Annotated in this window: 77 protein-coding genes, 3 tRNA genes, 1 rRNA gene, 3 pseudogenes and 1 riboswitch (2 of these 85 only partly in view); of the genes and pseudogenes, 46 read left to right on the plus strand and 38 right to left on the minus strand. The window is 64.5% G+C overall.

The genetic code is table 11. From position 1 onward, the window contains the following. On the minus strand, positions 1-1,147 hold the 5' end (the start) of the coding sequence (locus tag JQ635_RS21190) for a hypothetical protein (RefSeq protein ID WP_211411728.1). The gene continues 1,697 nt to the left of window position 1, outside the view; only the first 1,147 of its 2,844 coding nucleotides appear in the window; its start codon is at positions 1,145-1,147; its stop codon lies beyond the left edge, outside the window. A gap of 1,082 nt (positions 1,148-2,229) precedes the next feature. Here JQ635_RS21190 and JQ635_RS21195 point away from each other — a divergent pair. Further along, positions 2,230-3,318, plus strand: a complete 1,089-nt coding sequence (locus JQ635_RS21195; RefSeq protein WP_211411729.1) for a tyrosine-type recombinase/integrase — start codon at positions 2,230-2,232, stop codon at positions 3,316-3,318. A gap of 80 nt (positions 3,319-3,398) precedes the next feature. Here the strand turns inward: JQ635_RS21195 and JQ635_RS21200 are convergent. Next, positions 3,399-3,483 (minus strand) — tRNA-Leu (locus tag JQ635_RS21200). 159 nt (positions 3,484-3,642) lie between these two features. On the opposite strand from JQ635_RS21200, the gene JQ635_RS21205 reads away from it, so the two are divergent. After that, positions 3,643-4,182 carry a disulfide bond formation protein B gene (locus tag JQ635_RS21205; protein WP_211411730.1) on the plus strand — a complete coding sequence of 180 codons (540 nt, stop codon included), beginning with the start codon at positions 3,643-3,645 and terminating at the stop codon, positions 4,180-4,182. Here JQ635_RS21205 and JQ635_RS21210 read toward each other — a convergent pair whose 3' ends face one another. Both JQ635_RS21210 and JQ635_RS21215 read right to left on the minus strand, forming a co-directional pair. Continuing rightward, positions 4,183-5,268, minus strand: coding sequence for an AbrB family transcriptional regulator (locus JQ635_RS21210; protein WP_211411731.1), 1,086 nt, complete (start codon positions 5,266-5,268; stop codon positions 4,183-4,185). A gap of 102 nt (positions 5,269-5,370) precedes the next feature. Further along, the gene (locus JQ635_RS21215) at positions 5,371-5,643 is read right to left on the minus strand and encodes a PsiF family protein (protein WP_211411732.1); all 273 of its coding nucleotides are present in this window, start codon (positions 5,641-5,643) and stop codon (positions 5,371-5,373) included. Between the two features lie 211 nt (positions 5,644-5,854). Here JQ635_RS21215 and JQ635_RS21220 point away from each other — a divergent pair, with 211 nt between their 5' ends. Continuing rightward, positions 5,855-6,346, plus strand: a complete 492-nt coding sequence (locus JQ635_RS21220) for a hypothetical protein (protein ID WP_211411733.1) — start codon at positions 5,855-5,857, stop codon at positions 6,344-6,346. Between the two features lie 63 nt (positions 6,347-6,409). On the opposite strand, the gene JQ635_RS21225 is transcribed toward JQ635_RS21220, so the two are convergent. Continuing rightward, the gene (locus JQ635_RS21225; protein WP_211411734.1) at positions 6,410-6,958 is read right to left on the minus strand and encodes a TetR/AcrR family transcriptional regulator; all 549 of its coding nucleotides are present in this window, start codon (positions 6,956-6,958) and stop codon (positions 6,410-6,412) included. Positions 6,959-7,067: 109 nt separating this feature from the next. On the opposite strand from JQ635_RS21225, the gene JQ635_RS21230 reads away from it, so the two are divergent. From JQ635_RS21230 to JQ635_RS21250, 5 genes are all read left to right on the plus strand, one after another. Continuing rightward, complete coding sequence (locus JQ635_RS21230; RefSeq protein ID WP_211411735.1) at positions 7,068-7,496, plus strand: acyl-CoA thioesterase; 429 nt, start codon at positions 7,068-7,070, stop codon at positions 7,494-7,496. A gap of 3 nt (positions 7,497-7,499) precedes the next feature. Next, positions 7,500-7,976: a PaaI family thioesterase gene (locus JQ635_RS21235; protein WP_211411736.1), complete on the plus strand. Its 477-nt coding sequence runs from the start codon at positions 7,500-7,502 to the stop codon at positions 7,974-7,976. A 44-nt stretch (positions 7,977-8,020) separates the two neighbouring features. After that, complete coding sequence (locus JQ635_RS21240; RefSeq protein WP_211411737.1) at positions 8,021-8,404, plus strand: CidA/LrgA family protein; 384 nt, start codon at positions 8,021-8,023, stop codon at positions 8,402-8,404. Beyond that, complete coding sequence (locus JQ635_RS21245; protein WP_211411738.1) at positions 8,401-9,123, plus strand: LrgB family protein; 723 nt, start codon at positions 8,401-8,403, stop codon at positions 9,121-9,123. Before JQ635_RS21240 ends, JQ635_RS21245 begins: the two co-directional genes overlap by 4 nt. A gap of 88 nt (positions 9,124-9,211) precedes the next feature. Next, positions 9,212-9,874, plus strand: a complete 663-nt coding sequence (locus tag JQ635_RS21250) for a DsbA family protein (protein WP_211411739.1) — start codon at positions 9,212-9,214, stop codon at positions 9,872-9,874. Between the two features lie 83 nt (positions 9,875-9,957). On the opposite strand, the gene JQ635_RS21255 is transcribed toward JQ635_RS21250, so the two are convergent. The 3 genes from JQ635_RS21255 to JQ635_RS21265 all read right to left on the minus strand — a co-directional run bounded on the left by JQ635_RS21255 (position 9,958) and on the right by JQ635_RS21265 (position 12,310). Beyond that, the gene (locus JQ635_RS21255) at positions 9,958-10,164 is read right to left on the minus strand and encodes a hypothetical protein (protein WP_211411740.1); all 207 of its coding nucleotides are present in this window, start codon (positions 10,162-10,164) and stop codon (positions 9,958-9,960) included. 82 nt (positions 10,165-10,246) lie between these two features. Next, positions 10,247-11,317 carry a phospholipase gene (locus tag JQ635_RS21260; protein WP_211411741.1) on the minus strand — a complete coding sequence of 357 codons (1,071 nt, stop codon included), beginning with the start codon at positions 11,315-11,317 and terminating at the stop codon, positions 10,247-10,249. A gap of 21 nt (positions 11,318-11,338) precedes the next feature. After that, complete coding sequence (locus JQ635_RS21265; RefSeq protein WP_211411742.1) at positions 11,339-12,310, minus strand: S1C family serine protease; 972 nt, start codon at positions 12,308-12,310, stop codon at positions 11,339-11,341. A gap of 286 nt (positions 12,311-12,596) precedes the next feature. Between JQ635_RS21265 and JQ635_RS21270 the strand changes: the two genes are divergently transcribed. The 9 genes from JQ635_RS21270 to JQ635_RS21310 all read left to right on the plus strand — a co-directional run bounded on the left by JQ635_RS21270 (position 12,597) and on the right by JQ635_RS21310 (position 24,036). Beyond that, the gene (locus JQ635_RS21270; protein WP_211411743.1) at positions 12,597-14,015 is read left to right on the plus strand and encodes a M20 family metallopeptidase; all 1,419 of its coding nucleotides are present in this window, start codon (positions 12,597-12,599) and stop codon (positions 14,013-14,015) included. A gap of 262 nt (positions 14,016-14,277) precedes the next feature. Next, entirely contained in the window at positions 14,278-16,068 is a 1,791-nt protein-coding gene (locus JQ635_RS21275; RefSeq protein WP_211411744.1) for a peptide ABC transporter substrate-binding protein, read from the plus strand. 29 nt (positions 16,069-16,097) lie between these two features. Then, positions 16,098-17,057 carry an ABC transporter permease gene (locus tag JQ635_RS21280; RefSeq protein ID WP_211411745.1) on the plus strand — a complete coding sequence of 320 codons (960 nt, stop codon included), beginning with the start codon at positions 16,098-16,100 and terminating at the stop codon, positions 17,055-17,057. Then, positions 17,023-17,940: an ABC transporter permease gene (locus JQ635_RS21285; RefSeq protein WP_211411746.1), complete on the plus strand. Its 918-nt coding sequence runs from the start codon at positions 17,023-17,025 to the stop codon at positions 17,938-17,940. The genes JQ635_RS21280 and JQ635_RS21285 overlap by 35 nt, the downstream gene beginning before the upstream one ends. Beyond that, the gene (locus JQ635_RS21290; protein ID WP_211411747.1) at positions 17,940-18,935 is read left to right on the plus strand and encodes an ABC transporter ATP-binding protein; all 996 of its coding nucleotides are present in this window, start codon (positions 17,940-17,942) and stop codon (positions 18,933-18,935) included. Before JQ635_RS21285 ends, JQ635_RS21290 begins: the two co-directional genes overlap by 1 nt. Beyond that, positions 18,932-19,900, plus strand: a complete 969-nt coding sequence (locus tag JQ635_RS21295) for an ABC transporter ATP-binding protein (protein ID WP_211411748.1) — start codon at positions 18,932-18,934, stop codon at positions 19,898-19,900. Before JQ635_RS21290 ends, JQ635_RS21295 begins: the two co-directional genes overlap by 4 nt. Positions 19,901-20,128: 228 nt before the next feature. Further along, entirely contained in the window at positions 20,129-21,265 is a 1,137-nt protein-coding gene (locus tag JQ635_RS21300) for a TRAP transporter substrate-binding protein (protein ID WP_211411749.1), read from the plus strand. Between the two features lie 204 nt (positions 21,266-21,469). After that, complete coding sequence (locus JQ635_RS21305) at positions 21,470-22,138, plus strand: TRAP transporter small permease subunit (RefSeq protein WP_211411844.1); 669 nt, start codon at positions 21,470-21,472, stop codon at positions 22,136-22,138. Next, positions 22,138-24,036, plus strand: a complete 1,899-nt coding sequence (locus JQ635_RS21310; RefSeq protein ID WP_211411845.1) for a TRAP transporter large permease — start codon at positions 22,138-22,140, stop codon at positions 24,034-24,036. The genes JQ635_RS21305 and JQ635_RS21310 overlap by 1 nt, the downstream gene beginning before the upstream one ends. A gap of 472 nt (positions 24,037-24,508) precedes the next feature. Here the strand turns inward: JQ635_RS21310 and JQ635_RS21315 are convergent, their stop codons facing one another. The 3 genes from JQ635_RS21315 to JQ635_RS21325 form a co-directional block, all read right to left on the minus strand. Beyond that, a complete protein-coding gene (locus tag JQ635_RS21315) occupies positions 24,509-25,156 on the minus strand; it encodes an HAD family hydrolase (RefSeq protein ID WP_211411750.1) in 648 nt (215 codons plus the stop codon). A gap of 112 nt (positions 25,157-25,268) precedes the next feature. Continuing rightward, complete coding sequence (locus JQ635_RS21320; RefSeq protein WP_211411751.1) at positions 25,269-27,173, minus strand: sensor domain-containing diguanylate cyclase; 1,905 nt, start codon at positions 27,171-27,173, stop codon at positions 25,269-25,271. A gap of 182 nt (positions 27,174-27,355) precedes the next feature. Beyond that, positions 27,356-27,577, minus strand: coding sequence for a dodecin (locus JQ635_RS21325; RefSeq protein ID WP_080135072.1), 222 nt, complete (start codon positions 27,575-27,577; stop codon positions 27,356-27,358). 250 nt (positions 27,578-27,827) lie between these two features. On the opposite strand from JQ635_RS21325, the pseudogene JQ635_RS39020 reads away from it, so the two are divergent. Continuing rightward, positions 27,828-27,983: pseudogene (locus JQ635_RS39020) on the plus strand (hypothetical protein); the annotation flags it as partial. A 73-nt stretch (positions 27,984-28,056) separates the two neighbouring features. Here JQ635_RS39020 and JQ635_RS21335 read toward each other — a convergent pair. Further along, positions 28,057-29,322: a glycosyltransferase family 87 protein gene (locus JQ635_RS21335; RefSeq protein ID WP_211411752.1), complete on the minus strand. Its 1,266-nt coding sequence runs from the start codon at positions 29,320-29,322 to the stop codon at positions 28,057-28,059. Between the two features lie 260 nt (positions 29,323-29,582). On the opposite strand from JQ635_RS21335, the gene JQ635_RS21340 reads away from it, so the two are divergent. Beyond that, positions 29,583-30,584 carry a glycoside hydrolase family 16 protein gene (locus JQ635_RS21340; protein ID WP_211411846.1) on the plus strand — a complete coding sequence of 334 codons (1,002 nt, stop codon included), beginning with the start codon at positions 29,583-29,585 and terminating at the stop codon, positions 30,582-30,584. Positions 30,585-30,586: 2 nt separating this feature from the next. Next, on the plus strand, positions 30,587-32,050 hold the full coding sequence (locus tag JQ635_RS21345; RefSeq protein WP_211411753.1) for a GH1 family beta-glucosidase: 1,464 nt from the start codon (positions 30,587-30,589) through the stop codon (positions 32,048-32,050). Between the two features lie 27 nt (positions 32,051-32,077). On the opposite strand, the gene JQ635_RS21350 is transcribed toward JQ635_RS21345, so the two are convergent. From JQ635_RS21350 to JQ635_RS21395, 10 genes and pseudogenes are all read right to left on the minus strand, one after another. After that, positions 32,078-33,100 (minus strand): WG repeat-containing protein, encoded by a 1,023-nt coding sequence (locus JQ635_RS21350; protein WP_246583672.1) that lies wholly within the window; start codon positions 33,098-33,100, stop codon positions 32,078-32,080. Between the two features lie 108 nt (positions 33,101-33,208). Next, positions 33,209-33,322, minus strand: a pseudogene (locus tag JQ635_RS39405) (hypothetical protein); the annotation flags it as partial. Next, a pseudogene (locus JQ635_RS39025) lies at positions 33,271-34,089 on the minus strand (WG repeat-containing protein); the annotation flags it as partial. The pseudogenes JQ635_RS39025 and JQ635_RS39405, both read right to left, overlap by 52 nt. A 208-nt stretch (positions 34,090-34,297) precedes the next feature. Continuing rightward, positions 34,298-34,855 carry an HNH endonuclease gene (locus JQ635_RS21365; protein ID WP_008543309.1) on the minus strand — a complete coding sequence of 186 codons (558 nt, stop codon included), beginning with the start codon at positions 34,853-34,855 and terminating at the stop codon, positions 34,298-34,300. Between the two features lie 203 nt (positions 34,856-35,058). Further along, entirely contained in the window at positions 35,059-36,036 is a 978-nt protein-coding gene (locus JQ635_RS21370; protein ID WP_211411755.1) for a peptidyl-alpha-hydroxyglycine alpha-amidating lyase family protein, read from the minus strand. A gap of 145 nt (positions 36,037-36,181) precedes the next feature. Further along, entirely contained in the window at positions 36,182-37,945 is a 1,764-nt protein-coding gene (locus JQ635_RS21375; RefSeq protein WP_211411756.1) for a flavin-containing monooxygenase, read from the minus strand. Between the two features lie 77 nt (positions 37,946-38,022). Next, entirely contained in the window at positions 38,023-39,108 is a 1,086-nt protein-coding gene (locus tag JQ635_RS21380) for a DUF2855 family protein (protein WP_211411757.1), read from the minus strand. Between the two features lie 100 nt (positions 39,109-39,208). Then, a complete protein-coding gene (locus JQ635_RS21385; protein ID WP_211411758.1) occupies positions 39,209-40,723 on the minus strand; it encodes an acyl-CoA synthetase in 1,515 nt (504 codons plus the stop codon). A 24-nt stretch (positions 40,724-40,747) separates the two neighbouring features. After that, on the minus strand, positions 40,748-41,932 hold the full coding sequence (locus JQ635_RS21390) for an ABC transporter substrate-binding protein (RefSeq protein ID WP_211411759.1): 1,185 nt from the start codon (positions 41,930-41,932) through the stop codon (positions 40,748-40,750). A 38-nt stretch (positions 41,933-41,970) separates the two neighbouring features. Continuing rightward, positions 41,971-42,945 carry an NAD(P)H-dependent flavin oxidoreductase gene (locus tag JQ635_RS21395; protein ID WP_211411760.1) on the minus strand — a complete coding sequence of 325 codons (975 nt, stop codon included), beginning with the start codon at positions 42,943-42,945 and terminating at the stop codon, positions 41,971-41,973. Between the two features lie 181 nt (positions 42,946-43,126). Here JQ635_RS21395 and JQ635_RS21400 point away from each other — a divergent pair, with 181 nt between their 5' ends. Continuing rightward, positions 43,127-44,014, plus strand: a complete 888-nt coding sequence (locus JQ635_RS21400) for a LysR family transcriptional regulator (RefSeq protein WP_211411761.1) — start codon at positions 43,127-43,129, stop codon at positions 44,012-44,014. Between the two features lie 53 nt (positions 44,015-44,067). Here the strand turns inward: JQ635_RS21400 and JQ635_RS21405 are convergent, their stop codons facing one another. After that, on the minus strand, positions 44,068-44,718 hold the full coding sequence (locus JQ635_RS21405; RefSeq protein ID WP_211411762.1) for a DNA-3-methyladenine glycosylase family protein: 651 nt from the start codon (positions 44,716-44,718) through the stop codon (positions 44,068-44,070). 127 nt (positions 44,719-44,845) lie between these two features. Here JQ635_RS21405 and gluQRS point away from each other — a divergent pair, with 127 nt between their 5' ends. Together gluQRS and JQ635_RS21415 are read left to right on the plus strand one after the other, a co-directional pair. Beyond that, a complete protein-coding gene (gluQRS, locus tag JQ635_RS21410) occupies positions 44,846-45,715 on the plus strand; it encodes a tRNA glutamyl-Q(34) synthetase GluQRS (RefSeq protein ID WP_211411763.1) in 870 nt (289 codons plus the stop codon). Positions 45,716-45,818: 103 nt separating this feature from the next. After that, positions 45,819-47,090, plus strand: coding sequence for an ATP-binding protein (locus JQ635_RS21415; protein WP_211411764.1), 1,272 nt, complete (start codon positions 45,819-45,821; stop codon positions 47,088-47,090). Here the strand turns inward: JQ635_RS21415 and JQ635_RS21420 are convergent. Beyond that, the gene (locus JQ635_RS21420; protein WP_211411765.1) at positions 47,017-47,910 is read right to left on the minus strand and encodes a YihY/virulence factor BrkB family protein; all 894 of its coding nucleotides are present in this window, start codon (positions 47,908-47,910) and stop codon (positions 47,017-47,019) included. The two genes, JQ635_RS21415 and JQ635_RS21420, sit on opposite strands and share 74 nt — an antisense overlap. A 285-nt stretch (positions 47,911-48,195) precedes the next feature. Here JQ635_RS21420 and JQ635_RS21425 point away from each other — a divergent pair, with 285 nt between their 5' ends. From JQ635_RS21425 to JQ635_RS21450, 6 genes are all read left to right on the plus strand, one after another. Next, positions 48,196-48,390 (plus strand): twin transmembrane helix small protein, encoded by a 195-nt coding sequence (locus JQ635_RS21425; protein ID WP_211411766.1) that lies wholly within the window; start codon positions 48,196-48,198, stop codon positions 48,388-48,390. Positions 48,391-48,457: 67 nt separating this feature from the next. Next, positions 48,458-49,030, plus strand: a complete 573-nt coding sequence (locus JQ635_RS21430) for a cob(I)yrinic acid a,c-diamide adenosyltransferase (RefSeq protein ID WP_211411767.1) — start codon at positions 48,458-48,460, stop codon at positions 49,028-49,030. Between the two features lie 126 nt (positions 49,031-49,156). Further along, positions 49,157-49,906: an electron transfer flavoprotein subunit beta/FixA family protein gene (locus JQ635_RS21435; protein ID WP_211411768.1), complete on the plus strand. Its 750-nt coding sequence runs from the start codon at positions 49,157-49,159 to the stop codon at positions 49,904-49,906. Then, positions 49,906-50,850, plus strand: a complete 945-nt coding sequence (locus JQ635_RS21440; protein WP_211411769.1) for an electron transfer flavoprotein subunit alpha/FixB family protein — start codon at positions 49,906-49,908, stop codon at positions 50,848-50,850. The genes JQ635_RS21435 and JQ635_RS21440 overlap by 1 nt, the downstream gene beginning before the upstream one ends. A gap of 209 nt (positions 50,851-51,059) precedes the next feature. Then, positions 51,060-51,941 (plus strand): 3-hydroxybutyryl-CoA dehydrogenase, encoded by an 882-nt coding sequence (locus JQ635_RS21445; protein ID WP_211411770.1) that lies wholly within the window; start codon positions 51,060-51,062, stop codon positions 51,939-51,941. A gap of 197 nt (positions 51,942-52,138) precedes the next feature. Continuing rightward, entirely contained in the window at positions 52,139-52,333 is a 195-nt protein-coding gene (locus JQ635_RS21450) for a putative motility protein (RefSeq protein WP_211411771.1), read from the plus strand. A 3-nt stretch (positions 52,334-52,336) separates the two neighbouring features. Here the strand turns inward: JQ635_RS21450 and tlpA are convergent, their stop codons facing one another. Continuing rightward, positions 52,337-53,002: a thiol:disulfide interchange protein TlpA gene (tlpA, locus tag JQ635_RS21455; RefSeq protein ID WP_211411772.1), complete on the minus strand. Its 666-nt coding sequence runs from the start codon at positions 53,000-53,002 to the stop codon at positions 52,337-52,339. 101 nt (positions 53,003-53,103) lie between these two features. On the opposite strand from tlpA, the gene argH reads away from it, so the two are divergent. The 3 genes from argH to lysA all read left to right on the plus strand — a co-directional run bounded on the left by argH (position 53,104) and on the right by lysA (position 56,165). Beyond that, complete coding sequence (gene argH / locus JQ635_RS21460) at positions 53,104-54,501, plus strand: argininosuccinate lyase (protein WP_211411773.1); 1,398 nt, start codon at positions 53,104-53,106, stop codon at positions 54,499-54,501. Between the two features lie 93 nt (positions 54,502-54,594). After that, entirely contained in the window at positions 54,595-54,876 is a 282-nt protein-coding gene (gene lptM, locus JQ635_RS21465; RefSeq protein ID WP_211411774.1) for an LPS translocon maturation chaperone LptM, read from the plus strand. Positions 54,877-54,899: 23 nt separating this feature from the next. After that, positions 54,900-56,165 carry a diaminopimelate decarboxylase gene (gene lysA, locus JQ635_RS21470; protein ID WP_211411775.1) on the plus strand — a complete coding sequence of 422 codons (1,266 nt, stop codon included), beginning with the start codon at positions 54,900-54,902 and terminating at the stop codon, positions 56,163-56,165. Positions 56,166-56,366: 201 nt separating this feature from the next. Here lysA and JQ635_RS21475 read toward each other — a convergent pair whose 3' ends face one another. Together JQ635_RS21475 and JQ635_RS21480 are read right to left on the minus strand one after the other, a co-directional pair. Continuing rightward, positions 56,367-57,275: an NAD(P)-dependent oxidoreductase gene (locus tag JQ635_RS21475; RefSeq protein ID WP_211411776.1), complete on the minus strand. Its 909-nt coding sequence runs from the start codon at positions 57,273-57,275 to the stop codon at positions 56,367-56,369. A gap of 216 nt (positions 57,276-57,491) precedes the next feature. Next, the gene (locus tag JQ635_RS21480; RefSeq protein ID WP_008567285.1) at positions 57,492-57,875 is read right to left on the minus strand and encodes a carboxymuconolactone decarboxylase family protein; all 384 of its coding nucleotides are present in this window, start codon (positions 57,873-57,875) and stop codon (positions 57,492-57,494) included. Positions 57,876-58,043: 168 nt separating this feature from the next. On the opposite strand from JQ635_RS21480, the gene JQ635_RS21485 reads away from it, so the two are divergent. Next, a complete protein-coding gene (locus tag JQ635_RS21485) occupies positions 58,044-59,975 on the plus strand; it encodes a TIGR02302 family protein (protein WP_211411777.1) in 1,932 nt (643 codons plus the stop codon). After that, a complete protein-coding gene (locus tag JQ635_RS21490; protein WP_211411778.1) occupies positions 59,963-61,111 on the plus strand; it encodes a DUF4175 family protein in 1,149 nt (382 codons plus the stop codon). Before JQ635_RS21485 ends, JQ635_RS21490 begins: the two co-directional genes overlap by 13 nt. A 218-nt stretch (positions 61,112-61,329) precedes the next feature. Here the strand turns inward: JQ635_RS21490 and JQ635_RS21495 are convergent, their stop codons facing one another. After that, positions 61,330-61,704: a response regulator gene (locus JQ635_RS21495; protein ID WP_166818684.1), complete on the minus strand. Its 375-nt coding sequence runs from the start codon at positions 61,702-61,704 to the stop codon at positions 61,330-61,332. A 36-nt stretch (positions 61,705-61,740) separates the two neighbouring features. After that, positions 61,741-62,619 carry an MJ0042-type zinc finger domain-containing protein gene (locus JQ635_RS21500; protein ID WP_211411779.1) on the minus strand — a complete coding sequence of 293 codons (879 nt, stop codon included), beginning with the start codon at positions 62,617-62,619 and terminating at the stop codon, positions 61,741-61,743. 170 nt (positions 62,620-62,789) lie between these two features. On the opposite strand from JQ635_RS21500, the gene ftsE reads away from it, so the two are divergent. The 4 genes from ftsE (at position 62,790) to JQ635_RS21520 (ending at position 66,167) form a co-directional block, all read left to right on the plus strand. Next, positions 62,790-63,449: a cell division ATP-binding protein FtsE gene (gene ftsE / locus JQ635_RS21505; protein WP_018646542.1), complete on the plus strand. Its 660-nt coding sequence runs from the start codon at positions 62,790-62,792 to the stop codon at positions 63,447-63,449. Further along, positions 63,442-64,410 (plus strand): cell division protein FtsX, encoded by a 969-nt coding sequence (locus JQ635_RS21510; protein ID WP_211411780.1) that lies wholly within the window; start codon positions 63,442-63,444, stop codon positions 64,408-64,410. The genes ftsE and JQ635_RS21510 overlap by 8 nt, the downstream gene beginning before the upstream one ends. 243 nt (positions 64,411-64,653) lie before the next feature. Beyond that, on the plus strand, positions 64,654-65,358 hold the full coding sequence (locus JQ635_RS21515; RefSeq protein ID WP_211411781.1) for a YdcF family protein: 705 nt from the start codon (positions 64,654-64,656) through the stop codon (positions 65,356-65,358). Positions 65,359-65,393: 35 nt separating this feature from the next. Then, a complete protein-coding gene (locus tag JQ635_RS21520; protein ID WP_211411782.1) occupies positions 65,394-66,167 on the plus strand; it encodes a lysophospholipid acyltransferase family protein in 774 nt (257 codons plus the stop codon). Here the strand turns inward: JQ635_RS21520 and JQ635_RS21525 are convergent. Continuing rightward, positions 66,164-66,775 (minus strand): gamma-glutamylcyclotransferase, encoded by a 612-nt coding sequence (locus tag JQ635_RS21525; RefSeq protein WP_211411783.1) that lies wholly within the window; start codon positions 66,773-66,775, stop codon positions 66,164-66,166. The genes JQ635_RS21520 and JQ635_RS21525 overlap by 4 nt on opposite strands. 110 nt (positions 66,776-66,885) lie before the next feature. Here JQ635_RS21525 and JQ635_RS21530 point away from each other — a divergent pair, with 110 nt between their 5' ends. Then, positions 66,886-68,070 (plus strand): DUF2125 domain-containing protein, encoded by a 1,185-nt coding sequence (locus tag JQ635_RS21530; protein WP_211411784.1) that lies wholly within the window; start codon positions 66,886-66,888, stop codon positions 68,068-68,070. Between the two features lie 118 nt (positions 68,071-68,188). Here JQ635_RS21530 and JQ635_RS21535 read toward each other — a convergent pair whose 3' ends face one another. Genes JQ635_RS21535 through JQ635_RS21545 form a run of 3 tightly spaced genes read right to left on the minus strand, consistent with a single transcriptional unit; the run spans position 68,189 to position 71,105 of the window. Further along, positions 68,189-69,127, minus strand: a complete 939-nt coding sequence (locus JQ635_RS21535) for a prephenate/arogenate dehydrogenase family protein (RefSeq protein ID WP_211411785.1) — start codon at positions 69,125-69,127, stop codon at positions 68,189-68,191. Then, positions 69,124-70,221: a histidinol-phosphate transaminase gene (hisC, locus tag JQ635_RS21540; protein ID WP_211411786.1), complete on the minus strand. Its 1,098-nt coding sequence runs from the start codon at positions 70,219-70,221 to the stop codon at positions 69,124-69,126. The genes JQ635_RS21535 and hisC overlap by 4 nt, the downstream gene beginning before the upstream one ends. Before the next feature lie 35 nt (positions 70,222-70,256). Continuing rightward, positions 70,257-71,105 carry a chorismate mutase gene (locus tag JQ635_RS21545; protein ID WP_211411787.1) on the minus strand — a complete coding sequence of 283 codons (849 nt, stop codon included), beginning with the start codon at positions 71,103-71,105 and terminating at the stop codon, positions 70,257-70,259. 205 nt (positions 71,106-71,310) lie between these two features. Next, a riboswitch (SAM riboswitch) is annotated at positions 71,311-71,390 on the plus strand. Between the two features lie 90 nt (positions 71,391-71,480). Here JQ635_RS21545 and metX point away from each other — a divergent pair. Together metX and metW are read left to right on the plus strand one after the other, a co-directional pair. Beyond that, positions 71,481-72,683 carry a homoserine O-acetyltransferase MetX gene (gene metX, locus JQ635_RS21550; RefSeq protein WP_211411788.1) on the plus strand — a complete coding sequence of 401 codons (1,203 nt, stop codon included), beginning with the start codon at positions 71,481-71,483 and terminating at the stop codon, positions 72,681-72,683. A gap of 2 nt (positions 72,684-72,685) precedes the next feature. Continuing rightward, positions 72,686-73,348, plus strand: a complete 663-nt coding sequence (gene metW / locus JQ635_RS21555; RefSeq protein ID WP_211411789.1) for a methionine biosynthesis protein MetW — start codon at positions 72,686-72,688, stop codon at positions 73,346-73,348. A gap of 115 nt (positions 73,349-73,463) precedes the next feature. On the opposite strand, the gene JQ635_RS21560 is transcribed toward metW, so the two are convergent. Then, entirely contained in the window at positions 73,464-74,327 is an 864-nt protein-coding gene (locus JQ635_RS21560; RefSeq protein ID WP_211411790.1) for an alpha/beta fold hydrolase, read from the minus strand. A gap of 213 nt (positions 74,328-74,540) precedes the next feature. Between JQ635_RS21560 and JQ635_RS21565 the strand changes: the two genes are divergently transcribed. Then, on the plus strand, positions 74,541-75,185 hold the full coding sequence (locus tag JQ635_RS21565; protein WP_211411791.1) for a TIGR02594 family protein: 645 nt from the start codon (positions 74,541-74,543) through the stop codon (positions 75,183-75,185). Positions 75,186-75,343: 158 nt separating this feature from the next. Here the strand turns inward: JQ635_RS21565 and JQ635_RS21570 are convergent, their stop codons facing one another. Further along, on the minus strand, positions 75,344-76,132 hold the full coding sequence (locus JQ635_RS21570; RefSeq protein WP_211411792.1) for an MOSC domain-containing protein: 789 nt from the start codon (positions 76,130-76,132) through the stop codon (positions 75,344-75,346). A 239-nt stretch (positions 76,133-76,371) separates the two neighbouring features. Here JQ635_RS21570 and clpB point away from each other — a divergent pair, with 239 nt between their 5' ends. Continuing rightward, positions 76,372-79,011 carry an ATP-dependent chaperone ClpB gene (gene clpB, locus JQ635_RS21575; RefSeq protein ID WP_211411793.1) on the plus strand — a complete coding sequence of 880 codons (2,640 nt, stop codon included), beginning with the start codon at positions 76,372-76,374 and terminating at the stop codon, positions 79,009-79,011. 86 nt (positions 79,012-79,097) lie between these two features. Here the strand turns inward: clpB and JQ635_RS21580 are convergent, their stop codons facing one another. The 3 genes from JQ635_RS21580 to JQ635_RS21590 all read right to left on the minus strand — a co-directional run bounded on the left by JQ635_RS21580 (position 79,098) and on the right by JQ635_RS21590 (position 83,290). Continuing rightward, positions 79,098-79,364 (minus strand): hypothetical protein, encoded by a 267-nt coding sequence (locus JQ635_RS21580; protein WP_211411794.1) that lies wholly within the window; start codon positions 79,362-79,364, stop codon positions 79,098-79,100. Positions 79,365-79,453: 89 nt separating this feature from the next. Then, positions 79,454-81,073 (minus strand): SMP-30/gluconolactonase/LRE family protein, encoded by a 1,620-nt coding sequence (locus JQ635_RS21585; RefSeq protein ID WP_211411795.1) that lies wholly within the window; start codon positions 81,071-81,073, stop codon positions 79,454-79,456. A 153-nt stretch (positions 81,074-81,226) separates the two neighbouring features. Next, positions 81,227-83,290, minus strand: coding sequence for a M23 family metallopeptidase (locus JQ635_RS21590; protein ID WP_211411796.1), 2,064 nt, complete (start codon positions 83,288-83,290; stop codon positions 81,227-81,229). Between the two features lie 1,026 nt (positions 83,291-84,316). Between JQ635_RS21590 and JQ635_RS21595 the strand changes: the two genes are divergently transcribed. The 3 genes from JQ635_RS21595 to JQ635_RS21605 form a co-directional block, all read left to right on the plus strand. After that, positions 84,317-85,805 (plus strand): 16S ribosomal RNA (locus JQ635_RS21595). Positions 85,806-85,995: 190 nt separating this feature from the next. Continuing rightward, a tRNA-Ile gene (locus JQ635_RS21600) sits at positions 85,996-86,072 on the plus strand. A gap of 33 nt (positions 86,073-86,105) precedes the next feature. Further along, a tRNA-Ala gene (locus JQ635_RS21605) sits at positions 86,106-86,129 on the plus strand; it runs 52 nt beyond the window's last position.

Consider the following 86,129-nt stretch of genomic DNA (forward strand, 5'->3'; position numbering starts at 1 on the left):
TTTCTGCTGTTAGACCTCCCGGCAAATAGAAAGACTGTTGGAAGTCGTTCTTTCCGTAAACCAAGATTCGGCGATAGTTGCCATGCACAACCGATGACGGATTTCTGTCACGTGGCCCGTTTTTGAAATAGATAGTTTTGCTGCTAAGGTCGATCTTAACGGGCTTTGGATATTCACCCCACTCGCTCTTGCACAAGCCCTGCAATTCATCGATCAGGGCGTAAGCATTGGTTTCAGGTAAGCCTGTTGGAGCTGCTCTCTTGCGCTCTGGCCGAACCGGCCTGCGTAGGTCGTGATCTGGGGAGAGCATTGGCTTCGTTGAGCCGTTAGGAGCCCGGCTTAGAAACTTTTCGAGGATCACAATCTGTGGAACGAGAATGCCCGGTGGAAACTCGAACAGTTTTGAAGTTTCTTCATGCAATCTGTTTCCCCATGGGAAGCGTCGCCACTGAGTAATGTTTCTCAGCGCTCTGTCCGTGGGAATAGAGGGGGCCGCGAGCCTCTCAAAGATCTCGAATGTTCGGTCCCAGTATTCCTGATGGATATTGGCCATGATGGCGGCCTCTACATCCTGACGCTCAAGGCGCTGCGACCACTTTGCATCGAACGGGACTGACTTCAGATGCTTGGTGCTGAATATGAAATGGAAGTGAAGTGATTTGCCTGCGCTGAAAGTAACATTGAAACCTCGGTAATCGGAAAATCGACAAAGGGCATCACTAATAGACGTTAGCGTACCGTTCTGAGTCCAAGACAGCATTTCCTGAAAATGATCGACCTTATCAGGGTCGAACTCGAAGGTGATGATCAGGAAGCCGCCGTTCGTAGTGCGCACAGTCGGCATGTCGGCCTTCTCGATCTCGAATTGGGGACTGCCATATCCTTTTGGGAGCAATAAGGGGTTTGCAAAATACAATAGATGCGTGCCATCCGAAGGATCGACATCAGCCGGGACGCTTTCAAAATCGGTTAGTTTTCGCGCCAGCTTCAGTCGGTCTGACAACGGGACATAGGACCCGCTTTCTTCGTTGAATCGATGAGCCAGAAGCAAGCGGCAGAGGCCTCGCCCTGATTTTCTCCGTGCACCGCCCACCGCATGCTGAATGCCACCCAGCAAGCGCCGTTCGTCCGAGTTGAGAGAGTTCATCCCATAGAAATCGAAGACCCTTCGGTTCTGTTGCGCACATGGATCTCCAGCCATCGGCCCACTCTAAAAATCAAGCGACGAATTGTCTGACAAATGCAGGACCGACCGTTCCGGCTACAGAGCTGGCCCGCGACCAAGTCCTACATGTTAGGGAAGCGCTATTGCGCGGCGATCATCCGCGCCGTTCCAATCAACTACGCCGATGATCGGATTTCAGATTCCAAATCGCATCACGAACGACGGCAGAGGCCGAGATGTTTTTTTGTAGGGCATGTTGGACAAGAACGTCCGCGAGATCCCGTGAAAGACGGAATGTCAGTCGGTATTGGTGCTTCAAAAATCTTCTCCTGAAAATGTATGACAGCCGTGAAGTATTTAGCGTCGGACCTTCTTTAGGGCCGCAATTGGCGCCTATCCGACGATGTTAAATATGGTGCGACCGGGCCCCAAGTTCAAGAATTCGGAAAAGAGTCAACCATTTGCAGCTCCGAGGCGTTCAGTAGAACTACGTTTTAGTGCTGAATCAGAGCTGCTCGGGCAGCGGGGAAAAATCGCTGCTCTGGGGCCATTTGTGCCTCTGTGAGGGCCATCCTGTGCTGTCGAGCGCATGCGGGATTATGCCGGGCGATAAATGCTTTGGGACTTGCTGCTTTAGGGCTCGACGACCTACATTGGAGCCGACGCGGGGGCCGCGTGACCCGGATGAACAGCAAAGAATTCTTTTCGTCGATTTGTCAGATTTCCGATTCCCATCAGCTCAAGATCGTGAGTTGGTCGGAATTTGCCTCCTCTAAGCGCACTGTTCGCCAACTAGGCCGCACAAAAGCAACGGCAAATGCGTTGGGCGGGAGGTCGGGTGATCGGGCCCGTTTGGCTCCGCGGCGGGGATTGTCTCGCGAGCAAGCGGCCGATTACGTCGGGGTATCTCCGTCCAAATTTGACCAGATGCGAAAGGATGGTCGGATAGGAGCGCCGAAGCTCATTGATGGACGAAAAGTCTGGGATATACATCAGCTCGATCGAGACTTCGATGCGCTTCCCCCGGAAGGTGGTGAGGACGGAGACGATTGGAGCGCATCTCTATGAGCAGACGAAGCTCAGACCTGCGGCGTCGTCTTCCGGCTGGTTGCGTCGAGGACATCGACCGCCACGGCAACGTTCGGATCTATTATCGGGCGAAGGGCGCCCGAAAGGTCAGGCTTCGCGGTACCCCCTGGGCACCGGAGTTCATGGCCGCATATGAAGAAGCGAAGAGCGGCACATCCGCCAGCAGGGCCGTCATAGGGGTGGGCACCTGGCGTTGGCTGTGCGTGAAGTATTTCGCTGAATGTGCTGACTACAAGCGGCTTGACCCACGAACCCGTCATGTTCGCCGCCTGGTCCTTGAATCGACATTCGACGAGCCAATTGCGCCAGGATCGCTGAAGTATTTTAGAGATATGCCCCTGTCCAAAATGACCTCAAATGCGGTTGAGGTGATGCGGGATCGCAAACTTGACCATCCTGAAGCGGCGAACGCCCGGGTGAAGGCCATTCGGCAAGTGTTTAAATTTGCGGTTCGTAGGAAACAGGCAGCATTTAATCCCGCGCGAGACGTGCCATATATTCGGACTGGCTCGACCGGTTATCACACATGGAGCGTTGAAGAGGTCCGGCAGTTCGAGGAGCACCATCCGATCGGAAGCAAAGCCCGGCTCGCGTTGGCACTGCTGGCGTTCACTGGCCAACGTCGATCCGACATCGTTCGGCTCGGTAAGCAGCACATGAAGGCTGGAAAGCTCTCTTTCACGCAGCACAAAAACCGAAATCGGAAGCCCAAGAAATTGATTCTGCCGGTGCTGCCAGCACTTCAAGCTGTTATCGACAAATCGCCCTGCGGGGATCTGACGTTCTTAGTGACACAATTTGGCAAGCCTTTCACCGAAGCTGGCTTTGGAAACAAGTTTCGTGAGTGGTGTGACGAAGCTGGCCTCCACCATTGCACTGCGCACGGCCTTCGGAAGGCAGGCGCCACGATTGCCGCAAACAATGGCGCGACCTCGCGTCAGTTGATGGCGATCTTCGGCTGGGATTCGATCCGAATGGCGGAGGAGTATACGCGTCGCGCAGATCAACAACGCCTTGCTGAAGATGCGATGCATTTGATCGAGCCGCGCGATGCCAAAGCGTGAACAAGATCGTGTCCCACCGAGGCGTCGAGTGGGACTAATTCGGTAATTTTAGAAGTAAATACAAGGGGTTAGCTTTCGGGTGGTGCCCCTGGCCGGAATCGAACCAGCACTCCTTGCGGAACTCGATTTTGAGTCGAGCGCGTCTACCAGTTCCGCCACAGGGGCCCTCGGTCGGCCCCTCCAGGGAGGGCGTCGCGAAGCCGGCGGACTATAGCCATGGACAAGGCGGGGTCAACCCGCGCCAAAGTGATCCCGGCCGTTCTCGACAGCCGCTTGGGGTGGAGCTACAGGCTTTGAGAGCGCGAGACATGCTACGAGGCCGCCGTGACCACCCAGAGTGCCGCAATACCTGCGTTCAAGCCGGCGGCCACGAGCCCCGCGCTGGCCGCCTCGCTGGCGGTCACCCTGATCGCGGCAGTCACGATCGCAGGCGCCTGGTTCTTCCAGCTCGTGCTGGAAATCCTGCCATGTCCGCTGTGCCTGGAGCAGCGCTACGCCTATTACCTCGCGATCCCGGTCGGCGCTTTCACGGCGCTTGCGGCACGCGCCGGCGCGCCGCGGCCGCTGCTGCTCGCAGGGCTTGCGATCCTCGCGCTGGCGACCCTCGCCAATGCCGGCCTCGGCACCTACCACTCCGGCGTCGAATGGGGGTTCTGGAAGGGCCCGACCGATTGCTCCGGCCCCGTCGTCAATCTCGGCAGCGCCGCTGATCTGCTGTCGAAGCTCGACACGGTGAAGGTGGTCCGCTGCGACGAGGTACAGTGGCGCTTCCTCGGCCTCTCGCTCGCCGGCTACAACGTGCTGATCTCGCTCCTGATGGCCGCGATCGCCGCGTGGGGATTTGTGCGGACGGCGAGGCGCTAGCTAATCATCCACATCGTCCTGCGTGCGTCCGAACAGGTGCACGATGCCCGGCGTTGCGATCGTCACGAACACGAAACGCGACAGGTGATGGGCTCCGACGAAGATTGGGTCGATATGCAGCGTCAGGGCCAGGGCCAGCATCGCGTCCATCGCGCCCGGCGCGAAGGCGACGACGACGTCTGAGAACTTCACCTGCGTGGTGAGCGCGACGATGCCGACGAAGATCGCGGAGACGGCGATGGCCACGGCAAACGAGCCCAGCGCCGCGTTGATGTGGCCGGCGAGTGTCTTGATCCGCATCCGCGCGAAACGGCTGCCGATCAGTGCGCCGATGCCGACCAGCGCCACGCCGCGCACCCAGTCCGGCAATCCGCCCTCGACCCAGCCCGCGCCATGCAGCACGCTGGAGCCGATCATCGCGCCGAACATCCAGCTCGCCGGAAACTTGACCAGCCGCAGCATGAGCGCTGCAGCCAGGGACGCCGCGACCAGCTGCAGCAGGCCGAGCGGCGAGGCGATCGTCGTCGTTAGCGTCGGCGCGGCCGAAGGCGCCACGCCCGCGAGTGCCAGCACCATCGGCAGCGCGGCGGTGAGGATGATGACGCGCATGGTCTGCACCACCGCGATGCCGGGCAGGTCGGCGCCGCGCTCGACGGCCAAAATCGTGATCTGCGACAGCGCGCCGGGGCTGCCGGCAAGGAAGGCCGAGGTGCGGTCCCAGCCATGGATGCGCTGGAGGTAATAGCTCGAGCCGAAGGTCGAGCAGAAAGTGGCGAGCGCGAGCAGCCCGATGGTGAGGGGATAGGCGCTGACCTGCTGGATCAGATGGCGCGAGACCACCGAGCCCAGCGAGATGCCGAGCAGCACCAGCACGGTCTGGGTCAGGATCGGCGGCAGCATCAGCTGGCGGCCGGCGATCGCGGCGATCCCGACCGCGATCATCGAGCCCGAGATCAGGCCGCCGGGAAGGCCCGCGAAGAGAAATACGAGACCGCCGATGGTGCCGATGACGAGCGTTTCCACCGTGCTCAGGATCTTGGCACGGCTCGGCCATTCGAACGGCAGGGAGGCGGTGATTTGCTTCACGCCGCCTTATCGCAAATCAGCGAGAGGCGCACAATTGCGGCTACGTCATGCCGCAATGCGCGACGCCTCTCCTTGATGCTCGCGAACCGTATTGTGACGGATTTACTTCTTGTCGGCGGGCGCAGCGGTGCCGGCCTTCGCTTCCTTCATGCACTCGCGGCGAAACTTCTTGCGCTCCTTGCCCTTCAGGGCCTTGGCATCCGCCTGCTTGGAGCATTCGAGCGACTCGGCCGAGCGCTCCTTCGGAGCCGCCTTCTTGTCGGCGGTGGCAGCGGCATCGGTCTTGGCAGCTGGCGCTGTGGCCTGCGCGAAGGCGGAGCCGGAGGCGAGCAGGGAGACGAGGACGGCGGCGGCGAGGCGAGAGGCGAGGGTCATGATGTTGCACTCTTCTTGCGAATTGCGAAGGGCTGGAACGTCGGCTTGCGATGCTGAACGCGACATGAATGATTTGGATGGTGCGATCACTATATTTTTGCGGCGAAAGCCATCGCTTCCTTGTCGCGAGCCGGCGGCACGCTAGGATAGCAATCCTCGTTTCACTTCCCCCAAAGGGAAGATCAAGGGAAGACCAAGGAGGAGATCAGGGATGACCAATCAGACAAAATTGCTGTGTGCGATTGTGACTTCGGGTGTCGTGGCATTGATGGCCGCCGCCCCGGCGCAGGCGCTGACCTCGCAGGAGTGCAGCGCGAAATATCAGGCCGCCAAGAAGGACGGCTCGCTCGGCACCATGAAGTGGAACGACTTCCGCAAGGCCCAGTGCGGTGCCGATGCGACGCCCGCCGCTGCGCCGACCGCGGCTGCTCCGGCCGCACCTGCCGCTCCGGCCGAACCGAAGCAGGCCAAGAAGGAGGCGGCTCCCGCCGCCGCGCCGACGCTGCCGGCCGGCCCCGCGATCTATCCGAATGCGGTCGATCCGAAATACGCCAAGGAGCCCGCAGGCAAGGCGCGCCTGCACACCTGCGTCGACCAGTACAATGCCAACAAGACCACCAACGGCAATGGCGGCTTGAAGTGGATCCAGAAAGGTGGCGGCTATTACAGCGAATGCACCAAGAAGCTGAAGGGCGCCGCCTGAGCTTCGACGGAACGGGATGCGATGGCCGGGGCAAAGCTCCGGCCATTTTCGTTTGATCCGAGTCTAGTCCAGGAGCTTCTCGGCCGACTTCGCCACGAGCTGCGAGCGCTTGCGCGGGCCGCGCTCGACGAACAGCAGGCTCTGGCCGAAGATGAAGCAATAGAACAGGAAGGCCTGCGCCTCGGCTTCCTCGGCCTCTAAGCCGGTCGCGCGATAGAGCTCGGCAACGTGCTTGAGCCGCGCTGCGTCGACGCTCGCCACTGCCGCCGCGGCGTTCTCGTCCGCGCGCGCCCATTGCCGGATCGCGAGCTCGATCGCCATGCCTTCCGGATTGAGGCGCTCGGAATAGAGCTGGATCACCGCCTTCAGCCGCTCGCGGGGTGCCTCGCCATCGAGGCTCGTCTGCTGCGCGATCGACGCCGCGCGCCCCTCGCGCCAGCGTTCCAGCATGGCCTCGAGCAGCGCGGCGCGGTCGGCGAAACGGCGGTAGAAGCCACCCTTGGTGACGCCGAGATTCTTGGCGAGCACCTCGACCCTGACACCCTCGACCCCCGAGCGGGCGAGCTCGGCGAACCCCGCCTCGACCCAGACATCGCCCTTGCCGTCACTCATGAAGGAAGCCTCACCAGTTCTTGATACGGTACCGTATTGCTAGCGCGCCGGAGCCCTGATACGCTACCGTATCAACAAGCAAAGAGCAGAATGGCAGGGAGAAAATGCGATGGAGCGGGAGGCGACCTATCGCGGCACGGTTTATCCGTGGCAATGCGACCATGTCGGCCACATGAACATCATGTGGTATGTCGGCAAATTCGACGAGGCCAACTGGAACCTGTTCGCCCGCCTCGGGCTGACGCCGAGTTACCTGCGCAGCTCCGGGCGCGGCATGGCCGCGGTCCAGCAGAACATCGTCTACAAGCGCGAGTTGCTCGCCGGCGACATCGTCGAGATCCACAGCCACCTGCTTGAGGTCCACGACAAGTCGATCCGCTTCCGGCACGACATGCGGAATGCCGAGACCGGGGAGATCGCCGCGACGTGCGAGATCACCGGCGTGCATCTGGACCGTCAACTCCGCAAGTCCGCGCCGTTCACCGATGCCATCCGCGAGATCGCGATGAGGCATCTCGCTGAACCCGCGGAGGCCTGAGCCATGGCTGCGTTCGAGCCGAAAAACCCGGGCTATCGCGCGGCGACTGTCGCCATGTTCGACGCCCAGCCGGCGATGCGCACGCTCGGCATCGTGATCGTCCGTCTCGCGCCGGGCGAGGTCGAGCTGGCGATGCTGCATGCGCCGGCCTTCACACAGCAGAACGGTTTTATCCATGCCGGCATCATCACGGCCGGGCTCGACAACGCCTGCGGCGTTGCCGCCTTCACCTTGATGCCGCCGGAGGCCGATATCCTCACCGTCGAGTTCAAGACCACGCTGCTCGCGCCCGCCCGCGGCGAGCGTTTCGTCTTCAAGGCCGAGGTGGTCAAGCCCGGCCGCACGCTCACCTTCTGCGAGGCAAAGGCCTTCGCCGAGCATGACGGCAAGACCACACTGATCGCGACGATGACCGGGACACTGATGGCGATGTTGCCTCGCCCTGCGACTTCGCATGAACCGCGCGCGTCCCGCGCATAGCGGCGATTGACAAGCCTGGCGGCGCGTTCCTTGATGCGAACGCCATGCTTGCAAGTCTCGGCCTCATCCTGCTCTGCCAGTTGATCGGCGAAGCCGTCGTGCGCGGCCTCGGCCTGCCATTGCCGGGACCCGTGCTCGGACTGCTGCTGCTCCTGATCCTGCTGCTCGCGCGCGACCGCTTTGCGTTGTTCGCGCACGGACCGCTGCGCGACAACGGCATCGAGACGGCGAGCAAGGGCCTTCTGGCCCATCTCTCGCTGCTCTTCGTGCCGGCCGGCGTCGGCGTCGTGCAGAAGCTCGACCTCCTCGCCTCTCACGGCATTGCCATCGTCGTCGTGCTCGCGCTGTCCGTGGTCGTCACGCTGCTCGCGACTGTGCTGACCTTCCGCCTCGTCAGCCGCCTGTTGAGGCAACAGGACGCGCGATGACGGACAACCCGTTCTCGCTCTGGGTCTATCTCTCGCAGTCCCCGCTGCTATGGCTGACCGTGACCCTGCTGGTCTATGCGAGCACGGATGCGGTGTCGCTGGCGACGCGGCGCCATCCGCTCGCCAATCCCGTGCTGCATGCGATGTGGATCATCGGTGCGTTCCTGCTCCTGACCGGCACCTCCTACACGACCTATTTCGCCGGTGCGCAGTTCGTGCACTTCCTGCTGGGACCCGCCACCGTCGCGCTCGCCGTGCCGCTCTATGAGAACCGCAGGCGCGTGGTTTCATCCATCGTGCCGATGCTGGTGGCGCTGGTCGCGGGCTCGGTCACGGCGGTGGTGTCGGTGGTGCTGCTGGCCGAGCTCGCCGGCCTGCCGCGCGACGTGGTGCTGTCGCTGGCGCCGAAATCCGTCACCGCCGGCGTCGCCATGGGCATCGCCGAATCCCTGCACGCCGATCCTTCGCTGGCGGCGGTCGCGGTGATCCTGACCGGCATCATGGGCGCGATCATCGTGACGCCGCTGATGAATCGCACCGGCATCACCGATTACCGGGCTCGCGGCTTTGCCGCGGGCCTTGCCGCGCACGGCATCGGGACGGCGCGCGCCTTCCAGGTCGACGAGATCGCCGGCGTCTTCTCCGGCATCGCCATGAGCCTGAACGCTTTGGTGACCTCGTTCCTGGTCCCCTTGGCGGTCACGCTGCTGGTGCGATGACATCGCCGCCGCGACACTCTATATGGTCGGTAACAATTCCCGGTCCCAAACCGTATTTGCCGAAGATGGGACCGAAACGGGACGAGATATGACTGGATCTTGGAGTAAGAATCGCCTGGTGCCGACCCGGCGCGCGGCGCTGGCGCTGATCGGGGCGGGCGCGCTCGTGGTAGGTGGAATCACTTCGGCGCGGGCAGCCGCCGCCGATGACGAGGTGCTGACCGAAACCAAGGTGCTGCGCGATCCTGATACGCCGGTCGCCGGCAATCCCGACGGCAACATCACGATCGTCGAATGGTCCGACTACAACTGCCCCTATTGCCGCAAGCTCGAGCCCGAGCTGCGCCAGGTCGTTCAGGATGACGGCAAGGTGAGGCTGGTGATGAAGGATTGGCCGATCCTCGGGCCGGTCTCGGTCACGGCAGCGCGGATCGCGCTCGCGGCCAAATTCCAGGACAAGTACCACCAGGCCCATGACGCCATGATGGGCGTCTCTTCGCGTCTGACCGAGCCGCGCATCAACGAGCTGCTCGCGGCCGCCGGCGTCGACATGGACCGGTTGAAGCGCGATCTCACCGGTCATGCCAAGGACATCGACGCCATCCTCAAGCGCAACAACGAGCAGGCCGAAGCCTTCGGTTTCCGCGGCACCCCGTCCTTCATCGTCGGCAAGTACCGCGTACCCGGCGTGCTCAGCATGACCGAATTCGAGCAGGTCATCGCCGATGCCCGCAAAGCCAAGATGAACTGACGCGCGCGATCGTTGAGCGCAGCCAACATGAAGGCGCCGCCGCGGACCCGCGACGGCGCCTTGTTCATGTCGCTCGGACGGAATTACTTGGACGAAATCCGGATCCAGTCCTTGTGGGCGCGATCACGCAGCGCTTCCCAATCGGCCTTGGCGACATCCCAGTTCACGATGGTGCGATTGGTGGTCGCGACCTCGCCATTGGCGACCGACGAGGTCTGCATGGAGTCGTGGACATAGACGCCGCCTGCAAGCAGCAGCGCGCCCAGGATCATTCCGAAAAAAGTTCTCATAGCAAGCCTCCGGTGTCGCGCCGATAACGTCGGCACGGTGCGATGGTTCCGCGGCCATGCGGCGCATCTAAGGAGAAGTTGTTCATTTCCCATTCAGCCACGCCATCAGCTCCGCGTTGATCTCGCGCGGATAGGTGTGGCTGAGGTCGTCGATCTCGCGGTAGGTGACGTCGGCGCCGGCGGCGGAGAGCGCAGTCTGCGTCTGCCGCGCGGTCTGCACCGGAAACATCCAGTCGAGCTTGCCGTGGGTGATGAAGATGGGCAGCCCCCGCATGCGCGCGGCGTCCGCCATCTCCGCCATTAGCGGATGGAAGGTCGCCGAGACCGGCGCAAGATGCGTGAAGGACGAAGCACTCTCAAGGCCGGTGACGTAGCAGAAGGTACCGCCATCGCTCATGCCTGTCAGCAGCATGCGCGAGGCGTCAATGCTCCAGCGGCTGCGGACGCTCTCGAGGATGCGCATCAGGTTCGGCGTGTCAGCGTCGTCGCCCATCAGTGCCCAGGTCGGGCCGGTCGCAGTCGGTGCCACCAGGATCGCGCCGAGACTGCGGGCGTCGCGCAGCCAGCTCCAGAGAAAGCCGCGGCCGTTGCCGCTGCCGCCATGCAGCGCGATCACCAGCGGCATGGCGCGGTCGGGCCTGTAATATTCGGGGACATAGACCGAGAAGCCGCCGCGGTTGCCGGGCTCGTTGTGGTCGTGGAAGATGCCGGTGTGCTCGCTCGCGCCGGCTTCCAGCCGCGTCAGCAGATCCTCGTTCTCGCGATTTGCGGTGTTGAGGAAGAAGCTGCTTACCGGCGGAAATTGCGCCGCTAGGGGATAGAGCGCCTCCTGCGCGCGCGGCACGTGGCGTAGCGCGCGAAAGACGGCGACGAGATCGCCATTGCCGCGCTCGACCTCGCGGATGCCGGCAAAGGCGGCGAGTGTCTCGTTGCAGGCGCGATCGAGTCGTTCGCGCAACCCGGCGAACTGCTCCGGCCATTCGCCGATCGCGGCGTGTGATATCTGCAGCGCTTCGTCCGGCGCACCGATCGCGTTCATCACCGAGGCAAAGGCCGGCGGGTGAAAATGCCGCTGGAAGAAGCCGAGTGCTTCAAGCGCATTGAGCAGCGGCGGCAGTACGGCCACGATGTCGTCGATCACGGCCTCGCTCATCGCGGCTTCCCTGGCTTGGGGTCAATGTAGCTTCGGCGCCTTCAAAAGCTTGAAGCGGTCGGTCGAGGTCACCGTGACGTCGAAGGTGACGCCCTCATGATGGATGGTCAGCGGCACGTCGACGCCGGCGGCGCCGAGAGCCCACATCTTCCTGTAGAACGCAGTCTGGCTCGTGATCTTCTCGCCGTCCACGGCGAGGATGACGTCGCCGGTCTTGAGCTCGGCGCGTGCGGCCGGGCCGTTGGCGGAGATCCCGATCACCACCACGCGGTTGTCGATCTCGGTCGAGTAGAGCCCGAGCCAGGGCCGGGACGGCTTGTTGACGCGGCCGAACTTGCGCAGATCCTCCAGGATCGGCTTCAAGAGGTCGATCGGCACGATCATGTTGACGTGCTCGGCCTTGCCGTCGCGTTCACGCTCGAGCTGCAGCGAACCAATGCCGATCAACTCGCCGCGTTCGTTGAGCAGGCCGGTGCCGCCCCAGTTCGGGTGCGCGGGATAGGTGAAGACGGCTTCATCCAGGAGATATTCCCAGTAGCCGGCGAATTCCTGCTTGGCCACGATCTGGCTCGCGACCGATCGCGTGCGGCCGCCGGCGCCGCCGACCACGACGCGGTCGCCGATGCGGGTATCGGCCGAATTGCCGAGTGGCAAGGGTTCGACGTCGAGCTCGCCGAGTGCCTGCACGAGGCCGAAGCCGGTGACGGAATCGAAACCGAGCGCATGCCCCTCGACGACGCGTCCATCTGCGAGATGCAGCCACACCGATTCCGCCTCGGTGATGAGATAGCCGATGGTGAGCACCAGCCCGTCGTCGATCACGACGCCGTTGCCGGCGCGTTCGGTGCCCAGCGTCTCGGCGCTGAATGCGTCCGGCGGGACGATGGCGTGCAGGCCGACGACGGAAGCGAGTGCGCGATCGAGATCGAAACCGTAATCGCTTGCACGCGGCTGATTGGCCGGCGGCACTCTCCATTCGGTCAGGGCGGGCATGGAGTTCTCCTGGCTGAGTGCATCGCGCCGCCACTCATGCGGGACGACGCGCGAAGCACGGATAATTTAGGCCGGAGAGGGCCGTCTTGAAAGCCTCGTTCCTCAACTATTCCGGAGGGCCGCATGAAATCTTCGAAACGCACGGAAACGCCTCGTGCACGGGGGGCGGGCAACCGCGCGATCCGGCACCGGCCGCATGGCTGCTGTCCGGCGAGGTGCTAGGCGGGCTGCAATGAAGCTGCTAACCATTGCCGCTTCGTTTGACCAAGGGATCACGGACCGAAGCATGGATAACCGCAGCGACATCTGGCGTGGCGTCGACACGATCAAGGCGCGTTTCATCGACCTCAGCGACAAGGTCTGGGGCATGCCGGAGGTGTGCTACACCGAGGCGCGGTCTGCCGCCGAGCATCTCGCGGAGCTGCGCCATCAGGGCTTCCGCATCACCGAGAAGGTCGCGGGCATTCCGACGGCGGTAATGGGCGAGTGGGGCGAGGGCGGGCCGGTCATCGCCTTCATGGGTGAATATGACGCGTTGCCAGGGCTCAGCCAGGAGGCGGGCGTCGCGGAACACCGTCCGGTCGAGACCGGCGGCCACGGCCATGGCTGCGGCCACAACCTGCTTGGCTCCGCCGCGCTGCTCGCCGCGACCGCGGTGAAGGACTGGCTCGCCGAGAACAAGGTGCCCGGCCGTGTGCGCTATTACGGCTGCCCGGCCGAGGAAGGCGGCGCGGCAAAGGCCTTCATGGTGCGCTCCGGCGCGTTCGAGGACGCCGACATCGCCATCACCTGGCATCCGCACAGCTTCTGGGAAGTGGCGGTGACGCCGTCGCTCGCCAACACGCGCGCCGACTTCATCTTCACCGGCCGCACCTCGCATGCGGCGGCCTCGCCGCATCTCGGCCGTTCCGCGCTCGATGCCGTGGAACTGATGAATGTCGGCGTGAACTACATGCGCGAGCATATGCCGAGCGATGCACGCGTGCATTACGCGTTGCTCGACACCGGCGGCATCGCGCCCAACGTGGTGCAGGCGCATGCGCGCGTGCGCTACTCGATCCGCGCTCGCGATCTTCCCGGCATGAACGAGCTGGTCGAGCGCGTGTCCAAGATCGCGCAGGGGGCTGCGCTGATGACCGAGACCAAGGTCGAGATGAAGATCATTTCCGCGGTCTCCAACATCCTGCCGAACGCGCCGCTCGAGCAGGCGCTGCATCGGGTCATGGAAGAGCTCGGACCGCCGCATTTCGACGATGCGGACAAGAGCTTCGCCACAGAGATCCGCGCGACACTGAGCGACAAGGACATCTCCTCGGTCTATTACGCGATCGGCATGGAGCCGACCGATCGGCCGCTGGCCGACTTCCTGGTGCCGCTCGACGCCAAGCGCAACCCGCTGGTCGGCTCGACCGACGTCGGCGACGTCAGCTGGGTGGTGCCGACCGTGCAGGTTCACGCACCCACGGTTGCAATCGGCACGCCCTTCCACACCTGGCAGGTGGTGGCGCAGGGCAAGAGTCCGCACGCGCACAAGGCCATGGTGCAGGCGGCCAAGGCGATGGCCGGGCTCGGCATCAAGGCGCTGACGGATCCCGAACTGATCAAGGCCGCCAAAGCCGATCTTCAGAAGCGCACGGCGAAGACACCTTACGTATGTCCGCTGCCGGACCACGTCGCGCCGCCGCTCGATATGTCCGTGGTGTAGAATTTCGTCTCGATACTTCGTCTGATCCGGCGAACAAATTTTCCGCAGTGCAGCGCGGTTTCCGGCGCATTTTGGCGCCGGATTGCCAAACGCTTGGGCTGCGGAACATGGTTTTGCCCAACGGACAGCCAGAAGACCGTTTGCATACACACGGTCCCAGTTGACGTGCCCCCTAATCGGTGTGCCATCTACCGCCAGCCAAACTCGGCGGCCGCGTCTTGCGGCCGCCTGCATCCATACGGGAACCAGACGGGGGACAACCATGCTGGATAAAGAACTGCGTTCGATGATCGGTCAGGTGAAGGACGGGCGGATGGATCGCCGCGCCTTCATCAAGCGCCTCGCCGCGGTCGGTCTCACCGCCCCCCTGGCCAACCAGATCCTGGCGCTTGGCGGCGTCGCCATGGCTGAAGGTCCCTCGGTCTACAAGCCGACCAAGCGCGGCGGCGGCGGTGCGCTGAAGCTGTTGTGGTGGCAGGGCCCGACCTTGCTCAATCCGCACTTCGCCACCGGCACCAAGGACCAGGACGGCTCGCGCCTGTTCTACGAGCCGCTCGCCTGCTGGGATCCGGACGGCAACATGAAGCTGGTCCTGGCGTCCGAAATTCCCTCGACCCAGAACGGCCTGCTCGCCGCCGACGGCAAGTCGGTGACGTGGAAGCTGAAGCCCGGCGTGAAGTGGCATGACGGCAAGCCGTTCTCCGCCGACGACGTCGTCTTCACCTGGGAATACATCATCGATCCCGCGACGGCCGCCGTCACGGTCGCGACCTATCGCGACATCACGGTCGAGAAGGTGGACGATCTGACGGTCCGCCTCACCTTCAAGAAGCCGACGCCGTTCTGGGCGGATGCCTTCGTCGGCGCAACCGGACAGATTCTGCCCAAGCACCTGTTTGCCGAGTACAAGGGGTCCAAGTCGCGCGAGGCGCCGAACAACCTCGCGCCTGTCGGCACCGGCCCCTACAAATTCATCGAGTTCAAGCCCGGCGATCTCATCCGTGGTGAGATCAACAAAGACTATCACATGCCGAACCGGCCCTATTTCGACACGCTCGAGATGAAGGGCGGCGGCGACGCCGTCTCGGCCGCGCGCGCGGTGATCCAGACCGGCGAGTACGATTTCGGCTGGAACATCCAGGTCGAGGACGACGTGCTGTTGCGCCTGGAGAAGGGCGGCAAGGGCAAGACCATCTACGCCGTCGGCGGCGACACCGAGTTCATCGCGCTCAACTTCACCGACCCCAACACCGAGGTCGACGGCGAGAAGTCGTCGATGAAGACCAAGCATCCGCTGTTCTCCGACCCCGCCGTGCGCAAGGCGATGTCGCTGCTGGTCGATCGTGATTCCATCAAGAAGGCGATCTACGGCCGCGCCGGCCGCACCACCGCGAACTTCCTCAACGGTCCGGAAAAGTTCGTCTCCAAGAACACCTCCTGGGAGTTCAGCATCGAGAAGGCCTCGAAGATTCTGGACGATGCCGGCTGGAAGCCGGGCGCGGACGGCATCCGCGAGAAGGACGGCAAGAAGCTCAAGCTGCTGTACCAGACCTCGATCAACGGCCCGCGCCAGAAGACGCAGGCGATCGTCAAGCAGGCCTGCCAGAAGGCCGGCATCGACGTCGAGCTGAAATCGGTCGTGGCCTCGGTGTTCTTCTCGTCGGACGTCGCCAATCCCGACACCTACGCGAAATTCTACGCCGACATCGAAATGTTCCAGATCCCGATGAGCCAGCCGGATCCGGCCCAGCACATGCGTCGCTATCATTCGAGCAACGTCGCCACCAAGGAGAACAAGTGGCAGGGCACGAACTTCCCGCGCTTCGTCAACAAGGACTACGACGCGGCGATCGACGCCGCCGACGGCGAGATGGATCCGGTCAAGCGCGTGGCGCTCTATATCAAGGCCAACGACATCCTGTTCCAGGAGACCGTGTTCATTCCGGCGCAGCACCGGCTCAAGGTGGAGGCAGCCTCGAACACGCTGCGCCCGGTGATCTCGGGATGGGCCAACGAAACCGACAATCTGTTCGACTGGTACCGCGAGGAATGATCCCCCAGCTCTAGACGGGGCCTTCCCTCATGAGTCAATACGTCCTGCGTCGCCTCCTGATCGCGATTCCGAGCTTGCTCGGAATCTCGGTCGTGCTGTTCGTCGTGCTTGCGCTCGCCCCCGGCGACCCGTTCTCTGAACTGGCGACGAACCCGAACGTGCCGCCCGAGGTGCAAGCCGCACTCCGGGCCAAGTTCGGTCTCGACGATCCGATCCACCTTCGTTACCTGCACTGGCTCAACGCCATGCTGCACGGGGACTGGGGCTTTTCCTTCGTCAGCCGGATGGACGTCGACACGCTGATCCTCCAGCGCCTGCCGGCCACGCTTTACGTGATCGGCTCGGCGCAGATCCTGGCGCTGCTGATCGCGATTCCGGTCGGGGTCTATGCCGCGACGAAGCCTTATTCGTTGTTCGATCAGATCGCCAACACGCTCGCCTTCGTCGGCTTCTCGCTGCCGACCTTCTTCACCGGCATCCTGTTCATCTTGATCTTCTCGGTCACGCTGGACTGGTTGCCCTTCGTCTACACCACCGATATCAAGGCCACCGGCATTCGCTGGATGCTGGAGATGATCCGTCAGGCCATCATGCCGGTGGCTGTGCTCGGCCTGTTCCAGGCGGCGTCGATGACGCGCTTCGTGCGCTCGGCGATGCTCGACGTCATCAGGCTCGACTACGTCACTACGGCGCGGGCCAAGGGCCTCGGCCAGGCCACGGTGATCGTCAAGCACGTGATGCGCAACGCCATGATCCCCGTGGTCACACTCATCGCGTTGCAGATGCCTGCGGTGTTCGGCGGCGCCATCGTCACCGAGCAGATCTTCCGCATCCCCGGCATCGGCTCGCTGCTGATCTCCTCCATCCTTTCCAACGACACGCCGGTGGTGATGGCCGTCACCTTCGTCTTCGCGTGCCTCGTGGTGCTGTTCAACCTCATCGCGGACGTCCTTTATGGCTGGCTTGACCCTCGCATCTCCCTCCGCTGAGCGGGGCGTCTACTCGCCCTGGCGCGAGACGTGGCGGCGCTACAGCCGCCACAAACTCGCCGTCGTCAGCGCCTTCCTGCTCCTCATTCTGGTGCTCGCCGTCGTGGTTGGGCCCTTCGTGTGGCGTGTGAAGATCAACGACATCGACATCGTCGCCGGCATGCAGGGCCCCTCGCTCGCCCATCCCTTCGGCACCGACGATCTCGGCCAGGACATTTTGGCGCGCATGATCTATGGTGGCCGCATCTCGCTCGCGGTGGGGCTCGCCGCGATGCTGGTCTCGGTCTTCATCGGCACGCTGATCGGCGCGCTCGCGGGCATGTCGCGCGGTGCGCTCGGGCACGGATTGATGTGGCTCACCGACCTTTTCCTGTCGTTGCCGCAACTGCCGCTGCTGCTCCTGCTCATCTATCTCTTCCGCGACGGGCTGAAGCAGGTGTTCGGTCCCGAAGGCGGCATCTTCATCCTGATCGTGCTCGTGATCGGGGGCTTGCGCTGGATGCCGGTGGCGCGGCTCGTGCGCGCGCAGTTCCTGTCGATCCGCGAGAAGGAGTTCGTCGAGGCGGCCCGCGCGCTCGGCGCCAGCCCGGTGCGGCAGGTGGTGCGCCATATCCTGCCCAATGCGGTCGGCCCGGTGATCATTGCCGGCACCATCGACGTCGCCGCCGCCATCATCGCGGAATCGACGCTGTCCTTCCTCGGTCTCGGCTTTCCGCCCGATACTCCGACCTGGGGCCGGCTGCTGTATGATGCCAAGGATTTTCTCGATATCGGTCCGCACTGGGCGCTGTTCCCGGGCGGGGCAATCTTCATCGCGGTGGTCGCCATCAACTTCATCGGCGACGGCCTGCGGGATGCGCTCGATGCGCGACGGGTGATCTGATGGCGCCGCTGCTCGAGATCAAGGGCCTGAAAACCCACTTCTCCACCGACGACGGCATCCTCCAGGCCGTCGACGGCGTCGACATCTCCATCAACAAGGGCGAGACGCTCTGCGTCGTCGGCGAATCCGGCTGCGGCAAGACCGTCACCGCGATGTCGATCCTGAAGCTGATCGCGATGCCGCCGGGCCGGATCGCGGCCGGCCAGATCATCTTCGAGGGCCGCGATCTCGTGCCGCTGACCAGCAATCAGCTCGACGAGATCAGGGCCAAGGAGATCGGCTTCATCTTCCAGGAGCCGATGACCTCGCTCAATCCGGTGCTCACGATCGGCGAGCAGATCGCCGAGAGCCTGCGCCGGCATGAAGCCGTGACGAAGAAGCAGGCGCTCGAGCGCACCATCGAGATGCTGAAGCTGGTGCAGATCCCCAACGCCGAAGGCCGCGTGCACAATTATCCGCACCAGTTCTCCGGCGGCATGCGCCAGCGCGTGATGATCGCGATGGCGCTCGCCTGCAAGCCGAAGCTGATCATCGCCGACGAGCCCACCACGGCGCTCGACGTCACGATCCAGGCGCAGATCCTCGACCTCCTCCAGGACATGAAGGAGCGCTTCGGCATGGCGGTGATGCTGATCACCCATGCCATGGGCGTCGTCGCCGAGACCGCGCAACGCGTCGTCGTGATGTATGCCGGCAAGGTGGTGGAGGAAGCGCCTGTCGACGATCTCTTCAGTGATCCCCGTCACCCCTATACGCAAGGGTTGATCCGCTCGATCCCGCGTATCGACCTCGACAGCGAGCACAAGACGCGGCTAGAGGCGATCGGCGGCTCGGTGCCGATCCTGATCAATCCGCCGGTCGGCTGCCGCTTCGCGCCGCGCTGCAAGTTCGCCATGAATGTCTGCACCGAGAAGGAGCCGCTGCTGCGCGAGGTTTCGCCCGGCCATCGCATGGCCTGTCACCTCGGCGATACGAATCTGGGAGCCGCGTCATGAGCGAACCCTTGCTCCGCGTCAGCGGCCTGAAGAAACATTTCCCCGTGCTCGGCGGCCTGCTGTCGCGCCAGGTCGGCAGCGTCTATGCGGTCGACGGCGTGTCGTTCTCGGTCAATCGCGGCGAGACGCTCGGCCTCGTCGGCGAATCCGGCTGCGGCAAGTCCACCACGGGCCGCTGCGTGCTGCGCCTGATCGAGCCGACCGACGGCGAGGTCACCTTCGATGGCCAGGATGTGCGCAAGCTCAGCGGTACTGACCTGCGCGCGATGCGGCGGAACATGCAGCTGGTGTTCCAGGACCCGTTCGCCTCGCTCAATCCGCGCATGACGGTCGGCGCCATTCTCGGCGAGGCCTTCACCATCCACAATCTGGCCTCGTCTGCCAAGGAGCGCGAGGAGCGCGTCGCGGGCCTCTTGGTCAAGGTCGGCCTGAAGGCCGAGCACATGCGGCGCTACCCGCACGAATTCTCCGGCGGCCAGCGCCAGCGCATCGTGATCGCACGCGCGCTCGCGGTCGAGCCGAAGCTGATCGTCTGCGACGAGCCGGTCTCGGCACTCGACGTGTCGATCCAGGCGCAGGTCATCAACCTCCTGGAAGACCTCCAGGCCGAGCTGAACCTGACCTATCTCTTCGTCGCCCACGACCTCTCGGTGGTCGAGCACATCTCCGATCGCGTCGCGGTGATGTATCTCGGCCGCATCGTCGAGCTCGCCAAGGCCAGCGACCTCTACCGCAATCCGCAGCATCCCTATACCAAGGCGCTGCTATCGGCGGTGCCGGTGCCCGATCCCAAGCTCAAGCGCGAGCGCATCCGGCTCAAGGGCGACGTGCCGAGCCCGATGAAGCCGCCGTCAGGCTGCCACTTCCACACCCGCTGCCCGATCGCCCAGCCGCGCTGCGCCGAAAGCGCGCCCGAGCTGAAGGAGGGGGCGGGCGGACACTTCGTGGCGTGTCATCTGGCATAATGGTGCGGTGCGGCGCGTCATGCGCAGCAGGCGCGCTTTACGCTGCCGCCTAATTTAATCCGACAGGCGGGGAATAATTCGAACAGGCGAGTTGGCGGCGTCCTGCACGCCCTCCGCGTCGTAACGTCGCATCGTCAGGAACTTTCTTGCCAAAGTCCGGCGCAAGTCCTCGTCTTCTCCTTACAAAAAAGGGGCGATCCGTCACGGATCGCGCTGAGGGAGGACATCATGACGAAGACGAGCAAGGACGGCGCGTCGACGCGTCGCCGTTTCCTCAAGACTGCCGCTGCCGGGGCGGCCGCCACTGTCGCCGCGCCAACCATCGTCCAGGCGCAGGGGCCGATCAGCATGCGTTGGCAGAGCACCTGGCCGGCCAAGGACATCTTCCACGAATACGCGCTCGACTATGCCAAGAAGGTCAACGACATGACTGGCGGCGACCTCAAGATCGAGGTGCTTCCCGCCGGCGCTGTGGTGCCGGCCTTCGGCCTGCTGGATGCGGTGTCGAAGGGCACGCTCGACGGCGGGCACGGCGTGCTCGTCTATCACTATGGCAAGCAGAACGCGCTGGCGCTGTGGGGCTCGGGTCCGGGCTATGCGATGGATGCCAACATGCTGCTCGCCTGGCACCGCTATGGCGGCGGCAAGGAGCTCCTCGAGAAGCTCTACGCCTCGATCGGCGCCAACGTCGTCTCGTTCCCGTACGGGCCGATGCCGACCCAGCCGCTCGGCTGGTACAAGAAGCCGATGACCAAGGTGGAGGATTTCCAGGGCCTGAAATTCCGCACCGTCGGCATCTCCATCGACGTGTTCAGTGGCCTGGGCGCAGCGGTCAACGCGTTGCCGGGTGGTGAGATCGTTTCGGCGATGGACCGTGGCCTCTTGGATGCGGCCGAATTCAACAACGCCACATCCGATCGCGTCCTCGGCTTCCCGGATGTTTCCAAGATCTGCATGCTCCAGAGCTACCACCAGAACGCCGAGCAGTTCGAGATTTTGTTCAACAAGACCAAGTTCGACGCGCTGCCGGAGAAGATGAGGGCGATCATCGCCAATGCTGTCGACGCGGCCGGCCAGGACATGGCCTGGAAGGCGATCGACCGCTATTCCAAGGACTACGAGGAGCTGCAGACCAAGGACAAGGTCAAGTTCTACAAGACGCCGGACTCGATCCTCCAGAAGCAGTTGGAGGTGTTCGACCAGGTGGCCGAGAAGAAGTCGGCAGAGAACCCGCTGTTCAAGGAGATCGTCGAATCGCAATTGGCCTTCGCCAAGAGGGCGACGCAGTGGGAGCAGGATACGGTGGTCAGCCGCCGCATGGCCTACGCCCACTATTTTGGTCCCAACGCCAAGAAGAAGAGCTAGCAGGCTCATCGCACGATCGAAGCGTCATCCGGGACCGCAACCCGGAGGGCGCTTGTCTCGTCTCTAAAGCGCGATGGAATCAGGATGAATCGCCATCGCGCTTTAGGTTATTGTTTGAGTATGGTCTTTTCGGAAAACCGCTGCACACTTTTCCGGATCATGCTCTAGTCAGCAGTGACGCCAGGATTGGCGGTGGCAACGCACATGAATCCGCAGCGCCTTCTGTACACCATTGACGCGATCAGCACGTGGACCGGCAAGGTCGCGGCCTGGCTGGTCGTGGGCCTGATGGCGCTGGTCTGCGCCGAGGTCTTCAAGCGTTACATCCTCAACATGCCGACCGCCTGGATCTTCGACGCCTCGAACATGCTGTATGGCACCCTGTTCATGATCGCGGGCGCCTATACGCTGGCCCAGAACGCGCATGTTCGCGGTGACTTCCTCTACTCCTCGATGCGGCCGCGCACCCAGGCGAGCCTCGACCTCGCGCTGTACTTCGCCTTCTTCCTGCCCGGCATCGCCGCGCTGGTCTATGCCGGATGGGACTATGCGCTGGATTCCTGGCGCATCAACGAGCATTCCAACGTCACCGCCGAGGGGCCGCCGGTCTACCAATTCAAGTTCATGATTCCGCTCGCGGGCGCCCTGGTGCTGCTGCAGGGGGCAGCCGAAATCGCCCGCTGCGTGATCTGTCTCAAGACGGGGACCTGGCCGAGCCGGCTCGCCGATGTCTCCGAAATCGATGTCATCGAGGAGCAGCTCGCGCACAGCGAACATGTTGACGAAGAGGCGCGGAAGGCAGCGATCGCACGCGCACAGGACATTGAGGAAAGCGCGCGGCAGCGCGGAATGGGCGGGGACCTGCAGGGATGATCAGCGATCCGGCACTCGGCCTCTTGATGCTCGTCCTCATCGTGGTCGTGATCATGATGGGCTTTCCGACCGCCTTCACCCTGATGGGGCTTGGCATGTTCTTCGGCTTCTTCGCCTATCACCGGGCGGGCGAAGCGTGGGGCGACAACCACATCTTCGACCTGATGGTTCAGCGCACCTATGGTGCGATGACCAACGACGTCCTGATCTCGATCCCTCTGTTCGTGCTGATGGGCTACGTCATGGAGCGCGGCGCGCTGGTCGACAAGATGTTCTACTCGATCCAGCTCGCCTTCCGCCGCGTGCCTGCCTCGCTCGCGGTGGCGACGCTGATTGTCTGCACGTTCTGGGGCATCGCAAGCGGGCTCGTCGGCGCGGTCGTGGTATTGATGGGCGTCATCGCCTTCAATCCGATGCTGAAGGCCGGCTATGACGTCAAGCTCGCCTCCGGCGTCATCACCGCCGGCGGCACGCTCGGCATCCTGATTCCGCCCTCGGTGATGATCATCGTCTACGCGGCCGTGGCCGGACAGTCGGTGGTGAAGCTCTACGCGGCGGCGATGTTTCCTGGCTTCTTCCTGGCCTTCCTCTATCTCGTCTACATCGTCGGCTGGGCGCTCCTCAATCCGAAGATTGCGCCGAAGCTTCCCGAAAGCGAAGTCACGGTTCCGGTCCGTCCGTGGATCGTCGCGCTGCAGCAAGCCTATTCGCGCAAAGTGCTGCCGGCGCTCGTTGCGGCGCTGGTGGCGCCTGCGAGGATCGTCAATGCCGGCGTCGAGGGCGCCCGCGTCACCTATTTGACGCTCGTGAAGAGCCTCGGCTACGCGCTGGTGCCGCTGGTCCTCACGCTCGCAACGCTCTGGGCCGCCTGGTGGTACGTCGTGATCCACCAGCAGGCTGACATTCAAACGCCGGTCGCGGCCGCGACGCAGCAACAGCCGCGCGCAGAGGAGACGCTCCAGCCGCTCGGCGCGGGCGCCCAGCAGCAGGAGAGCGCCGAAGAAAAGCTCGAGGAGCTCGGCGGCGCCGCCAGCCGGTCGGAGAGGGCCACGACGAACGAGCCCGAGGTGCTCCAGCAGATGGGCAGTGCCGAGTTGCGGGGCAAGATCACGGCCGCGCCCGCGGAGTCCGGACCGCCGCCCGAGTTCTATACTTATTTTGCCGTCGTCGCCGGCATCTGCGCGCTCATGCTCCTCTATTATTACTGGACCATGGAGGCCGAGCAGTTCGAGGTGCTGCGGCTCCTGGTCATGTCCGTGATGCCCCTCGGCATCCTGACGGTGGTCGTGCTCGCCGTGATCCTGTTCGGCATCACCACCGCGACGGAATCGGCGGCAGTGGGTGCGGCCGGCGCCTTCCTGCTCGCATTCCAGGCCCGGACGCTGGACTGGAAGCGCACCAAGGAAGCGGTGTTCCTGACCGCCAAGACCACCTCGATGGTGTGCTGGCTTTTCGTGGGCTCGGCGCTGTTCTCGGCGGTGTTCGCGATCCTCGGCGGCCAGGCGCTGCTCGAAAGCTGGGTGCTCTCGCTCAACATGTCGCCGGTCCAGTTCATGATCCTGTCGCAGGCGATCATCTTCCTGCTCGGCTGGCCGCTGGAATGGACCGAGATCATCGTGATCTTCGTGCCGATCTTCCTGCCGATGCTGAAGCACTTCAACATCGATCCGATCCTGTGGGGCGTGCTGGTCTTCGTCAACCTCCAGGCCGCATTCCTGTCGCCGCCCGTGGCGATGTCGGCGTTCTATCTGAAGGGCGTGGCGCCAAAGCACGTCACGCTCAACCAGATCTTCTCCGGCATGATGCCCTACATGCTGATCGTGATCGTCTGCATGGTGTTCATGTACATCTGGCCCGGCCTGACGCTGTGGCTGCCGAACTATCTGTACGGAAGTTGAGCATCGAACGTCTCAGTGCTTTGCCGGCCTGGAATCCAGCCCCTCGAAACGAAGGCCGGCGCACCCCCGTTCGACGCTTCCATGGGCGGCATGGATCCGCCGGCCGCCCCTTGGGCGAAGGAGTAAGCGGAAAAAAACCTCTCGGACTGTGAAGCATCTTACACCACATGCCTTCGATGGTGCTAGAATGGCTATGCTTCTTGCTTGAAGGAGGCCCCGATGCTGACGCCCTTCAACAGGCCGTACTGGGAACAGAGCGCCCGTGACTGGACGATGAGGCTTGGCGCGCTCATGCCCCAACCGCGGAAAAAGCCCGCCGAGCCAAAACCAGAGCGGCCCCCGTGGCGGCACTTCGACGATACCCATCATTGGGACTCGACCGCTGAGGAATGGGTCCCCAATCACGACAGGTGATCGCGCCCGGGCAGAGCCTGCCTGGACGCCTTCACCGACATTACGATGTTACGCAAATTCATCCATGAAGCAGGCCATATTCCGAGAGGGCCTGGCTGAACGCCTCCATTGATGTGTGGTGATGCGCGAACAGACCCGCCTCGCGTGCGCCGGCAACATTGGCCATGAGATCGTCGACGAACAGGACAGCCTGCGGCATTACGTCGAGCTCGGACAGGCAGAGACGATAGCAGCGCGGGTCCGGTTTGGCCGTCTTGAACCGGGCCGAGGCGTAGATTCTCGAGCCGAACAGCGGACGCAGATTGGGCAGCAGCGTGTCGATATGGTCGGTGACCAGGGTGGTATTGTTGGTCAGGACGGCAATATCGACGGTCTTGCGCAGGCGGCGGACGGTCTCCAGCATCGCGGAATTCGCCTGCATCGAACGGCGCCGCGCTTCCACCCATTCGTCCAGCGACAGCGGATAGCCCATGCGCTCGCCAAAGCCTCGCAGGTAATCCGCAGCATCGAGCGTGCCGGAATCGCCAAGCAACTCGAAGCCGCTGTCCCAGATCGCCTCATGGACGAACGCGCTGCTCGTCCCCGCCAGCTCTGCCAGGCAGGCGACACGCTTTGCCCTGTCGTAGTCGCAGAGCACGTTGTCCATGTCGAACAGGACGAGCTTGATTCCATCAGTCACGGCAACACTCTCGGATTGGCCGAACATCCGGCCCTGATTGCAGTCATATCCGGCCCGAGTATTGAGGGCAAACCTGGGACTGTCTCTACGGTTGTTGCGCGGCGCAGCGTTCGCTACGCTTGGTGAGCGGTCGATCCCGTCACGCGGTCTTCGCGGGCCAGGGCACGACCTGGCCCGACATCACCAGCCGGTCACGGCCGCTGTCCTTGGCGGTGTAGAGCGCGCGGTCGGCAGCCGCGACCAGCGTGCTGGAGTCCGCCGAGGTCTCCGATGGGAAGCTTGCCGCGGCGCCCATGCTGACGGTCACCAGGCGAGAGGGAGGGTTTTGCGCATGCAGCATGGCGAGATCGTGCAGCGCCCGGCGAATCGCTTCGGCGAGTTCGGCGCAGCCGTCCGGGCCGGTGTTCGGCAACAACAGGGCGAACTCCTCGCCGCCGTAGCGGGCAGCGAGATCGGCAGGGCGCCTGGCGTGAGCGGATAGAATCCGGCTCAGCGCGCGAAGGCACCCGTCGCCCGCCAGATGCCCGTAATGGTCGTTGAACTTCTTGAAATGATCGACGTCGATCAGCAGGAGCGAAAGCTGCGTGCCGTCGCGCCGCGCGCGCGCCCATTCATCAGTGAGGCGTTCGTCGAACGCGCGCCGGTTGGCAAGGCCGGTGAGGCCGTCGGTGGTCGCAAGCGAGGCGAGCTTGTCCTGAAGGTCCTTCTGCTCGGTCATGTCGCGCACGACAGCGACGACGCCGTCGATCTCGCCGCTGTCTGCTGCCAGGGTCACGTGCAGCGCCGCCTCGGCCCAGATCTCGCCTTTGTCGCGATGACGCTGGCGATAGACGAACCGCGCCTCCTCCGCCTCGCCGTTCTTCAGCGCGGTGATGGCCTGCTCGACCCGTTCCATGTCGTCCGCGTGGATGCCGGCCAGGGCCGAGGTCGCCAGCAATTCGTCGGCGGACCAGCCGGTGATGCGCACGCAGGAGGGAGAGACGTAGAGCAGCCGGTTATCCAGTCCGATCCGGGTCACCATGTCGCTGGACTGTTCGGCCAGCAGGCGGAAATTTGCTTCCTTGGCGATCAAGGCCTGCGCCATGCGCTGCCGCTGCAAGAGCTGACGGACCAGATAGAAGCCGATCACCGCGATCAGCAGGACGAGGCCGAGAACGAAGGTCATGCGCGTGGCCGCCGCGCGGCGCCACGGGGCTAGCACGTCGTCCTGGGCCTTGCTCGCCAGCACCATCAGGGGATAGCGGTTGCTGCGCTGGTAGTAGCTCAGCCGCTGCACGCTATCGAGCGGCGACTTGAAATAGTAGACGGCTGCGGCCGGCCGGCTTTTCCACTCCCTGAACAACGGCGCATTCGACAGGTCGCGCCCGACGAAGACGCCGCTCTCGTCGCGGCTGCGCGCCAGCATGATGCCGTCATTGTTCAGCAGCGACGCCGAGCCGTTCGGCCCGACGTCGAAGCGCTCGTAGAATTTGACGAAATAGGCGACGTCGATTGTGAGCAGGGCGACGCCGGCGAAGCTGCCGTCGGGATGGTCGATCCGGCGCGACGCAGTGATGATCCACTGACCGCCGGCGCGGCTCTTGACGGGCCGCCCGATCAGCGTGCCCTTTTCCGGGGAGTCGCGGTGCCGGCGGAAATATTCGCGGTCGCTGTTGTTGAGCTTGGAGAAATCGATTTGCTCGGTCGTGGCGAGCCAGCGGCCGGTCTCGTCATAGACGAAGATGCCGCGGATGCGGTCCGATGATTTGCGGGTCGGCAGATAGGTCTGGAGCTTCGCGATCGTGTCGGGACCCATCCCGTCGAGCTCAAGCCGGTGGACCAGACCGACCAGGATCGTGTCGGCGAGCTCGAACGTATCGTCCGCGTGCTGGACCAGCGAATGCGCCACGTTGGCGACGTCGATCTCGGCGTTCCTGAGATCGGCATTGCGCGTCTCCCATTCGCGCCAGGCGCTCAAGCCGAGGATCGTCACGCAGATCAGCACGACGAAACCCGCCGCCCAGAGCGGAAGGCGCGTCTTGCCGAGTTCGCGGCTCGTGACCATCAGGCTTGCTCCAAATCGGAGCAAACCTCTCACTTTGGACTTAACGGCCTATTGCAATATCCGCGATGATTGTGCGCGGTCCGTATTCAACCGGGTCCGAGTCGATAGATCTTGATCGACTCTCGTCGGCAGATGTTAACCACGCTGCCGCGGCGTGACGGTTTTGCCCGGCGTCGGCCGCGTCACCCTTCCAGTGTGAATCCGACCCGCAGCGTCACCTGATAGTGGCGCACGGCGTTGTTCTCGATGTGGCCGCGCGTCTGCACCACCTCGAACCATTTCATCTCGCGGACGGTCTTGGCGGCGCGGCCGATCGCGTTCTTGATCGCATCCTCGATCGAGGTCTCGGATGATCCGACCAGCTCCAGGATCTTGTAGACGTGATCCTTCTCGGCGGTGGGCATGAGGTGTCTCCCCTTGTGCTGTGGCGGCCCCGGATACCGCTCCCGCGATGTATCCGAGAGCGTCGGGCCTCCCCTGTGAACGAGCGGCCTGGCTTCGGGTTCCCTGCTCCGCGATGGCCTGCATGCACCAGCCGAGGTCGAGCGGGGGGCCTGCTAAACGCTATCCATGGATCCGGCCCGGCACGACAGGACGATCGGCTCTCTCTGCCTTTGCGTGACGGCGTTCGGCTGGGCGCTGAACTGGCCGCTGATGAAGCTGTTGCTCCAGCAATGGCCGCCCACGGGCCTCTGCTACGTCACCTGGTTCGAGACGCTGCGCCGCCTGCCACCGACCGCAGCGTCGACCGGCATGCTGATGGTCCTCGTGATCGGCGTGATCTCCGCCGCGATCATCCTCGGCGAGCCGCTGGGTCTGCGCGAATGGGCGGCGATGGCGCTCACGCTTGGGGGCGTGACACTGGCATTGCAGCGGGCCGGAATTATTCCGCGGGCTGAGGTACTGCGGCCACAGGCTGCGTTGCCCGCCACAGGAGCCGCAGCAACAGGGCCAGCAGCGCCATCATCGCGAAGCCCCCGATGGATGGCGCGAGCTTGTCCTCCATTCCGGTCAGATCCGCATCATTGCCGAACTGCGCGGCGAGCCGCGCTGATTGCAGCATTCCGTAGGCGCCAGCAAGCAGGATCAGTCCGTAGACGAAGCTGCGCTCGCGCGCATTCGCCATTTGCGTGAGGTCAGGAAGTATCAAGGCAAGGCCGATCCCGATGATCGGCAAGTCATAGTCATAGGCGTAGGGACTGATCATCACCGAGACCAGGGAGGCGACACCGATCGCAAACGCGGGCGACGCCCTGCGTGTCGTTCCGAGCCAGACAGCAAGCGCGACTGCAAACAGGGCAAGGCTCGCGGCAGCCGCCTGCGCCCAAAAGGCAATACTCGAGGGCAGGCCGGCCCGGCCGAGCGCGGCGTAGGTCGAGACCATGCGGAATAGCGGATAAAAACCGCGATCCAGGAAGATCGACGATTCCCTGATTGCGCCGAGCCATGCGGTCCAGATCTGCCATCCGAACACCAACGTGCAGGCGAGCGAGCTCGTGAGTACGACTGTCGTAGCGGTCGCAAGTGCCGTCCAACGGCGCGTCGCAAGCATGTAGAAGCCGGCAGCGATGGCCAGATGCGGTTTGATCACCATCGCGCCCAGCGCAAGACCAGCCACGACCTGGCGCCGCTCGACATTGAGGCAGACGATACCGATCAGGGTGCCCGTGAGAAAGCCATTCTGTCCGCAGCCGACCGTGATCGCGAGCGCGGGAAACATGACGACCAGGACATGCGCAAAATCCTTGCCAGCAATCGTACGAAGCGTCAGCAGATAGGCCGTCAGTGTCACGGTGACGAACAGCAGATAGGCGATACCCTCCGGCAGAAGTGCGAATGGCGCCAACAGCAGGTCGAATTGCGGCGGATAAGTCCAGGGCATGAAGCTGGTCGAACCGGTAAATGCCTGCTGAAGCTTGATCAGGGTCTCGAACCGGTAAGCCAGATCGAGTTGACCGTGCCAGATCTCTCGCGCGACGATATAGAAGGCGTCGAAATCGGACAGCTCGTGGACCTGCCAGGCGATCCAGTGACCGAACCTGAACGTCTTGAACAGAACCATCACCGCCAGCGCCGCGAGCACGAAGCGGACATAGATTGTCCGCTTCGACGGCGAGGATTGGACCGCTTCAAGTGTCTCGGCAAACATCAGCGACGACCCCGGACCTGAGAGATCCGCGGCCTGGCAGGTAGGTCCGCGGATCGCAGCCAAATTGCCACCATAGGTTTAATACACCGTAACGACTATCGCAGGATTCGCTGGCAATGCCCTGTTTGCAGTTCCGCGGGCCCCGGCTTTGCAAGCGTACCCCAGTTTTCTTAATCGCCCGCCGGCGCGGCCTGCCCTTACTTGCGCGCCGAAATACAGAGGCGTTAACCTTTCTCTCCTGACATCTTCGAAGTGGAATGATGATCGACCGTTGGACGAAGGGTGCTCTGGTCGCGATCGGTCTGTCGGCCGTGCCTGCGCCTGTCGTCGCGCAGGACGATCTCGGTGATGCGCCCGGCACGATGTCGCTGCAAGTGACGACCGATCCTTCCACGATCGAGTGCCGCAGGCTGGAGACGGTCAATCCCACCTCGCTCGCGTTCCTGACGCTGCGCCGGACGTTCAACGACGATTTCAACGAGCATCCGCTCGCGACAGGTCACTGGGTGCCGCACTATGCCGGCGGCGCGGCATGGCCGGAGGCACGCTACTGGGGCGGCGACGGCTCCGACTTCAAGCGCAAGACCAGCGCCAATGGCGAGCAGCAGATCTATGTCGATCCGCGCTATGCCGGCCGCGCCGCAGCTCCGCTCGGGCTCGATCCGTTTAGGGTCAAGGACGGCGTGCTGTCGATCGTCGCCAGCCGCACGCCGCCGGAATTGAAACCCGCGCTGTTCAACAACGAGTACATTTCCGGGATCCTGACGACCCAGGGCACGTTCGCGCAGAAGCACGGCTATTTCGAGATCCGCGCAAAAGTCCCGGTCGGCCATGCGGTGTGGCCGGCGTTCTGGATGCTGGCGGATGACGGCGGCTGGCCGCCCGAGGTCGACGTTCTGGAAGGCCGCGGCGAGAAGCCGGGCGATCTCGTCATGACGACGCATTGGCGGATACCGTCGACCCAGAAGATCCAGTCCTGCGGCTTCGATTTCGCGATCGGCGATGCTTCGAGCGCGTTCCATAATTACGGTGTGCTGTGGCAGGAGGACCGCCTGGTCTATTTCATCGACCGCAGGCCGGTGTCCGACATCAAGGTGCCGATCGGCTTCGACGATCCCATGTACATGATCGTCAACCTGGCGATCGGATCGAAATTCTTTGTTGGCGTAGGACCGGTCGATGCTGAATCGCCGCCCAGCGTGGCCTTCGAGATCGACAGGATTTCCGCTTATCAGATCGATATGGAGCAGGCGCGGAGATAGCGATGCCAGCTGATGTCTCGCGGCGCGAATTTACAAGGTTTGCGGGTCTCGCCGCGCTTGGCGCCGCGACAGGCGCCAGGGCCGCGGAGAATGAAACGCCGGCATCGATCGACCGCCGCGCGCCCTTCCCGAAGGATTTTCTCTGGGGCACGGCGACCTCGTCCTACCAGATCGAAGGCGCCGTCAACGAGGACGGCCGCGGCAAGTCGATCTGGGACATTTTCAGCCATACGCCCGGCAAGATCGAGGATGGCTCGACCGGCGACCGCGCCAATGAGCACTATCACCGCTACAAGGAGGACGTCGCGCTGATTAGGGCGCTCGGCGTCAAGGCCTATCGCTTCTCCATTGCCTGGCCACGCGTGTTCCCGGAAGGATCGGGCCAGCCCAATCCGAAAGGGCTCGACTTCTACAACCGTCTCGTTGACGAGCTGCTCGCGAGCGGCATCGAGCCCTACGCCACGCTCTATCACTGGGACCTGCCGCAGGCGCTGCAGGACCGCGTCGGCGGCTGGCAGTCGAGCGACACGTCTAAGGCGTTTGCCGACTACGCCGCTTATGTTGCCGCGCGCCTGACCGATCGCGTCAAGACCGTCTTCACCGTGAACGAGGTCGGGCGCTTCGTGAATTTCGGCTATGGTTGGGGCATCGACGCGCCCGGCCTCAAGCTGCCGGCCGCGCAGCTCAACCAGGCGCGTCATCACGTTGCGCTGGGACACGGGCTCGCCGTGCAGGCGATCCGCGCCTCGGGGCGTGCCGGCACGAGAGTTGGTGCCGCCGAGAACATCGCCGCTTGCGTTCCGGCGATCGCGACGCCGGACAACATCCGCGCCGCCGAGATTGCGACGCGTGAGCTCAACGCCGGCTTCCTCGGCGTGGTGCTGGAGGGCAAGTACACCGACGGCTTCCTCGCCTATGCCGGCGCGAACGCTCCGAAATTCACCGCGGAGGAGTTGAAGATCATCAGCACGCCGAACGATTTCGTCGGCCTCAACATCTACGCGCCGCAGTTCTACGTCACCGCCTCCGACCGCGCGCCGGGCTTCCACGTGCTGCCGTTCCCGACCTCGTTCCCGCACATGAATTCGGAATGGCTGCGGGTCGGCCCCGAGGTGATCTATTGGGCGCCGCGCCTCGCCGCAAAAATCTGGAACATCGAGACGATCTACATCAGCGAGAACGGCACCTCGTCCGAGGACAGGATCGCCGCCGACGGCCAGGTCTACGACCTCGACCGCATCATGTTCCTGCGCAACTATTTGACCCAGATGCAGCGCGCGATCAGCGAGGGCGTGCCGATCCGCGGCTATTTCCTCTGGAGCCTGATGGATAATTTCGAATGGATCTTCGGCTACGGGAAACGGTTCGGGCTCTATCGGGTCGACTTCGAGACACAGGCGAGGGTGCCGAAACTGAGCGCGGCGTTCTACCGCGACGTAGTGGCGCGGAATGCGATCGGGGTGTGAAGACGCATCAGCCAAGCGAAATTCTAGTCATTCGATTGCGCATCTGAAGTAACCGCCACCCTCGTTCGCTCGGCTCTTCTCGATGCATGCCATGCCCGGAATATCTTGGCCGTGCCGGTCGATCGGGCAGGCGCGGCCGTCGCGCTTGGCCCAGGCGATGCCGCGAAGTGTTGGCCGGAAGCTGACCTGTTCGTCATAGATCGGCTGGATCGTGACTGTGCCGGCGGTGTCCATCAGGCCCCATTTGCCGTCTTTGAGGAACGGTAGCAGCCCGGCCTCCAGATCGATCCCGAGCCGGTCGACGTCGGCGTCGATCCACGTCTCTCCCCTGCGCGAGAGGATGGTGCGGTGCCCATCGTTCTGCGACAGAATCCCGTGAGTGATCTCGCACATTGCGGTTCGCCGCAGGACGACGATCCATGATTGGTCATTCAGGCTGATGATGCCGGATGCGCCATCCGTGGTGACCAACGCTGCTTCGGGGTCGATCAGCCGTGCAGCGTCGAATTTCGGTTCGACTAGCCAGCTTCCATCCGCCTTCAGGAGACCGCGCTTGGCGTTCACCGTTGCGACAATGATGGGATTGCCTCGCGACAGATCGTCGAATTTCGGCTCGAGCAGCCAATGACCGTCAGGTCCGATGCGTCCCCACTTGCCGTTGCGTTTCGCGTTCCAGACACCGTTGGTCACTGGGACCAGTGCATCGAAGTCGGGCGGGGTGATCTCCTTGGCGTCGCCGTCCATGAGCCCAAACTTGTCGCTGGCCTTCACGACATAGGGTGCGGGCGATGCGCAGCCGGCACCGACTATCTGGCCGTTGCGGGGTGGCTGCAATGGAGTGCCGTCGCTTCTGAAATAGCGCCATTGGCCATCCTGGAAGACGGCGAGATGGCCATCGGGGCAGCGTTGGACGGGGTTATCGAACTCGGCTTCCAGCAGGACACGGCCGTCTAAATCGAGCAGGCCCCATTTCTCGCGACGCTCGAAATGCCATCCGAACGGCAGTCCGCCTTCGGGGGAAATAGCTCTCCGGATTGCACCAGCCTCCATTTGGAATATCCAGGCGCCGGTGCGGTCGATCGCGCCCACGCTCCTGGCTTGCCGCGCCGCCGTGTGGGCGGAGCCTGGCGCGAAGGCCCATGCTTCATCGAAAACGGGCGGGATAACGACTTGACCGTCGCGATCGATGAAGCCGGTCTTCCCGTTCTCCTGATGCGGGCGAGCCCGTCGCCGAGCGCATTCATCTGGTCGAATTGCGGCTTGACGAGCCAGCTTCCATCGCCGCGCTGAAGCCCCCATAGGATCTCTGCGGGACCTTGGCGGGGAAACACCCTGGAGGCGATGCGGACGGACCGCTCGCCGGGATCGAAGATGCGTGTGCCGGGTGGCTCGATCCATTGACTGTTGCGATCGATGGTTCCGGTGCTTTCGGGAGCGCCAACGACCCAGCTGCTGTCGCTCTGCGGAGCGTCGCTCTCATCGGGGAATTGCGCGACGTCGATCGCTTCTCCCAGCGGCCGCTTGTCCGCGACGCGGAAGCGATCGGGCGCAATGGCTTGAATAAAGCCGTACCGCGGTTCGATCATCAGCTTGCCGTCACGATCGATCAGGCCGGACTTGCCGTCGATATCGACCTGCGCGAAGCCGAACCTGTAGTCGCCGACGATGCGATAGCGCGGCGACACGATCTCGCGCCCGGTCTCATCGACGAAGCCATAAAGGCCGCCGCTGCGCACGGCGACGCGCCCACTTGAGAACGTGCCGACCCAGTCGTATCGCGGCGGCACGGCGACGCTCCCGTCGCGCCGTACCGCGCCGCAGAGACCGCCGGGGAAGGTGCACATTGCCAACGGAAAGACGATTGGTCTGGTTGGCCCCGGGCGGTCGGACAGCGGCCGGCCATCACCTGCGATAGTGGCTTCGAGAATCGCTTTACCGGCAGGGGTGAGCTCAGATGTCGTGCTCCGTGCAGCGGCGCTATGGGCGAGCGCAAGGACGAGCGACGACACGACTTTCAGCCAACTGCTTGCACGCACCATCGTCCCGGTATTCCGATTTCGCTCGAATACCGATCGTCTGCGGCGAGAGCGTGTTCTGGTCGAAATCCTCAACTACAGCGGTTGTATGGATGAGTCAAAGCGAGGCGCTATCGGCGGACGATGGCAGCTTTGATGAGCTGAGCTCGCAAATGATGGCAGCGATCGTCACGGCTGCCAGCATCGTCAACAGTCCGCCGGTCGCCGGATCCTACGGATCCAGCTCCGTATCCCAGTACAGGTAGTCCAGCCAGCTGTCGTGCAGATAGTTCGGCGGGAACAGGCGGCCGTTGCGGTGGAGCTGGTGCACGGTCGGGGCGAACGCGCTCTGGCGCGGAAACATTTTTGCCTGCGCCGGGGTGAGGTTGCCCTTGCGGAGGTTACACGGCGAGCATGCCGCGACCACGTTCTCCCAGGTGGTCTGACCGCCTTTGCTGCGAGGGATGATGTGATCGAAGGTGAGGTCTTCGGGCGAGCCGCAATATTGGCAGGCAAAACGATCGCGCAGGAAGACGTTGAACCGGGTGAAGGCGGGATGGGTGGTCGGCTTCACGAAGGATTTGAGCGAAACCACGCTCGGTAATTGCATCTCTAACGTCGGACTTCGAACTGCCTGGTCGTAATGGGCGACGATGTTGACGCGATCGAGGAACACCGCCTTGATCGCGTCCTGCCACGACCACAGAGACAGTGGGTAGTAACTCAGCGGCCGGAAGTCCGCATTCAGCACCAACACCGGCCAACTGCCTTGCGAGACATGTGCGTTCAAGTAACGCTCCCGGCCTCCAATATACGCTGCGAAGCAGCATGTACTGACATACTACATGCAGCGTGACGGGATTGTGAAGCCCGTTGAGCGACTTATTCAGCCGCAGCCAATGCGGCGGCGGGGTGGCGAAGCGCCCAAAAACGCCGTGATTCGGGGAGGGGCGGGCAAGGCCGGCCCGGAACCGCCGGGCGATCGCCAATGCCTCATTCCAGTACCCGCTCCAGCTTCTGCAGGCACCGCGTCGCGCGCACCACGGCCGGCATGCCCTCGTCCGGAAAGCTCGTCTTCCAGTTGGTCACGCCGACCTCGCCGACATAGATGTCGCCCTTCGAATCCAGCGCGATGCCGTGCGGCGCCAGGAATTTACCGCTGGCAACGCCTGGCCCTGCCTCGCCGCCGAGCCGTGCGAGGCGTTTGCCCTGCGCATCGACGATCGACAGCCGCGGGCCGAGATTGGGCACGTTGCGGTTGATGTCGAGGCCGGGACCGAGCTCGCCGATCACGAAGGTCGGGCGCTTGGCCCCGCCGCAGCAGCACAGCGCGCAGGGCCGGTGCAAATTGTTCCACTGCGTCTCGTACTTGCCCTCGCCGTCGAACACCTGCACGCGATGGTTCTCGCGGTCGGCGACATAGACCCAGCCGTCGGCATCGGTCGCGATATTATGCACGATGTTGAACTGGCCGGGATCGGTGCCCGGCTCGCCCCAGCTTTTGATCAGCTTGCCGTCGGGCGTGAACTTGTGCACGCGCGCATTGCCATAGCCGTCGGAAACGTAGATCTCGCCCTTCGGCGACAGTGCGGTGTGGGTGCAGCGGTGGAATGGCTCGCCGCTCATGAACGGCGCCGGCTTTGCGGGGATGCCGATCGTCAGCAGCACCTTGCCGTCGGTGGTGCATTTGCGCACCGTATGGTCGCCGTCGTCGGTGCAATAGAGATTGTCGTCGGCATCGATGTGCAGGCCGTGTGCGCGGGAGAACAGGCCTTCGCCAAAACTGCGGAGGAAGTTGCCCTCGCGGTCCAGCACCACCATCGGGTGGGCGCCGCGGTTGAAGACGTAGATTCGGTCTTTGCTGTCGACCGCGACGGAGGCGACGTCAGTCAGCTGCCAGCCGTCAGGCAGCTTCGCGAAATTTTCGACGACGCGGTAGCGGTGCTCGCCGCTGCCGAGAATGGCTGGCATGGGTGCTTCCTTTCTGTCATTCCGGGGCACGCGAAGCGTGAACCCGGAATCCATTGCGCGGCATATTTCGAGGATGGATAGATTCTCAGATGCGCAATTGCGCATCATAGCTCGCGCTGCGCGCGCCCCGGAATGACGGCTGTGTCTACGTCCGCCCCAAAATCCCTTCCTCGATCGCCTTGATCTGCAGCGCGAGGTATTTCGAGTTGATGCGGCATTGCGCGAGGCTGCCGGCGATGAACCAGAGGCCGGGCTGCTTCGTGCGTGCGTACATGTTGCGCAGCTCGAAGCCGTCGCCAAAACCCCAGATCGGGCCGACGCGGTCGGCGATGGCGTCGCCGAACAGCTTTCGCACCAGATATTCCTGCGGCTTGTAGCCGGTCGAGAGCACGATCAGGTCGGCCGCGATGTCCGTGCCGTCCTTCATCCGTGCGCCTGCGGCCGTGAAGCTCTCGATGTCGGAGAACTGCCTAAGGCTGATCTTGCCTTCGACGATCAGGTTGGAGCAGCCGACGTTGAAATAATAGCCGCCGCCGCGGGTGAGATATTTGAACTGCCAGCCGGTGCCGGCCTCGCCGAAATCGAGCTTGAAGCCGACGCCGGAAAGGCCCTCGAGCAGCTCCCTGTCGAGCTGCTTCGACTGCTCGGTCAGCATCACATGCGTCTTCCTGGCGAGCGGCGTCGGCATCGAGACCGCGATCAGATCGTTGTCCTCGAGCGTGCCCTCGTTGTAGGTGGCGTAGGCGAGCTGTGCCGACGGCTCGATATTGGTGACCAGCGTCGGCGAGCGCTGTACCAGGGTCACCTCGGCGCCGCTGGAATGAAGGTCCTGCGCGATGTCGTGACCGCTGTTGCCGGTGCCGATGACGATGGCGCGCTTGCCTGTCCAGTTCTCGCCGTCCTCGTAGCGGCTGGAATGCACCAGCGTCCCCTTGAAATTGTCGAGGGTCGGAATGTCTGGAATATTGGCAATGCCGCTGACGCCGGTCCCCATCACCACATGGCGCGGATGCATGGTGCGCTTGCTGCCGTCGACCCGGCGCAGCGTGACGGTCCAGTGGCCCTTGGCCTCGTCATAGGCGCCGCCCTCGAACTCGGTGCCGGTCCAGAAATTCAGCTCCATGGCATCGACATAGGCTTCGAACCAGTTGGCGAGCTTGTCCTTGGGGATATAGACCGGCCAGCTCGGCGGAAACGGCATATAGGGCATGTGATTGACCTGCACCTGGTTGTGCAGGGTGAGCGCGTGATAGCGCTTGCGCCAATTGTCGCCGATCCGCATCCCGCGATCGACGATCAGGGTGTCGACCTTCAGCTGCTTCAGCCGTGCCGCGATCGCGAGCCCGGCCTGGCCGCCGCCGACCACCAGCACGGCCGGGTCGCGATCGGAATAGTCGCGCGAGGCGTTGCGCAGGTCGAGCCAGTTGGGCCCGCGGAAATCGCGCGAATAGGCCTGGCCGCGCGGTCGCGAGGTGCCGAGTTGCTCCTCGAAGCCCTTGAGCTCGTCGAGCGCGGTGAGCAGCGTCCATGCCTTCAGACGGTCGCCGTCGGCGGCATCAGGGATGAGCCGCACGATGCCGCTGCCGCGGCCGATCGCGGTCTCGAAACTGAAGATGGCTTCGATGTTGTTCGTGCCGGCGCGCGTCACCCAGCGCGACGGCGCGCGGTTCGGAGCCAGCTTGAAATTGGTTGGCGCGGTCTTTGGTGCAAGCGCTGTCAGCGCCCGAACGACTGCATCGTGGCCGGCGATCGTTTGCAGGTTCCAGCTCAGTGCCAGCACATCGCGCCAGAAACATTCGGCGACGAATAGGCGGGCGAGTGCTTCGCGATCGGGTTTGCCCAGCGTCCGCTCGAAATCGTCGAGCCAGGCTTGTGCGGCGACGGAAATATCCTTCGTCCTGTCCAGCATTGGCGACCTCGTGGCCGTCTTCGCGGCGTTTCCTCTGAGGTTGACGCTATACTGGATCAGTCCATGTCAAAAGCGCTTTACCCGAGCAGCGACAGCATATGGCCCTGCTCAGGCGGAATGCGGCCCTGCAGCGCGTCGAGATAGACCTGCCGCACCGCTTCGGGTCCCCGGCTCTCGATCACGGTCAGGCATCGCTCCAACATCGGCGCAAAGCCGGCCCAAGCCGCACCAAGGCGCTGCTCGATGCCGCCCGGGCCCCACTCCTTGGCGCGCTTGCGGATGTGATCGGGCGCAAAGAACCAGCGCGGCTTTGCGCCGGGCAGTGCGCCTTCGTCGGGCTCGGTGGCACGATGCGTCAATCCGACGCGTACCGAGCATTTCATCTGGTCGCCGAAATGCCGGTGCAGCGTGGTGCGCAGCTCGCTGTTGCCGGCCATGTCGACGAAGGCGACCGGCGCGTCCGATGGCAACGACGTCACGCGGTCATAGGTGACGACCTCATCATAGCAGCCGAGCGAGGTGACAAAGCCGGTATTGCCCGATGAGGTCAGGCCGATCACCTTGCGGCCGCGCGTGTGAAGCAGATGTGCAAGGCCGAACGCGGTTTTGCTCGATGCGCTCGACAGCAGCACGGCGCGCGCGCCGAAATCGTCGTTCTCGGCGAGGAAGTCGTCGACCAGGAACGACAACATGAACAGCGGCCGCAGCAGCGCCTGGTAATCGCCCTGCCGCCCGGTATAAGCGGGATCGCCGCCGACGCGCGCATAGGCATTGTAGACCGGTGCCACGCCCTGCCGGTGCGCGGCGCCGTCGCGCAGGCCGCGCTTGCTGACGTCGGTCGCCTCGATCACGAGATGCGTCGCCATCGGGAAATAGCCGAACAGGCGCTCGCCGACCGGGACATTCGGATGTTTCGAGGCGATCACCTCGCCAAAGCCCCACACCGGAATGTTGCCGAATCCCTCAGGTGCGGGAAAGATCTGCCAGTATTTCAGCTCGTCGCCCATCACGGCATAGGTGATGTTGTTCGCGGTGAATGCGAAGCGCTCGACTCTGACGAGGAGTGCATCCTGCGGCAGCGCGTCGATCGCGGGAAGCCCGGTTGCGATCGTCTTGCAGGCTTCGAGATTGTCCCGTGCAACGATGAAGTCGGAGGCTGTCATGATGTCGATCCCGGCTCTGATGCGCACCGGCATCTCATCGACCATGCGCGCGCCGTTTGCAACCTCAACATAGTTTTAAACGCTGTTCGTTCGCGTCCTGCTAGGTTTGGTTCGCCCAGTAGGGATCGCGCAGCTTGCGCTTGAAGATCTTTCCTGTCGCCTCGCGGGGCAGGGCATCCAGAAACTGGACCTCCTTCGGTACCTTGAAGTTGGCCAATCGCTCGCGCAGGAACGCCTGCACCGCGGCGGCGGAGAGCTGCGCGCCGGTCTCCGGCTCGATGCAGGCGCACAGCCGCTCGCCAAATTCGGCGTCGGGGATGCCGAACACGGCGCAGTCGCGCACGCCGGGCATGGCGATCAGCACGTTCTCGATCTCGGCGGGATAGATGTTGACGCCGCCCGAGATCACCATGTCGCGCCTGCGGTCGCACAGGAACAGATAGCCGTCTTCGTCGAGATAGCCGACGTCGCCGACGCTGACGAGGCCGTCGCGCCCGGCCTCTGCCCGCGCCTGCGCCTTGCCGTGATAGTCGAAATCGGGCACTGCGGTCTGGCGCATGTAGATCTCGCCGACCTCGCCGGTGCCGCAGAGGCTGCCGTCGTCGCGAAAAATCTTGACGATGCCGCCTTCGATGGCGCGGCCGACTGTGCCCGGCTTCTTCAACGCCTCTTCGGCCGAGTGCCACACCGGGATGCCGGTCTCGGTCGAGCCGAAATATTCGTTGATGACCGGTCCCCACCAATCGATCATGGCGCGCTTGATCTCGGGCGGGCAGGGCGCGGCGCCGTGCACGACGAAGCGCAGCGAGGAGAGGTCGTAGCGCTGTCTCACGTTCTCGGGCAGCCGCAGCAGCCGGACGAACATGGTCGGCACCATGTGGATATGCGTGACGCGGTGGCGCTCGATCAGCGCCAGCAGCTCCTCGGCGTCGAACCGTGCCTGGAGGACGATGGTGCAGAAGCTGCGGAATGCCAGCATGCCGTAGGAGTGCGGCGCCGAGTGATACATCGGCCCGTTGATCAGCACGACCTGGTTGTCCCTCGGCTTGATGCCATAGGCGATCGCGCCGACGCGCTCGGAGGCGGCCGCCTGTTCGGGCTGCATCGGCATCCGCCGCACGCCCTTCGGCATGCCCGTGGTCCCCGACGTGTAGATCATCGCCGCAGCACGGCGTGGCGGCTCCTGCATTTCCGGATGGCTGTCGCGCCAGCGATCCCAATCGGTCAGGCCCGCCGGGACCTGGATCAGCTCAGGGGGAATGGTGAAGGTCGCCGCGAGTTCCGGTGGCGTCGCGACGACGAGCAGGCGCACATCCTCGGGCAGGCCGACGCGGATCTGCGGCAGCAGATCGGCATGACAGACCAGGATCTCCGCGCCGCTGTCGGTCAGGATGTAGCGGACCTCCTCGGCCTTGAGATGCCAGTTGATCGGCACCACCGGGCTGCCCAGCGCGGCGGAGGCCGCAACCACCTCGAACAGCGCAAAGTCGTTGCGCAGCATCATGGCGACCGGAGCGCCCTCGCGAAGGCCCAGCTCGCGAAGCCCGCTCGCTGCCCGTCTGATGCGCGACTGGATCTCGTCATAGCCGATCCGGCGTTCGCCGCTGATGATCATGGCGTGTCCTTACCCTGTTCCAGTCTAGCGATCGTCCAGCACGTCGCCGAACCCGACCCAGCTCTTGCCGTTGAAGCGGCGGAGCTGCAACTGCTGGAACGGCAGATAGTCGTCGGGGCCGGTGGTGACAGACATGCCCGGCAGCAGCAGCGGCAGCTTCACCTCTTTCAGCAAGGCGGCCTGGCGCATGATGTTGTCGCGGCTGAAATCGTCCTTGCATGCCGTCAGCACCGTCATCAGCAGCGTCGCATAGTGGTAGCCGGCCGCGTAGTTGGAGTTGGAGAGGTCCGCGGTCGGCATGTATTGCTTCATGAAGGCGAAGTAGTCGTTCACGCCGGGATCGCTGGCCCATTGCGGGTCCATCGTGTCCTTCTGGTTGCTCGACGAGATCAGGCCGACCGCGTTGTCGAGCCCGGCCGGCTCGAGGAACGAGATCGAAGAGGCCGACGTCGGCACGAAGAACAGCTCGGGCTTCCAGCCGATCTCGGCCACGCCCTTGACCATCTGCGAGGTGAACTTGCCGAGCACGACGCCGAACAGCACGTCGGCGCCCGATGCCTTCAGGGTCGAGAGCTGCGAGCTGATCGTCGGTGCGCTGGTCTCGTAGGTCTGCTCCGCCACGATCATGCTTGCGGCTTTCTCGCCGAGCGCGCGCTTGAAGCCCGCGACATAGTCGCGGCCGAAATCGTCGTTCTGGGACAGGATGGCGATCTTGGCGCCGGGCTTGGTCCGCAGCACGTGCTTGGCATAGACCACGCCTTCGGATTCGTAGGCGGCCATGCCCGGCATGGTCCACGGATATTTCTGCGGATCGGCCCATTTCGTCGCGCCCGAGAGCACGAACAGCTGCGGCACCTTCTTGCCGTTGAGGTAGCGCTGCACGGCGCTGTTGGTGGCGGTGCCGAGCGAGCCGAACATCATCAGCACCTCGTCCTGCTCCACCAGCTTGCGGGTCTGCTCGACCGTCTTCGGCGGCGAGTAGGCGTCGTCCAGCGTGATGAACTTGACCTTGCGGCCGTTGATGCCGCCTTCGGCATTGACCTTCTCGAAGAACGCCTCCTGCGTCCGTCCGATCGCGCCGAAGCCGGAGGCCGGGCCGCTATAGGGCAGGGTCTGGCCGATGCGGATCTCGCCACCGCCTTCGGCGCGGGCGGTTCCGGTCGCAAGCGTCAGCAGCGACAGGCCGATCAGTGCGGCTGCGAGCTTCATGATGTCCTCCCGTTTTTCATTTCTACCAGTTCGAGACGTCAGGCGCTGGCGCGCATCAGGAAATCCTGCCGGGCCTGATCGAACTCGCCCTTCAACCGGTCGACCAGCTCGGCGACCGGCGGCGCATCCAGGATCTGGCCGATACCCTGGCCCGATCCCCAGATGTCGCGCCACGCCTTGGATTTCATGTTGCCGCCCGAGCCGAAGTTCATCTTCGATTTGTCGGCGGCCGGGAGATTGTCCGGATCCAGCCCTGCGGCGGCGATCGAGGGTCCCAGATAGTTGCCGTGCACGCCGGTGAACAGGTTGGTGTAGACGATGTCGTGCGCAGCATGCTGCGTCAGCGCCGACTTGTAGGCTTCATCGGCGTTGGCTTCCTGCGTGGCGATGAAGCGCGTGCCCATGTAGGCGAGGTCGGCGCCCAGCGTCAGCGCGGAGGCGATGCCGAAACCGTCGCTGATCGCGCCCGACAGCAGGATCGCGCCATCGAACCATTGCTTGACCTCGCGCACCAGTGCGAATGGCGACAGCGTGCCGGCATGTCCGCCCGCGCCGGCGCAGACCAGGATCAGGCCGTCGACACCCTGCTCGGCGGCTTTGCGCGCATGCTTGACGTTGATGACGTCGTGGAACACCAGCCCGCCATAGGAATGCGCGGCCTCGACGATCTCCGCCGGCGGCCGTAGCGAGGTGATGATGATCGGCGCCTTGTGCTTCACGCAGGTCTCCATGTCCTTCATAAGCCGGTCGTTGGAGGCATGGCAGATCTGGTTGACGGCGTAGGGGGCGACCTTCTTGCCGGGATTGCGCGATTTGTATTCGCCGAGCTCGTCCTCGATGCGGCTCAGCCACTCGTCGAGCTTCTCGACGGGGCGGGCATTGAGCGCGGGAAACGAGCCGACGACACCCGCCTTGCACTGGGCGATCACCAGCTCCGGTCCGGAGACGATGAAGAGCGGCGAGCCGACGACGGGCAGCTCCAGATTGTTCTTGAGCAAGGCGGGCAGTGCCATCCGATCCTCCTGATAACGCGCGTCAACGGCCTGCCGGCCGATTGTGAGCGCTTCCATGTCGATTTGTCGCGCCGGCGGGCGTGTCCTCGCCTGGCGGTTTGACCGCACTATAGGTTGGACGGCGGGCAGGTGATCGTTCAATATTGAACAAGCGAATATTCAGATCTGAACGGAGGCGGCGATGGATTGGGACCTCTGCAAGACCTTCGTTGCGGTCGCCGATACCGGCAGCTTCACCGCCGCGGCAAAGCGTCTGCATGCGAGCCATCCGACCGTCAGCCGCAAGATCGCCGCTCTGGAGGAACAGCTCGGTACAAAACTGCTGGCGCGTGCCGCCGATGGATTCGTGCTCACCGCCGACGGCCGTACCCTGCGCGAGCATGCGGAGGCGATGGCGGCGGCCGCGCTCCGGGCCGAGGCTGCCGTTGGTGCCGGCGGGCGCAAGGCGCGCGGCACGGTCAAGCTGTCGATCGGCGCGACGCTGGCCTCGCACTGGCTGATGCCGCGGCTGCGATCCTTTCTCGGCGCGCATGATCACATCCGGCTCGAGATCATCACCCATCCGTTCCCGGCCAGCGTGCGGCGCCGCGAGGCCGACGTCGTGCTGCGGCCGGTCGATAGCGGCGAGGAAAACCTGGTCGGCCGCAAGATCGGCCGCCTCGGCACCGGCTTCTATGCCTCGCGCGACTATGCCGCCGGCCGGTCCCTGCCGGAGCGCAGCGGCGAGTGGAAGGGGCACAGCGTCATCGGCTTCGCCGACCAGGATTCCAACGCGCAGCTGGCACGCTGGAGCGATGCGATCACGCGCCAGGGCACCGTGGTGATGCGTTGCTCGTCGCAGGGCGACATGCTGGCGGCGGTGCGCGCGGGGATCGGAATCTCCGCGCTGTCCTGCTTCGTCGCGGAAACGTATCCGGACCTCGTGCGCGTCGCGCCGCAAAAGCTCGTCAGCGTCGCCGACCTCTGGCTGCTCGCCCATCCCGATCTGGTCGAACTGTCCGCGGTGCGGGCCGTGGTCGACTTCGTGGCCGAATGCGCCCGCGCCGATCGCGAGCGGCTGCGAGGCTAGAGCATGATCCGGAAAAGTGCGAAGCGGTTTTCCGGAAAGATCATGCGCAAAATTTAGTTTCCGGCGAGCACACCCTCGCGCTTCTTCACGGCGCGATAATAGCTCCACCACAGATGCGCGGCCGCGCCGCGCAGCGGGCGCCAGGGCTCGGCGAGCGGTGCCATCTGCTTCTCCGTCGGCCGCGCCTTGAGGCCGAGCCCGATCTTGATGCCCTCCTGCACGGCGAGGTCGCCGGCCGGCCAGGCATCGCCGTGGCCGAGGCAGAACAAGAGATAGACGTCCGCCGTCCACGGCCCGATGCCGGGCAGCGAGATCAGCGTGTGGTGCGCAGCGTCGGCATCTTCCTCCGCGAGCACCTCGAGATTCAGCCGCTGCGCATTGATCTCGCGCGCCAGATGCTTCAGCGTCTTGATCTTGGCGGCGGACAGGCCGAGCCGCCCCAGCCGGTCGGTGCGGGCGCGGCGCACGGCATCATGATCGAACGGATCGAAAGCGGCGGACAGCCGCCCCCAGATCGCCGATGCGCTGGCGGTCGAAAGCTGCTGCCCGCAGACGATGTGTGCGAGCCCCGTAAAGCCCGGCTCGCGCCGCCGCAACGCCGGCATGCCCGCGGTCGCCAGCACGGGCTTGAGGCGCGGATCGCGCTTGATCAGCGCGTGGACGGCCTCTTCGAGATCGGACTGGGTTTCGAGATGGATGGTCATGGGGCTCGGTAAACTCTCTCCGGCGTCATGGCCGGGCTTGACCCGGCCATCCATCTCCTATCGTAACAGAGTCATGGAGGATGGATTGCTGGGTCAAGCCTGGCAATGACGAATAGCGCGAGAATTCATGCCACCCGTTTTCCGATTTGCCCCCAGCCCGAACGGCTTCCTGCATCTCGGCCACGCCTATTCCGCGCTGCTCAACTTCGATCGCGCGCGAGAAACCGGCGGGCGGCTGTTGCTGCGGATCGAGGACATCGATGCGACGCGCTGCCGGCCGGAGTTCGAGACGGCGATCTATGAGGACCTCGCCTGGCTCGGGATTGCCTGGGAGACGCCGGTGCGGCGGCAGTCGGAGCATCTTTCCGATTACCGTGCCGCGCTCGAGAGACTCGCGGCGCTGGACCTCGTCTATCCCGCCTTCGAAAGCCGGGCTGAGATCGCAAGGCTGGTGGCCGTGCGCGAGGCCGACGGGCCGTGGCCGCGCGATCCCGACGGCGCACCGCTCTATCCCGGTGACGCCAAATCGCTGTCTTCAGACGAGCGCACACGACTGGTCGCCGCGGGCGCGCCCTACGCGCTGCGGCTCGACATGGCGGCCGCCTGCCGCCGCGTTGACGGCCTGAGCTGGAACGAGCTCGGCGAGGGACCCGACGGCGAGCGCGACACCGTCCCGGCGCGACCGGAGGCCTGGGGCGACGTCATCCTGGCCCGCAAGGAGACGCCGACCAGCTACCATCTGTCGGTGGTCGTCGATGATGCGCTCCAGGGCGTCAGCGAGATCGTGCGGGGGCAGGACCTGTTTCACGCAACTGCGGTCCACCGCCTGCTCCAGGTCCTGCTTGGCCTGCCGGAACCCGCCTTCCGCCACCATGCCCTGATTCGCGACGGCGAGGGGCGGAAGCTGTCGAAATCCAGCCGCTCGACGGGACTGCGGGAGTTGCGCGCTGCTGGCGCCACACCCGCCAGTGTCCGCCGGCTGGTGGGATTAGGTTAAGTTTCTCTGGGGGTTAGCGAAACGCTGCCGTGACTCCGGGGGTTCCGTCGTGCCATGCTCGCCTCACGGCCCGGGTTCGAAGCGGATACTTCGAAGGGGAATTATGGCGGCGAAAACGCGCGCAGTGCGCACTACGCGGACGTCCAGGCGACCGCCTCGGAAGCGGTCCGGGGCGGGCGGGCGGTCGCGCAAGCGCGCCACCAAGGCTGCCGCGCCAGATGTGGTCCAGGCGGCGCTCGCCGCCTTTGCCCACGAGGTCCGCACCCCCCTGACCGGCATTCTCGCGATCAGCGATCTGCTCGCGACCTCCGATCTCGGCGAGCGGGAGAGGCGCTGGGCTGACACCATCAAGGCCGGCGCCGAGCATCTGGCGAGTCTTGCCACGCTGTTCGTGGACGCTGCCAAGACGGGCAAGGGAGCCGGGAAGGGCGGCAGCACGCTGCGGCAGGATCTGTTCGACTTGCGGGCGCTCGCACGCAGCACCGGCGATTCGCTCGCCGGACGCGCGGCGGCCAAGGGGCTCCAGGCCCAGGTCGAGATATCCGACAAGCTGCCGGGGCTGGTGGTCGGTGATCCCGTCCGCCTGCGCGCCGCGCTCGAGAACCTGATCGACAATGCCGTGAAGTTCACCGAGCAGGGCGGCGTGGCGCTGGCGGTGGCGCCCTGGCGTCCTGCCAAAACGGGCAAGGCAAAGGGCAAAGCCAGGGTCGGTGTCGCCTTCGCGGTGTCCGACAGCGGCATCGGCCTGACCATGGCCGAGATCAAGCGGCTGTTCCGCCCATTCACCCAGGCCAATGTCACCATCGCCTCGCGTTTCGGCGGCGCCGGCCTCGGGCTGTCCTCGGTGAAGCAGCTGGCGCGCGCGATGGGCGGCGACATCTCCGTCGCGCCGCGCGGTGGCGGCGGCGCCACCTTCACACTGACGGTGTCGCTGGATGCGACGGGGCCGGCCAGGTCCCGCAAATCGAAGGGCCAGGCCGAGGCGGACGCGGTGGCTGCGCTCCGCGTGCTCAGCGTCGAGGACAACCCGTTCGGCCGCGTCGTGCTCAACACCATCCTCACCGAGCTTGGCCATCACGCCGAGTTCATCGGGCGCGGCGAAGATGCCGTGAACCGGCTGGAGCAGGGCGCCTTCGATGCGGTGCTGATGGACATGGTGTTGCCGGGCATCGACGGCGTCGAGGCGATTAGGCGAATCCGCACCATGCCGGCACCGCTGGCTCAAATCCCCATCATCGGGGTTTCCGGGCGCGGCGAGGACGAGGCGGCCTCGCGCGAGGCCGGCGCCGACGCCTTCCTGGTCAAGCCTGTGTCTCCGCGGGCTCTAGCGACTGCGCTGCTTGAAGCGACACGCCGTGAGGTAGCTGCGACTTGATGATCGCGGCATTGAGCTCGCCGCCGTAAACGAAGATCGCGGCGATGAAATACAGAAACACCAGCGCGATGATCACCGAGGCGAGCCCCGCATACATCGTCACGTAATTGTTGGCGAAGCGCGCCAGATATTGTCCGAAGACGATGCCCGAGATCAGCGACGCCACGATCGTGAAGACGATGCCGGGCATGATCTGGAAGAAGCTCCTCCGGCCCGCCGGCAGCCAGGCATGCAGGATCACCAGCGCCACCACCAGTGCGCCGATGGTGATGCCGTAGCGCAGCCAGGTGAGGATGCTTTCGTTGGATTCGACGAACAGCGGGATATGGCGCCGCGCCGCCTCGATGAAGAGCGGACCGAGCACGATCAGGAACGCCATGGCGAGCGCGGTGAAGGCCGCGACCAGCGTGTAGCCGATCGATTCCAGCCGCAGCCAGTACCACCGCCGCATCTCCACCACGGCATAGGCGCGGTTGAGCGCGACGCGGAGCGCTTCGACGCCGTTCGAGGCGAAGTAGACCGACAGCGCCGCGCCGATCGTCAGCACGCCGGTGCGGGTAGTGGTCAGCACGTCGTGGATTTCGCCCGAGATCGAATCGGCGACCTGCTTGGGCCAGACCTCGAGCATCAGGCTGGCAGCTTGATCGGCGAGTTCCTTGGAGCCGAAGAAGCCGGCGAGCGAGGTCAGCACGATCAGGAACGGGAACAGCGCCATCAGCGTCGACAGCGCGATATGGCTTGCGATCGCCCAGCCGTCGTCGGCCAGGAACGTGTAGAACGCGTCCTCCACCACGACATAGATGTAGCGGATCGCTTTCACGGCTTGCTCCAGAGCAATGTTGCTCTCACTCCGCTTGCGGCCCGAATTCGCCTCGCCCCGCTTGCGGGTGAGGGGGACTCTCCGCGGGGACGGTGACAGTTGGGTTCGCGGAGACTCCCCCTCACCCGCCGCGCGTCGGTCTCTCCCCGCAAGCGGGGAGAGGCGAAGAAGGCAGGCCGCTCGCGCAAATCGGAAATCATCCAGCTAGCTTCTGATATTATTGGCTTAAAAGCCAGATCGGGAACGCCATGGCGAACCGCCGCACACGGTGTTATCTACCCTCAGATGGCATTTATCCTGAGTACTTTCATCCTGCCGATCGCGGTCGGCGCCGTGGCTTTGGTGCTGCTGCTCGGTCTCGTCAACATGATGCGTGGCGGCTCGCCAAACACCTCGCAGAAGCTGATGCGCTGGCGGGTGCTGCTGCAGTTCGTGGCGATCGTCATCGCCATGACCGCGGTCTGGGCGATGGGACGGTAGGGCATGATCCGGAAAAGTGCGAAGCGGTTTTCCGACAAGGTCATGACCTAAGATCGAGGAATCTGTCATGGTGGTATTGAACCGCATCTATACCAAGACCGGTGACGACGGCACGACAGCGCTCGGCTCGGGCGAGCGCCGTCCGAAATACGATTTACGCATCGAGGCCTATGGCACGGTCGACGAAACCAATGCCGCAATCGGCGTTGTCAGGCTCCATACCCATGACATGCCCGAGTTCGACGCGATGCTCGGCCGCATCCAGAACGATCTGTTCGACCTCGGCGCCGATCTCGCGGTGCCCGAACGTGAAGGCAAGGCCGAGCGGCTGCGGGTGGTCGCGAGCCAGGTGGAACGGCTTGAGCGCGATATCGACGCGCTCAACGACAAGCTCGCGCCGCTCACCTCTTTCGTGCTCCCCGGCGGTACGCCGGCCGCGGCCTACCTCCATGTCGCGCGTACGATATGCCGCAGGGCGGAACGCGTCATCGTGGAACTGGCGGCCCAGCCGGGTGAGCCCGTCAGCGCGGCTGGCATCCAGTATATGAATCGCCTGTCGGACTTCCTGTTCGTGGCGAGCCGTGCCGCTAACCATAACGGCGCCGGGGACGTGCTCTGGGTTCCGGGCCAGAACCGCTGACCTATTTGGGCGGTGCAATTCTAAGGTCTAAAAATTGGCCGCTTCGCGCGTTGACCGGGCCGGATCAGGCCTTTAGGTTCCGCGCCAGTTGATAACCCCCCTCCCAAATTGAGTGAAAGAGGATCGATGAAGGTCTTAGTGCCGGTAAAGCGGGTGGTCGATTACAACGTCAAGGTCCGCGTCAAGGGCGATGGATCGGGCGTTGAACTCGCCAACGTCAAGATGTCGATGAACCCGTTCGACGAAATCGCGGTCGAGGAAGCGCTGCGCCTGAAGGAAGCCGGCAAGGCGACCGAAGTCGTGGTGGTCTCCATTGGACCTGCGCAGGCGTCGGAGACGATCCGTACCGGTCTCGCCATGGGCGCCGATCGCGGCATCCTGGTGAAGGCCGAAGGCACCGTCGAGCCGCTCGCCGTCGCCAAGATCCTGAAGAAGGTTGCTGAGGAAGAGCAGCCTGGCCTCATCATCCTCGGCAAGCAGGCGATCGACGACGACAGTAACCAGACCGGCCAGATGCTGGCCGCGCTGCTCGGCTGGTCGCAGGCGACGTTCGCCTCCAAGCTCGAGGTCGAAGGCTCTGACTTCAAAGTCACGCGCGAAGTCGACGGCGGTCTGCAGACCGTCAAGCTGAAGGGACCGGCGATCGTCACCACCGACCTCCGTCTCAACGAGCCGCGCTACGCCTCGCTGCCGAACATCATGAAGGCGAAGAAGAAGCCGATCGCGGAGAAGACCGTTGCCGATTACGGCGTCGATATCGCCGCGCGCCTCGAGGTTCTCAAGACCACTGAACCGGCGGGCCGCAAGGCGGGCGTCAAGGTCAAGGACGTCGCCGAGCTGGTGTCGAAACTCAAGAACGAAGCCGGGGTGCTCTGATGACGACGCTTCTGATTGCCGAACACGACAATGCGTCGCTCAAGGATGCGACCAACAAGACCCTGACCGCGGCTGCCGCGCTCGGCGCGGACGTCGAGGTGCTGGTGGCCGGCCAGAACGCCAAGGCCGCGGCGGATGCTGCTGCCAAGCTTGCCGGCGTGAAGAAGGTGCTGCTCGCCGACGGCGAGCTCTACGCGCACGATCTCGCCGAGCCGCTGGCCGCGCTGATCGTCTCGCTGGCCCCGTCCTATGACGCGATCGTCGCGCCCGCGACCTCGCGCTTCAAGAACGTGATGCCGCGTGTCGCCGCCCTGCTCGACGTCATGCAGGTCTCGGAGATCATCAAGGTGGTCGCCCCCGATACCTATGAGCGTCCGATCTATGCCGGCAACGCCATCCAGACGGTGAAGTCGAAGGACGCCAAGAAGGTCATCACGGTCCGCACCTCCACCTTCGCCGCAGCGGGCGAAGGCGGCAGCGCGCCGGTCGAGGCCGTGGCGGCAGCCGCCGATCCCGGCCTGTCGTCCTTCGTCGGCGAGGAAGTCGCCAAGAGCGACCGTCCCGAGCTGACCTCGGCGAAGATCATCGTCTCCGGTGGCCGCGCCATGCAGAGCCGCGAGAATTTTGCCAAGTACATCGAGCCACTGGCTGACAAGCTGGGCGCCGGTGTCGGTGCCTCGCGTGCGGCGGTGGACGCCGGCTATGCCCCGAACGACTGGCAGGTCGGCCAGACCGGCAAGGTCGTGGCCCCCGAGCTCTATGTCGCCGTGGGTATTTCCGGCGCGATCCAGCATCTGGCCGGCATGAAGGACTCCAAGGTGATCGTCGCGATCAACAAGGACGAGGACGCGCCGATCTTCCAGGTCGCCGATTACGGCCTGGTCGCCGACCTCTACCAGGCGGTTCCGGAGCTGACGGCCGAACTGGGCAAGCTCGGCAAGTAAAACGCGTTCAAAACACCGGCCGGAGGTATAAACTCCGGCCGGTGTTTCATTTTTGAGGCGTTTTCTTTGGCGTGGGGCACGCCTTCGAAGCGATCCAATCTAGGTTTCGAGCCAAGGTTCTGATTAAATCAGGCTTCTGGTCAAATCAGACCTCCCGGCTCAGGGGATAGGCAGGGCGCGATATGCGCGCCGTTCCGGTGGATGACATTATGGCGGCAGTGATCAAGAAGGTCGGCGTGATCGGCGCGGGTCAGATGGGCAATGGCATCGCGCATGTTGCGGCGCTCGCCGGCTTCGACGTGGTGCTCAACGATGTTTCGGCCGACCGCCTCAAGTCGGGCATGGCCACCATCAACGGCAATCTGGCGCGCCAGGTCTCCAAGAAGGTCGTCACCGAGGACGCCAAGACCCAGGCGCTGTCGCGCATCGTGGCCGCCGAGAAGTTCGACGACCTCGCCGACTGCGATCTGGTGATCGAGACCGCGGTCGAGAAGGAAGAGGTCAAGCGCAAGATCTTTCACGAGCTCTGCGCCATCTTGAAGCCCGAGGCGATCGTCGCCTCCGACACGTCCTCGATCTCGATCACCCGCCTTGCCGCCGCCACCGACCGGCCCGAGCGTTTCATCGGCATCCACTTCATGAATCCGGTGCCGCTGATGGAGCTGGTCGAGCTGATCCGCGGCATCGCCACGGACGACTCGACCTTCGAGGCGGCCAAGGAATTCGTCGCCAAGCTCGGCAAGCAGGTCGCGGTCTCCGAGGATTTCCCGGCCTTCATCGTCAACCGCATTTTGCTGCCGATGATCAACGAAGCGATCTACACGCTGTATGAAGGCGTCGGCAATGTCGAGGCGATCGACGCGGCGATGAAGCTCGGCGCGCACCATCCGATGGGTCCGCTCGAGCTTGCCGATTTCATCGGTCTCGACACCTGCCTGTCGATCATGCAGGTCCTGCACGAGGGCCTTGCCGACTCCAAGTACCGCCCGTGCCCGCTGCTGGTGAAATATGTCGAGGCCGGCTGGCTCGGTCGCAAGACCCAGCGCGGCTTCTACGACTACCGCGGCGCCAAGCCGGTTCCGACAAGGTAATCCATTTCCAGGTGCCGTAGGGTGGGCAAAGGCACAAAGCGCCGTGCCCACGATATCTCTCCGATCACACGACGGGTTTGGTGGGCACGCTTCGCTTTGCCCACCCTACGGCACTTTTGTCGTGGGTCGGCTCTGTGACAATTCATGTCCCATTAACCCCTCGCGTCTAGGTTACAACCGGTACGAGGGTTCGCGTAATGGATATGATGGCGATGGTCAGCACCATGCTGGCCGCTCAGCAAGGCGCGCTGCAGTCGAATATTGCGGCGACGCTGACCAAGCAGAACTTGGACATGGAGAAATCCACCGTCCTGACGCTGCTCGGCGCCGGTCAGCCCTCGCTCGCCAATGTCGGCCCCGGTGTCGGCGGCAACCTGAACGTGACTGCCTAACCCCTAAAGCGACGCGGCGGCCTTGCCGGTCGCGGCCCGCAGCAGCTTGAGCGCATCCTCGCTCGCCCATTCCGCCGGCCCCGCGATCGTCGCGATCTCGCAGCCTTGGGGGTCGACCAGCACCGAGGTCGGCATACCCAGCGCCCGGCCTATCGCCTTAAGATCCTGGAAAACCTTGGCTTTCTGGTCGTTGAAATAGCCGAGCCGGGTCAGATTGGCCTCTTTCAGGAAAGTCCTGGGCTTCTCGGGGTCGCGGGTGTCGATATTGATCGCCACCACCTCGAAATTCGGGCCCGACAGCTTGCCCTGGAGCTCGTCCAGCGCGGGCATTTCCTTCCGGCAGGGCACGCACCAGGTGGCCCAGAGGTTCACCAGCAGCGTCTTGCCACGGAAATCGGACAGTTTCTTCGGCTTGCCGTCGGCATCCTCGAAGGTGAGGTCGGGCAGCTTCAACGGCGCGTTCGCCATGGTCAGGGCGGCCACCTCGCCATGGGCGAGCGGGGCGATTTTCTGCGCGATTGCCACCGCCGGCTTGCAGGTCGGATCGCCCGAGGGTGCCCGGCTCAGGCCCAGCCCATACAGCGCGGCGAAGCCGGCCAGCCCGCCGATCGCCACGGTGGCGATGACGAGGGGGATCCGGCGCGTGGCGGAGGGCTTCTTGTCGAGCATATCGTTTGTCATCCGGTCGCAGATATGGCTATCAGGGGCCTCTTAATACGGCTGGCCTCGGCCAGCAAACGTGCGGCAAAGCAAGGCGTGAGCAGGGGATCATGAGCAACAAGATGTGGGGCGGCCGGTTCTCGGAACGTCCCGATGAGATCATGGAAGAGATCAACGTCTCCATCGACGTCGATCGTCACCTCTTTGCCCAGGACATTGCCGCGTCCAAGGCCCACGCCGCGATGCTCGCCGCGAACGGCATCATCACGGCCTCTGATGCGAAAAATATCGGCAAGGGTCTAGACACGATTTTGTCAGAGATCGGCAAGGGCGGCTTCGAATTCAAGCGCGCGCTCGAGGACATCCATATGAATGTCGAGAGCCGCCTGTCGGAGCTGATCGGCCCCGCGGCCGGCCGCCTGCACACCGCGCGTTCGCGCAACGACCAGGTCGCGACCGATTTCCGTCTCTACGTCCGCGACGTCCTCGACGAGACCGACGCCGCGCTCGCCGCGTTCCAGCAGGCGCTGGTCGCGCGCGCGCTGGAGCACGCTGCGACAGTGATGCCCGGCTTCACGCATCTGCAGACCGCGCAGCCCGTGACCTTCGGCCATCATCTGCTCGCCTATGTCGAGATGGCGGCGCGCGATCGCGGCCGTTTCCAGGACGCGCGCAAGCGGCTCAATGAATCGCCGCTCGGCGCCGCCGCGCTCGCCGGCACTTCGTTCCCGATCGACCGCCACGCCACCGCGAAGGCGCTTGGCTTCGACCGCCCGATGGCGAACTCGCTCGACGCCGTCTCCGACCGCGACTTCGTGCTGGAGACACTGTCGGCGGCCTCGATCTGCGCCGTGCACATGTCGCGCTTTGCCGAGGAGATCGTGATCTGGACCTCGCCGCTGGTCGGCTTGATCCGCCTCAGCGACAAGTTCACCACCGGCTCCTCGATCATGCCGCAGAAGCGCAATCCGGATGCCGCCGAACTCGTGCGTGCCAAGACCGGTCGCGTCATCGGTGCGCTCAATGGCCTCCTGATCGTGATGAAGGGCCTGCCGCTCGCCTATCAAAAGGACATGCAGGAGGACAAGCAGGGCGCCATGGAGGGCTTTGCCGCGCTGTCGCTGGCGATCCGCGCCATGACCGGCATGGTCCGCGATCTCGTCCCTGACGAAGCCAAGATGAAGGCGGCCGCCGGCGAGGGTTACGCCACCGCGACCGATCTTGCCGACTGGCTGGTGCGGACCCTGAAGATGCCGTTCCGCGAGGCCCACCACGTCACCGGCCGCATCGTCGCCAAGGCGGCCGAAGGCGGCATGGCGCTGCACGAGCTGCCGCTGAAGGAGATGCAGGCGATCGAGCCGAAGATCACCAAGGACGTGCTCGGCGTGCTCTCGGTCGAATCGTCGGTGAAGAGCCGCACCAGCTTCGGCGGTACCGCGCCGAAGAACGTGGCGTCGCAGGCCAAGGCCTGGGCGAAGCGGCTGGAAAAAGAGCGAAAATTGGGCTGAGGGCAAAATTTCGCTTATGTTTCATGGTCATCCGGCTCTCGCCAGAGCGCGCCAATCTCTGTATGGTGCGGCCCGCGTAGTGGGGATTTCGTCGTGACGTCAAAGTTTCGCCCGGCCGGCTCGGGGTGGGCCATCATTGTCTTGAGCCTGACGGCGCTCGCGCTTGCCGGCTGCGGCCGCAAAGGTCCGCTCGACCTGCCGCCGACCGCGTCCACGGCCAATGTCGCAGCGCCAACCGACACCGAGACCGAAGCCCAGAAGACGCCGAGCGTGTTCAACCCCACCTATGGTGCGGACGCTGCACCTGCGGCTCCCAAGGGCAAGAAGAAATCGTTTATTCTCGACCCGCTCCTGGACGACAAGCCCAGCCGGTAGGCTGGAGTAACTGAGCCAACGCCATGAACCATTTCGACTATCGCAACGGCGTGCTGCACGCCGAGGCGGTGAACCTGTCCGAGATCGCCGCGAGCGTCGGCACGCCGTTCTACTGCTATTCGACCGCGACGCTGGAGCGGCATTACCGCGTCTTCACCGAGGCTTTCGCCGGCGAGAAGGTGCTGGTCTGCTACGCCATGAAGGCGAACTCCAACCAGTCGGTGCTGCGCACGCTGGCCAAGCTTGGGGCCGGCGCCGACGTGGTCTCGGGCGGTGAGTTGAAGCGCGCGCTGGCCGCCGGCATTCCCGCCAGCAAGATCGTGTTCTCCGGCGTCGGCAAGACCGAAGACGAGCTGCGCGCCGCGCTGGCCGCCGACATCCTCTGTCTCAACGTCGAATCCGAGCCGGAGCTCGAGCTGCTGTCGCGCCTTGCGACCGAGATGGGCAAGACCGCGCGGATCTCGTTGCGCGTCAATCCCGACGTCGATGCCGGCACGCATGCAAAAATCTCCACCGGCAAGTCCGAGAACAAGTTCGGCATCCCGATCGTGCATGCCCGCGAGGTCTACGCGCGCGCTGCGAAGCTGCCTGGTATCGAAGTGACCGGCACCGACGTGCATATCGGCAGCCAGATCACCGATCTCTCCAGCATGGAGACCGCGTTCCGCATCCTCTCCGAATTCGTGCAGACGCTGCGTAGCGATGGCCACGACATCAGCCACGTCGATTTCGGCGGCGGCCTCGGCATTCCCTATTACATGGACCGCGAGGCCCCGCCGGCGCCCGCCGCCTATGCCGCCATGGTCAAGCGCGTCAGCCACAATCTCGGCTGCACGCTGATGTTCGAGCCGGGCCGCATGATCGTCGGCAATGCCGGCATCCTCGTCGCCAAGGTGATCTATGTGAAGCACGGCGACGGCAAGAACTTCGTCATCATCGACGCCGCGATGAACGATCTGATCCGCCCGACGCTGTATGAGGCCCATCACGATATCCTGCCGGTGACGCAGCCGGCGAAGGATGCCGCCACGATCACGGCCGACGTCGTCGGCCCGGTCTGCGAGACCGGCGATTATCTCGCGCTCGACCGCACGCTGCCGACGCCGAAGGCGGGCGATCTCCTCGCCATCATGACCGCCGGCGCCTATGGCGCCGTGCAGGCCGGCACCTACAACACGCGCCCGCTGGTGCCCGAGGTGCTGGTGAAGGGCGATCAGTACGCCGTCGTGCGCCCGCGCATCGAGGTCGAGCAGCTGATCGCGATGGATACGCCGGCGCCGTGGCTGTGAGGCGGTGAGGGACGGTAAGGCGGTTTAACAACTTCGGTGTCGTCCCGGCGAAGGCCGGGACCCGTTACCCCAGGAAGTAATTTGGCGCGAAGCTGGTAACCACGAGTCTTCGCCAAACCTCTCCCTGGGGTAATGGGTCCTGGATCAGCGCTCGCTCCGCTCGCTTGTCCAGGACGACGTGGACAGGGGATGCGCGAGAAACTACTTCCCGACCAATCCGCCCGTCTTCCCGCCAACCACGACCCCCGCCTTCTTCTCGATCGGCTTGATCGCCGCGGTGAAATCCGACTCCGCGCCTTCCTCGCTGATCACGGTCTCCCATAGCCGCCCGACTGCGTCGGCGACCTCCATCGACAGGCCGAGCTGCTTCATCTCCTCCAGCGCCAGCCGCACGTCCTTCACCATCAATCCCGTGGCGAAGCCGAAATCGAAGGTGCGCGGCAGGACCGAGCGCGGAAACTTGTCGCGGCTTGCGGTGTTCATGCCGGAGCCGGCATTGATGACGTCGATCATCACGGCGGGATCGAGCCCGGCCTTCACGCCCATCACGACGGCTTCCGAGGTCGCCACGATGGCGGTGGCCGACAGGAAATTGTTGGCGAGCTTCATGGTCTGCGCCGCCCCCGGCTTCTCGCCGATGAAGAATACTTTTCCGATCACGTCGAGCGCCGGCTTCAGCAGCTCGAACTCCGCCTTCGGCCCCGACACCATCACTGCCAGCGTGCCCTTTTCGGCGCCGCCGACACCGCCCGAGACGGGGCAGTCGATCTGCACGATGTTGCGCTTGGCCAGGAGGCCGTGAATCTTCGATGCCATCGCCGAGCCGACGGTGGAGAGATCGATGAAGCGCTTTGCACGCTTGCCCTCGATGACGCCGTTCGCGCCCGTGGCAACCTCGAGCGAAGCCTGCAGCGAGGGCAGGCTCGCCATCACGGTCTCGACCTGGTCGGCGACGTCCTTCGGCGACGACGCAGCGGTGGCGCCGCGCGCCACCAGCTTTTCGACGACCTCCTTGCGCGTGTCGAACACGACGAGCCTGTGTCCCGCCTCGATCAGCCGCCGCGCCATCGGGAAACCCATGTTTCCGAGCCCGATGAATCCGATGTCCATGGTGTTTCCTTGTGCTTGTTATTCGTTGTTTGTTGAACGGCTCGCGCTCACCCTCGGTGTCGTCCTGGCGAAAGCCAGGACCCATTACCCCAGGGAGAGGTGTGGCGCGAAGCTGACAACTCCGAGTCCTCGTAACCACATCCGAAGGTGGTTATGGGTCCCGGCCTTTCGCCGGGACGACGGAGGTGAGGCGTTGCTCCCCTCACCACACGTCCCTCACGCCTTGCCGTCGATCTCCGCGAACACCTCGCGCGCGATGCGAAAACTGTCGACGGCGGCGGGCATGCCGCCGTAGATGGCGACCTGCATCAGGATCTCGCGGATCTCGTCGCGGGTGACGCCGTTGGTGAGCGCGCCCTTCAGATGCGCGCGAAACTCGTGCTGGCGGTTGAGGATCGCGATCATCGCGATGTTGAGCATGCTGCGGGTCTTGCGCGGCAGCTCCTCGCGGCCCCACACCGTGCCCCAGCAATATTCGTTGAGCATCTCCTGGAATGGACGGTTGAAATCGTCGACGTTCTTCAGGGCGTTGTTGACATAGGCTTCTCCGAGTACCGCTTTGCGGACCTCGAGGCCCTTGTCGTGCATCTTCTTGTCCATGGCGTTTCCTTCATTGTCCTCAGGTGGCGGCGCGGAAATTACGGGGTTGCGGCGGGCCAGTCACGTCCTCGTGTTATGCGGGAAAAGGGGTGTCTCCCGTACAGGAACGGATGCCTCAGTGCTGCCGTTGTGGTACGCTTCACTCTACCGGGCAACCTGGAGAGCTGATTGAACGGCGTCACCCCCGACCCGTCAGACCCTATCCGCGACGGCGACGCTCTGTCGCGGCTGAAGCTGGCGCAGGCCCTCGACAGGGCCATCTATGCCATCGCGTGGGAGCGTGCCTGGCCAAATCTCGCGCGGCTGCTGACCGTCATCGGCCTGTTCCTGGTAGTGTCCTGGGCCGGTCTCTGGCTGGCGCTGCCGTTCCTGGCCCGTGCCGTCGGTCTCGTCATCTTCGCCGGCATTGCGATCGCCGTGCTGTTCCCCCTGCTTCGGTTCCGCTGGCCGAGCCGCGAGGAAGCGCTGGGCCGGCTCGACCGCGGCTCCGGCATCCGTCATCGCCCGGCGACCACGCTCACGGACACCCTGACCTCGCAGGACCCGATCGCGAAGGCGCTGTGGCAGGCGCAGCGCGAGCGCACGCTGGCCTCGCTGAAGCGCATCCGTGCCGGCCTGCCGCGACCGCGGCTCGCGCTCCATGATCCCTGGGCGCTGCGGGCGCTGGTCATGGTGATGCTGGTTGCGACCTTCTTCGCTGCCGGCGACGAGCGCGCGATGCGCGTCGGGGCCGCCTTCGACTGGAATGGCGTGCTGGCGCCGACGAACGTTCGCGTCGATGCCTGGGTCACGCCGCCGCTCTACACCGGCAAGCCGCCGGTGATCCTGTCGGCGGCCAACAAGGAAGCCGCAGCGCTGCCGGCGAGCGGTCCGCTCGCCGTTCCCGCCGGCTCGACCCTGATCGTGCGCTCGTCCGGCGGCAACCTCGATGTCGTCGTCTCCGGCGGCCTCAAGGAGGTCGCTCCCACCGAGGCCACGCCCAAGGGCACCAACGAGAAGCATTTCGCCATCACAGCCGACGGCACTGCGCATGTCCGCGCGCCCTCCGGCCAGCCGCAATGGGCGTTTGCGGCGACGCCTGACCGCGCGCCGACGATCTCGCTCGCCAAGGATCCCGAGCGCCAGGCGCGGGGCGGACTTCAGCTCTCCTACAAGATCGAGGACGACTACGGCGTCACCGGCGCCGAGGCGCAAATCGGCCTGCGCTCCGCCGATGCCAAGGACGGCAGCAAGGACGACACCAAGGCCGCCGCGCGGCCGCTGTTCCAGCCGCCGCAATTCCCGCTGGTGCTGCCCAATGCGCGCACCCGCAACGGCGTCGGCCAGACCGTGAAGGATCTCAGCGAGGATCCCTATGCCGGCGCCGACGTCACGCTGACGCTCACCGCCAAGGACGAGGCCGGCAACGAGGCTAGAAGCGAACCGTTCAACATGCGCCTGCCCGAGCGTCTGTTCACCAACTCGCTCGCGCGCGCGCTGATCGAGCAGCGCCGCATCCTCGCGCTCGACGCCAACAAGAATTCCGACGTCTATGCCGCGCTCGATGCGCTGATGATCGCGCCCGAATTGTTCACGCCGGATGCCGGCTGCTATCTCGGCCTGCGGAGCCTGGCGCTCCAGCTCGAGGCGGCCCGCACCGACGATGCACTGCGCGACGTGGTGGCGAGCATGTGGGCGTTCGCGGTCACCATCGAGGACGACGGTGTCGCCGGCAGCGTCAACGCCGCGCTGCGCTCGGCGCAGGACGCGCTGAAGCGGGCGCTGGAGCGCGGCGCCAGCGAGGACGAGATCAAGGTGCTGACGCAGAAGCTGCGCGAGGCGATGGCGGGCAAGGTGCGCGATCTCGCCCGCCGCGCCGAGCAGAATCCGCTCGGGCCCCGGCAGCCATTCCCGGCGGAGGTCCAGCTCATCCTCGACAAGGCGATCGAGCTGCGACAGAAGACCCAGCATGCGACGGCGGAGCAGCTCGAGGAGCTGGCGCAGCAGCAGGACGCACTTCGCCAGCAGCTTCAGGCCTATCGGAAGTCTGCGAGCAACCGGGCCAAGGCGGGCAACGACGGGGCCAACCAGTTTACGCGGGACCGGAAATGCGGAAACTAGCGCGCGTGCCAGTCTTCAAGGCGATCTCGATCGCCTGCCTCGCCTTCCTCCTGGGCGGCGTTTCGCCGGCCGCTGCCCAGCTGGATCAGGATCCCGATGCGCTGCTCGACAGCGCCGAAAAGGCGATGCAGGATTCCGGCGACAGCCTCAGGCAGAAGGAATCCGGCAAGAGCCTGAGCAACCAGTCCGACGCCATCCAGAAGCTCGAGGAATACAAGCGGGCGACGGAACGGAGCCAGTCCTCCAGTCGTGATCGCAACGTCATCACGCAGCGCGATCTCGACGAGCTGCTGAAGCAGATCGAAAAGGCGGCGCGCGAGGGCAATAAAGAAGCCGCGCAGCGCATGCTCGAGCAGCTCGCGCAGATCATGGAAAATCTCCAGATGGCGCAGCCGGGACAGTCCGGCGACAGCGACATGGAGCAGGCGCTGAACGAGCTCAGCGACATGATCCGCAAGCAGCAGCAATTGCGCGACAAGACCTTCAAGCAGGGCCAGGACTCCCGGCGTGACCGCTCGCGCGGCAAGCAGGGCGACCAGTCGATGTCGGACCTCCAGCAGGACCAGCAGGCGCTGCGCGACCGCCTGAAGAAGCTGCAGGACGAGCTCGCCAAGCGCGGCCTCGCGCAGAAGGGGCAAAAGGGCCAGAAGCAGCAGGGTCAGAAGGGCCAGCAGGGCGATCCGGGACAGTCCGGCCAGGATGGCGATCAGGACGGCGACCAGGGCGATGACGATGGCAGCCTGGATGCCGCCGACGGCGCCATGGGCGATGCCGGCTCGAAGCTCGGCGAGGGCAACGCGGATGGTGCCGTGGATTCGCAGGGCAAGGCGCTCGACGCCCTGCGCAAGGGCGCGCAGAAGATGGCCGAGGCGATGCAGCAGGGCGACGGCGACGGGCAGGGCGATGGCCCCGGCAACCGGGCCGGCCGCCAGCAGAGCGGCGGCAATCAGACCGATCCGCTCGGCCGGCCCCTTCACGGCCGTGAGTTCGGCGACGATTACACGGTCAAGATTCCCGGCGAGATCGACGCTCAGCGTGTCCGCCGCATCCTCGAAGAGCTCCGCCGCCGCCTGGGCGATCCGTCCCGCCCGCAGATCGAGCTCGATTACATCGAGCGGCTGCTGAAGGATTTTTGAGGGCGATAGTCTCGATGCCTCCCCAACGTCGTCCTGGCGAAAGCCAGGACCCATTACCCCAGGGAGGCGTTTGGCGGAGGCTGGTTCCCGGTACGACTTCCATTTCCGACCGATAAATCACGCGGTATGGGTCCTGGCCTTCGCCAGGACGACACCGAATGCGTAGCGGCGGCGTTGCGTCATAGAGGCATAGCCGACGCGACTGCGGTGGCCGCCCGCTACCCCTTCTTCGCCGCCAGCGCGTCGGCCACGGCGGTGCGGATGTCCGCGACCGAGAACGGCTTTGTCACGACGTCATGCACCAGCGCATTGAGGTTCGACGCGCGCTCGCGCTGGTCGGCAAAGCCGGTCATCAGCAGAATGGTCAGGTCGGGGAAATCGCGCGCGGCGGACAGCGCCAGCGCGATGCCGTCCATCACGGGCATCTGTATGTCGGTGAGCAGGAGATCGAACGCGCCGTCCTCGCGGGTCAGGATCTCCAGCGCTTCGGCGCCGTCCTGCGCGGTCACGGTCTCGTGGCCGTCCATGGCGATGGCGCGCGCGACCAGCGTGCGCATCGAATCCTCGTCGTCGGCGATCAGGATCTTGGACATGAGACCAACCTTGGGACCAACCTCCCGTGCGACGATTTATACGCTGCCGCCGGCGATGTCGCGCCGGTTGAAGAAGCGAACGTCGATATTGCGGCCCTCCGGCGGGGGCGAAGCCAGGCGCGAGCGGAAGAAAGCGCGCTCGCCGGGCTGAAGCACAGTCTGTTCCAACACGGTATTCCAGGCGTAGATCTCCGCGCCCTGCGCGTCGCGCACGGCAAAGCGCAGCCGCGGGATATCGAGCGGCTTCTTGCCCTGACCGACGATCACGCCCTCGATCACCAGCACCTGCTTACCGTCGACGGTCTCGCTGGAGAGTTTGACGTCCTTGAAGGTCAGCCCGCGCAGGTTCACCTCGAGCCCGACCATCTTGTAGAACGCCGCCGTCTGCGGCAGCAGGCGCACCACGTCGCCGCGCCACATGATCAGGGCCAGCACCAGCGCGGCCATGGCTGCGCAGGCGGTCGGCAGGCCGAAATAGGATTTTCGCGGAGCAACAGCGGGGACTGGACGCTTCACCCGCGCGCCGGGGCGGCTGAACAGGCTGCGGAACCAGGATTGGTGCTGTGCGCCGACGGCTTCTTCCTCGGCAGCCCGTGCCGCCGCTGACCACTCGTCCTCGATCTCCCGGGCGTTGTCGGCCGGCCAGTCGCTGGCGATCGAGGGGCTCTCGACCACCGGGGTGTCGGCGGCGTTATCGTCCTTGGCATAGGAGTTCCACTGCTCGGCCAGGTCGGACTGGTCGTCGGCCTGGCTGGCCGCGGCCATCGCCGGCACGGACGCCTCCTCGATGGCATCCTCGGCATAGGCGACCCAGGTCTCCTTGCAGCGGGAGCAGCGGACCGTCCGTCCGTTCGCCCCCAGGCTCGCGGGCTTGATGGCGTAGGATGTCGTACAATGGGGGCAGACGATATGCATGGACGAGCCTTGATGCACGGACTGGTCTTGATGACCCGGAGAGCCGGTTGCCCTGGATGCTACAAGGCGACCGTTAACGAACCGGAAACCATAACGGTCGCAAAAAACGTTGATCGCGCATGGCAGCGCGCCGCGTCGCTTCCATCGTCCCCTCTCGAACGGAGCTGAGCTTGGTTCGGTTCGAAAATGTCGGATTGCGTTACGGTCTGGGGCCGGAGATCCTGCGCGACCTCAGCTTCCAGATCCCCGCGCATTCCTTCCAATTCCTCACCGGCCCGTCCGGCGCCGGCAAGACTTCGCTGCTGCGCCTGCTGTTCCTGTCGCACCGGCCGACGCGCGGCCTCGTCAATCTGTTCGGCCACGATATCTCGCAGCTCGGCAAGGACGAGATCGCGGATTTGCGCAAGCGCATCGGCATCGTTCTGCAGGATTTCCGACTGCTCGACCACATGACGACCTACGAGAACGTCGCGCTGCCGTTCCGCGTCATGGGGCGCAGCGAGTCGAGCTATCGCAAGGAGGTCATCGACCTCCTGCGCTGGGTCGGCCTCGGCGATCGCATGGATGCGCTGCCGCCGATCCTGTCCGGCGGCGAGAAGCAGCGCGCCGCGATCGCGCGCGCGGTGATCTCGCGGCCGCAGCTGCTGCTCGCGGACGAGCCGACCGGCAGCGTCGATCCGACGCTCGGCCGCCGTCTGCTGCGGCTTTTCATCGAGCTCAACAAATCCGGCACCGCCGTCATCATCGCGACCCACGACATCGGCCTGATGGACCAGTACGAGGCGCGGCGGCTGGTGCTGCACCAGGGACGGTTGCACGTCTATGAGTAGGACCGACGAGCGCGGCGTGCTGGTCGACCTCGGACAGGAGCGTCCGCAGCTTCCGGCCAAGGCGCGCAACATGTCGCCGATCGTGCCGCGCGCCTCGATCCAGGGCCGCGCGCTGGTCGCCGTCGTCGCCATCATGACGTTCCTGGCGTCGATGACCACAGGCACGGTGCTCCTGGTCAGCGCCTCCGCCGCGGAATGGCAGTCGGAGGTCGCAAGCGAGATCACCATCCAGGTCCGTCCGCAAGCGGGGCGCGATCTCGACCGCGACGCAGCGGCCGTGACCGAGGCGATGCGCGCGCAGGCCGGCATCGTCGAGGTCAAGCCGTTCAGCAAGGACGAGAGCGGCAAGCTGCTCGAGCCCTGGCTCGGTACCGGGCTGTCGATGGACGATCTGCCGGTGCCGCGCATGATCATCGCGCGCGTGCAGCCCGGCACGCCGCTCGATCTCGGCGCCTTGCGTGCCCGCGTGACGCAGGTGGCGCCAAGCGCCAGCGTCGACGATCACCGCGCCTGGATCGAGCGCATGCGCTCGATGACCAACGCCACCGTGCTCGCCGGCCTCGGCATTCTCGCGCTCGTCATCATCGCGACCATCATCTCGGTGTCGTTCGCGACCCGCGGCGCCATGGCGGCAAACCGCCCGATCGTCGAGGTCTTGCATTTCGTCGGCGCCGGCGACCGCTACATCGCCAACCGCTTCCTGCGGCATTTCCTCAGGCTCGGCCTCGAAGGCGGCGTGATCGGCGGCGGCGCCGCCATGCTGGTGTTCGGCTTCTCCGAGTCGATCGCCGGCTGGTTCTCGGGGACCCCGGTCGGCGACCAGTTCGCGGCCTTGCTGGGCACCTTCTCGCTGCGGCCGTCCGGCTATGTCGTGCTCGCGGTGCAGGCGGTGCTGATCGGCGCCATCACCGCCGTCGCCTCGCGCCAGACGCTGTTCGCGACGCTGAATGATATCGATTGAAGTTTCTTCGCCTCTCCCCGCTTGCGCGGATTCCGGGTGAGGAGGACTCTCCGCGACGCCGACTGCCTCCGTCCCCGCGGAGACTCCCCCTCACCCCAACCCTCTCCCCGCAAGCGGGGCGAGGGAGCACAGCACCGCCGCGGATCGAGTTGTGGTTCGTCGCTTTGATAAGCCTGACAAACCGGACTCCACTTCGCCTCAAAACGTCCTAAAATCATTCAGGGAAGGGATCACTGACATCGCATGACCTCGCCGACCGACGATCGATCGCCGAAACTGCCGCGCGGCTGGCTGCGCGCGACAATCGTGTCGACGATCGCGCTCGCTTTCGTCGGCGCGGCGGCGGGCTTCGTCGCGTTCCTGTCGCAGATGCGCGGCGCCGAGATTGCGCCCGACCGCAAGGCCGACGGCATCGTCGTCCTGACCGGCGGTTCCTCGCGGGTGTCGGACGCGATGGAGCTGCTGGCCGCAGGCTATGGCAAGCGGCTGCTGATCTCCGGCGTGCATCCGACCTCGACGGCAAACGACATCTCGCGGACCTTGCCGGAGAACCAGTCTTTCATGACCTGCTGCGTCGACCTCGATCGCACCGCGCTGACGACCCGCGGCAATGCCGCGGAGGCGCGGCGCTGGGCCGAGGGGCGGCACTTCAAGTCGCTGATCGTGGTCACCTCGAATTACCACATGCCGCGCGCGCTGGTGGAATTCTCGCACGCGATGCCGGAGACCACGCTGATCCCGTTCGCGGTGGTCGGCGACAAATGGCGCGAGGAGCCGTGGTGGACCTCGGCATCCACCCTGCGGCTGCTGTTGTCCGAATATGTCAAGTACATCGCGGCCGAACTCAGGGTGCGGCTGGAGGATTTCGGGATTGACCTTTCACCCGAGATGTCGGAGCAGCCTGCAGGTCAGCAGCCCAAGCGGCCCGCCACCGCACAGGCCAATTGACTGGCAAATTGATCGGCAAATTAATCGGATCGTCGATGTTCCTGATTTTCCTGCGCTCGCTCGTGTTCAACGTGCTGTTCTACGCCGTGCTGGTGTGCCTCGCGATCGTGGCGCTGCCGACCTTCGCATTGCCGCCGCGCGCCATGCTGACGGTCGCGCAATGGTGGGCGAAGACGACGCTGGTCCTGATGCGCGTGATCTGCAACATCAAGGTGGAATTCCGCGGCGTCGAGAAGATCCCGCAGGGACCGCTGGTGATCGCAGCGAAGCACCAGTCGTTCTGGGAAACGTTCGTGCTGCCGGGTTTCTTCCACCGCCCGATCTTCATCCTCAAGCGCCAGCTCATGCAGATTCCGGTGTTCGGCCAGTTCCTGGTCAAGACCGGGATGATCGCGATCGATCGCAATGCCGGCGTGAAGGCGTTGCTGGACATGACGCGGCGCGCGCGTGAGGCGGTCCGCAGCGGGAAGCAGCTCGTGATCTTTCCGGAAGGCACGCGCCGCGCGCCGGGTGCGCCACCCGACTACAAGACCGGCTTCGCGCAAATCTATTCGTCCTGCGGCGTGCAGTGCCTGCCGATCGCGCTCAATTCCGGCCTGTTCTGGCCGCGCCGCACTTTCATGCGCTATCCGGGCACGCTGGTGGTCGAATTTCTCGATCCGCTGCCGCCGGGCTTGCCGAAGGACGAGTTTCTCTCCCGTGTGCAGACTGTCATCGAAGAGGCGACAGGGCGACTCGTCGAAGCGGGGCGGAAAGAGCAGGAGCAGTTGATCGGCAGCGCGCCGAGCTACGCGCCGACTGGAAGCTAGCGACTTTCGCGGTCTTCGCTCGGAGCCGGCGCGTGCAGCGCATGCGCTTCCCCATGCAGCATCGTTGCGAGTTGATGCAATTGCGTGTCGCGAAAGCCTTCGGCCTCGATGGCCTTCACCGTTGCCGTGACGTAGTCGCGGTTGGCGCCGGACTGGCCATGGCCCTGGATGACATGGCGATGCTGATCGGCAAGCGACAGCCGGCCGGCATATTGCACGTGGCCGCGGTCGACGACGTAGGCGAGCGCGGAGACCCGCTGCCGCGCATCGTTCTCCAGCCACACCGAGCGCATCACCTCGCGATAGACCGACGTCACCTGCTCGCGTTCGCGCAGATAGGCGACGACGTCGGCACGGTTCTTCTCGGCGACGCGGAAGGCAATGCCGCGGCAGGCGCCGCCGCGGTCGAGCCCGAGCACGAGGCCGGGCTTTTCCGGCGTGCCGCGATGCACGAAGGAATAGACGCACAGCGCGCGATGCTCGCCGACCAGCCGCGCCGGGACGCGCTCCTCGAATGCGAAGCCCGGCCGCCACATCAGCGAACCGTAGCCGAACACCCAGAGGTCGTCCTTGGCCGTGGTGACGGAGGGGAGGGTGATTTCCGACATGGCGGGCACGGCTACCAGAACCGAGCCCCCAAGCGAAGCGGATTCTCGGCCTTTCGGCGGGGCCGAACCCCGCTTACATTTGACAAAATCTGGGGCCAAAGGGTCGCCGCATGTCCGATATGACCGTTGCCACAGGCCGCCGCTCCCGTTGGGGCCTTTTCATCGCACCCGCTCTCCTGCTGATCCTCGCCCTCGCGTGGACCTGCTTCTGGTTCTATGCCGCTTCGCAGGCCGAGGTGGCCGCAGATGCCTGGCGCGCGCAGGAGGCCAAGTCCGGCCGCATCTATGATTGCGCCAAGCGCTCGATCGCAGGCTTCCCGTTCCGCTTCGAGGTTCAGTGCTCCGGCGCCAGCGTCGCCCTGGTCTTGCAGAACGCCAGCAAGACGCCGTTCACGGCGAAGCTCGACAACATCCTGGTCGTCGCCCAGGTCTACGATCCCAAGCTCGTGATCGCCGAGTTTTCGGCGCCGGCCACGTTGACCGACGGGGTCACGCAAAACACCTTCGTGGTCAACTGGAGCAAGGGTCGCAGCAGCGTGGTCGGCCTGCCGGCCGTGCCGGAGCGTGCCTCTCTCGTGTTCGACGATCCCAATATCAACCGGCTGGACGGCAGCGTGCAGGTGCCGCTCGCGCGCGCCAAGCAAGTCGAGCTGCATGGCCGCCTCGCGGACGGCTCGCCGGCCGACCATCCCGTGATCGAGACCGTGGCCCACATCGCGCAGGGCAGCATCCAGGGCGTTCATCCCTTGCTCGCAGAGCCGTTCGAGGCCGATACCCGCGCCAAGATCACCGGCCTTTCCGACCTCACGCCGAAGCCCTGGCCGCAGCGTTTCCGCGAGATCCAGGCCGCCGGCGGCCATATCGAGATCGTGCAGTCGCGGATCCAGCAGGGCGAGATGATCGCGGTCGCGGCCGGCACGCTCGGCCTCTCGGCCAATGGCCGACTGGACGGCGAGCTGCAGATGACGGTGACCGGCCTCGAGCGCGTGATCCCGGCGCTCGGCATCGAGAAGATGCTGGAGGAGGGCGTGCCGCAGGCAACGCTCGACCGCGTCGCGCCCGGCGTGAAGTCGCAGGACCTCAACAATCTCTTCGGCGCGCTCGACCGCGCCGTTCCCGGCCTCGGCAAGGTGATCAAGCAGAACGCCAACGCCGGCGTTGCCGCCGGCATCAATTCGATCGGCACCGAGAGCACGCTCGAGGGAAAGAAGGCGCGCAGCTTCCCGCTGAAGTTCGTCGACGGCGCCGTGCTGCTCGGCCCGGTGAAGGTCGGCCAGATCCCGCCGCTGTATTGAAACCTCGCTCGTCATTCCGGGGCGATGCGTAGCATCGAACCCGGAATCCATTTCACCCCGCGCGCTGTGGCCCAATGGATTCCGGCCTCGCCCTTCGGGCGCCCCGGAATGACAGGAGCTACGGCTTCTTCTCGAGCTGCCCGTGCTGGCGGCCGAAATCGGCTGCCGATGAATCCTGGCCGATCTCGACGATGCCGCGGCGGATGGCGCGGGTGCGGGTGAAGTGATCGAACAGCGCCTCGCCGTCGCCGCGCCGGATCGCGCGGGTCAGCTTGGCGAGATCCTCGGTGAAGGTGCCGAGCATCTCCAGCACGGCTTCCTTGTTGGCGAGGAACACGTCGCGCCACATCGTCGGATCGGACGCGGCGATACGGGTGAAGTCGCGGAAGCCGCCGGCGGAGAACTTGATGACTTCCGATTCCGTCACCTGCGCCAGCTCGTCGGCGGTGCCGACGATGGTGTAGGCGATCAGATGCGGCAGATGGCTGGTGATCGCGAGCACGAGATCATGATGATCCGGCGTCATCACCTCGACCTTGGCGCCCATCGCCGCCCAGAAGGCGCGCAAGTGAGCGACCGCCCCGGCATCGACACCTTCCGGCGGCGTCAAGATGCACCAGCGATTGATGAAGAGCTCGGCGAAGCCTGAGTCGGGTCCCGAATGCTCGGTGCCCGCGACGGGATGCGCCGGCACGAAATGGACGCCCTGCGGCAAATGCGGGGCCATGTCCCTGACCACCGCGCCCTTGACCGAGCCGACGTCGGAGATGACAGCGCCGGGCTTCAGATAAGGCGCGATCTCCTGCGCCACTGGCCCGCAGGCGCCGACGGGAATGCAGAGGATGACGAGATCGGCATCCTTCACCGCTTCCGCATTGGTGGCCACGACCTGGTCGACGATGCCGAGCTCGATCACGCGCGCGCGCGTCTTCTCCGAGCGCGCGGTGGTGACGATCTCGCCCGCCAGGCCCTGGAGCTTCGCAGCGCGCGCGATCGAGCCGCCGATCAGGCCGAAGCCGATCAGGGCGACGCGCTGGAAATGCGGGTTCACGCTCATTTGCCGGCCATGAAGTCGCGCAAGGCATCGACGACGAGGCGGTTGGCCTCCTCGGTGCCGATGGTCATGCGCAGGGAATGCGGCAGGCCGTAGTTCTTCAGCGCACGCAGCACGAGTCCGCGCCTGGTGAGGAAGGCGTCGGCGTCGTCCGAGGTCCTGCCCTTGTCGGTCGGGAAGTGGATCAGCACGAAATTGGCGACGCTCGGCGTCACCTTCAGCCCGAGCTTGCCGATCTCCTCGGTCAGCCAGTTGCGCCAGGTCTCGGTGAACTGCTTCGACATCGCCTGATGCGCGGTGTCCTCGATCGCGGCGACCGCGGCGTACATCGCCGGCGTCGACACGTTGAAGGGACCGCGGATGCGGTTGACCGCGTCGATGATGTGCTCGGGCCCGAACATCCAGCCGATGCGCAGCGCGGCGAGGCCGTGGATCTTGGAGAAGGTGTGCGTCACCACCGTATTCTCGGTGGTGGCGACCAGCTCGATCCCCATCTCGTAATCGTTGCGCGAGACGTAGTCGCAATAGGCGGCGTCCAGCACCAGCAGCACGTGCGAGGGCAGGCCGGCACGCAGGCGCTTGACCTCGTCGAACGGAATATAGGTGCCGGTCGGATTGTTCGGGTTGGCGAGCCAGACCAGCTTCGTCTTCGGCGTCACCGCCTTGAGGATGGCGTCGACGTTGCAGGTGAGGTTGGTCTCCTCGGCGATCACGTTCTTGGCGCCGACCGCCATGGTCGCGATCGGGTAGACCAGGAAGCCGTGCGTGGTGGAGATCGCCTCGTCACCTTGGCCGAGATAGGTGTGGGCGAGCAGGTTGAGGATCTCGTCCGAGCCGGCGCCGCAGATGATACGGTTCGGATCGAGCCCGAACGAGCGGCCGATCGCTTCGCGCAGCACGCGCGAGGTGCCTTCCGGATAGTCTTCCAGATGATCTGCCACGCGCTTGAAGGCCTCGATCGCCTTGGGCGAGGGCCCGAACGGCGTCTCGTTGGCCGACAGCTTGAACACCTTGCGGCCCGGCTCCGGCACCGGGGTCTTGCCGGGCGTGTAGGGCGCAATATCGAGAATGCCGGGGTTCGGCACGGGGCGGGACATCTTCAACTCCGGATAGGCTTTAGGCGGTACGCGATTTACGATTTCGACCCGGTCGGGGCCACCGTATAGCGTGTTGCGTGGCTGCCGACGAGGGCCGTGGAGCGCACCGAGGCCCCCGCCTCGATCAGGGCAGCCTTGATTTTGTCGATGCTGCTCGCAGCCGTGATCGAAACCAGCAGCGCCGCGCCGTCGAAGGCGGTATCGGGCACCGCCACGATGTCGGCGAGCGGCGACAGCGCCCGCGCGATCTCGGCATTCCACCCCGACACGCGCACGCTGTAGGTCTCGACCTCCGTCACCAGCGCGCTGTCGGCGACGCGCGAGATCGCGAACACCGGCAGCGCGGCCGGATGATCGGCGCGCTCGACGAAGGGCAGCCGTGCGATGATCTTCGGCGCGCCTTCTGCTTCCAGCTCCAGCCACCACGGCGTGCGGCTCGAGGTCGCCGAGACCAGCGCCAGATCGCCCTTGGATTTCGCCACCGCCTCGACTGCGGCCTGCGCGCTGAAATGAGCGACGTAGGGCACCGTGAAACCAAAATGGAAGCGCACGGAATCGCGCATCGCGGGTTCGCTCACCGAGATGTCGGCGTGCACGGAGAACGGCGCCTGCACATAGGTGAAGGTCGAGATGATGACGCGCCAGATGCTCTCGACCGTGTCGAGCGGCAGGATGCCGCGATGACGCTGCACGATCTCGCGCATCATGGAGGCCTCACGCGCCGGGCGGAATGCCGAGCCGACTTCCTGGGTCTGCTTCACCTGGATCAGGCGGTCGATGATGTCGCCGCGCTGCATCAGCAGGCGATGCATGCCCTCGTCGATCGCGTCGATCTCCTTGCGCAATTCCTGCAATGACGGTGGCGCGGGCGGACGTTGGGACATATCTGACAGGACTGTTGAGAGGCGTTCCAATGCGGGCCGGCCAAAGAGACTGGTAAGGTCGAACCCACTGCGATCGACATCTTGATTAGGCAGTCAGGGCGACGAAAGCAAAGAGAAATGACGGCCTGTTCGGCCGGCGAGGCAGGGACGAATTTGGCGGATCCGGACCGCGACTTGACGAAAACCGCCCAAGCCGGTAGGTTTTTGCCTGTTCCGTGGTCATTTGAGCCGGCCGGCTTGCAGCCACGTTAAAAAACTCGCTAAACAGGCCGGGGACGCTTCCGATCCCGGCCGAACCTATCGTTCAGGCCGGGTTTTTCATGGCCTGATGTCAGTGCGGTCCGAAGTCCGATCGCAAACGAGGTCGATGGTCAGATGGTTGGCGTCAAGTCGATTCCGAGCCCTGCGATCAGTGCCGACGATCGGTCGCATGAGGTGGATCATCCGAGCTCGCTGGTCGCGCATTTCGCCGCCGACCAGCCGCTGCCGCTCGATTGCGGCGTCGACCTCACCCCGTTCCAGATCGCCTACCAGACCTATGGCGAGCTCAACGCCGACCGCTCCAACGCGATCCTGATCTGCCATGCGCTGACCGGCGATCAGCACGTCGCCAATGTGCATCCCGTCACCGGCAAGCCCGGCTGGTGGGAGACCCTGGTCGGCCCGGGCCGGCCGCTCGATCCCGACAGGTACTTCATCATCTGCTCCAACGTGATCGGCGGCTGCATGGGCTCGACCGGGCCGGCCTCGATCAATCCCGCCACGGGCAAGGTGTGGGGTCTGGAATTCCCCGTCATCACCATTCCCGACATGGTGCGCGCGCAGGCGATGCTGATCGACCGGCTCGGCATCGACACGCTGTTCGCCGTGGTTGGCGGCTCGATGGGCGGCATGCAGGTGCTGCAATGGACCGCGGCTTATCCGGCCCGCGTGTTCTCCGCGCTGGCGATCGCCTGCTCGACGCGGCACTCGGCGCAGAACATCGCGTTTCACGAGCTCGGCCGCCAGGCGGTGATGGCCGATCCCGACTGGCACAATGGCGGCTATGCCGATCGCGGCATCCATCCGCATCGCGGCCTCGCGGTGGCGCGGATGGCGGCGCACATCACCTATCTCTCCGACGCCGCGCTGCATCGAAAGTTTGGCCGGCGCATGCAGGATCGCGACTTGCCGACCTTCTCGTTCGACGCCGACTTCCAGGTCGAGTCCTATCTGCGCTACCAGGGTTCGTCCTTCGTCGAGCGCTTCGATGCCAACGCCTATCTCTATTTGACGCGCGCGATGGACTATTTCGACATCGCCGCCGACCATGACGGCGTGCTGGCGAAGGCGTTCGCCGGCATCCAGACGCGGTTCTGCGTCGTTTCCTTCACCAGCGACTGGCTGTTTCCGACCTCGGAATCGCGTGCGCTGGTGCATGCGCTGAACGCCTCGAGCGCGCGGGTGTCGTTTGCCGAGATCGAGACCGATCGCGGCCACGATGCCTTCCTGCTCGACGTCCCCGAGTTCTTCGACATCTCCCGCGCCTTCCTGCAATCGGGCGGCAAGGCGCGCGGACTGAACGGCGGGGGTGGCTAGCAATGTCAGTGCAGGAAGTGCTGCCGCTGGGCGGCGTTGCGACCGGGCAATCCGGCCAGGTTCGCGCCGACCATCTGCTGGTAGCCGATATGGTCAAGCCGGGCTCGAAAGTGCTCGACGTCGGCTGTGGCGACGGCGACCTGCTTCAGCTGCTCGAGGCCCGCGGCATCGACGGCCGCGGCATCGAGCTGTCGCGCGAGGGCGTCAACCGCTGCGTTGCCAAGGGCCTCGCGGTGGTGCAGGGCGACGCCGATACCGACCTCGTCAACTATCCCGACGACGCCTTCGACTACGTGATCCTGTCGCAGACGCTGCAGGCGACGCGGCAGCCGAAGGTCGTGCTGGAGAACCTGCTGCGCATCGGCCACCGCGCCATCGTGTCGTTCCCGAATTTCGGCTTCTGGAAGATGCGGCTGCAGCTCCTGATCGGGGGCCACATGCCGCGCACGGAGAACCTGCCCGCGACCTGGTACGACACCGCCAACATCCACTTCTGCACCATCAAGGATTTCGTCGAGCTGTGCGACGCGATCAACGTCAAGATGGAGCGCTCGGTGGCGCTCGATCTCTATGGCCGCCCGGTGCCGCTGAACCTGCCCTGGTGGGTGTGGAACATGTTCGGCGAGCAGGCTGTGTTTCTGCTCAGCCGGGGCGGGGGAAAATAATCGCTTCGTCATTCCGGGGCGATGCGAAGCATCGAGCCCGGAATCCATCGTGCCACAACGCCTGCCACCCAATGGATTCCGGGCATGCGCCTCGCGGCGCATCCCGGAATGACAGTCAATGCGCCGCCAGCGACCTGGGATCGCGCACCGGCCATCGTCCGGCTTCCACCAGCGTCACGAACCGCTCCACGCTCTCGTTGAACAGCGCGGGCTCCTCGAGATTGAGCACATGGCCCGACTTCGGAAACATCGCGAGCCCTGCGGCCGGCAGATGCTTCTTCAGGAACAGGCTCGCTCCCACGCACGGATCGTCCTCGTCGCCGCAGATGATCAGCGCGGGCGTTGCCGCTTTGTTGATCGCATCCGTCATCGTGTAGATCGAGGGCCGGCCGCCCTGGAAGCCGCGCATCGTGTTGGCCGACCCCTTCGCATCGTGCCGCGCCAGCGCGGCGTAGAAATCGGCGTGGCCACGCGGGTCCTTGACCAGGAAGGGAATCCGGCTCGGCGCCTCGCGCGTGACCTTGGCGACTTCGGCCGAGCCCAGCCTCTCGAACTGCTCGGCATTGGCGCGGCATTGCTTGCGCCAATTGTCGAGATTTTCTAGCTCGGAGCCGGAGCCGACGCCGGCCAGCGTCATCGACAGCGCGCGATGCGGCGCGTTCAAGCCGATCTGGAGCGAGGAGTAGGCGCCCATCGAGAGCCCGACGAGATGCGCGCGCTCGATCTTGAGATGGTCGAGCACGGCGAGCGCATCGGTGTAGAAATGCGTGTAGGTGTAGACCTCGCCCTCAGGCACGTCCGACGGCGTGTAGCCGCGCGCCGAATAGGTGATGCAACGGTGGCCGCGCGAGAAGTAGCGCATCTGCGGCTCCCAATTGGTGTAGTCGGCCGCGAACTCGTGCAGAAAAATGATCGGCGTTCCCTGACCCGCCTCTTCGAAATAGATGCGGACGTCATCCCAGGTCGTGGCGTGGGGCATTAACTGTTTCCCTCTCTTCAAGCCGCCTTTGCAGGATCGCAGTTAATGCTGATGTCCGCAATGCGGCAGCATCGCACCAGCACCGGCACAAAATCATCGCAGCTATTCGCAGGCGTTGCGTCTTTTTCTCGCCACATCCGGAAGCTTTACGCCCCGGCGGATGTCGGCCACCGCACGGGCCGACGGGAAGTGGGGTGTAACGAAGGATGAAGAATGGTTGAGTTGTTTGCGTACCGCCTGTCGCGTTGTGTTGTCGCGCTGGCGGTTTTCTTCGCGGCGGTTGCCGCGTTCGTTTCTCCGGCCTCGGCGCGGCCGCATCATCGTCATAGCGCGGAGCGGCACGCTTACGTGCACCACGCCAGGCATCACCACTACCGCCATCATGCACGCAGCTCGCGCTTCGAGCGCAGCGCGGCGCAGTTGCAGGCGGGCGGCTTCGCCGACACGCAAGCCAGCTATGATCCGAATGCCAGTGCCGGCGGTGCGGGCATGGGCGGCGGCTTCGGTGGCGGATCGGGCCTCGTGTCCGAGGCGCGCCGTTATCTCGGCGGTAATCCGACCGGGCGCGGCAACCTGTGGTGCGCGCGCTTCATGAACATGGTGCTGGAGCACACCGGCCATCGTGGCACCGGCTCGGACATGGCGAACTCGTTCGCGCGTTACGGCACGCGCGTCTCTGGTCCGCAGGTCGGCGCCATCGCGGTGATGTCGCGCGGCGGCCGCGGCGGCCATGTCGGCATCATCACCGGCATCGACGCCCAGGGTAATCCGATCATGATCTCCGGCAACAACGGCAACCGCGTCCGCGAGGCGCCGGTCTCGCGCGGCCGGATCTATGCGTATGTGATGCCGAATTAGAGTGAGATCCGTAGGGTGGGTTAGCTGGCGGTCGCGCGAAGCGCGGTCCGCTGGCGTAACCCACCTCTTTGGTCTCCGCGGCGACTGAAATGGTGGGTTACGCCAGCGGACCGCGCTTTGCGCATCCGCTTCGCTAACCCACCCTACGGCAGCTCGGCTCACATCAGCTTTGGCTGCTCCACGGCAACCGCATCGCCCACCCCGATCTCTCCGTCGGCGATCACCTCGGCATAGATGCCGCAGTCCATGTGGCCGAGATGGCGCGAGAGCGTCGGTGGGATCTCGAGATCGCGCTTGGCGGTCACCGGGTCGACATTGGTGGCCGGGCAGCGGACGATGCGTTTGACCACCTTCAGCCGGGCCTCGCCGATCACGAGCGTCTGGCCGACGAGGTCGAGCTCCGACCAGGCCGGCCAGCCTTTCACGTAAAGATTGCCGCGGAAGCGCAGCGGATGCACGGCGGTGCCGCCGAGCATCGCCTCGATGGCGCGGACGCTGTCGAGATTGATGATGGACACGACCTTGCGGGCGACGTCGGAAAAGCTGTGGTCGCGGCCGGACAGGACTTTTGGTGGGCCCTTCAACTCCGGCTGGAAGTTCTCGGTGAAATAGCTCTCGATGGCGGCGCGCCCGGCGGCCGTCTCGAGATCGCCGCTGGCGACGATCTGGCCGTCCTTGCGGATGGTCAGGCGGTTGGTCGCGTCCTCGAAGCGGCTGTCGAGGGAGGCCAGGCGCTCATTGCGCGCTAGCATCAGGAACAGGATTTTGGGCTTCCATTCGGGCGCCTCCGGATCGAAGCCGCTCGGGCCGTTCTCGATGGCGTAGCGGCGGTCGGCGGGCAGCGTCTCCCCGCGCCGCAATGGGATGCGGGAGAGGGGCTCCGGTGTCAGGCCCTTGATGGGGTAGCGGTAGAGGCCGGTGATTTCGGCGGATTGGCTGGCTGTCATGTCGCTACTTAGGGGATTCGACGCAGCTCCGCCAAGCCGGCGGATCAGTGCACGAAATTGTGAAGTCGCCTCTTTCGCATCCGCAACCCGCTTCCCACATCTGCCTCAGGCTGGCGGCCACGCCGGTCCACGACGACCGTTACCGGTTGAGAAACGTCAATGCGGTAATTGGAAACCCAATGAAGATGCCGTTTGGGGTGCCTTAGAGGGCCCCAGGGGCAGGCCGAGGGACAGAAAAGATGAATATCGACAAATATACCGAACGCTCCAGGGGCTTCATCCAGTCCGCGCAGTCGCTCGCGGTGCGCGAGGGGCACCAGCAGTTTTCCACCCTGCACGTGCTGAAGGTCCTCTTGGACGACAATGAAGGGCTCGCGGCCGGCCTGATCGACCGCGCTGGCGGCAATTCCCGTGCGATCCTGAAGGCGACCGAGGAGGCCCTTAACAAGGTGCCGAAGGTCTCCGGCGGCGGCGCCGGCCAGATCTATCTCGCGCCCGAGCTCGCCCGCACCTTCGACGCGGCTGAGAAGGCCGGCGAGAAGGCCGGCGACAGCTTTGTCACCGTCGAGCGGCTGCTGCTCGGCCTCACGCTGGAGAAGAGCAGCGAGGCAGGCAGCCTCCTCGCCAAGGGCGGCGTCACCCCGCAAAACCTCAATGCGGCGATCGAGGCGCTGCGCAAGGGCCGGACCGCGGATTCCGCGACCGCCGAGAATGCCTATGACGCGCTGAAGAAATACGCCCGCGACCTCACCCAGGCGGCGCGCGACGGCAAGCTCGACCCGGTCATCGGCCGCGACGAGGAGATCCGCCGCACCATCCAGGTGCTGTCGCGCCGGACCAAGAACAATCCCGTCCTGATTGGCGAGCCCGGCGTCGGCAAGACCGCCATCGCGGAAGGCCTCGCGCTGCGCATCGTCAACGGCGACGTGCCCGAGAGCCTGAAGGACAAGAAGCTGCTGTCGCTCGACCTCGGAGCACTGATCGCCGGCGCGAAATACCGCGGCGAGTTCGAGGAGCGGCTGAAGGCCGTGCTCCAGGAGGTGACCGGCAGCGAAGGCACCTTCATCCTCTTCATCGACGAGATGCACACGCTGATCGGAGCCGGCAAGGGCGACGGCGCGATGGATGCTTCCAACCTGCTCAAGCCGGCGCTCGCCCGCGGCGAGCTGCACTGCATCGGCGCGACCACGCTCGACGAGTACCAGAAGCACGTCGAGAAGGACGCGGCGCTGGCGCGGCGCTTCCAGCCGATCTTCGTCAGCGAACCCTCGGTCGAAGACACCATCTCGATCCTGCGCGGCCTGAAGGACAAGTACGAGCAGCACCACGGCGTGCGGATCACCGATTCCGCACTCGTAGCCGCGACGACGCTGTCCAACCGCTACATCACCGACCGCTTCCTGCCCGACAAGGCGATCGACCTCATGGACGAGGCCGCGGCGCGGCTGAAGATGCAGGTCGATTCCAAGCCGGAAGAGCTGGATTCGCTCGATCGTGAGATCATCCGGCTCAAGATCGAGCAGGAGGCGCTGAAGAAGGAAAGCGATCTCGGCTCCAAGACCCGTCTCGAATTGCTCGAGAAGGAGCTGGCTGAGCTGGAAGAGAAGTCGGCGGCGCTGACCTCGCGCTGGAGCGCGGAGAAGAACAAGCTCTCCAACGCCCAGAAGCTGAAGTCCGAACTCGACGCACTTCGCGTCGAGCTCGCCAATGCGCAGCGGCGCGGCGAATTCCAGAAGGCCGGCGAGCTCGCCTATGGCCGCATCCCGGAGCTGGAGAAGAAGCTCGCGGACATCGAGGCGCGTGAAGGCTCGGGCGAGATGATGGAGGAGGCGGTCACCGCCAACCACGTCGCGCAGGTGGTCTCGCGCTGGACCGGCGTGCCGGTCGACAAGATGCTGGAGGGCGAGAAGGAGAAGCTCCTGAAGATGGAGGAGCAGCTCGGCGCCCGCGTGGTCGGCCAGGCCGAGGCCGTGCGTGCGGTCGCAACCGCCGTGCGCCGCTCGCGCGCGGGCCTGCAGGACCCGAACCGCCCCACCGGCTCGTTCATGTTCTTAGGGCCCACCGGCGTCGGCAAGACCGAGCTGACTAAGGCGCTTGCGGAGTACCTGTTCAACGACGAGACCGCGATGGTCCGCCTCGACATGTCCGAATACATGGAGAAGCACTCGGTCTCGCGGCTGATCGGCGCGCCTCCGGGCTATGTCGGCTATGACGAGGGCGGCGCGCTCACCGAGGCGGTGCGGCGCCGGCCTTACCAGGTCGTGCTGTTCGACGAGATCGAGAAGGCGCATCCTGACGTCTTCAACGTCCTGCTGCAGGTGCTCGACGACGGTCGCCTGACCGATGGCCAGGGCCGCACCGTCGACTTCCGCAACACGCTGATCATCATGACCTCGAACCTCGGTTCGGAATTCCTGGTGAACCAGCCGGAGGGCGAGGATACCTCAGCCGTGCGCGAGCAGGTGATGGGAATGGTGCGCGGGCACTTCCGCCCCGAATTCCTCAACCGCGTCGACGAGATCATCCTGTTCCACCGCTTGCAGAAGAGCGAGATGGGCCGGGTCGTCGAGATCCAGTTCGCCCGGCTGCAGAAGCTCTTGACCGATCGCAAAATCGTGCTGACGCTCGATGCCGCCGGCCGCGACTGGCTCGCCGCCAAGGGCTGGGACCCCGCCTACGGCGCACGGCCGCTGAAGCGGGTGATCCAGCGCTATCTCCAGGATCCGCTCGCCGAGATGATCCTCGGCGGCGACGTCAGGGACGGCGACAACGTCGCGATCTCCTCCGAAGGCAACGTGCTGACCTTCAACGGCAAGGCGCCGCAGACCGCGGAGATCGCCCAGTTCGAGGCGCCGATGCCGAAGCGAAAGCTGAACTGAGCGTCATCGTGGCCTGAAAACGACAACCGCCCCGGAGAGACTTCATCTCTCCGGGGCGAATTGTTTTCGTCGGTCCGGTAGACGTCCTAGCCGACGGCGGACGCGGAGCCGGGTTCGGCCGGTCCGGCCTCCTCGTCGTCCTCTTCCAGCTCGGACAGGATGTCGACGAGCTCGCGCACCCGTCCCTGCGCCAGCGGCCGCAAATCGTTGATCATCGGCTCGTCATTGGCGAGCCAGGCCTGGGCCTCAGCGAGTTCCTCGACGGTCGCGCCGGTCCCGATGATCTGGGCAATGGTGACGTCGTCGGCCCGGTCCACGGCCTTGATGACATCGTCGCGTGAGAGGCGCGTCATGGGGCGATCCTCCTGCTGGTGGTCCCGTTACCCTCTAACCGGGGAGCCGGCGGACCGGTTCCCTCGCAGCCGGATTCCGATGGCAGACGCTACTTCTTCACTGCCTTGTAGATCGCGTTCTCCACGTCCGAGCTGAAGTAGATGACGCCCGTCGCGCCGATCGCCACCCCCGTTGGAATATGCGTCGGCAGGCCGCCCGGCGCGCCGGTCAGCCCGATCGGAAGATCGGCGGCGATCTCGGTGACCCCGCCGGTCTCCGGCGCGATCTCGATCAGCCGCTTGGCGCCGACTTCCGCCACGATCAGCTTGCCGTCGCGGCTTCGCGCGATGCCTTCGGGCATTTTCAGCTCCCTGGCGAGCACGGTCTTCTCGCCGTTGCTGTCGACCCTGGCAACGGTGCCGGCAAAGGCTTCGGTGACATAGACCTCGCCGCCCGGCCCACTGACGAGCCCGACCGGGCCCTCGAGGTCGCCAATCAGCGTGGTGCGATCCTTGCCGTGCTCGCCGCTGACGCGGACCAGCGACTTGGTGCCGAGCTCGGCCACCAGAATACTGCCGTCCGCGAGCACGGTGGCATCGTGCGGCGCCTTGAAGCCGTGCAGCATGTCGCGCGTTGCGCCGGTCTTGCCGTCGATCACCTGCACGGTGCCGGTGAACCAGCTCGACAGGACCACGTCGTTGCCCTTCGCCGTCGCGCTCATCGGATATTCGAGCGTGACGCCGGCGGCGTGCATGCGCGCCTTCTCGCTGACCTCGCCGGTCGCACCATCCACGGTGCGATAGGCGAATACGTCGGCGACGTGGATCGTATCCTTGCCATTCTCCGAGGTGACGCCGATGCCGCCGGGCAAAGCGAGCTTGCCGATGATGATCTGCTTGGCCTGTCCGGTCGCCGGATCGACCTCCTGGATGCCGTTGTCGGCCATGTTGGAGACGTAGATGCGATCCCTGTCGTCGATCGCGAGATTGTCCAGCGAGGGCTTCAGCTGCGCGACCACAGCCTTGGCGCCCGACTTGGGATCGACCCGCACGAGCTGGCCGAGCGCGGTATCGACCACAAAGAGGTTGCCCTTGGAATCGAAATTCACGGCGGCCGGCACCTTGAAGCCGTCGGCAACCACCGTCAGCTCAGCCTTGTCGACGTCGACCCTGGCGACCTGTCCCTTGAACCAGAGCGGACCGTAGAGCTTGTCGTCGGGACCGAACTCGAAGCCGTTGAGGCCGCCCATCTTCTCCATGATCTGGCGGGGCGGTTTGACGCCCTCGACGTCGATCTCATAGAGCGTGTCGCCGAGGAAAACGGTCGTGGCGTAGAGCCTGCCGTCCTTGCGGAAGGCGAGGGAATTGATGCCGGGAAGGCCGGAAGCGAGCTTCCTGATCGGGCCATCGCCCTTGCGCGCATAGAGATCGCCCGCCATGAAACCGGTCCAGGCCATGGTGCCGTCGGGCGCGAACGCGATGTCGTCGGCCATTCCGATCGGAGCGGGGATTGCAACCTTGGCGGTACCAGCGGCGATATCGACCTCGTAGAGCGCGGCGCCCGCGACGCTGCCCGCAAACAAATGGCCGCCCTTGTCAATCCCGAGCCCGTGCACGCCATGGAACGCCGAACCCGGAACGAGCCTGGTCACCTCCCAGTTTTCCGCGGATGCGTTCGAGATCGAGAAAACCGCGGCAATCAGGGCCGCGCAGGCGAGCCTGTTCTTCATGGCGAGACCTCCCATTTTTTTGGAAAGTATTCGCCCGTCATGCGGCTTTGGCAAACGAAACTTGACGTTGTGGCGCCATGAAATGGCAGCGCCTCGCAGCGTTCCGTTCAGTCGTGTTTGAAGATGGTCGGCCGGAGTCGGACGGTTGCCGACTTAGCGGTTCGTCACCTGCAACGGCCCGCCTGTGGCGTCCGATATGCGGGCGATGGCGGCACCCCGGCCGCTCATCATACCGTCGAGCCGATCGCGCTCCTTCTCGAAGCCGGCGAGCACCGCGCCTTCCAGCGAGCGGCCGCGCGGCAGTTTCACGCGCAGCGGATCGACGAAGCGGCCGTTGACCAGGATTTCGTAGTGGACGTGGGGACCGGTCGACTGGCCGGTCGAACCGACGAAGCCGATCACCTGGCCCTGCCGCACCTTCTTGCCGACTTCCATGCCCTTGGCGAACGCCGACATGTGGCCGTAAGCGGTCTCGTAACCGTTGGAATGCTTGATGCGGATGTATTTGCCGTAGCCGCCTTCGGGGCCGGCCTTTTCGATCACGCCGTTGCCGGAGGCGAAGATCGGCGTGCCGTAGGCGGTGGCCCAGTCGACGCCGGTGTGCATCTTCACGTAGCCCAGGATCGGATGGCGGCGGCCGCCGAAGCCCGAGCGCATGATGGCGTTGTTGACGGGCTTGCGGACCAGGAACTTCTTGGCGCTCTTGCCGGTCTCGTCATAGTAGTCGACGACGCCGTCGTCGGGGCTCTGATAGCGGTAGTATTTCTTGGTCTCGCCGCCGACCGTGAGCGAGGCGAACAGCACGTCGTTCTTTTCGCTCGACGTCACGCCCTCTTCTTCGCCGGCGTAGAAGACGTCGAAGGAATCGCCCGGCTGCACCTTGCGCTGGAAATCGACGTCGTAGGAGTAGATCTTGATCATGTCCTCGATGACCGGCATCGGGACCTTGTTGCGCATCGCGGTCTCGTAGATGCTCTGGTAGAGCCGGACGCCGGTGCCGTCATCGTCGTCATCGTCGTCGCTATTGGCGTTGGCCGCAGCGTCCGCGACGGTGTTCATGCTGGAGACGTCGACCGCGACGTATTTGCCGAGGTCGGACAAAGCCGCGATCGCCTCGACCATGGTGTCGTTTGCAACCACGACGCGATAGGGCTGGAGCCGGGCGCCGGGGCTTGCGGGCGCCATCAGGATGCGGAGTTTTTCGCCTTCCTTCAGGCCGCCGTCGCGGCCGCGCGGACCGAGTGTCGCGGTGATCGCCTTGATCTCGTCGGCGGTGGCGCCGAGATCGCGCAGCACGGAGCCGACGCTGTCGCCCTTCTTGACCAGATGGACGCGCTCGCCATTGGGATTGCCGCCGGTGATCTGTTCCTTGGTCTTCGGCAGCAGCGTGACGTTTTCCGGCACCACGCGCGTCTCGAAGCCGGCATAGGGATCGGACGGCGACACCTCGGTGGCGTAGGCCATCTTGATGTCGGACGGGCCGGTCGCGCCGGAGACGTCGGCGGCGGCATTGGCGAGCGAGGCGTAGCGCACCCCGCCATTGCCGCGCCAGTTGGCGGCATCGCGCACCCGCATCAGGATGTCGTCGAGCGCCACCACCGCGGAAATCTTGGCTTTCGGCAGCACCGGCGACAGGTCCTTAGTGACGAAGGAGACCTCGGCGTCGGGCTCGACGGCTTCCGGATTGTTCGGATCGTCCGATGCCGTCTTCGGATCGGAGCCGACGTCGGTGAGAAGACGCTGGGCGTTGAACGGCGGAATCTTCGCCGACAGATCGCTCGTCGTCATCGACAGATTGCCGGCGATCCGGACGAAGGGGCGCACCCGCATCACGTCGCGGTTGCCGACACGGGCAACCGTCGAGACGCGTACGATGTTGCGCGAGGCCGTGGACTCGCTCGGGGGCGGCAGGCGGTCGCTCTTGTGCAGCGTGGCGGCGCGATCAGCCGCGCCGAATGCTCCTCGCAGCGCGCCTTCGACCCGTTCCGGAACCTTGGCGAAGGTCATCTCGCCGTCGAGAGATGCGAAAACGGCGCCGCCGATCAGGGCCGCGCCGCAGAGTCCGGTCAGAATTGTCCCACTGAACCATTGTACCGAGACGCGACGGCGGTCGATGACGGCAGCTTCGGAACCATCGACGGACAGCGGCGGCTCGTGGCCGAGATCGATGATCCCGGTCTCACGCCCATAAGCGCCGCGTGACGTCCTGTGGTTCAACCCAAGTCCCCCAATCAACGACCCAAAAGACCTATACCAGCAGGCCTATACCAGCCCGGTTTCGAGCCCCTTCCTGGCCGCCCTCTTCGAGGGGCATCGCAGGAACAGGCAAGCCGCACAGGCGTCCGCGGTCAGAAGGCCCCGATGACGGGCCGGCCGAAATTACGAACAGCTAAGCGGAAAAAGATCTCTCGATGTCTCTCGAATGTCCGAAGAAGGCTGCTTCATTGTCTGATCGCCTTCCTCTGACCCCACTAAAATCGCCGGCAGCCCCCACTGGCATCCCGCGATTCAAGCTTGTCTCTTATCAGAACGCCGCGGGATTGTGGCTCAAGTACGGCGCCTAATATCGAAAAAGTTTCCTGAACGGGCGGGCGGCGGGGCCTCCCAGGAGGGGGCGCCGAAAGCCGTCTCCGGGACCCCTCCGGAGCCCCCCAGGAGGTCGCCGGGGGCCAAACTTTTTTTCAGATTTTTTGCCGGGTCGGTCGATCTGGCGCGCTCTGCGGTCCGCTAACTGTCTGGAAACGCGTGATTTTCTTTGCCGATCCACTGTGCGACGATTTGTTGACGATTGGCGTTGACAGCCCGGAAGGTGGGGCCTATAACCCCAACCACTGAGCGCGGCGCCGCCGGGTCACTGACCAAGGCGAGCGAACGCGCCACTGATGCTCCTCACCTTGTTGAGTGAACACAACAGCCGACGCCAGTCGGTTGGAGTTCATCCATCGTCGGTAAGGGTGTCGGAACCCTTCCTCTCAGGAAGGTTGGGACCTCTCCGGTTCCGGGCTGTTTGACAAGTGAAGATGAAGAAAGAGAAACGTGGACGGCGGAGTCCTTGCGGGTCTCGCTTCTGAAAAGCCTCGGCTTTTCTGATCGAGACCGGACGAAAGACTTCGGCGGTACACGTTTTAAAGGAAACACCATCGTTGCCAGCGATGTGAATCGCAGGCAGCTCGGCGGCTTCGGTCGTCGAAAAATGGTGGGACCTCGTCAAACGTTGTGATCAGCCGGTTCAAAGTTCAAGTCCAACTTGAGAGTTTGATCCTGGCTCAGAGCGAACGCTGGCGGCAGGCTTAACACATGCAAGTCGAGCGGGCGTAGCAATACGTCAGCGGCAGACGGGTGAGTAACGCGTGGGAACGTACCTTTTGGTTCGGAACAACACAGGGAAACTTGTGCTAATACCGGATAAGCCCTTACGGGGAAAGATTTATCGCCGAAAGATCGGCCCGCGTCTGATTAGCTAGTTGGTGAGGTAATGGCTCACCAAGGCGACGATCAGTAGCTGGTCTGAGAGGATGATCAGCCACATTGGGACTGAGACACGGCCCAAACTCCTACGGGAGGCAGCAGTGGGGAATATTGGACAATGGGGGCAACCCTGATCCAGCCATGCCGCGTGAGTGATGAAGGCCCTAGGGTTGTAAAGCTCTTTTGTGCGGGAAGATAATGACGGTACCGCAAGAATAAGCCCCGGCTAACTTCGTGCCAGCAGCCGCGGTAATACGAAGGGGGCTAGCGTTGCTCGGAATCACTGGGCGTAAAGGGTGCGTAGGCGGGTCTTTAAGTCAGGGGTGAAATCCTGGAGCTCAACTCCAGAACTGCCTTTGATACTGAAGATCTTGAGTTCGGGAGAGGTGAGTGGAACTGCGAGTGTAGAGGTGAAATTCGTAGATATTCGCAAGAACACCAGTGGCGAAGGCGGCTCACTGGCCCGATACTGACGCTGAGGCACGAAAGCGTGGGGAGCAAACAGGATTAGATACCCTGGTAGTCCACGCCGTAAACGATGAATGCCAGCCGTTAGTGGGTTTACTCACTAGTGGCGCAGCTAACGCTTTAAGCATTCCGCCTGGGGAGTACGGTCGCAAGATTAAAACTCAAAGGAATTGACGGGGGCCCGCACAAGCGGTGGAGCATGTGGTTTAATTCGACGCAACGCGCAGAACCTTACCAGCCCTTGACATGTCCAGGACCGGTCGCAGAGATGTGACCCTCTCTTCGGAGCCTGGAACACAGGTGCTGCATGGCTGTCGTCAGCTCGTGTCGTGAGATGTTGGGTTAAGTCCCGCAACGAGCGCAACCCCCGTCCTTAGTTGCTACCATTTAGTTGAGCACTCTAAGGAGACTGCCGGTGATAAGCCGCGAGGAAGGTGGGGATGACGTCAAGTCCTCATGGCCCTTACGGGCTGGGCTACACACGTGCTACAATGGCGGTGACAATGGGATGCGAAGACGCAAGTCCTAGCAAATCTCAAAAAGCCGTCTCAGTTCGGATTGGGCTCTGCAACTCGAGCCCATGAAGTTGGAATCGCTAGTAATCGTGGATCAGCACGCCACGGTGAATACGTTCCCGGGCCTTGTACACACCGCCCGTCACACCATGGGAGTTGGTTTTACCTGAAGACGGTGCGCTAACCAGCAATGGAGGCAGCCGGCCACGGTAGGGTCAGCGACTGGGGTGAAGTCGTAACAAGGTAGCCGTAGGGGAACCTGCGGCTGGATCACCTCCTTTCTAAGGATGATCCTTCAGCGAGCTTCGGCTCACTATCGGATCGTTTTAGAAACATCAGTGGCCAACAGATCGCCAGATCGTTGAGCTGCATTGGCGGGATTTCGCCGTCTTCGTTTCTCTTTCTTCGCGGACGAACACGCGCTGGGCCTGCAACGGCAGGATCCAGGGTCCTTAACGGGATATGCGTTAGGGGCTTGTAGCTCAGTTGGTTAGAGCGCGCGCTTGATAAGCGTGAGGTCGGAAGTTCAAGTCTTCCCAGGCCCACCACTTACATCGAGTGAGCATTCGTCTTCTGGTTACGGGGCCATAGCTCAGCTGGGAGAG

It is taken from the genome of Bradyrhizobium iriomotense (assembly GCF_018130765.1).
GTDB classification, from domain to species: Bacteria; Pseudomonadota; Alphaproteobacteria; order Rhizobiales; family Xanthobacteraceae; genus Bradyrhizobium; species Bradyrhizobium iriomotense_A.

What these genes read in the sequence shown, in the direction of transcription:
- JQ635_RS21195 (WP_211411729.1), top strand. Translation starts at nt 2,230, where the DNA reads ATGAGCAGACGAAGCTCAGACCTGCGGCGTCGTCTTCCGGCTGGTTGC.
- JQ635_RS21215 (WP_211411732.1), bottom strand. Translation starts at nt 5,643, where the DNA reads ATGACCCTCGCCTCTCGCCTCGCCGCCGCCGTCCTCGTCTCCCTGCTC.
- JQ635_RS21220 (WP_211411733.1), top strand. Translation starts at nt 5,855, where the DNA reads ATGACCAATCAGACAAAATTGCTGTGTGCGATTGTGACTTCGGGTGTC.
- JQ635_RS21225 (WP_211411734.1), bottom strand. Translation starts at nt 6,958, where the DNA reads ATGAGTGACGGCAAGGGCGATGTCTGGGTCGAGGCGGGGTTCGCCGAG.
- JQ635_RS21230 (WP_211411735.1), top strand. Translation starts at nt 7,068, where the DNA reads ATGGAGCGGGAGGCGACCTATCGCGGCACGGTTTATCCGTGGCAATGC.
- JQ635_RS21235 (WP_211411736.1), top strand. Translation starts at nt 7,500, where the DNA reads ATGGCTGCGTTCGAGCCGAAAAACCCGGGCTATCGCGCGGCGACTGTC.
- JQ635_RS21240 (WP_211411737.1), top strand. Translation starts at nt 8,021, where the DNA reads ATGCTTGCAAGTCTCGGCCTCATCCTGCTCTGCCAGTTGATCGGCGAA.
- JQ635_RS21245 (WP_211411738.1), top strand. Translation starts at nt 8,401, where the DNA reads ATGACGGACAACCCGTTCTCGCTCTGGGTCTATCTCTCGCAGTCCCCG.
- JQ635_RS21250 (WP_211411739.1), top strand. Translation starts at nt 9,212, where the DNA reads ATGACTGGATCTTGGAGTAAGAATCGCCTGGTGCCGACCCGGCGCGCG.
- JQ635_RS21255 (WP_211411740.1), bottom strand. Translation starts at nt 10,164, where the DNA reads ATGAGAACTTTTTTCGGAATGATCCTGGGCGCGCTGCTGCTTGCAGGC.
- JQ635_RS21260 (WP_211411741.1), bottom strand. Translation starts at nt 11,317, where the DNA reads ATGAGCGAGGCCGTGATCGACGACATCGTGGCCGTACTGCCGCCGCTG.
- JQ635_RS21265 (WP_211411742.1), bottom strand. Translation starts at nt 12,310, where the DNA reads ATGCCCGCCCTGACCGAATGGAGAGTGCCGCCGGCCAATCAGCCGCGT.
- JQ635_RS21270 (WP_211411743.1), top strand. Translation starts at nt 12,597, where the DNA reads ATGGATAACCGCAGCGACATCTGGCGTGGCGTCGACACGATCAAGGCG.
- JQ635_RS21275 (WP_211411744.1), top strand. Translation starts at nt 14,278, where the DNA reads ATGCTGGATAAAGAACTGCGTTCGATGATCGGTCAGGTGAAGGACGGG.
- JQ635_RS21280 (WP_211411745.1), top strand. Translation starts at nt 16,098, where the DNA reads ATGAGTCAATACGTCCTGCGTCGCCTCCTGATCGCGATTCCGAGCTTG.
- JQ635_RS21285 (WP_211411746.1), top strand. Translation starts at nt 17,023, where the DNA reads ATGGCTGGCTTGACCCTCGCATCTCCCTCCGCTGAGCGGGGCGTCTAC.
- JQ635_RS21290 (WP_211411747.1), top strand. Translation starts at nt 17,940, where the DNA reads ATGGCGCCGCTGCTCGAGATCAAGGGCCTGAAAACCCACTTCTCCACC.
- JQ635_RS21295 (WP_211411748.1), top strand. Translation starts at nt 18,932, where the DNA reads ATGAGCGAACCCTTGCTCCGCGTCAGCGGCCTGAAGAAACATTTCCCC.
- JQ635_RS21300 (WP_211411749.1), top strand. Translation starts at nt 20,129, where the DNA reads ATGACGAAGACGAGCAAGGACGGCGCGTCGACGCGTCGCCGTTTCCTC.
- JQ635_RS21305 (WP_211411844.1), top strand. Translation starts at nt 21,470, where the DNA reads ATGAATCCGCAGCGCCTTCTGTACACCATTGACGCGATCAGCACGTGG.
- JQ635_RS21315 (WP_211411750.1), bottom strand. Translation starts at nt 25,156, where the DNA reads ATGTTCGGCCAATCCGAGAGTGTTGCCGTGACTGATGGAATCAAGCTC.
- JQ635_RS21320 (WP_211411751.1), bottom strand. Translation starts at nt 27,173, where the DNA reads ATGGTCACGAGCCGCGAACTCGGCAAGACGCGCCTTCCGCTCTGGGCG.
- JQ635_RS21325 (WP_080135072.1), bottom strand. Translation starts at nt 27,577, where the DNA reads ATGCCCACCGCCGAGAAGGATCACGTCTACAAGATCCTGGAGCTGGTC.
- JQ635_RS21335 (WP_211411752.1), bottom strand. Translation starts at nt 29,322, where the DNA reads ATGTTTGCCGAGACACTTGAAGCGGTCCAATCCTCGCCGTCGAAGCGG.
- JQ635_RS21340 (WP_211411846.1), top strand. Translation starts at nt 29,583, where the DNA reads ATGATCGACCGTTGGACGAAGGGTGCTCTGGTCGCGATCGGTCTGTCG.
- JQ635_RS21345 (WP_211411753.1), top strand. Translation starts at nt 30,587, where the DNA reads ATGCCAGCTGATGTCTCGCGGCGCGAATTTACAAGGTTTGCGGGTCTC.
- JQ635_RS21350 (WP_246583672.1), bottom strand. Translation starts at nt 33,100, where the DNA reads ATGGAGGCTGGTGCAATCCGGAGAGCTATTTCCCCCGAAGGCGGACTG.
- JQ635_RS21370 (WP_211411755.1), bottom strand. Translation starts at nt 36,036, where the DNA reads ATGCCAGCCATTCTCGGCAGCGGCGAGCACCGCTACCGCGTCGTCGAA.
- JQ635_RS21375 (WP_211411756.1), bottom strand. Translation starts at nt 37,945, where the DNA reads ATGCTGGACAGGACGAAGGATATTTCCGTCGCCGCACAAGCCTGGCTC.
- JQ635_RS21380 (WP_211411757.1), bottom strand. Translation starts at nt 39,108, where the DNA reads ATGACAGCCTCCGACTTCATCGTTGCACGGGACAATCTCGAAGCCTGC.
- JQ635_RS21385 (WP_211411758.1), bottom strand. Translation starts at nt 40,723, where the DNA reads ATGATCATCAGCGGCGAACGCCGGATCGGCTATGACGAGATCCAGTCG.
- JQ635_RS21390 (WP_211411759.1), bottom strand. Translation starts at nt 41,932, where the DNA reads ATGAAGCTCGCAGCCGCACTGATCGGCCTGTCGCTGCTGACGCTTGCG.
- JQ635_RS21395 (WP_211411760.1), bottom strand. Translation starts at nt 42,945, where the DNA reads ATGGCACTGCCCGCCTTGCTCAAGAACAATCTGGAGCTGCCCGTCGTC.
- JQ635_RS21400 (WP_211411761.1), top strand. Translation starts at nt 43,127, where the DNA reads ATGGATTGGGACCTCTGCAAGACCTTCGTTGCGGTCGCCGATACCGGC.
- JQ635_RS21405 (WP_211411762.1), bottom strand. Translation starts at nt 44,718, where the DNA reads ATGACCATCCATCTCGAAACCCAGTCCGATCTCGAAGAGGCCGTCCAC.
- gluQRS (WP_211411763.1), top strand. Translation starts at nt 44,846, where the DNA reads ATGCCACCCGTTTTCCGATTTGCCCCCAGCCCGAACGGCTTCCTGCAT.
- JQ635_RS21415 (WP_211411764.1), top strand. Translation starts at nt 45,819, where the DNA reads ATGGCGGCGAAAACGCGCGCAGTGCGCACTACGCGGACGTCCAGGCGA.
- JQ635_RS21425 (WP_211411766.1), top strand. Translation starts at nt 48,196, where the DNA reads ATGGCATTTATCCTGAGTACTTTCATCCTGCCGATCGCGGTCGGCGCC.
- JQ635_RS21430 (WP_211411767.1), top strand. Translation starts at nt 48,458, where the DNA reads ATGGTGGTATTGAACCGCATCTATACCAAGACCGGTGACGACGGCACG.
- JQ635_RS21435 (WP_211411768.1), top strand. Translation starts at nt 49,157, where the DNA reads ATGAAGGTCTTAGTGCCGGTAAAGCGGGTGGTCGATTACAACGTCAAG.
- JQ635_RS21440 (WP_211411769.1), top strand. Translation starts at nt 49,906, where the DNA reads ATGACGACGCTTCTGATTGCCGAACACGACAATGCGTCGCTCAAGGAT.
- JQ635_RS21445 (WP_211411770.1), top strand. Translation starts at nt 51,060, where the DNA reads ATGGCGGCAGTGATCAAGAAGGTCGGCGTGATCGGCGCGGGTCAGATG.
- JQ635_RS21450 (WP_211411771.1), top strand. Translation starts at nt 52,139, where the DNA reads ATGGATATGATGGCGATGGTCAGCACCATGCTGGCCGCTCAGCAAGGC.
- tlpA (WP_211411772.1), bottom strand. Translation starts at nt 53,002, where the DNA reads ATGCTCGACAAGAAGCCCTCCGCCACGCGCCGGATCCCCCTCGTCATC.
- argH (WP_211411773.1), top strand. Translation starts at nt 53,104, where the DNA reads ATGAGCAACAAGATGTGGGGCGGCCGGTTCTCGGAACGTCCCGATGAG.
- lysA (WP_211411775.1), top strand. Translation starts at nt 54,900, where the DNA reads ATGAACCATTTCGACTATCGCAACGGCGTGCTGCACGCCGAGGCGGTG.
- JQ635_RS21475 (WP_211411776.1), bottom strand. Translation starts at nt 57,275, where the DNA reads ATGGACATCGGATTCATCGGGCTCGGAAACATGGGTTTCCCGATGGCG.
- JQ635_RS21480 (WP_008567285.1), bottom strand. Translation starts at nt 57,875, where the DNA reads ATGGACAAGAAGATGCACGACAAGGGCCTCGAGGTCCGCAAAGCGGTA.
- JQ635_RS21490 (WP_211411778.1), top strand. Translation starts at nt 59,963, where the DNA reads ATGCGGAAACTAGCGCGCGTGCCAGTCTTCAAGGCGATCTCGATCGCC.
- JQ635_RS21495 (WP_166818684.1), bottom strand. Translation starts at nt 61,704, where the DNA reads ATGTCCAAGATCCTGATCGCCGACGACGAGGATTCGATGCGCACGCTG.
- JQ635_RS21500 (WP_211411779.1), bottom strand. Translation starts at nt 62,619, where the DNA reads ATGCATATCGTCTGCCCCCATTGTACGACATCCTACGCCATCAAGCCC.
- JQ635_RS21510 (WP_211411780.1), top strand. Translation starts at nt 63,442, where the DNA reads ATGAGTAGGACCGACGAGCGCGGCGTGCTGGTCGACCTCGGACAGGAG.
- JQ635_RS21515 (WP_211411781.1), top strand. Translation starts at nt 64,654, where the DNA reads ATGACCTCGCCGACCGACGATCGATCGCCGAAACTGCCGCGCGGCTGG.
- JQ635_RS21520 (WP_211411782.1), top strand. Translation starts at nt 65,394, where the DNA reads ATGTTCCTGATTTTCCTGCGCTCGCTCGTGTTCAACGTGCTGTTCTAC.
- JQ635_RS21525 (WP_211411783.1), bottom strand. Translation starts at nt 66,775, where the DNA reads ATGTCGGAAATCACCCTCCCCTCCGTCACCACGGCCAAGGACGACCTC.
- JQ635_RS21530 (WP_211411784.1), top strand. Translation starts at nt 66,886, where the DNA reads ATGTCCGATATGACCGTTGCCACAGGCCGCCGCTCCCGTTGGGGCCTT.
- JQ635_RS21535 (WP_211411785.1), bottom strand. Translation starts at nt 69,127, where the DNA reads ATGAGCGTGAACCCGCATTTCCAGCGCGTCGCCCTGATCGGCTTCGGC.
- hisC (WP_211411786.1), bottom strand. Translation starts at nt 70,221, where the DNA reads ATGTCCCGCCCCGTGCCGAACCCCGGCATTCTCGATATTGCGCCCTAC.
- JQ635_RS21545 (WP_211411787.1), bottom strand. Translation starts at nt 71,105, where the DNA reads ATGTCCCAACGTCCGCCCGCGCCACCGTCATTGCAGGAATTGCGCAAG.
- metX (WP_211411788.1), top strand. Translation starts at nt 71,481, where the DNA reads ATGGTTGGCGTCAAGTCGATTCCGAGCCCTGCGATCAGTGCCGACGAT.
- metW (WP_211411789.1), top strand. Translation starts at nt 72,686, where the DNA reads ATGTCAGTGCAGGAAGTGCTGCCGCTGGGCGGCGTTGCGACCGGGCAA.
- JQ635_RS21560 (WP_211411790.1), bottom strand. Translation starts at nt 74,327, where the DNA reads ATGCCCCACGCCACGACCTGGGATGACGTCCGCATCTATTTCGAAGAG.
- JQ635_RS21565 (WP_211411791.1), top strand. Translation starts at nt 74,541, where the DNA reads ATGGTTGAGTTGTTTGCGTACCGCCTGTCGCGTTGTGTTGTCGCGCTG.
- JQ635_RS21570 (WP_211411792.1), bottom strand. Translation starts at nt 76,132, where the DNA reads ATGACAGCCAGCCAATCCGCCGAAATCACCGGCCTCTACCGCTACCCC.
- clpB (WP_211411793.1), top strand. Translation starts at nt 76,372, where the DNA reads ATGAATATCGACAAATATACCGAACGCTCCAGGGGCTTCATCCAGTCC.
- JQ635_RS21580 (WP_211411794.1), bottom strand. Translation starts at nt 79,364, where the DNA reads ATGACGCGCCTCTCACGCGACGATGTCATCAAGGCCGTGGACCGGGCC.
- JQ635_RS21585 (WP_211411795.1), bottom strand. Translation starts at nt 81,073, where the DNA reads ATGAAGAACAGGCTCGCCTGCGCGGCCCTGATTGCCGCGGTTTTCTCG.